Source organism: Corynebacterium freiburgense, assembly GCF_030408815.1.
Lineage (GTDB): Bacteria > Actinomycetota > Actinomycetes > Mycobacteriales > Mycobacteriaceae > Corynebacterium > Corynebacterium freiburgense.
Genome location: NZ_CP047355.1, coordinates 2,191,196 through 2,306,538, shown reverse-complemented (window position 1 = coordinate 2,306,538; position 115,343 = coordinate 2,191,196). Strand labels below are relative to the sequence as shown.

General features: G+C 49.1%; 89 protein-coding genes and 1 riboswitch (2 of these 90 running past the window's edge). Of the genes, 51 read left to right on the top strand and 38 right to left on the bottom strand.

Features of this window, described 5'->3' with window-relative positions:
• Positions 1-1,157 carry the 5' portion of a PucR family transcriptional regulator gene (locus CFREI_RS10345; RefSeq protein ID WP_051255771.1) on the bottom strand. The gene continues 346 nt to the left of window position 1, outside the view, so the window shows 1,157 of its 1,503 coding nt (coding positions 1-1,157); it begins with the start codon at positions 1,155-1,157; its stop codon lies off the left edge, out of view.
• A 117-nt stretch (positions 1,158-1,274) separates the two neighbouring features.
• Between CFREI_RS10345 and gabT the strand changes: the two genes are divergently transcribed.
• A complete protein-coding gene (gene gabT, locus CFREI_RS10340; RefSeq protein WP_027011699.1) occupies positions 1,275-2,609 on the top strand; it encodes a 4-aminobutyrate--2-oxoglutarate transaminase in 1,335 nt (444 codons plus the stop codon).
• 2 nt (positions 2,610-2,611) lie between these two features.
• Positions 2,612-4,066, top strand: a complete 1,455-nt coding sequence (locus CFREI_RS10335) for an NAD-dependent succinate-semialdehyde dehydrogenase (RefSeq protein WP_027011700.1) — start codon at positions 2,612-2,614, stop codon at positions 4,064-4,066.
• On the opposite strand, the gene CFREI_RS10330 is transcribed toward CFREI_RS10335, so the two are convergent.
• Positions 4,048-5,451 (bottom strand): HNH endonuclease, encoded by a 1,404-nt coding sequence (locus CFREI_RS10330; RefSeq protein ID WP_027011701.1) that lies wholly within the window; start codon positions 5,449-5,451, stop codon positions 4,048-4,050. The genes CFREI_RS10335 and CFREI_RS10330 overlap by 19 nt on opposite strands.
• A 766-nt stretch (positions 5,452-6,217) precedes the next feature.
• On the opposite strand from CFREI_RS10330, the gene CFREI_RS10325 reads away from it, so the two are divergent.
• From CFREI_RS10325 to CFREI_RS10315, 3 genes are read left to right on the top strand one after another with little or no spacing between them, the layout of a single operon-like run.
• The gene (locus CFREI_RS10325; RefSeq protein ID WP_027011702.1) at positions 6,218-8,908 is read left to right on the top strand and encodes a valine--tRNA ligase; all 2,691 of its coding nucleotides are present in this window, start codon (positions 6,218-6,220) and stop codon (positions 8,906-8,908) included.
• Positions 8,908-10,383: a bifunctional tetrahydrofolate synthase/dihydrofolate synthase gene (gene folC / locus CFREI_RS10320; protein ID WP_027011703.1), complete on the top strand. Its 1,476-nt coding sequence runs from the start codon at positions 8,908-8,910 to the stop codon at positions 10,381-10,383. Before CFREI_RS10325 ends, folC begins: the two co-directional genes overlap by 1 nt.
• On the top strand, positions 10,380-10,811 hold the full coding sequence (locus CFREI_RS10315; protein WP_027011704.1) for a DUF4233 domain-containing protein: 432 nt from the start codon (positions 10,380-10,382) through the stop codon (positions 10,809-10,811). Before folC ends, CFREI_RS10315 begins: the two co-directional genes overlap by 4 nt.
• Here the strand turns inward: CFREI_RS10315 and CFREI_RS10310 are convergent.
• Genes CFREI_RS10310 through CFREI_RS10295 form a run of 4 tightly spaced genes read right to left on the bottom strand, consistent with a single transcriptional unit; the run spans position 10,808 to position 16,042 of the window.
• Positions 10,808-12,382 (bottom strand): APC family permease, encoded by a 1,575-nt coding sequence (locus CFREI_RS10310; protein WP_051255772.1) that lies wholly within the window; start codon positions 12,380-12,382, stop codon positions 10,808-10,810. The two genes, CFREI_RS10315 and CFREI_RS10310, sit on opposite strands and share 4 nt — an antisense overlap.
• A complete protein-coding gene (locus CFREI_RS10305) occupies positions 12,379-13,221 on the bottom strand; it encodes a universal stress protein (RefSeq protein WP_027011705.1) in 843 nt (280 codons plus the stop codon). The genes CFREI_RS10310 and CFREI_RS10305 overlap by 4 nt, the downstream gene beginning before the upstream one ends.
• Positions 13,218-14,597 carry a flavin monoamine oxidase family protein gene (locus CFREI_RS10300; RefSeq protein ID WP_035111292.1) on the bottom strand — a complete coding sequence of 460 codons (1,380 nt, stop codon included), beginning with the start codon at positions 14,595-14,597 and terminating at the stop codon, positions 13,218-13,220. Before CFREI_RS10300 ends, CFREI_RS10305 begins: the two co-directional genes overlap by 4 nt.
• A 17-nt stretch (positions 14,598-14,614) precedes the next feature.
• Positions 14,615-16,042: a gamma-aminobutyraldehyde dehydrogenase gene (locus CFREI_RS10295; protein ID WP_027011707.1), complete on the bottom strand. Its 1,428-nt coding sequence runs from the start codon at positions 16,040-16,042 to the stop codon at positions 14,615-14,617.
• Between the two features lie 211 nt (positions 16,043-16,253).
• Between CFREI_RS10295 and ndk the strand changes: the two genes are divergently transcribed.
• The 7 genes from ndk (at position 16,254) to proB (ending at position 24,992) form a co-directional block, all read left to right on the top strand.
• The gene (gene ndk, locus CFREI_RS10290) at positions 16,254-16,664 is read left to right on the top strand and encodes a nucleoside-diphosphate kinase (RefSeq protein ID WP_027011708.1); all 411 of its coding nucleotides are present in this window, start codon (positions 16,254-16,256) and stop codon (positions 16,662-16,664) included.
• 364 nt (positions 16,665-17,028) lie between these two features.
• Positions 17,029-19,572 (top strand): translation initiation factor IF-2 N-terminal domain-containing protein, encoded by a 2,544-nt coding sequence (locus CFREI_RS10285; RefSeq protein WP_240483191.1) that lies wholly within the window; start codon positions 17,029-17,031, stop codon positions 19,570-19,572.
• 169 nt (positions 19,573-19,741) lie between these two features.
• Positions 19,742-20,050, top strand: coding sequence for a 50S ribosomal protein L21 (rplU, locus tag CFREI_RS10280; RefSeq protein WP_027011709.1), 309 nt, complete (start codon positions 19,742-19,744; stop codon positions 20,048-20,050).
• A gap of 44 nt (positions 20,051-20,094) precedes the next feature.
• A complete protein-coding gene (gene rpmA / locus CFREI_RS10275; RefSeq protein ID WP_027011710.1) occupies positions 20,095-20,361 on the top strand; it encodes a 50S ribosomal protein L27 in 267 nt (88 codons plus the stop codon).
• Between the two features lie 990 nt (positions 20,362-21,351).
• Positions 21,352-22,125: an LbetaH domain-containing protein gene (locus CFREI_RS10270; RefSeq protein WP_051255773.1), complete on the top strand. Its 774-nt coding sequence runs from the start codon at positions 21,352-21,354 to the stop codon at positions 22,123-22,125.
• Between the two features lie 142 nt (positions 22,126-22,267).
• Positions 22,268-23,770 carry a GTPase ObgE gene (gene obgE, locus CFREI_RS10265; RefSeq protein WP_027011711.1) on the top strand — a complete coding sequence of 501 codons (1,503 nt, stop codon included), beginning with the start codon at positions 22,268-22,270 and terminating at the stop codon, positions 23,768-23,770.
• Between the two features lie 40 nt (positions 23,771-23,810).
• Positions 23,811-24,992 carry a glutamate 5-kinase gene (gene proB, locus CFREI_RS10260; RefSeq protein WP_420834523.1) on the top strand — a complete coding sequence of 394 codons (1,182 nt, stop codon included), beginning with the start codon at positions 23,811-23,813 and terminating at the stop codon, positions 24,990-24,992.
• A gap of 3 nt (positions 24,993-24,995) precedes the next feature.
• On the opposite strand, the gene CFREI_RS10255 is transcribed toward proB, so the two are convergent.
• Positions 24,996-25,898: a hypothetical protein gene (locus CFREI_RS10255; protein ID WP_027011713.1), complete on the bottom strand. Its 903-nt coding sequence runs from the start codon at positions 25,896-25,898 to the stop codon at positions 24,996-24,998.
• An 80-nt stretch (positions 25,899-25,978) separates the two neighbouring features.
• Here CFREI_RS10255 and CFREI_RS10250 point away from each other — a divergent pair, with 80 nt between their 5' ends.
• The 6 genes from CFREI_RS10250 (at position 25,979) to CFREI_RS10225 (ending at position 30,692) form a co-directional block, all read left to right on the top strand.
• On the top strand, positions 25,979-27,241 hold the full coding sequence (locus tag CFREI_RS10250; RefSeq protein WP_027011714.1) for a glutamate-5-semialdehyde dehydrogenase: 1,263 nt from the start codon (positions 25,979-25,981) through the stop codon (positions 27,239-27,241).
• An 81-nt stretch (positions 27,242-27,322) separates the two neighbouring features.
• A complete protein-coding gene (locus tag CFREI_RS10245; protein ID WP_027011715.1) occupies positions 27,323-27,628 on the top strand; it encodes a hypothetical protein in 306 nt (101 codons plus the stop codon).
• Positions 27,629-27,948: 320 nt separating this feature from the next.
• Entirely contained in the window at positions 27,949-28,632 is a 684-nt protein-coding gene (gene nadD / locus CFREI_RS10240) for a nicotinate-nucleotide adenylyltransferase (RefSeq protein ID WP_051255895.1), read from the top strand.
• 70 nt (positions 28,633-28,702) lie between these two features.
• On the top strand, positions 28,703-29,170 hold the full coding sequence (rsfS, locus tag CFREI_RS10235; protein ID WP_027011716.1) for a ribosome silencing factor: 468 nt from the start codon (positions 28,703-28,705) through the stop codon (positions 29,168-29,170).
• Complete coding sequence (locus CFREI_RS10230; RefSeq protein ID WP_027011717.1) at positions 29,164-29,880, top strand: histidine phosphatase family protein; 717 nt, start codon at positions 29,164-29,166, stop codon at positions 29,878-29,880. The genes rsfS and CFREI_RS10230 overlap by 7 nt, the downstream gene beginning before the upstream one ends.
• A 20-nt stretch (positions 29,881-29,900) precedes the next feature.
• Entirely contained in the window at positions 29,901-30,692 is a 792-nt protein-coding gene (locus CFREI_RS10225; protein WP_027011718.1) for a DegV family protein, read from the top strand.
• 156 nt (positions 30,693-30,848) lie between these two features.
• On the opposite strand, the gene CFREI_RS10220 is transcribed toward CFREI_RS10225, so the two are convergent.
• Together CFREI_RS10220 and CFREI_RS10215 are read right to left on the bottom strand one after the other, a co-directional pair.
• Entirely contained in the window at positions 30,849-31,616 is a 768-nt protein-coding gene (locus tag CFREI_RS10220) for a DUF4352 domain-containing protein (RefSeq protein WP_051255774.1), read from the bottom strand.
• Between the two features lie 627 nt (positions 31,617-32,243).
• Entirely contained in the window at positions 32,244-33,506 is a 1,263-nt protein-coding gene (locus CFREI_RS10215) for an alpha-hydroxy acid oxidase (protein WP_027011719.1), read from the bottom strand.
• 1,389 nt (positions 33,507-34,895) lie between these two features.
• On the opposite strand from CFREI_RS10215, the gene CFREI_RS10210 reads away from it, so the two are divergent.
• From CFREI_RS10210 to CFREI_RS10200, 3 genes are all read left to right on the top strand, one after another.
• On the top strand, positions 34,896-35,633 hold the full coding sequence (locus CFREI_RS10210) for a ComEA family DNA-binding protein (protein ID WP_027011721.1): 738 nt from the start codon (positions 34,896-34,898) through the stop codon (positions 35,631-35,633).
• 139 nt (positions 35,634-35,772) lie between these two features.
• Positions 35,773-36,450 (top strand): ComEA family DNA-binding protein, encoded by a 678-nt coding sequence (locus tag CFREI_RS10205; protein WP_027011722.1) that lies wholly within the window; start codon positions 35,773-35,775, stop codon positions 36,448-36,450.
• Entirely contained in the window at positions 36,447-38,096 is a 1,650-nt protein-coding gene (locus tag CFREI_RS10200; RefSeq protein WP_027011723.1) for a ComEC/Rec2 family competence protein, read from the top strand. Before CFREI_RS10205 ends, CFREI_RS10200 begins: the two co-directional genes overlap by 4 nt.
• Before the next feature lie 11 nt (positions 38,097-38,107).
• Here the strand turns inward: CFREI_RS10200 and CFREI_RS10195 are convergent, their stop codons facing one another.
• Positions 38,108-39,529, bottom strand: a complete 1,422-nt coding sequence (locus CFREI_RS10195) for a hypothetical protein (RefSeq protein ID WP_027011724.1) — start codon at positions 39,527-39,529, stop codon at positions 38,108-38,110.
• Between the two features lie 28 nt (positions 39,530-39,557).
• Entirely contained in the window at positions 39,558-40,145 is a 588-nt protein-coding gene (locus tag CFREI_RS10190) for a hypothetical protein (RefSeq protein WP_027011725.1), read from the bottom strand.
• Between the two features lie 351 nt (positions 40,146-40,496).
• On the opposite strand from CFREI_RS10190, the gene CFREI_RS10185 reads away from it, so the two are divergent.
• On the top strand, positions 40,497-41,321 hold the full coding sequence (locus tag CFREI_RS10185; protein WP_051255775.1) for a TspO/MBR family protein: 825 nt from the start codon (positions 40,497-40,499) through the stop codon (positions 41,319-41,321).
• Between the two features lie 9 nt (positions 41,322-41,330).
• Complete coding sequence (holA, locus tag CFREI_RS10180; RefSeq protein ID WP_027011726.1) at positions 41,331-42,287, top strand: DNA polymerase III subunit delta; 957 nt, start codon at positions 41,331-41,333, stop codon at positions 42,285-42,287.
• A 3-nt stretch (positions 42,288-42,290) separates the two neighbouring features.
• Here holA and CFREI_RS10175 read toward each other — a convergent pair whose 3' ends face one another.
• Positions 42,291-43,673, bottom strand: a complete 1,383-nt coding sequence (locus CFREI_RS10175) for a hypothetical protein (protein ID WP_027011727.1) — start codon at positions 43,671-43,673, stop codon at positions 42,291-42,293.
• A gap of 262 nt (positions 43,674-43,935) precedes the next feature.
• Complete coding sequence (rpsT, locus tag CFREI_RS10170) at positions 43,936-44,199, bottom strand: 30S ribosomal protein S20 (protein ID WP_027011728.1); 264 nt, start codon at positions 44,197-44,199, stop codon at positions 43,936-43,938.
• Positions 44,200-44,630: 431 nt separating this feature from the next.
• Positions 44,631-44,822, top strand: a riboswitch (cobalamin riboswitch).
• Between the two features lie 44 nt (positions 44,823-44,866).
• Here rpsT and CFREI_RS10165 point away from each other — a divergent pair.
• Genes CFREI_RS10165 through CFREI_RS10150 form a run of 4 tightly spaced genes read left to right on the top strand, consistent with a single transcriptional unit; the run spans position 44,867 to position 47,487 of the window.
• Complete coding sequence (locus CFREI_RS10165) at positions 44,867-45,583, top strand: energy-coupling factor ABC transporter permease (protein ID WP_035111300.1); 717 nt, start codon at positions 44,867-44,869, stop codon at positions 45,581-45,583.
• A gap of 2 nt (positions 45,584-45,585) precedes the next feature.
• Entirely contained in the window at positions 45,586-45,918 is a 333-nt protein-coding gene (locus tag CFREI_RS10160) for an energy-coupling factor ABC transporter substrate-binding protein (RefSeq protein WP_027011729.1), read from the top strand.
• Complete coding sequence (gene cbiQ / locus CFREI_RS10155) at positions 45,915-46,661, top strand: cobalt ECF transporter T component CbiQ (protein ID WP_051255776.1); 747 nt, start codon at positions 45,915-45,917, stop codon at positions 46,659-46,661. The genes CFREI_RS10160 and cbiQ overlap by 4 nt, the downstream gene beginning before the upstream one ends.
• Before the next feature lie 22 nt (positions 46,662-46,683).
• A complete protein-coding gene (locus CFREI_RS10150; RefSeq protein ID WP_027011730.1) occupies positions 46,684-47,487 on the top strand; it encodes an energy-coupling factor ABC transporter ATP-binding protein in 804 nt (267 codons plus the stop codon).
• Between the two features lie 19 nt (positions 47,488-47,506).
• Here CFREI_RS10150 and CFREI_RS10145 read toward each other — a convergent pair whose 3' ends face one another.
• A complete protein-coding gene (locus CFREI_RS10145) occupies positions 47,507-48,124 on the bottom strand; it encodes a type II toxin-antitoxin system PemK/MazF family toxin (protein ID WP_084170636.1) in 618 nt (205 codons plus the stop codon).
• Positions 48,125-48,281: 157 nt separating this feature from the next.
• Between CFREI_RS10145 and lepA the strand changes: the two genes are divergently transcribed.
• Both lepA and CFREI_RS10135 read left to right on the top strand, forming a co-directional pair.
• The gene (gene lepA, locus CFREI_RS10140; protein ID WP_027011731.1) at positions 48,282-50,129 is read left to right on the top strand and encodes a translation elongation factor 4; all 1,848 of its coding nucleotides are present in this window, start codon (positions 48,282-48,284) and stop codon (positions 50,127-50,129) included.
• A gap of 521 nt (positions 50,130-50,650) precedes the next feature.
• Positions 50,651-55,207: a PDDEXK-like endonuclease domain-containing protein gene (locus CFREI_RS10135; protein WP_084170637.1), complete on the top strand. Its 4,557-nt coding sequence runs from the start codon at positions 50,651-50,653 to the stop codon at positions 55,205-55,207.
• 469 nt (positions 55,208-55,676) lie between these two features.
• Here CFREI_RS10135 and CFREI_RS10130 read toward each other — a convergent pair whose 3' ends face one another.
• Entirely contained in the window at positions 55,677-56,075 is a 399-nt protein-coding gene (locus CFREI_RS10130; RefSeq protein ID WP_027011733.1) for a hypothetical protein, read from the bottom strand.
• Between the two features lie 1,015 nt (positions 56,076-57,090).
• On the opposite strand from CFREI_RS10130, the gene CFREI_RS10125 reads away from it, so the two are divergent.
• The 5 genes from CFREI_RS10125 to CFREI_RS10105 all read left to right on the top strand — a co-directional run bounded on the left by CFREI_RS10125 (position 57,091) and on the right by CFREI_RS10105 (position 64,387).
• On the top strand, positions 57,091-57,681 hold the full coding sequence (locus CFREI_RS10125; protein ID WP_027011734.1) for a hypothetical protein: 591 nt from the start codon (positions 57,091-57,093) through the stop codon (positions 57,679-57,681).
• A gap of 202 nt (positions 57,682-57,883) precedes the next feature.
• The gene (locus CFREI_RS10120; protein WP_156907686.1) at positions 57,884-58,168 is read left to right on the top strand and encodes a hypothetical protein; all 285 of its coding nucleotides are present in this window, start codon (positions 57,884-57,886) and stop codon (positions 58,166-58,168) included.
• 307 nt (positions 58,169-58,475) lie between these two features.
• On the top strand, positions 58,476-60,221 hold the full coding sequence (locus CFREI_RS10115; protein WP_169719127.1) for an IS1096 element passenger TnpR family protein: 1,746 nt from the start codon (positions 58,476-58,478) through the stop codon (positions 60,219-60,221).
• Positions 60,222-60,301: 80 nt separating this feature from the next.
• Positions 60,302-60,895, top strand: coding sequence for a class I SAM-dependent methyltransferase (locus CFREI_RS10110; RefSeq protein WP_027011737.1), 594 nt, complete (start codon positions 60,302-60,304; stop codon positions 60,893-60,895).
• 399 nt (positions 60,896-61,294) lie between these two features.
• Positions 61,295-64,387, top strand: coding sequence for an exonuclease domain-containing protein (locus CFREI_RS10105; RefSeq protein WP_027011738.1), 3,093 nt, complete (start codon positions 61,295-61,297; stop codon positions 64,385-64,387).
• Between the two features lie 16 nt (positions 64,388-64,403).
• On the opposite strand, the gene CFREI_RS10100 is transcribed toward CFREI_RS10105, so the two are convergent.
• Positions 64,404-65,495 carry an alpha/beta hydrolase gene (locus CFREI_RS10100; protein WP_156907688.1) on the bottom strand — a complete coding sequence of 364 codons (1,092 nt, stop codon included), beginning with the start codon at positions 65,493-65,495 and terminating at the stop codon, positions 64,404-64,406.
• A gap of 9 nt (positions 65,496-65,504) precedes the next feature.
• A complete protein-coding gene (locus CFREI_RS10095) occupies positions 65,505-67,430 on the bottom strand; it encodes a solute carrier family 23 protein (protein WP_027011739.1) in 1,926 nt (641 codons plus the stop codon).
• Between the two features lie 202 nt (positions 67,431-67,632).
• On the opposite strand from CFREI_RS10095, the gene CFREI_RS10090 reads away from it, so the two are divergent.
• The 4 genes from CFREI_RS10090 to CFREI_RS10075 all read left to right on the top strand — a co-directional run bounded on the left by CFREI_RS10090 (position 67,633) and on the right by CFREI_RS10075 (position 70,925).
• On the top strand, positions 67,633-67,839 hold the full coding sequence (locus tag CFREI_RS10090) for a DUF4177 domain-containing protein (protein ID WP_027011740.1): 207 nt from the start codon (positions 67,633-67,635) through the stop codon (positions 67,837-67,839).
• A gap of 165 nt (positions 67,840-68,004) precedes the next feature.
• Positions 68,005-69,573: a PTS transporter subunit EIIC gene (locus CFREI_RS10085; protein WP_051255778.1), complete on the top strand. Its 1,569-nt coding sequence runs from the start codon at positions 68,005-68,007 to the stop codon at positions 69,571-69,573.
• A complete protein-coding gene (locus tag CFREI_RS10080; protein WP_051255779.1) occupies positions 69,566-70,066 on the top strand; it encodes a PTS sugar transporter subunit IIA in 501 nt (166 codons plus the stop codon). Before CFREI_RS10085 ends, CFREI_RS10080 begins: the two co-directional genes overlap by 8 nt.
• A gap of 1 nt (position 70,067) precedes the next feature.
• Positions 70,068-70,925, top strand: coding sequence for a PRD domain-containing protein (locus CFREI_RS10075; RefSeq protein WP_027011742.1), 858 nt, complete (start codon positions 70,068-70,070; stop codon positions 70,923-70,925).
• On the opposite strand, the gene CFREI_RS10070 is transcribed toward CFREI_RS10075, so the two are convergent.
• The 3 genes from CFREI_RS10070 to CFREI_RS10060 form a co-directional block, all read right to left on the bottom strand.
• Positions 70,922-72,220: a protein adenylyltransferase SelO family protein gene (locus tag CFREI_RS10070; protein WP_027011743.1), complete on the bottom strand. Its 1,299-nt coding sequence runs from the start codon at positions 72,218-72,220 to the stop codon at positions 70,922-70,924. The two genes, CFREI_RS10075 and CFREI_RS10070, sit on opposite strands and share 4 nt — an antisense overlap.
• A 133-nt stretch (positions 72,221-72,353) precedes the next feature.
• A complete protein-coding gene (locus tag CFREI_RS10065) occupies positions 72,354-72,920 on the bottom strand; it encodes a neocarzinostatin apoprotein domain-containing protein (RefSeq protein WP_027011744.1) in 567 nt (188 codons plus the stop codon).
• A 157-nt stretch (positions 72,921-73,077) separates the two neighbouring features.
• Positions 73,078-74,316, bottom strand: coding sequence for a heparan-alpha-glucosaminide N-acetyltransferase domain-containing protein (locus tag CFREI_RS10060; protein ID WP_027011745.1), 1,239 nt, complete (start codon positions 74,314-74,316; stop codon positions 73,078-73,080).
• Between the two features lie 43 nt (positions 74,317-74,359).
• Here CFREI_RS10060 and CFREI_RS10055 point away from each other — a divergent pair, with 43 nt between their 5' ends.
• The 3 genes from CFREI_RS10055 to CFREI_RS10045 all read left to right on the top strand — a co-directional run bounded on the left by CFREI_RS10055 (position 74,360) and on the right by CFREI_RS10045 (position 78,132).
• Complete coding sequence (locus CFREI_RS10055; protein ID WP_027011746.1) at positions 74,360-75,646, top strand: alpha/beta fold hydrolase; 1,287 nt, start codon at positions 74,360-74,362, stop codon at positions 75,644-75,646.
• A 239-nt stretch (positions 75,647-75,885) separates the two neighbouring features.
• On the top strand, positions 75,886-77,073 hold the full coding sequence (locus tag CFREI_RS10050; RefSeq protein ID WP_027011747.1) for a hypothetical protein: 1,188 nt from the start codon (positions 75,886-75,888) through the stop codon (positions 77,071-77,073).
• A gap of 108 nt (positions 77,074-77,181) precedes the next feature.
• Positions 77,182-78,132 carry an ADP-ribosylglycohydrolase family protein gene (locus CFREI_RS10045; protein ID WP_027011748.1) on the top strand — a complete coding sequence of 317 codons (951 nt, stop codon included), beginning with the start codon at positions 77,182-77,184 and terminating at the stop codon, positions 78,130-78,132.
• Here the strand turns inward: CFREI_RS10045 and CFREI_RS10040 are convergent.
• The 3 genes from CFREI_RS10040 to CFREI_RS10030 are packed head-to-tail and all read right to left on the bottom strand — an operon-like array spanning position 78,129 to position 81,772.
• Positions 78,129-79,781 carry a phospho-sugar mutase gene (locus CFREI_RS10040; RefSeq protein WP_027011749.1) on the bottom strand — a complete coding sequence of 551 codons (1,653 nt, stop codon included), beginning with the start codon at positions 79,779-79,781 and terminating at the stop codon, positions 78,129-78,131. The two genes, CFREI_RS10045 and CFREI_RS10040, sit on opposite strands and share 4 nt — an antisense overlap.
• A 12-nt stretch (positions 79,782-79,793) precedes the next feature.
• Entirely contained in the window at positions 79,794-80,450 is a 657-nt protein-coding gene (gene deoC / locus CFREI_RS10035) for a deoxyribose-phosphate aldolase (RefSeq protein ID WP_035111306.1), read from the bottom strand.
• A gap of 35 nt (positions 80,451-80,485) precedes the next feature.
• Entirely contained in the window at positions 80,486-81,772 is a 1,287-nt protein-coding gene (locus tag CFREI_RS10030; RefSeq protein WP_027011751.1) for a thymidine phosphorylase, read from the bottom strand.
• Positions 81,773-81,945: 173 nt separating this feature from the next.
• On the opposite strand from CFREI_RS10030, the gene CFREI_RS10025 reads away from it, so the two are divergent.
• Positions 81,946-82,365 (top strand): cytidine deaminase, encoded by a 420-nt coding sequence (locus CFREI_RS10025; protein ID WP_027011752.1) that lies wholly within the window; start codon positions 81,946-81,948, stop codon positions 82,363-82,365.
• Between the two features lie 30 nt (positions 82,366-82,395).
• Entirely contained in the window at positions 82,396-83,613 is a 1,218-nt protein-coding gene (locus tag CFREI_RS10020) for a NupC/NupG family nucleoside CNT transporter (protein ID WP_027011753.1), read from the top strand.
• On the opposite strand, the gene CFREI_RS10015 is transcribed toward CFREI_RS10020, so the two are convergent.
• The gene (locus tag CFREI_RS10015; protein ID WP_027011754.1) at positions 83,610-84,548 is read right to left on the bottom strand and encodes a sugar-binding transcriptional regulator; all 939 of its coding nucleotides are present in this window, start codon (positions 84,546-84,548) and stop codon (positions 83,610-83,612) included. The genes CFREI_RS10020 and CFREI_RS10015 overlap by 4 nt on opposite strands.
• Positions 84,549-85,041: 493 nt before the next feature.
• Between CFREI_RS10015 and CFREI_RS10010 the strand changes: the two genes are divergently transcribed.
• On the top strand, positions 85,042-88,827 hold the full coding sequence (locus CFREI_RS10010; RefSeq protein WP_027011755.1) for an exonuclease domain-containing protein: 3,786 nt from the start codon (positions 85,042-85,044) through the stop codon (positions 88,825-88,827).
• A 407-nt stretch (positions 88,828-89,234) separates the two neighbouring features.
• Here the strand turns inward: CFREI_RS10010 and CFREI_RS10005 are convergent, their stop codons facing one another.
• From CFREI_RS10005 to CFREI_RS09990, 4 genes are read right to left on the bottom strand one after another with little or no spacing between them, the layout of a single operon-like run.
• Entirely contained in the window at positions 89,235-90,737 is a 1,503-nt protein-coding gene (locus CFREI_RS10005) for an ATP-binding cassette domain-containing protein (protein ID WP_027011756.1), read from the bottom strand.
• Positions 90,734-91,531 (bottom strand): ABC transporter permease, encoded by a 798-nt coding sequence (locus CFREI_RS10000; RefSeq protein ID WP_027011757.1) that lies wholly within the window; start codon positions 91,529-91,531, stop codon positions 90,734-90,736. The genes CFREI_RS10005 and CFREI_RS10000 overlap by 4 nt, the downstream gene beginning before the upstream one ends.
• Positions 91,532-91,539: 8 nt before the next feature.
• The gene (locus CFREI_RS09995) at positions 91,540-92,481 is read right to left on the bottom strand and encodes an ABC transporter permease (RefSeq protein WP_035111309.1); all 942 of its coding nucleotides are present in this window, start codon (positions 92,479-92,481) and stop codon (positions 91,540-91,542) included.
• A 2-nt stretch (positions 92,482-92,483) separates the two neighbouring features.
• Positions 92,484-94,004: an ABC transporter substrate-binding protein gene (locus tag CFREI_RS09990; protein ID WP_027011759.1), complete on the bottom strand. Its 1,521-nt coding sequence runs from the start codon at positions 94,002-94,004 to the stop codon at positions 92,484-92,486.
• A gap of 489 nt (positions 94,005-94,493) precedes the next feature.
• Between CFREI_RS09990 and CFREI_RS09985 the strand changes: the two genes are divergently transcribed.
• The gene (locus CFREI_RS09985; RefSeq protein ID WP_156907690.1) at positions 94,494-95,051 is read left to right on the top strand and encodes a hypothetical protein; all 558 of its coding nucleotides are present in this window, start codon (positions 94,494-94,496) and stop codon (positions 95,049-95,051) included.
• Between the two features lie 8 nt (positions 95,052-95,059).
• Here CFREI_RS09985 and brnQ read toward each other — a convergent pair whose 3' ends face one another.
• Positions 95,060-96,469: a branched-chain amino acid transport system II carrier protein gene (brnQ, locus tag CFREI_RS09980; RefSeq protein ID WP_051255780.1), complete on the bottom strand. Its 1,410-nt coding sequence runs from the start codon at positions 96,467-96,469 to the stop codon at positions 95,060-95,062.
• A gap of 88 nt (positions 96,470-96,557) precedes the next feature.
• On the opposite strand from brnQ, the gene CFREI_RS09975 reads away from it, so the two are divergent.
• A complete protein-coding gene (locus tag CFREI_RS09975) occupies positions 96,558-97,433 on the top strand; it encodes a D-isomer specific 2-hydroxyacid dehydrogenase family protein (protein ID WP_035111312.1) in 876 nt (291 codons plus the stop codon).
• On the opposite strand, the gene CFREI_RS09970 is transcribed toward CFREI_RS09975, so the two are convergent.
• Positions 97,430-98,548 carry a MalY/PatB family protein gene (locus CFREI_RS09970; protein ID WP_027011762.1) on the bottom strand — a complete coding sequence of 373 codons (1,119 nt, stop codon included), beginning with the start codon at positions 98,546-98,548 and terminating at the stop codon, positions 97,430-97,432. The two genes, CFREI_RS09975 and CFREI_RS09970, sit on opposite strands and share 4 nt — an antisense overlap.
• Before the next feature lie 232 nt (positions 98,549-98,780).
• Between CFREI_RS09970 and CFREI_RS09965 the strand changes: the two genes are divergently transcribed.
• Together CFREI_RS09965 and CFREI_RS09960 are read left to right on the top strand one after the other, a co-directional pair.
• Positions 98,781-99,332: a hypothetical protein gene (locus tag CFREI_RS09965; RefSeq protein ID WP_156907691.1), complete on the top strand. Its 552-nt coding sequence runs from the start codon at positions 98,781-98,783 to the stop codon at positions 99,330-99,332.
• Between the two features lie 810 nt (positions 99,333-100,142).
• The gene (locus CFREI_RS09960) at positions 100,143-101,897 is read left to right on the top strand and encodes a hypothetical protein (protein WP_027011764.1); all 1,755 of its coding nucleotides are present in this window, start codon (positions 100,143-100,145) and stop codon (positions 101,895-101,897) included.
• Between the two features lie 3 nt (positions 101,898-101,900).
• Here CFREI_RS09960 and crtI read toward each other — a convergent pair whose 3' ends face one another.
• The 3 genes from crtI to CFREI_RS09945 are packed head-to-tail and all read right to left on the bottom strand — an operon-like array spanning position 101,901 to position 105,357.
• Positions 101,901-103,460 (bottom strand): phytoene desaturase family protein, encoded by a 1,560-nt coding sequence (gene crtI, locus CFREI_RS09955; protein WP_027011765.1) that lies wholly within the window; start codon positions 103,458-103,460, stop codon positions 101,901-101,903.
• A gap of 15 nt (positions 103,461-103,475) precedes the next feature.
• The gene (locus CFREI_RS09950; RefSeq protein WP_027011766.1) at positions 103,476-104,336 is read right to left on the bottom strand and encodes a phytoene/squalene synthase family protein; all 861 of its coding nucleotides are present in this window, start codon (positions 104,334-104,336) and stop codon (positions 103,476-103,478) included.
• Positions 104,329-105,357: a polyprenyl synthetase family protein gene (locus CFREI_RS09945; RefSeq protein WP_051255781.1), complete on the bottom strand. Its 1,029-nt coding sequence runs from the start codon at positions 105,355-105,357 to the stop codon at positions 104,329-104,331. Before CFREI_RS09945 ends, CFREI_RS09950 begins: the two co-directional genes overlap by 8 nt.
• 60 nt (positions 105,358-105,417) lie before the next feature.
• On the opposite strand from CFREI_RS09945, the gene idi reads away from it, so the two are divergent.
• Positions 105,418-105,972, top strand: a complete 555-nt coding sequence (gene idi, locus CFREI_RS09940; protein ID WP_027011767.1) for an isopentenyl-diphosphate Delta-isomerase — start codon at positions 105,418-105,420, stop codon at positions 105,970-105,972.
• Here the strand turns inward: idi and CFREI_RS09935 are convergent.
• From CFREI_RS09935 to CFREI_RS09920, 4 genes are all read right to left on the bottom strand, one after another.
• Positions 105,950-106,504 (bottom strand): RNA 2'-phosphotransferase, encoded by a 555-nt coding sequence (locus CFREI_RS09935; protein WP_027011768.1) that lies wholly within the window; start codon positions 106,502-106,504, stop codon positions 105,950-105,952. The two genes, idi and CFREI_RS09935, sit on opposite strands and share 23 nt — an antisense overlap.
• Positions 106,505-106,524: 20 nt before the next feature.
• Positions 106,525-107,697, bottom strand: coding sequence for a hypothetical protein (locus CFREI_RS09930; RefSeq protein ID WP_027011769.1), 1,173 nt, complete (start codon positions 107,695-107,697; stop codon positions 106,525-106,527).
• 9 nt (positions 107,698-107,706) lie between these two features.
• The gene (gene treS / locus CFREI_RS09925) at positions 107,707-109,257 is read right to left on the bottom strand and encodes a maltose alpha-D-glucosyltransferase (RefSeq protein WP_084170638.1); all 1,551 of its coding nucleotides are present in this window, start codon (positions 109,255-109,257) and stop codon (positions 107,707-107,709) included.
• A 156-nt stretch (positions 109,258-109,413) separates the two neighbouring features.
• Positions 109,414-110,757: a carboxylesterase family protein gene (locus CFREI_RS09920; RefSeq protein ID WP_051255783.1), complete on the bottom strand. Its 1,344-nt coding sequence runs from the start codon at positions 110,755-110,757 to the stop codon at positions 109,414-109,416.
• A gap of 36 nt (positions 110,758-110,793) precedes the next feature.
• Here CFREI_RS09920 and CFREI_RS09915 point away from each other — a divergent pair, with 36 nt between their 5' ends.
• Both CFREI_RS09915 and CFREI_RS09910 read left to right on the top strand, forming a co-directional pair.
• Positions 110,794-112,839, top strand: a complete 2,046-nt coding sequence (locus tag CFREI_RS09915) for a M3 family metallopeptidase (RefSeq protein ID WP_027011771.1) — start codon at positions 110,794-110,796, stop codon at positions 112,837-112,839.
• 61 nt (positions 112,840-112,900) lie between these two features.
• Complete coding sequence (locus CFREI_RS09910) at positions 112,901-113,158, top strand: hypothetical protein (protein ID WP_051255784.1); 258 nt, start codon at positions 112,901-112,903, stop codon at positions 113,156-113,158.
• A 107-nt stretch (positions 113,159-113,265) separates the two neighbouring features.
• On the opposite strand, the gene malQ is transcribed toward CFREI_RS09910, so the two are convergent.
• Positions 113,266-115,343: the 3' portion of a 4-alpha-glucanotransferase gene (gene malQ / locus CFREI_RS09905; RefSeq protein ID WP_027011772.1), read on the bottom strand. Its footprint extends 61 nt past the window's final position; 2,078 of the gene's 2,139 nt are visible here — the last part of the coding sequence; the start codon falls outside the window, past its right edge; the stop codon is at positions 113,266-113,268.

The window sequence follows — 115,343 nt, the reverse complement described above, 5'->3', positions numbered from 1 at the left end:
CCTTGTGGCCCTAGGTGTTCTCCAAGGGGAATAGATTTCGCTGAGGTTACCAGGGAACGTATCAATTCTTGATCAACACTCTTCCATGGGCGAGAACCTCCAATGCATATTCGAATCTTTGCAGTGTATTCGCCAAATAGTTCGATAATATTTTCCACTTCACGTGAGCCGCGGAAAAGAAATAGTGCTGTGTATTTGTCCAGATGAATACTGCAAAGTTCGCGGGTATGCACTACAAGGTTTTTGTCGATAGTTTCAATGGCTTGATTAATGTGTCGATCAATATTGGAATGAATCACCACCGGCCGCACATGCCCATGTGAATCTGCAATACCGGCAAATATCTTTTCTATTTGGCTGGCTTCACCGGCAAACCCCAGCAGCATTGAAAGAGCTAGTGCATTTAATTCACTGCGAGCATTCCGCAGGGAGTGTGGACGTTGTAATAGCAGGTCAGCCAGGCTTGCGCAGTGCTTTACAAGGTTGCGTTGTGCTGAATCTAGTGGGGTGTCACTTACCGTAATGAGTTGGTGAAACCTATCTCCAAATGTCAGCATTTTATGGTTGATTACAAAAGCATCTTCGGCGGGCTTGGTTGCATCCAATGCGCCGTACTTGGAGTGTGTAATAAGCCGTTGATCATTGTCCTTAATGGCCACTGCTGCTTGTAGATCGATAGCAAGCTGTTCGATGAGCTTTTCGACGCCCCCGGTGATTGCCGCTTGGTTGGCGCGACGCTGTGAGGCTACAAGCCGTTCCTGTTGGCGTATTTGCCGGTTTGCTATTTCCTTATTTACAACCGTTTGAATCGAAATAAAAGGTGTGTCATGTGGAACCTCAAAGAGGCCGATATGGTGGTGTTTCGCGGCGTCGATAAGCGCCTGGGGGATGGATTGAAATGCAAGCCCGGTACCAAAACCCAGTGCAACAACCCCTGCGTCCGCTAATCGGCTCATATATTCGCCAAATTGGTGTTCGTTATTTTGAAAACTTATTCCAATAGTGAGCACAATTGAATGGGGGAGCAAAAACTGGGATGGGTCGGGCAATTCACTAGTCTGTACAATTTCAAAATCGCGTGTTGCGGGAATAACCTCTTGAAGCGCCAGGGCGCGCTGATGGAGAAGCCACCGCACACTTAATAATGGTGTTGCCATACAACCCTCCAAAGTGGACATTTTGGGTCGAAAGTTTCGCCGCGCTGCACATAGACCGCGTTGGCCGTCACAATACATGATTTTTGTGACCTGAAATGATCGTGAGAGGCAGCCCCAATGAAAGACCTTGACTATCGACTACCGCAAAAACGCAGTATTACTACTGTTTTGCCAGGACCGAAAAGTGCAGAACTTAATGAACGCCGGGAAGCCGCAGTAGCCAGTGCGCTAGCACCCGGGCTGCCAGGCTATGTCGTCGATGCGGATGGCGGCGTGCTCGTTGATGCGGACGGAAACTCCTTTATTGATTTTGCCTCTGGAATAGCTGTTACTACCGTTGGCGCCGGAAATGCAAAAGTGGCTGAGGCAATAGCGGAAGCAGCCCAACACTTTACGCATACATGTTTTATGGTCAGCCCATATGAGCCATATATTGCGGTGGCGGAAAAACTTAATTCCCTTGCCCCGGGAGACCATACAAAGAAAACTGTGCTTCTTAATTCCGGTGCGGAAGCAGTAGAAAACGCGGTGAAGATCGCCCGCGCCTACACCAAGAAAAACGGCGTTGTTGTGTTCGACAATGGATATCATGGTCGCACAAATCTTACGTTGGCAATGACGGCGAAAAATAAACCATATAAAAGCCAGTTCGGTCCGTTTGCCAGCGATGTTTACCGGGCACCAATGTCCTACCCACTGCGGGATAAACTCACAGGTGAACAAGCCGCCGACCGTGCAATCACTATGATTGAACAGCAAGTCGGAGCAGAAAATCTTGCCTGCGTAGTGATCGAACCCATTCAAGGCGAAGGCGGCTTTATTGTGCCTGCGCCTGGATTTCTCCAAGCATTATCCAGGTGGTGCACCACCAATGATGTGGTCCTGGTATTCGATGAGATTCAGGCTGGCATGAGTCGTACCGGAGCTTGGTTCGCGGCTGAGCATGAAGGCATTTGTCCCGATTTAATTACCACCGCAAAAGGTCTTGCCGGAGGAATGCCATTATCTGCGGTAACTGGCCGTGCGGAAATTATGGACGCCCCAGGCGTTGGGGGTCTCGGGGGTACATACGGTGGAAACCCCGTGGCCTGTGCGGCGGCACTTGCTGCAATAGAAGAAATGGAAGATTTAGGTCTTCATGGCCGGGCACAAGAAATCGAAGCGATTATCCGCGAAGAACTCGCCGAAGTTGCAGAATTGGAAATAGTAGCGGAAATTCGTGGGCGTGGCGGCATGATTGCCATAGAATTTGTTAATGCATATGACCAACCCAATCCCAAGGTAACAGCTGCTATTGCAGCAGAATGTAAAGCAGCAGGAGTGCTAATCCTGACCTGTGGAATGGATGGAAATGTGATTCGCCTCCTACCACCGTTAGTTATCCCCGAGGCGCTACTACGCGAAGGGTTGCAGGTTTTGCGCGAGGCAATTCAACAACACGGGGAGAGGTAGACATGAATAAATTAGCTGCTGTACCAACCCTATTGTGGATTGGAAACCACCAAGTTCCCGCCGCACAAGGCGAAACATTGCCTGTTATTGATCCTGCAACCGAACAGGTCATCGCAGAAGTGGCCAATGCTGGGAGCGAAGATTGGCTGCGGGCCCTTGAACTTGCGGATGCCGTTCAATATGAATGGGCTGGGTGGGCGCCGCGTTTAAGATCCGAGGTTCTCCATGAGATCTTTGTAGAAGTAATGCAGCGAAAAGATGAGTTCGCTACGGTCATAAGCACCGAAATGGGAAAACCATATGCGGAAGCTTTTGGCGAGGTTGCATACGGGGCTGAGTATTTTCGGTGGTTTGCCGAAGAGGCGGTGCGTATCCCGGGGCGTATAGCGAAAGCCCCTGCTGGAACCGGAACCATATTGGTTGATCGAACGCCAGTTGGGCCAGTGTTAGCGATTACGCCGTGGAATTTTCCACTGGCCATGGCAACCCGGAAAATCGCTCCTGCATTGGCTGCTGGATGCCCTATTATTGTTAAACCAGCTGCGGAAACCCCATTGACTATGTTGCTGCTTGGGAAAGTGATCGCTGAAGTATTTGGCAAATACAAGGTGCCGAGCGGCGTCGTTAGTATTATTACTACTTTGCAGGCTGCGGCAATGTCAGAGCAGCTACTGGCTGATTCTCGGTTGCGGAAAGTTACGTTTACTGGATCCACGGCGGTGGGGAAGCAATTGGTGCGGCAATCGGCAGATTGTTTGCAACGGACTTCAATGGAACTCGGAGGTAATGCTCCCTGTGTAATTGCTGCGGATGCTGATTTAGATTTGGCTTTGGGGTGCGCACTACAGGCGAAGATGCGTAATGGGGGAGAGGCTTGCATTGCAGTGAATCGCTTCTTTGTTCATGAGGACATAAGTGCCGAGTTTATTGATCGGTTTACACAAGCGATGGCGGGGTATCGGATAGGACACGGCCTTGAACCGTCTACAACCTTGGGGCCAATGATTACAGCCGTGCAGCGAGATCGAATTGCTGCCCTGGTTGATAATGCTCTTACTGGTGGTGCTCGGGCAACCACTGGTGGCATAGTGCCAGACAGGCCAGGTTTTTTCTATCCGGCGACAGTGTTGGTTGATGTTCCGAATAATGCCGCAATTTTGCATGAAGAGATTTTCGGTCCGGTGGCTACGGTTAGTACGTTTACTGATCTGGAAGATGCAGTTGCTCGAGCCAACGATACTCAGTTTGGATTGGCTGCGTATGGTTTTTCGGAGAATGTTCATTGTGCGCAGTTTTTGGCGGAGAATTTGCGTGCAGGAATGATCGGTATTAATCGCGGGGCGATTTCAGATCCAGCTGCACCGTTTGGCGGGGTAAAGGAATCTGGCTTCGGGCGCGAGGGCGGCACTGAGGGCATAGAGGAGTACCTCAATCCCCGTTACATTGCGTGGACTTGAAATTCGAGCCAGTCCAGGTACTGATCGCCTGCGGACAGGGGTATCCCATAGCGTTCAAGGTGCCGTTTTCGCTGTTTATTACGTTGCTTTTGGAGCGTGGTGCCCCACCGACCTAGCCCATGGTTACCCGGCGGGCGTCTCGAATATTCTTCCGATTCTGTGGCGTTGGGGTGTCTGCCGGTAATGCCCTCACTGGGGCCTGCGATAATCCCGCCAAGTGCTCCTAACGGCTGGGTGGTAATTGTTTGCCCGGTGTTAAATTCCCAGGTTATGATTCCGTATTCATCACTGGTCGCGTGGACATGTCTATCAGTTTTAAAGTTATGGTGATGCCTGCACAATGATTGCAGATTCGAAACTGTGGTCCATCCTCCGGCCTTGTGATTGATCACATGGTCGATATCGCATTTTCTGGCGTCGACCGTGCAGCCCGGGAAGCGGCAGGTGCCATCGCGCAGCATAACCACCATGCGTTGGGCAGGTGTGGGATCATGCGTGGCTCGGCATTGTTCGGCTATCGACGCCGCGTTAACGTATGTGTAGTCCTGCGACAACCGCAGCTGTTGAGTTTTTGTAAGCCGACCAATGCTTTGCGCATGAACCATAGTGACTTGTTCGTCGGGGTCGATTTCGCAAACTCCAAAGATTTGGACCGTATGTGTTGGTGTTGTGGTTGGTTCACCACAGATCTTTACAGCAATGACTTCGTCTTGGCGGATTCCCTGGTCTTTTGCTGCTACCTCAATATGTTCTTTCACAATATGGGCTGTATCACTAGGCATGGTGACGATCATCGTTGAGGCCCCTACTTGGCTAGAGCGAATTAGCTCTACACCAAAGTTCGCCTGCGTTATCAGTTCCGCAGTTTCCTTACTTGGAACATCAGGGTCTTCTGGGTCGTCGTAAAGCCCAAGTCGAATGAGCTCGTCTTGGAGTGCCTGCCGAATATACTGCCATGTCGGCATAGCTTGCCGCGGGTAATGCGGGCTTAGTTTATCTACTAAAAACTCATCGATTCTGCGCCATAATTCACCTGGAGTACCAAAACAAGGCGCAGCAACAAGTCCATACCAAATTGTGCGCAGCATTTCATAGTTCAAGTGCCCGAGTTCGAGGGCTAAATTTTTCAGCTTCGGCAGGTAGTGGTGCAATAAGAAACACGCACCCATAATATTCCGCATTTTCGCTTCAGAGTATTGCCCACTTAATGTGGAGAGATCTTTGACAATCTCATCAATATTCGAATGTAGGAAATCCACACCGACCGTTGCAGATAAATACGTGCGCAAAAAGTGTTGATTTTGTAAAACCTCAAAAGCGCCAATCACATTATCGGGATGGTGCATAAGGAAACCAATAGGCTCAGATTTACATTGCTGATCCATTGTTTCCTTCACCTTCCGTCGTTCTTACAATGTATTCTACTCTGATTTTAAAAAAGAAAACAGTATACCTGCAGCTAGAATAGGGTTTTGCGCCATTCGTCTAACTACCCCCGCGCGGTTTGGCTACCAGGTAAAACAACATGCACTTATATAGTGGGTCATTGAAAAACGATGTTGTTCAGTGTGGGAATAGTCGGTAAGGAATTGTGAAAATTAATCCGTTATTTCCACGCTGCTGCACAAAAACTGCCACCGATATGAAAAAACCCTAAATGTAAAAGTAATCCCTTTAAAAATTTCTCCGTGATGCTCGTCATATTTCCGAATACACTTCGGGGGTAGTTGATAGTCAGTTTGTATTTTTATTACGTTGTGAAGAGTATACCGCAGAAAACCTGCCTAAAACTCGATTTCAATGTGATTCTGTTATAAAGTCGATGAGTTTTTATGGTAAAAGGAAAGTAATGTGCCCAAGAGCGAAGGCGAAAAGGCAGATATAAATAGTGCACCGCTGGAAGGGTAGTCCGAACTAGAGAAACGCACAGACGCATCGTGCGCGATGTTAAATCTGCCTTTCCCGCCACGAGCAAACGTAAATCTGCCTGCATCCACGCTCACAAAACCAACACGCCTCACGCTCACAAAACCAACACGCGCCCGCACCAATCCGCTTCGAAACCAGAGCAAAGCCAAAACCTGAGCCATATATATCCGGCAGAAAACCCCACGGATAGGTGGTTGCTAAGTGACTCTCTAAGATAGAGGGGTGACTAATTTGAATCGCGCTGATAAATTGCCCGCAAGCTGGGACCCAAAGGCTGTTGAGTCTTCGTTATATGAAGAGTGGGTTCGTCGTGGTTATTTTACTGCGGATGCTGCGTCGGAGAAGCCTGCGTTTTCTATTGTTTTGCCGCCGCCGAATGTGACCGGCAAATTACATATGGGGCATGCGCTGGACCATGTGCTTATGGATTCACTTGCGCGCCGTAAGCGTATGCAGGGCTTTGAGGTGTTGTGGTTGCCGGGCATGGATCATGCTGGGATTGCAACACAAACGAAAGTAGAGGCGATGCTTAAGGAAACGGAGGGGAAGGACCGTTTCGATTATTCGCGCGAAGAATTTGTGGAAAAAGTTTGGCAGTGGAAGCGTGATTATGGCGGGCATATTAGTAGCCAGATGCGCGCTATCGGTGATTCTGTCGATTGGTCACGTGAACGCTTTACGCTTGATCAGGGTCTTTCGCGCGCTGTGCAAACTATTTTTAAGGAATTATTTGATCAGGGGCTTATTTATCGTGCGAACAGGCTTGTGAATTGGTCTCCGGTTTTGGAAACTGCCGTTTCTGATATTGAGGTGGTCTATAAAGACGTTGAGGGCGAGTTAGTTTCCATTCGTTATGGTTCTTTAGACGATGCCGAACCCCATGTGGTTGTGGCTACTACCCGCGTAGAAACGATGCTTGGCGACGTCGCGGTAGCGGTGCATCCGGAAGATTCCCGCTATACCGGGCTTATTGGAACTACCTTGCCGCATCCGTTTATTCCGGATCGCCAATTGATTGTGGTTGCGGATGATTATGTTGATCCAGAATTTGGTACTGGCGCGGTAAAGATTACCCCAGCCCATGATCCGAATGATTATGCGCTTGGTTTGCGGCACAACTTGGATATGCCGAACATTATGGATACCACCGGTCATATTGCCGGCACTGGTACCGAGTTCGATGGGATGGATCGTTTTGAAGCACGGGTGAAAGTCCGTGAAGCTTTGGCGGCGCAGGGACGTATTGTTGCGGAAAAACGCCCGTATTTGCATTCTGTTGGCCATTCCGAACGTTCGAAGGAACCGATCGAACCACGTCTTTCCGAACAGTGGTTCGTTAAAGTGGAGCGCTTGGCAGCTATGGCGGGTGATGCAATCCGTAAAGGCGACACTACTATTCATCCTCAGTCTTTGGAGCCTCGCTATTTTGACTGGGTGGATAATATGCACGATTGGACGATTTCTCGCCAATTGTGGTGGGGGCATCGTATTCCGATTTGGTATGGACCGAATGGGGAAGTGGTATGCGTTGGCCCTGATGATCAGGCACCAGAGGGGTATGTGCAGGATCCAGATGTTTTGGATACTTGGTTTTCTTCTGCGCTATGGCCATTTTCTACTATGGGTTGGCCAGACGCTACCGAGGATATGGCGAAGTTCTATCCAACTTCGGTGCTTATCACCGGGTATGACATCCTGTTTTTCTGGGTGGCGCGTATGATGATGTTTGGCACGTTCGCGGCGTCGTTACCTAATTCTCCTTTGGGGACTACCCCAGATGGTCGGCCACAGATTCCGTTTAAGGATCTGTATTTGCATGGTCTTTTACGGGATGAAAAAGGCCGGAAGATGAGCAAATCCTTGGGCAATGGTATTGATCCGATGGATTGGGTGGAACGTTATGGCGCGGATGCTTTACGGTTCACTTTGGCTCGTGGTGCGAATCCAGGCGTGGATTTGCCTGTGGGTGAGGATGCTGCGCAAAGCTCCCGGAATTTTGCCACAAAGCTTTTTAATGCGACTCGTTTCGCATTAATGAATGGTGCTGAGGTTGGAAAGTTGCCGCCGTTAAAGGAGCTTACTGACGCCGACCGTTGGATTCTGGACCGCCTCGAATCTGTACGCGAATTGGTGGATGATTGTTTGGATCGGTACCAGTTTGCTAAGGCGAATGAGGCGCTTTACCAGTTTGCTTGGGGTGAATTCTGTGACTGGTATTTGGAGATTGCAAAGGTACAGATTCCTCGTGATCCTGCGTCGGCTTCCAAACAGGAGTTGCAACGTGGGGCATATACCCGAATCGTGCTTGGGCATGTGCTTGATAATCTTTTGCGTCTGCTGCACCCCGCGATGCCATTTGTTACGGAAACTTTATGGCGTGCACTTACAGACGGAGAGTCGCTCGTAGTTGCTGATTGGCCGGTAGCTCGGGCGGAACAACAATCTGATGTGCAGGCAGAGCGCCGGATTAAAGACCTTGTAAAGCTGGTTACTGAAATTCGCCGTTTCCGTTCTGACCAGGGCGTAAAGCCATCCCAAAAGGTTCCAGCACGGCTTGATTTTCAAGCTGCGGACTTACAAGGTCAGCGAGAAATTGTGCATGCTTTGGTGCGGGTTGAGGAACCTGGCTCAGATTTCACGCCTTCGGCGTCGATTGAGGTTCGACTAAGCCAGGCCACAATTGTGGTGGAATTGGATACCTCGGGGACAATCGATGTTGCAGCGGAACGTAAGCGTTTGGAAAAGGAACTTGCGGCTGCACAAAAGGAATTGGATACCACCGCGAAGAAACTGGATAATGCGGCGTTTCTTTCGAAAGCTCCGGAGGCTGTGGTAGCGAAGATTCGTGAGCGACAGCAAGTTGCTCAGGAAGAATTTACAAGGATTACAGCGCGTCTTGCGGAGTTGGGATAATGCTTTCGTTTGATGAGGATGGTTTAACACTTCCGCTAAACGACGCCCCGGTAGCGCCACCATCTTTGGAAGTCACTGCCGAGGATTTGCACGAACTTGCCATTGTGGAAGCGGAATTGGATCAACGCTGGTCGGAGGTGAAAATCGATCCGACATTAGAGCGTATGGAAATGCTTATGGACCTTTTGGGTAATCCCGAGCGATCGTTCCCGGTTATCCATATTGCTGGAACAAATGGCAAGACCTCAACAGTGCGCATGGTTGAGTCGCTTATGCGGGCATTTCATCGGCGTACCGGACGCACGACCAGTCCACACCTGCAATTGGTTACGGAACGAATTTCCATTGATGGAGTGCCATTACACCCTCGTGACTATGTGCGAATTTGGCGTGAGATTCAGCCCTATGTGGAAATGGTGGATGCTCGGTCAGAGGCAAATGGTGGCCCCAAAATGAGTAAGTTTGAAGTGCTTACTGCCATGGCCTATGCGGCTTTTGCTGATGCCCCAGTTGAGGTCGCGGTCGTTGAGGTTGGTATGGGCGGTCGTTGGGATGCCACAAATGTGGTGAATGCAGATGTTGCGGTGATTACCCCTGTGGGACTCGACCACACGGACTATTTAGGGAACTCATTAGCGGACATTGCTGGCGAGAAGTCGGGGATTATTAAGTCCCGCTGGGATGTTTCGGATTTGCTTTCGCCGCCGGATAACGTGGCGATTATTGCCGAACAAGAGCCTGAAGCCCTTCGGGTGATTTTGGAGCAAGCAATCGCTGTGGATGCAGCAGTAGCCAGGGCCGGTTCGGAATTTGGCGTGGTGGAATCTCGTATTGCGGTTGGTGGGCAACAACTCACCCTTAAGGGTTTGGGTGGTGTGTACGAAGATATCTTTTTGCCGCTTTCTGGTGAACACCAGGCACGTAATGCTGCTTGCGCGCTCGCGGCCGTCGAAGCTTTTTTCGGTGCTGGTAGTGGTCGAACCCTCGATATTGAAACTGTGCGCCAAGGGTTTGCAACGGTCCAGTCGCCAGGTCGGTTGGAGCGTGTGCGGGCCACACCAACCGTATTTATCGACGCCGCGCATAATCCTCACGGCGCCCGGGCGCTCGGTGCTGCCCTCGAAAGGGATTTTGATTTCCGACGTCTGATTGGGGTTATAGCGGTACTTGCCGATAAGGACGCGCGAGGTGTGTTGACGGAATTGGAACCGTATCTTACTGAGGTTGTTTGCACGCACACGACGTCGCCACGCGCGATGCATACTGATGACCTTGTTGCGATTGCTCAAGAAATTTTTGGTGAAGAACGAGTCCATAGTGCTTCTGACTTGCCGAGTGCGGTGGCGTTGGGAGTGTCGCTAGCAGAAGAAGTTTCGGACTATGGTGAAACCGTATCCGGATCTGGTGTGGTTATTACTGGTTCCGTAGTGACAGCGGGTGAAGCCCGCACCCTATTTGGAAAGGATCCAGCATGAGTGAATCCGTAACTCCGAAAGAACCAGAATATGGTCCATTAGGACCTGGACATGCCCCTGAAAAAGACCCCATGAAAGGGTTGCGTGGCGTTATGGCCGGTACCCTTGTTATGGAGTCTATTTCGATTCTGCTGGTACTGACTGTAATAGCACGAATAGATAATGGTATTTATTGGACCACGTTTAACTGGGTATATGTGACTGCGGTTGGTGTAGCTATGTTCCTGGTTGCATTTATGCAACGCCAACCATGGGCAATGAGCGCCAATCTATTTCTGCAAGTATTTGCACTCGTGGGTTTTGTTGTGCACCCATCAATGGGCGTTATGGCATTGATTTTTATCGCTGTGTGGTGGTACATCATCCACCTTCGACGCAATCTTATTGAACGCATGAAACGCGGACTACTAACCACACAACATACTTAATCTCTACCAATATTGGCTTCCTGGGCTGCGGGATGGTCAAACACACTGATATCTGTGCTTTCATTCAGCACAAGCACATTATCAGTGGGAAGACCGCGCCGTAGCCCTTTGCTTTGGAAAAATGCCGGATTGCGTACCCAGGTAATAGCTAAAACAAGTATTCCGCTACACAACACAACAACACCGAGTACAAACACTAAACCAATACCAAACAGAGATGATCCAGAACCATAATCTGGGTCCATTGCGTCATAGGAAGTTTGTACAAAGAACACCAATAGCAGTAATCCACCAATAAGTGGACACAGTAACTGCGTTATAAACGTTTTAAAGCTTCGTGTGCTTTCTTTCCGGAAATACCAGACACAGGCGAACGCTGTGATTGCATAGTAAAAGCACACCATCATGCCCAACGCCGTAATGGTATCCCATAGGACAGCCTCGCTAATGACGCGCATGACTGCATAAAACACAAAGGAAATACCTGCGGCTGTCCATGTAGCCACATCGGGTGTTTGGTGCTTAGGGGAGATATGTGCGAAGTGTTTTGGCAAGGCCTTGTAATATCCCATTGCAAGCAAAGTGCGTGCCGGGCTAATAAACGTGGATTGCAATGATGCTGCAGAGGAACCAAGCACTGCCAATGACATTAAAATTGCTAACGGTCCCATTACTGGTCCTGCTAATTCAGCAAAAATATTCGCTTGAATTGCTTGGTTACCAAGCCCATAGCGGCCGTCACTTGTACCCGCAAACGCTACTGTAGAAAACGCAATCAGTTGGTACAAGAATACGATAACCAAAATAGTGGTTGTGGCGGCCCGCCCAGGGGTGGTATTGGATCCTTCAGTTTCCTCACTCATAGTGAGCACAACATCCCAGCCCCAATAAATAAACACCGATAATGCAATACCCGCTGCAAATGCCGAGAAACTTTCTACACCAAATGGGTTTAACCATTCCAAAGAAATTTCGGTTGCATCAAATGCTTGGCCAGTATTGGCTTTATACAATGCCATGCAGCTAAACAGTACGAGTACTACTAATTGAAAGCCAACAAGCACATATTGCAGTGACTTTGTAGTGTCCATTCCCCGATAGGAAATATATGCAGCAACCACAATAAATACGAAGCACGTTGCTACATTGATTGCGGTATTATTAGCCAGGTCCGCAAGTTCTGGTTTTCCAAAAATTTGGGCGAGTAAAAGATAGAAGAATGAAACGGCGATTCCAGCCAAATTTGAAAGTACTAGTACCGTTGCGGCGAGTAACCCCCAACCGCCTAGCCATCCAATTACAGGTCCGAATGCGCGTGTGGCCCATGTAAACGTCGTTCCAGAATCCGGCATTGAAGAATTCAATTCCCGGTATCCGATCGCTACCAAAAACATTGGAATAAAACCAACCAAAAATATCGCCGGCATATGTCTGCCAACTTCGCTGGCGGTAGGTCCTAGTGCACCCGAAAGAGTGTACGCAGGTGCAATGCAACTAATGCCAATAACGGCAGCGGCGACCAAGCCAACTGAATTACTGGAAAGGCCCTTTTGAATAACGGAGTCACTCATGGTGAACCTCCCGGATTAATGGTGTAATCACGTGGCACTACAATCATGGGAACATCCAGTTCACGAAGTATTTTCATAGACACCGCGCCAAGAAAAACGGTGCGTGGTTCAGCAACTCGGGAAGACCCAACAAAGAGCAAATCGCTTTGCCGCCAACCGACGCTTTCTACCGCCTCCGAAACCTTTTCTCCTTCCCCAAGGGTGATTTCTACAGGCAAATCAATACCCGTTTCATCGATTGCCTGTTTGAGTACAGCTTCGGTGTGTGCAGCCGCCGTTTCTGGTTCGTAGGTCAATGCCACAAGCCGCAGCGGAAGCCCTGAATGCTCGGCTAAATGTAAACCCGCCGCCACTAGCGAATTCGATCCCGGCCTGGTTCCCACAGCACAGTTCAAACGTTCTATTTTGGTGCTGCGGTGACCGCGTGGTGCAAGTGCCACAGGTACTGGTGCCCCATAGAGGAGATCTTGTGCAACCGACCCTAACCGATGGCGTTTTAATGGGCTTGTAGACGCAGCCCCCACCACAATGAGATCCGCACCTGCGTTCTGTGCTGCGCGCACCAGTCCTTCACTTGTCGACGCCGCGGATACTAGGTGACCACTCGCCGAAACATCATCAGGAATCATGGATAGCGCCCCTTCTAACCATGTGAAACCTTGGCGGATTAAAATGTCATTGGTGGCACCTGTGGGTGGATATTCGCGGGAAAATTCATTGTGATGCCGCAGTACTAGGACAATTACCAATTCGAGGTGCAAGCAACGGGCAAGATCAATGCCTGCGGTGAGGGCATCAATGCCCGTGGGAGTGGCTTCATAGCCGACAACGCATTTCATTGGCGCTCCCGAACCAAGGTGGCAAGAGTTTCGGCTACTTGGCGGCCCATTCGAACGGCACCATCAACATGCTGGTAGCCCTCACCTGCAATATCGGAACATGCAAAGTGAATTCGATCAACGGGATCATATTGGTATTTACCAAAACGGCTAAGACCGCCGAGATCGTAGGAAGCTGCATAGGCACCGCGTGTCCATTCCTCCGAACCCCAATCAGACTCGTAGTAGGCAATAGGGTGTTTGGTTTCTTCGCCTAACATGACGGACATTGCCGCCAAAATCGCGGCCCTACGATCGTCCGCACTGAGTTGGAACATTTCATCGGCTTTTTCATCGGAAACAAAGCCAACAAGAGTGCCGCGTTGATCGCCGTAACTAGTATTATCGTAAATCTCTTGCACCAAATGTGAGCTGGAAAAGCACGTACCCGATAAGCCTTTTTCACGCCAGAATGGTGTGTCATAGGTGGCATGAACTTTAATTACTAGGCCCATGGATTGATGCTGATGCATTACATGCTGTAGTCGTGGCATTGCAGGGACATAGCTGATGCGATGATACAGGGTTGGGGGGACCGCAAGAATCACGAATTTGGCTTGAACTGACGTATTGTGGTCGCCGTAAACGGTCACATAGTCAGGATTGGAATAATCGATCGTTCGAACAGGAGTCCCGAGCATAATATGCTCGCTACCAATCCTTTCTGCGAGTTCAAGCGAAACTTTTTGCATACCGCCAACAACGCGGGCGTCGAGAATAAAGTCCTCATTGACAAGGTTGGAGAAGCTGCCAGCAGACGCCGCCATATGCACGGCTTGCAGCGCGGAGAACGCATGTGCTGGTTTGGTGAGCATGCCGCCTGCGATAAAAAGGCCAATATTATTACGGGCTTCCTTATCGTCGGATTGTTGTTCGAGCCAATGTTGGAAACTTACGGTGTCAAGGGTTCTGGCCAGCGGATGATCCCAGGGTGCCGCAGGATTCATATCTGCTGTAAGGCCATCAAGAATGCCGATAAGGCGTTCTATTTCCCGTTGGGTTTCGGGTGCGCAAGGGAAAATTTCGCCTTGATATCGCCGTACTTCGCCATTTGGCGCCACATAAATTGAATCGCCTTCACGGTACCGTTGGTATGTTTCAAGTCGGAGTTCTTCGAGAAGTGCAATGAGTTCGGTTTGGTCCGGAGAAACCCACTGGCCGCCTATCTCAAACCATCCGCCGCCGCGCACATCGCTTTCGGTGCGTCCACCGACACGTTCCCGGGCTTCCAGAATATGGAATGTAATGTCTTGTTTCTGTAATTGGTAGGCAGCGGATAAACCTGCAGGACCTGCGCCAACAATAGCGACATCAACAATATGGTTTGGTTGATTCATCAGGGTTCTTCCTTGATTTAGTGGGCGACCATAACGTGCTTAATGCGGGTATATTCTTCAACGCTGTAAAGGGAGAGATCTTTGCCATAGCCAGAATCTTTAAAGCCGCCGTGCGGCATTTCTGCAACCAGTGGAATATGGCAATTCACCCATACGCATCCGAACTCGAGTTCACGGCTGGCGCGTTCGGAGGCATTGAGGTTGGTGGTCCATATCGACGAGGCAAGGCCATAGGAAACATCATTTGCCTTGGTAAGAGCATCATCGAGTGTTTCAAATGTTTGTACAGTGAGTACTGGTCCGAAAATTTCTTCCTGGATTTCGTTATCGTCTTGGCGTAAACCAGTAATAACTGTTGGCTCCAAATAGAAACCTTTACTACCAACCCGATTGCCACCGGTAAGGATTTTGGCGTGCGGTGGAAGCTCCGCTAGTACTTTCCGGACCTTGTCAAAGTGCTTCGCATTATTAAGCGAACCGTAGAATGCCGCTGGGTCATCTGGTGCGCCTGGGCGGAGTTTTTGCACTTCCTGTACAAGTAATTGGATAAATTCATCGGCACAATTGGATTCCACAAGGATTCTGGTGGCGGCTGTACAGTCCTGTCCAGCATTGAAAATGCCAGTTGCGGCGATATTTTCGGCAGCATTAGGAAGATCAGCATCTGCGCAGACAATGACTGGTGCTTTGCCGCCGAGTTCAAGGTGGCTGCGTTTGAGGTTTTCACCAGCTGAGCGGCCGACGGCGCGTCCGGCTGGGACGGAACCGGTTATTGCTGCCATGCGAACAGTCGGGTGAGCAATAAGGGTAGCGCCGGTCGATGCGTCGCCGAGTACGAAATTGACCACTCCAGGTGGCAGGACGTCGGCAATGATTTCGGCGAGCTTTAATGTTGAGCTGGGCGTGGTGTCGGAGGGTTTAAGTACTACAGTATTGCCTGCAGCAAGTGCGGGGCCAAGTTTCCAAAACGCCATCATAAGTGGGTAGTTCCAAGGAGCTACTTGAGCGATCACTCCAAGAGGTTCCCGCCGAATGGAAGATGTGTGCCCTTCCATATATTCACCGGTTGATAAACCGTGTAGCATTCGAGCCGCGCCAGCGAAAAACCGCATTTGATTTGCGCCTGCTAGAACTTCTTCCTCTTTGACCATTGCGATAATCTGGCCGGTTTCTTCGCATTGGATTCGAGCGAGTTCGTCTGCGTGTTCTTCGATACCGTCGGCGAGGTCTAGAAGGTATTTTTGGCGTTCGCCAGGCGTGGTGTTGCGCCATGTAGCAAAGGCTTTTTCGGCCGCCTCGATGGCTTGATTGATATCGGACTCATCGGAGACTGGGCTGATTCCGATTGTTTCCTCTGTTACCGGGCTGATAAGGGGGAGTTCTTGGGTTCCATGGGCTTCGCAGAATTCATTATTAATAAAGTTCTTTTTACGCTCGATAGCCATATCTGTAGCTCCTTTACCGCAACGCCTATGGTGTAGTGATTCACCAATAGCGAGCTATTGTTACTTGCGTTACATATGGGCTATCGTGCCTGCGGAGTAGCCTTTGTGTCTCTAGTCGCCTTGGCGAATCTTTAAATGTAAATTGTCCACTTTGGTGAATTCCCTGCTGGCAAACTCCACCCTGAAAAACTTCAAGGTATGGTTATGAAATATGACTGAACGTACCCTGATTTTGATTAAGCCAGATGGTGTTGAACGCGGCCTGATCGGTGAAGTAATCTCCCGCATCGAGCGCAAAGGCCTAAAGATCACCGCCATGGATCTGCGCGTTGCAGATAAAGAAACCGCAGAAAAGCATTATGCAGAACATGTAGATAAGCCATTTTTCGGTGAGCTTGTAGAGTTTATTACCTCCGCACCATTGGTTGCGGGTGTTGTAGAAGGTCCGCGCGCAATTGAAGCATGGCGGCAGCTCGCCGGTGGCACTGACCCAGTTGGCAAAGCAACTCCAGGCACCATTCGCGGTGATTTCGCTTTGGAAGTTGCCACGAATGTTGTCCATGGCTCTGATTCCCCAGAGTCGGCAGAACGTGAAATCGCTATCTGGTTCCCAAACCTTTAAATGGAATTTCCAAACCTGCGGGCCTGCTGTAGGTGAAAAAATCGAACGCTCCTTTTCGCTTGATATGGGAAAGGGGCGTTTTCGGCGTGTTGGGGAACAGTGTAAAAGCCCTAGAAGCGGGCACCTAAATGGGGTTGGTTTGTGTACTGGGGTGTATTGAACACGGCATTGGCGGTGCAGTATGAAACAATAGTTGAGGCGAGGTGGTCTACATCTCGCGTGAAGCTTTAAAAAGTTCATTCCCTGTGCGGCTCGCGAATAAGGTTTGTGTGCCTCGCGCCCGGGGATTTTTGCATGCGTGGCTAAAGGAGAAACGGTGGCTGACACCACTGAAGATAAATTAAAGAATTTTGATCGTTCCAAGTTGGAAACGAAAACACGGGTACATGCCTTAGCAAAAATGCTTGGTGTACCGTCCCGAACATTGGTGCTTGAGCTTGATCGATTGGGATTTGTAAAGGTCGCGCAATCGACATTGAGTGTTGCAGAAGCAAATCTTTTGCTTGATGCAATGATTCCGGCAGAAGAGCAGCCGCAAGAAGATCAGGATAAACTGCGCCATCGCGTGGAAAAAAATGTGGCCAATGAAATCCGTCAGATCGAACAAAAAGTAGATCAGCAACTAGAGGATTTTGCGGCCGCTGTGCAAGAGGAACAACAAGCGGAATTGCTGGAAGATGTGGTTTCAGAAATCACTCCCGCGCCATCTACCAGCCCGTCATTTGTAACGCCTATTTTTATGGCGCCGGAGGATGAGGCAGCGTCAGTAGTCCCCGCGCCGTCGATAAGCGAAGAACCTGAAGAGATTGATGAAGGAGCACGCCGGAAGCGCCGCGGCCGGCGTGGAAAAGGCCGCGGTCGGGGTGCTACTGAGGTTGTTGAGGTTGCGGAAGTTGAACAAACACAAGACCCCGTAGCGATTAAAGGTTCGACTCGCTTGGAGGCACAGCGGAGGCGCCGCGCGGACCGTCGGGAAGAAAATCGCAAAAAGCGCCACATTGTAAGTGAAGCGGAATTTCTGGCGCGCCGGGAATCCGTTGAGCGCTCAATGGTGGTGCGTGAAAAACAACGCGAAGATCATCCAGGGCTAATTACCCAAGTTGGTGTGCTCGAAGATGACCTGCTTGTTGAGCATTTCGTGACCTCAGAATCCCAAACCACAATGGTCGGAAATATCTATCTTGGCCGCGTACAAAACGTGCTGCCAAGCATGGAAGCCGCGTTTATTGATATTGGAAAAGGTCGCAATGGGGTGCTGTATGCCGGTGAGGTGGATTGGCGTGCGGCAGGCCTCGGTGGTCGCGCTCGTCGTATCGAACAAGCACTCAAATCTGGCGATCAAGTGCTAGTGCAGGTTACTAAAGACCCAGCGGGCCATAAAGGGGCTCGGTTATCTACTCAAATTTCGCTGGCCGGCAGGTTTCTGGTGTATGTACCGCATGGGCATAGCGCCGGTATTTCCCGGAAACTACCAGAAACAGAGCGGCGTCGCCTTAAGGAAATCCTTAAAGACATTCTGCCGGAAGAAGGCGGTGCGATTATTCGTACTGCTGCCGAAGGCGTAAGTGAGCAGGAAATCGCCGCGGATGTCCAACGCCTCCACGCTATTTGGGAACATATTGCCGAACGCACAGAGGAGGAGAAAAACTCCAAAGGGGCGAAACCAATCACCATGTATGAAGAGCCCGACATGCTGGTGAAAGTTGTTCGCGATCTATTTAATGAGGACTTTACCCGGCTTATTGTTGAAGGCGACCGCGCCTGGAAAACCGTTCATTCGTATGTGCGATCAGTTGCTCCAGACCTTTTACCTCGCCTTGAGCGTTATCAGCCTGAAGCCCACGACGGCGCAAATGTATTTGAGCATTATCGTATTGATGAACAGCTCGCTAAGGCGCTTTCCCGGAAAGTATGGTTGCCTTCCGGTGGCACGCTGGTTATTGACCACACCGAAGCAATGACCGTAATTGATGTCAATACCGGAAAGTTCACAGGGTCTGGTGGAAACCTCGAGGAAACCGTTACCCGAAATAACCTTGAAGCTGCTGAAGAAATCGTCCGCCAAATGCGTTTGAGAGATATGGGCGGTATGGTTGTCGTGGACTTTATCGATATGGTCTTGCCGGAAAACCAAGACCTGGTATTGCGGCGATTAACTGAAGCTCTTGGGAGGGACCGCACTCGCCACCAGATTTCCGAAGTAACTTCGCTAGGGCTTGTCCAAATGACTCGTAAACGCTTAGGAACGGGTCTGCTGGAAACCTTCTCCACCGAATGTGAGTTCTGCGAAGGTCGCGGCATAATCCTTCATGACGATCCCGTGGAATACCAAGAAGTTCGTCCGCCATCCCGCAAAAAGCTGGACAAGCACCAAAAACAAGAAAAGCCAGTTCCGCACGCGCAGCCAATTGGGGAACACCCGGCCGCCACTGTAATGCACCGGCACCAGGCGGAAGAGAAGAAACCAACCATAGAAGAGCTCGCCGCAGCCGTAGTGATTACTGAGGAAGAACAACCCGCCGCGCAGCAAACCTATGAGGATGCTATTGCCGAATTTGAGGCTTCTCCGCGACGTAAACGCGCCACCCGCGGGAACTCCCGTTCTGATCGACGCCCAGAGCCCAGCGATTTTGAAAAGCCTGCTGAGTCCGAGCATACGGATACTGTCGAAAAACCGCGGCGTGGGCGGCGTCGAGTAGCAAAAAAGCAGCGCGATGAAGCGGTTGTTGAGCACCTTGAGGTTATTGAAACTTCTATTCGTAAGGGACGACGCCGTGCAGTCCGCCGCTCAATGAGCGCTGCGGCGCCTGTGCGTGCCGAAAAACCAGCCAAAGAAAGCACTTCAACCCAAGTTCGAACCGGGCGCGGACGACGTCGTGTTGTTCGAAAAGCCTTCCGTTCGAACTAGGCAGTTTGGTGTTTACACCCTGCAAGGGGTAGGCTTCGAAAGTCGCAGTTTCAGGTGGAGTCTATACTCCACTAAGAAACTCAAATGCAGTAAGAAAGTTAATTCAGGCCACTGCTTGTTTGAAGCGCGGTGCCTGATCCGAGTTTATAGATAAAGGGGTAGCCCTCCTATGTACGCGATCGTCAAGACCGGCGGCAAGCAGTACAAGGTTGCCGAAGGTGACCTCGTTAAGGTCGAGAAGATCGAGGGTGAGCCGGGTGCATCCGTGGCTCTCACCCCGGTTCTGCTCGTCGATGGCGCCGACGTAACTTCCACCGCCGACAAACTCGCCAAGGTGAGCGTCAAAGCCGAGATCGTCGAGCACGTAAAAGGCCCGAAGATCCGTATCCTTAAATACAAGAACAAGACCGGTTACAAAAAGCGCCAGGGTCACCGTCAGCCCCTGACCGTTGTAAAAATCACCGGAATCTCCAACTAGTAGCCGGCAGGCTCACAATATTTTCCAAAGGAGGGAAATAGACAATGGCACACAAGAAGGGCGCATCAAGCTCAAATAACGGTCGCGATTCCGAGTCAAAACGCCTTGGCGTTAAGCGATTCGGTGGCCAGCAAGTCAAGGCCGGCGAAATTCTGATCCGTCAGCGTGGCACCAAATTCCACCCAGGTGAAAACGTAGGCCGCGGCGGCGATGATACCCTCTTCGCTCTCAAGGCAGGCGCCGTGAAATTCTCCACTAAGCGCAACCGTCGCACCGTCAATATCGTAGAAAACGAAGTAGCTTCTGCGTAACAAATCGCTGTAGCAGTGCGCTTGTAGCATCTGGTTATGGTGGCGCCGCTCTAGTTTTTAAACTAGGGCGGCGTTGTTGTGTCTTAGGTTGTATGCGACATGTAGGTTGGGGGTTGAAGGCCAGTGGGGGAGGGCCGACGGGGGTGAGGGCGCTGAGGGGGTGATAAAACTAGCCGTTATTTATGTTAAAATAATGAGTGAAACAATTTGTAGGAGTTTTTAAAAAACTTGGGACTTTTGTATCACGACGCTTCACAAAGCCCCAGGTCAGATTTAGCTCGATGGTACAAAATGGAGGGGTTTTCAAAAAAGTTCTACATTTTGTACCAATCGGGGAAACCTCGGTTCAAGGCGCCCTCGCCGAACCCTTTATTTCTTCGAGGTACCACACCAATCCGGCGCCACACCAATCCGGCATGAACTGTACGGGGTTGTGTTAGGTGGGCTGGGCTTGGGCCTCGCGCAGATTAGTTGCGCAATGCTGGTTACCTGGGGATTGTCGTTTAGTACACCATCTTGTGCGCAATCGGTGTGTTTGGCGACAAAATTATAGCGCCAGAGGCTGTTCGGTGACGCTTTTTACACCAATTGGACGCAAGATGGTGTATTTGGCGACAACCCAGCCCCGGATGGGGGAAATGAACAGCACCATCTCGCCCTTTGTGTCGCCCCGAGCCGCCGTCATGAGCCGCCACCATATTCCCTCCAGTTCACCGCCCCCAACCCCACACCCCAAACCTCCGCAATCAATCCGGCACCACACCAATCCGGCACCACACCAATCCGGCACAGCCGTGCCGTTCAAGTGAATTCGAGAGCATTCGAGTACACCATATTTCTTCAAGCAAACCTATTCGTAGGGGTACCTGACTGGGGGCGCTACGTTCCCAAGTTTGTTATTTCCATCCCTGAGTTTGGTGTTGTGTGCCTACGATGGAACGGTCTTTGGGGTTTGGCAATATTGCTGTTGGGAAATTGCGCAGGTAAAAAATGCAGAAGCACTATATGTGTACCAGTCAGAGTTTCGATCGTTTTGGGCATAGGTTGTACCGTATTCGGGCGTTAAAGAATTTGCCGCAGCATGGGGTGAAGCGTGGTGACCTCGGTGGCTGGGTGGAGGGTAGTGCTTCGCTTGGCGGTTCTGCTTGGGTGGCGGATGAGGCTGAGGTGTATGGCAATGCAAAAGTGTATGAAAATGCTTTGGTGTATGGGGATGCTTGGGTTTGTGGTGGTGCGCAGGTTTATGGAAATGCGAAGGTGGGGGAGGACGCTGTGGTGTATGGGAATGCAGAGGTGTATGGGTGTGCGCATGTGCTTGGGAAAGCTGAAGTTTTCGACGCCGCCAAGGTTTTTGAGGACGCGGTAGTTTCAGGTTTTACTCGGGTGGCGGGGAATGCGTGGGTGCGGGGTCGGGCCGAATTGCATGGGGATCTTTGGGTGCATAAGCATGCACGCATTGCCGCGCAAAGTGACTTTCTTTGTATTGGTCCACTTGCGCCGTTTGGTCAGCGTATTAATCTGTTTCGAACGGGTAATAAGCAGGGATATGTTTTGGAGGTGGGGTTCTGGTCGGGGACATTGCCTGCTTTGCCTGAACAATTAAAGCGTTGGGCCGAAAACGAGTGGGCGTTCGCCTCTGAGGAGGAATTGGCGCGTTGGCTAGCCGAATATCGGGCGCTTTTGCCGTTTTTGCGGCAGCGTATTTTATTGTGGCGTCCGAGTTCGCGGACAATACTCGAGTTTCCGGAGGCACTTTCGGGTTAGTACTTGCCAGTGTGTGCATTGTTTTGAGTATGTTTTTTGCGCGATGTAATGATAGTATGAGGCACTTTGTATTTGGCGCTGCAGCTTATTGTGGGCTTTCTTTTTAGCCTTGTTTTTGTTTTGTTGACTTGTAGGGAAAATAATGTCTCGTTTTGTTGACCGCGTTGTACTGCACCTTATGGCTGGCGATGGCGGTAATGGCTGTGCTTCGGTTCATCGGGAGAAGTACAAGCCATTGGGTGGTCCAGATGGCGGTAATGGTGGTCATGGCGGGGATATTATTCTTGAGGTGAGTCCGCAGGTTCATACGCTGTTGGATTTCCATTTCCGGCCGCATATTAAAGCGCAGCGTGGCGGTAATGGTGCTGGTGATCATCGAAACGGTGCTCGAGGTGAAAACCTTGTATTGCAGGTTCCGGCTGGCACGGTGGTGCTAAATAAGCAGGGGGAAGTGCTTGCGGATTTAACGGCTATTGGTACGCAATTTATTGCTGCTGCGGGTGGTCATGGTGGTTTGGGGAATGCTGCTTTGGCGAGCCGTGCTCGGAAGGCGCCTGGGTTCGCATTAAAGGGCGAACCGGGTGAACAGCATGATATTGTGCTTGAGTTAAAGTCAATGGCCGATGTGGGATTGGTTGGTTTTCCTTCGGCGGGGAAGTCTTCATTGGTATCTGTTTTGTCGGCAGCCCGACCGAAGATTGCGGATTATCCTTTTACTACATTGCAGCCAAACCTTGGCGTAGTGAATGTTGGGCATGACACATTTACTATTGCCGATGTGCCGGGGCTGATTCCGGGTGCTTCGGAGGGTAAGGGTTTGGGGTTGGATTTCCTACGTCATATAGAGCGAACTGCGGTGTTAGCGCATGTTGTGGATGTTGCGACATTGGAGCCTGGTAGGGACCCCATTTCAGATATCGACGCCCTGGAAGCTGAGCTTGCCGCGTATCAGTCGGCGTTGGATTCGGATACGGGTTTGGGGGATTTAAAGGATCGCCCTCGGGTTATTATTTTAAATAAGGCAGATATTCCAGAGGCGAAGGAACTAGCGGAATTTCTGCTGGAGGAACTGGAAGAAAAATACGGTTGGCCGGTTTTTATTATCTCCACGGTTGCTCGCCAAGGATTAGATCCGCTGAAGTATAAGTTAATGGAAATTGTGGCGGAGCATCGCCGGAAGCAGCCTAAGCAAAAAGCTGAAAAGCGAATGATTGTTCGCCCGAAGGCCGTGGACGGTAAGCGGGATTTCGTTATTGAAGCCGATCCGGAAATCCCAGGTGGATTTATTGTTCGTGGTGAAAAGGTCGAGCGTTGGATTCGCCAAACTGATTTTGAAAATGATGAGGCGGTCGGATACCTCGGTGATCGGTTGGCCAAATTAGGTGTGGAAGACGCATTGCTTAAAGCCGGTGCGGAAGAAGGTTGCACAGTTACTATTGGCGATATTTCCTTTGAGTGGGAGCCAATGACCGTCGCGGGCGTCGATACGCCACTAACGGGCAGGGGTACGGATGCGCGCCTTGAACGCACCGGCAGGGCCTCGGCGGCGGAACGTAAACGTGCTTCGCAGGTACGCCGCGGTTTGATAGATGAGTTCGATTATGGCGATGGTCAGGTCGCCGATCGTGAGCGCTGGCAGGGCTAATTTTGTGCGTCGGCGCAGCACCGGGATTACCATGTACCCCATGAGTTCTATGCTGCCATTGACGCCGTATTTGCCAGATCAGCCCGCGAAAAAGGCGGCGAATGGCACGCCGGCGAGTTTACGTGAGGGCATTGCTCAAGCGAAGCGGGTGGTGGTAAAAGTCGGATCCTCTTCGCTTACGGGGTCGGATTTTACGGTTGATCCAGCGCGGATCGATGCTTTGGTCGATGCGCTGCAAGCGCGGATGGGGCGCGGTTCTGATGTGATTGTGGTGTCTTCGGGTTCGATTGCTGCGGGCATGGCACCACTGGGCCTCACTCAGCGCCCTGCGGATCTGGCAACAAAACAGGCGGCAGCGAGCGTAGGGCAAGTACATTTGGCGCATGAGTGGGGCCGTAGTTTTGGTCGGTATGGTCGGGTGACGGGGCAAGTGCTGCTAACGGCTGGGGATGCGGGGCGTCGTGACCGGGCCCGAAACGCGCAGCGAACAATTGATCGGTTACGTCAGCTTCGTGCAGTCCCAATAGTAAATGAGAACGATACGGTCGCTACAACGGAAATGCGTTTTGGTGATAATGATCGCCTGGCTGCCATTGTTGCCCACCTTGTGAGTGCGGATGCATTGGTGCTGCTCTCTGATGTTGACGGGCTCTATAATAAAAACCCTGCGGAACCAGATGCGCAGTTTATTGCAGAAGTTCGCGATGGCAATGACCTTAAAGGTGTGATTGCGGGTGATGGGGGTGTGGTTGGTACAGGCGGTATGGCTTCGAAAGTGTCAGCGGCTCGGTTGGCATCGCGTTGTGGAATTCCAGTATTGCTGACCTCTGCCGACAATATTGCTGCGGCTTTGGGGCCTGCGGACGTCGGCACCGTGTTTTATCCCAAAGAAAATCGGTTGTCCGCATGGAAATTCTGGGCATTATATGCTGCAGATGTCGCAGGCACATTGCGTATCGACGCCGGGGCGGTTACTGCCGTAACCAGCGGCGGCAAATCACTGCTTGCGGTAGGAATTACCAGTGTTGAAGGGGAATTCCAGGCTGGTGAAATCGTGGAAATTATGGGGCCAGGTGGGCAGATTATTGGGCGTGGGGAAGTCAATTATGATTCCCAACTCCTTGGCTGGATGCTAGGCAAGCATACATCCGAATTACCGGCGGGGATGCACAAGCCGGTGGTCCACGCGGATTATCTCAGCGACTTTGCTTCCCGCGCCTAAACACTACGGTTGTGGTTCTGGTTCTGGCTGGTCCTTCTCGGCCTGTGGAAGCTGGAACGGTTGAATGTGGTCAAATCCAGCTTGTTGCGCGGTTATTTGAAATTCCCCAAGTGGAGTTTGGCAAATCAATGCGGCATTTTCGCCGTTACAATGCACATCGCCACGGCGGACCTCAATCGGACGTGGGGAAGGGGTATCAGCAAATGGGGCAAGCGGTTGGGCGGTGCCAAGATCATAGAGTTCTGCCCCGATCCGGAATTGTCCCGCAAGTCCCGCAGCGGTTTTTGTGCCGCAGGTAATGAATTCTGGATCCTTTTCTAGGTCCGCATGTTCCGGAATAAAACACGCAATCTGGTCCCCTGGCGCATCGAGGCTGGTTAATGTGAATTTATGGCCCTTTTTCCCGCCAAATGTTGCGGAGACTCCACCAGTTTCTTTTGGGGGGTCTTTACGTTGATATAACTCACCACTATTGGTTTCTAGAGCGGATTCCGTGCTTTTTAGCCAAGTTTTCCCACCACCGGTGGCGCATATAAATTCCTTATCGGTCACACCGCATTCAATACTATCGTGTTTGATTTTTGCCCCTGCTGGCAAGAATGCTGGCTGCGGACCTTCAGCTGGTGCGTCTTTTCTATTTGGTGTGTCTGTTCTATTACGGTCACGAATCTGCTCGATTTTATTATCAGCAATTTTCCAGCGCTGATCGCCGTCGCGGCATTCTAATGTATTGTCTTTGAGCGTGCATTGGTGCCCATGCCGGGTTTGAAATGTTTCGTGGGAGAATTCAATTTGGGTCAGCTTCTGGAAGGTAGTGTCCAGTTTTTCTGCTGAGGCTGGGGTGGCGCTAAGGCTGAATGCGGCGAGTGAAATTCCACACGCCAAGATAAGGGGCAAGGCACGCATCGCTTTAAACCTTTCTAGTGTTTATGTGTATAGCGTATCTGCGAACCATAAGTTTTGGGGGTCAAGCTACACTTGTGCGCATGAATAGTGCCCGAGAAAACGAACGAGAACAAGTCCTAGCATTAGCACGCGCGGCCAAAGAAGTAGCCCGAAATATAGCGATGTTAACCACCGATGCAAAGAATCGCGTGTTACTTGCCGCTGCTGATGCGCTCGAACAGCAGGCCACGCGCATTTTAACGGCGAATGCTCAGGATATTCAGGATGGTCGCGCCGCTGGCTATCCCGAATCTTTTATCGATCGTCTGGCTTTATCTCAGGAACGTATTGCCGGCATTGCTGGCGGATTGCGTCAAGTTGCCGCACTGCCCGATCCGGTAGGGGACGTCCTTTCCGGAAAGACATTGCCCAATGGGATTCGGATGCAACAGGTTCGGGTACCCCTGGGGGTAATGGGCATGGTGTATGAGGCACGCCCAAATGTAACTGTGGATGCTTTTGGGCTGGCCCTAAAATCTGGAAACGTTGCATTATTACGCGGCTCTAAATCTGCCCGCCATTCGAACACGGTACTAGTGGAAATTCTGCAGGAAACACTTGTAGCTCATGGCTTACCTGCCGCTGCGGTCCAGCTTTTACCTTGCGAAACTCACGATAGTGTGCAAGATCTTATTACTGCCCGCGGCCTTGTTGATCTGGTGATTCCCCGAGGTGGCGCGAAACTTATCGAAGCTGTGGTTACAAACGCTACCGTTCCTACCATTGAAACTGGTGTAGGTAATTGCCACTTTTATATTGACCATGATTGCGATCTGGATCAGGCGATTTCCATGCTTCTTAATGGCAAAACCCGTCGCGTCAGCGTATGCAATGCTACCGAAACTGTGCTGCTGGACACTAAGCTTGACGACGTCGCAAAGCGCAGCGTTGTAGCTGCCCTTCAGGCCGCGGGGGTCACTGTCCACGGTGATGTGGAAACACTTGGCTGTGATATCGAAGCTACAGAAGAAGACTGGGCTACTGAATACCTCTCGATGGATATCGCCCTTGCTGAAGTAGACGGCGTCCAAGGCGCCATCGAACACATAGCCCGTTGGAGCTCGGGACATACCGAAGGCATTGCCACACGCAATATCCAAACTGCCCAAACATTCGCCACTGCTGTTGATTCCGCAGCCGTAATGATTAATGCATCCACGGCTTGGACTGACGGTGAGCAATACGGATTTGGAGCAGAAATCGGAATCTCTACTCAAAAACTCCACGCTCGTGGCCCTATGGCTCTTCCCGAACTCACCTCTACTAAGTGGATCCTAACTGGCAATGGGCATACAAGGCCCTAAAAGTTTAATAAATTCTATAGCTTTACACTCTCAATCGCGCTACGGTGAAGGCTGCCTGCACCCCAAGGGGAAGGAAGACAAATGCCAGCGCAATACCAGACAAACGAACCAACACGCCAAGGCATCCAAATCTTCACGGTGCTCACCGGCATTACCGTTATAGGAATCCTGGCGTGGCACTTTATTCGACTCCTTATTAATGCGAGCGCCCCGTCCCAAGACTTTATCCTGGTGGCCGCCCTATTTGGAGTGTTCCTTGGCGGCATTTACCCAGGGTTCCTAGGAAAACAACGGCTCGGCGGCCTTGTAGCCACATGGATTTGCGCAAGTTTGCCCCTCGGAGTATTTCTCGGACTTAGTACTGCCTACCTTATATGGATTAGCTAACCACGACTCTGATGCAGTTCAAGCACAGCTGGTGCGGGTGGGGCTGGTGGGGCTTCACTTTGGCTGGTGGGGCTTCACTTTGGCTGGTGGGGCTCGCGGTGGCGTTGCTAAGTGGCAATCAACCCTGGTTGCGTTAAGCAGGGGATATCTTGCGGGCTAAGGGTTACGTGGGGTTTGTCGCCGATTACACCATGTTGTGCCCAATTGGTGTTTTTGGCGACACTATTTATGGAAATAAAACAATATTCCCACTAATGGCATATAAGGAGTCTTTCTTCCCAAGCTCTAGCGGTACAATCTTTGCCATGTCCTCCACTGAAATGGTCCCCAATTCCAATTCCAAGACTGCCCTGGAGTGTGTTTCGCAGAATCCCCAGCGGATTGGGATCATGGGTGGCACATTCGATCCAATCCATAATGGTCACTTAGTGGCGGGATCTGAAGTGGCGGATCAGTTTGAGCTGGATCTCGTAGTCTTTGTCCCAACAGGTCAGCCTTGGCAGAAGTCACACCGTCGGGTATCGCCAGCGGAACATCGGTACCTTATGACAGTAATAGCCACGGCTTCTAATCCTCGTTTTCAAGTGAGCCGGGTTGATATTAATCGCGGGGGGCAAACATATACTGTGGATACATTGCATGATCTGCGGAAGGTGTACCCGGATGCGGAGCTGTTTTTTATTACCGGCTCGGATGCTTTGGCGCAGATTGTCACTTGGCACAACTGGGAAGAAATGTTTGAACTGGCTCACTTTGTGGGGGTTACTCGGCCTGGCTATGAACTTTCCCATGATTTGCCCTTGCAGCAAAGTTCAAAAGTTTCTTTGATTGAGATTCCGGCTATGGCGATTTCTTCTACGGATTGTCGGTTGCGTTCCGCTGCTGGTCGTCCGGTGTGGTATCTCGTTCCTGATGGCGTAGTGCAGTATATTGCGAAGCATTGTTTGTATCAGGATTGGCCGACGAATGGGATGTCGGCAAGCCTAGGGTCAGGTGACCAATAGAGCAATAAGTAGCTTAAACCTTACGTTCTATGGGAGACTTGATCGGAACCCAAGGATTATAAGGACTAGTGTGACTGCTTCTGATTTTTCTCTTTCATTAGCTCGGGCTGCGGCGTTGGCTGCGGATGAGAAGCTTGCCCAAGAAATTGCGGTAATTGATGTTTCGGACCAGATGGTGATTACGGATTGTTTTGTCATTGCCTCGGCTGATAATGAGCGTCAAGTGAGCGCAATTGTGGACGAGGTCGAAGAAAAGTTGCGTGAGCTTGGGGCTAAGCCGGTGCGTCGTGAAGGTGTTCGGGAGGGGCGTTGGGCGCTGCTTGATTACGGCGATATTGTTATCCATATTCAGCGCAAAGAGGAACGTGAATTCTATGCGTTGGATCGTTTGTGGCGAGATTGCCCACTGATTGATATTGAGGGGATTGAAACTCCAGTTCGCCCCAAGGCTTGGGAACGCGATGTTGACGTTCGCAATGTTTCCTCCATCGATCAGATCCCACTTGCGGATCAAGAGCCAGATATGGATGAATTGTGAGACGCCTTATTTTGCTGCGCCATGGGCAGACCGAATACAACGCGTCTAAGCGTATGCAGGGGCAGCTGGACACCAAGCTTAGCGACTTTGGAATCGAACAGGCGCACAATGCTGCCCGCTATCTTTCGCAACGCCCTATTCGTGCGATTTTGTCCTCCGACCTTAGCCGCGCCCACGACACCGCGCTTATTGTAAGTAAGCTTATCGACGTCCCGGTGATCACCGATTCCCGGTTGCGTGAAACCAACCTCGGGGAATGGCAAGGTAAGAGCCATCAAGAGGTTGATGCGCAATATCCAGGTGCTCGTGCCCGTTGGCGCCACGATGTAACTTGGGCGCCTCCAGGCGGTGAAACTCGATTGCAAGTAGCGGCCCGGGCCCGTGAAGTAATCGATGAAATGATGGTTAAGTTCCCTGAATGGGAAGACAAAACGGTGCTATTGGTAGCTCACGGTGGCACTATTAGTGCGCTTGTTGCCAGCCTGCTCGGCATGACTACCAATGAAGAGTTTATTATGTTTTCCGGGCTAAAAAACACCTGTTGGGGAAGACTTACCGCTCGCCCTAGGTTCCACCCAGAAACTCTAGGAGCTGATGGTCAGCCGATAGTTCCTGATGCCCGTTTTACCGAAGAAAATATCCATGACGCCCAGTGGTACCTTGATGGTTGGAACATGGGTGTAGCACTAGGTCTTGAACTTGATAAATAGCGTGTAAAGGGAGTCCCGCCGTGGCCGTCCGTATAGTCACAGATTCCTCATCCTGCCTACCCGCCGAAATCGCAACAGTATTCGATATCACCGTTATTGATCTGCACATTATGAATCGTGGTGATGATCGAACCACCGCCGGGCTCAATCCCCTTGAACTTGTTGCCTGCTACGCGCGCCAACTCGAACGCGGCGGCGATGACGGCGTCGTCGCCCTGCATATATCAAAAGAACTTTCCGCAACCTGGTCCAATGCGGTAACAGCCGCAGGTATATTCGAAAACACGGTTAGGGTTCTAGATACCAATAGCGTTGGTATGAGCCTTGGCAGTGCTGCCATTGCCGCAGCCACATGTGCCCAAGCAGGCGGCAACCTCGAAGCATGTGCAGATGCCGCAACCAAAATCCTTGAACGTGCGGAAACCTGGCTCTACGTGCACCGAATCGACGAACTACGCAAATCAGGCAGAGTATCCGCAGCCACAGCTCTGATGTCGACAGCGCTTGCTACCAAACCGATCATGCACCTTAAAGACGGAAAACTTGAAGTAGTCGGTAAAACCCGAACCCAGGCCAAAGCATTCGCCAAAATAGTCGATCTTGTAAAAACCAATCTGGCTGGTGGAACCGGAGAAATCACGCTCCAACAACACGAAGCTCGCGAAGCCGCACGCCGTCTGCGCGATATGCTTACCGAAACGCTCACCACCGAAGAGCCCCCAAATATCACCATTATCGATATGGAACCTGTACTGGCAATTCACTCTGGACCAGGCTCCATCGCAATAACAGTGGTGCGGGATACTGATTAGACAAGAGGCTTTACTGTACGAATTAGTTCGCTGTGGTTTTTAGCTTAAAGCCGCCCATTCTTATCGAAGGGCGGCTTAGCGATAGCAGCTAAACTACAGTGTTTGCAGAATCTGGATGAGGCAGCGGTAAGACACCTCTTTTTTCGCTTGTGGAATTTAGATACCTACACGCCAGGACGCTTCATCGGTAGAAAACAGTTCAAGTTTCGGCTTGTATACCAGGAGATATTCGCCGGGCTCACTATTTTCAAAGCAAACGTTTCCAGAGATGGTACCGCCAGGAGCGAGTTTGCCATGTTCAAGATCGTTTTTCCCAGAATAGGTTGGATCGCTAATTACTCCGCTTGGATTTTGAATTGTCCAATCCCAGTAGCCCTGGAAATCAACTTGCTTATCGCCGGTATTTACATAAGTTACTTCAGCGCAGGCGCGTGGTCCGAGGAACTCAACCTCGACAATTTGGAACGAATTAACGCCAACTTCGAGTCCTTCTCGGCCTGTGAATGTTGATCCTAGCGTCAGTTCAGTATTGCTATCCTTCCCATCTGAGCCTTGTTGGTCGTTTCCAGTTTCTTCAGCAGCTTGATTGCTTTGGCTCGCCCCGGATTGTGCGGAAGAAGATTTATTCGAACCCCCTTGCGAGGCAACGACAGCGAAAATGGTACCTAAAACGATTAGTGCGATAAAGGCACCAATAATAATTGCCGCCCATTTAAAGCAGCCTCCACTTTTCTTAGGTTGAGGTGCCATCTGAGGATAATTTTGAGGAAAAGCTTGGGGGCCGAATTGCGGTTGACCAATCGGGCCTTGTGGCTGTCCATTGGCGGAGAAATTTGGCGGCGATGCTGCAAAAGGGTTTTGTGATTGCTGCATGTTAGCGTCGTTTTCTCCAGAAAAACCCGGTGGTTGATTTGGTGAGCTCATTCTCTCTCCTTGGCTGCAATATTTGACACAATGGGTGCTAATTATGTGATTAAGATAAGAGTAGCTGACAGATAAAATTTAGACTAAAAAAAGTCTTGTGTAAGGTTTTGGGTGGGGGTAGGGAATTTTTGTGAGGACATCGGACCTTTGTAATAAAAAATGCCTAAAAGCATGGAAGAACTGCGGATATGTATGGGTAGGCGGCCAATGTAAGTATTTAAGTAAATAAAAATCCGATTCAGCAAAATTGCTAAAGGGGGTATATTGTGGCCTATCTGAATACACAACGATCCCTGTATTTAAGGTGATTCGTCGACTGACATGCCAGCGCTATGTTTGTTCGAAACTGTTGTTGTGTATTTAACCCGGTGAAAGGTAACTGAGCGTTTGGCATCAAAGGACTATTTTTAGTTTCGCAGTTATATTACAAAAGCTGACTGGAGGGACTACTAAATTTTAAATCCGTAAATTTTTTACTTCGCGAACCTCTACGCCAGATTTCTTGAATTCAGTTATTTTCTTATTCCCGAGGGCATCGAAACTCTTGTTAAGGCTTAGAAATACAATGCGGAAAAGCCCCGGCCAGCAAACATAGCTGCTGGTCGGGGCGTCGAAAAGCGTTGGAGGTTAGAAAACCCGTTCGCTGGAGGTGCCGTGTTTCGGGGTGAGGCGTGTCAATTGAGTGACGTGCTGGGGCCCGAGTTCCTCAATGGTTTCCACCTGAAGGAGCTGCATTGTGCGGCGGACCTGCTCGGCAAGGATTTCGATAGCGCGATCAACCCCTGCCTCGCCGCCAGCCATCAGTCCGTACAAATAAGCGCGACCAATAAAGGTGAATTTGGCGCCCACTGCAAGCGCGGCAACAATATCCGCACCATGCATAATTCCGGTATCCATCGTGACTTCAAGGTCTTTGCCAACCTCTCGAACAACTTCTGGAACAAGATGGAACGGAACAGGGGCACGGTCAAGCTGGCGACCGCCGTGGTTGGAAAGAATAATGCCATCAACACCAAGATCGGCAAGCTTCTTGGAATCTTCGACATTTTGGACGCCCTTAACCACAAGTTTTCCAGGCCAAATTGCTCGGATTTCTTCAAGGTCCGAAAATTGGATCGAGGGATCCATTGCCGCGTTGAGCAATTCTCCTACAGTTCCGCCTGTCGTAGTGAGAGACGCAAATTGCAGTGGTGGGGTGGTGATAAAGTCCATCCACCACCAAGGGCGAGGAATCGCATTGAGCACAGTGCCGAGAGAAATCTCCGGTGGAATAGAGAAGCCATTGCGCTTATCTCGAAGACGTGCACCCGCGACCGGAGTATCAACAGTAAAGAACAAAGTATCGAAGCCAGCTTTAGCGGCGCGCTCTACGAGACCGTAGGAAATCTCGCGTTCGCGCATTACATAAAGCTGGAACATATTACGGCCAAGCGGGTTCGCAGCTTTCACATCTTCGATCGAAGTAGTGCCGAGTGTAGAGAGACAGAAAGGAATGCCAGCCTTGCCAGCTGCTGCCGCGCCAGCAAGCTCACCCTCTGTTTGCATTAAGCGCGTAAAACCAGTCGGAGCAATGCCGAATGGGAGTGCGGAAGGGCCCCCGAAAACTTCGCAGGAAGTATCAACCTTTGAAACGTCTTTCAGGATTGATGGATGAAACTCGACATCGCGGAATGCTTGGCGAGCGCGATTCATTGAGATTTCATCGTCAGCTGCGCCATCGGTGTAATCAAAAGCAGCGGCAGGGGTGCGACGCTTTGCAATTCGACGAAGATCTTCAATCGTCTGAGCTTGCCTTAGTCGGGCGCGTTTAAGGTTGAGATCCGGCTTTTTAAACTGGAGCAGATCGAAAATTTCGCTGGGATTGGGGACCTGCCGTTTGACCTTGGCCATCAAGGATCCTTCCTACTTGGTATTACCTTGGGAACATCAAGCTCCCAATATCCTTCATTCCGCCAGGGTACCCTTACCTAAGTTAATCGGTAAAGAGGTATTGCAAATTCAAGCTTAATTTTTGAAGTATGGGCGTTTGTGCTGGGAATATGGAATCAAGAATGATGCGAATGCAATAGCTGTGCGGGTGTAAAAATACGGGCTGGTGTTACGGGATTAACTATTGGGGTTTGTGATTTTGTAGCTGGTGTGACTGAAGGGGGTGTGGTTTGTGGCTTGGTTTTCAGGTTGTGTGGCCGGTGGTTTAGTTGTGTGCTTGTGGTTTAGTTGTGTGCTTGTGGTGAGCTGGGATTTGGTTGGGGGTTGGGAGGCCTTTTTGGAGCCTGGGTGGGAGGTGCTTGGTCTGGTTGGCCTTTTCGGGGGTCTGGTTGGGCGCTGGTTGGGCGTGTTGTCACAGATTCCATTTTTTCAGGCGATTTTATGGAATCTGCGACACGATAGGTAGGGAACCTGTCACAGATTCCATTTTTTTCACTGTTTTAATGGAATCTGCGACAAACCCCAGGTCAACGCTTGTGCGCAAGATTGGTTGCTGTCACAAATTCCATTTTTTTCACTGTTTTAATGGAATCTGCGACAGTAGGCATGAAAACATCACTAGTTCAATAGGGTGCGCCTATCAAACACCCCGGAAAACGGCTCGAAGGCTCGGGAAACCAACCAACTCACCCAGGAAACCAACTCAAACCCCCGGGAAACTCTGGAAAAGCAGCCAACCCACCCCGAAAATCAGGCAGATCTGACACACCCCACCACCCAACAAGGCAAATTTCACATCACCCACAACCCGCCGCCGCATTTCCCCAGCTCACACCCCCAAACCGAAAGCCAACAACATAAATCTGCCGGCCTGAGCCTTTCCCAGGCCCGGCTAGCCTTTCCTGGCCTGCCCCAGACCTTCCAGGCCCCTGCTTCAAGCCTTCCCAGGCCTTGACTGGATTTACTTAAGCCTCTTGGGTAAACCCGCCAAAGACCATCTGCCACGAAGACCGTTCCCAGAGACTTCGACGCTCCCAAAACCGCTCATATTGGTATTGCCGTTATCGAAAAACCATAGTCTTTTAGCTATAACTGTAAGCCGAATATAATCCATGCGAGCAATTCCGATGCAATTAGGTAAATATGTTCGATTGAAAAATCGACGGCTCTAAGGGAACTATTTCGGGGGACTGCTCTGGTGCAGTATTCATACATTGTTTAATGCTCTACCCTGGGCCATTGCGTATTTTTCACAGAATTGTGTGAACTTCGTTGACGTATCTGGATAATTCCCCTAAAAAGTCCGACTAAACGCTGACTTTTAGGTTGTGAGTTGTCTAGCGTGGATGTATGGGAATCGTTGCAGGTGAAATGTCAGGTCAGAGGCAGGAACAACGACAAGGATCGAAGCGTCAAATTTGGTTCAAATGGTCGGCAGCGTTATTGATCGGCGTCGGCTGCTATATGTATTTTTCGCAATCACGATATCAGTGGCAGTTCCAATCACCTATAGTGCGTAAACCTCTTCCAGATCAGAAACATCAGCCAGCGATAAAAGTACTTGAGCCAGCTCAATTCACATCGGTCAGCAACGACCAAAAGATTGTTTCTAGCACTATAAAAGCCGAGCAACCAGAGCCCGCCTTCAAGTCCGATATTGAAACACCAGCGTCTGACATCGCAACTAGCTTGAAAGCCAGTACATCGACGGATTATATATCGAACGAAACATCAAACGATTTGCAAAACCAAGTAGTTGATCCAGCAGTTTCGCAAAGTGCCGCCACTCAAAAATCAGAAGCTACCCATCAACCAGAACATGTTTCAGTAGATAGCCACTCCAGTTCTGCTACGACTACTCCAGTTGTCCCTCCGATTCCCGCTGTACCTGATGCCCACAAATTAAATATCAATACGGCGACGTTCGAGATGTTGGATAATTTGCCTGGTGTTGGAGCGGTAACGGCTCGTGCAATTGTGCGGTATCGGGATGCTCATGGTGGGTTTGACTCGTTAGAGGATTTACAGAAGGTCAAGGGTATTGGGCGGCAGAAGTTCCGCTGGTTGGAAGGGATGCTTACCGTGTAGTTGAGTTTTGTGATTTTTGCAAGACTCACGTGGATTTGCTTGCCGTGATCTGTGGAGAACTTAGAGTTGTCCACAGTTTTGGTGTCGTTTGTTTGTGCATTGCTGGTGTTTGGGCTGGGTGCTCTTTAGCGTGTGCGCTATGGGTAGTGCTCTTGAGAGGTTAAAGGAATTTACGGCTCCAACTGGGGAAGAGGAGCTTCTTGACGTCGAATATCCGGAGCCCCGTTTTGGGGTTTCGGTTCGCCAAGGAGCGATTTTTGGCGGTGTTTTAGTACTTGGCTTGGTTGGTTATTTCCTAGTGTTTGCGCCGGATCCGCCTACTGAGCAGCATTCCTTTGCATCAGCATTGGCGGTTTCTACTACGGAATCGAGTGTCCCGAGTACGGAGGTTGTGGTTTCAGTTGTTGGTGAAGTGGAGCGTCCCGGGTTAGTGACACTGCCCCCGGATGCTCGGATCGCTGATGCATTAGCACATGCTGGCATTAAACCGGAGGCGAATATTATTGCGGTAAATCAAGCGCAGAAGGCAGCGGATGGGATGCAGATTGTGGTTCCCCCGATAGGTGCTCCGGTGCCGCCAGCGGAGGGCGTCGATCCGCAATCGCCGCCTGGTTCGGGTGGCTCTGGTTTAGTGAGCTTGAATGCTGCGACTGTTGCGCAATTGCAGGAATTGCCGGGTGTCGGGGAGAAAACAGCGCAGGCTATCGTGGATTTTCGGGATTCCCATGGTGGCTTTTCGAGCGTGGACCAATTGCAGGAGGTGAAGGGGATTGGTGCTGCAAAGTTTGAGCAGCTCAAAGGTTTAGTTACGTTATGACCGAGCTGCGTTTGGTGCCGCTGGCATTCATAATGTGGGTTACGACGGCCGCCGTAGTGTTCCGGTTATCGTGGGTTGCTGTCGTGGCTTTAATACTGGTGTTCGTTATTGCAATTGCCGTTCGTCAGTTCGGTCAAGCGGTGCTATTGCTTGTTGGTGGCACCGTTACTTTTGTGCTTTCTTCTTCAAGAGTTGCAGCTGCAAACCTAAAAGTGCCAACCCAACTCCGAGGATTTCTAGTGGAACATCCTCGTAAGGTTCGGGAGGGGACATGGGTTACTGCATTGCGTTCTCCGGATTTTCCGGCAGATGTTCCTTTGATTATGAGTACTGAGCCGCCGGCTGCGGGAGCTTTTCTTGAGGTGAGCGCAAAGACGAAGCCTAGCGATCGCGCGGGGTTGGTTCAGGAATTAGTTATAGCTAATCAGTTTGAAGTGCTTTCGCCTCCCCAGGGTTGGCAAGCTCTTACTGCGCGTATTCGATTAACGTTTGCGCAGGCAGCGGAACAATGGCTAAGTTCGGATTCTTCTGGGTTGGTGCCTGGAATGGTGCTGGGTGATACGAACATGCAGTCGGAGCAGGAGAGGCAGCTCTATATTGATACTGGGCTTTCGCACCTTACCGCAGTCAGTGGTTCAAATGTTGCAATAGTCGTTTCTTCAGTATTGATTGTTGCTCGTTTTATAACCTGCCCGCCCAAGCTTCAAATCGCCATGGCGTTTGGTTCGCTAATAGGATATCTAGGCATTGTTGGCACTGAGCCAAGTGTTCTAAGGGCCGGGATAACCGGAGTTATTGGCTTGCTTGCTTTGGTAAATAGTTCGAAAATGCAGCCGGTTCATGGGTTGGCGTTGGCTATATGTTGTTTAATGGTCTGGGATAGCAATCTGGCCGTGGAATTTGGATTTTTGCTTTCGGTTGCAGCGACAGCTGGAATCGTGATTTTGCAGCCGCTACTATTGCCATCACTAACACGGATTTCTTTGTACGGAAAACGCATTCCGGAAATCGTTGCACGAGCCCTCGGGATCGCAATAGCAGCAGATCTCACAACCGCTCCAATAATCGCAATTATGAGTGGTCGTGTGCCTTTGGTTTCGGTGGTCACAAATCTACTTGTCGCGCCTGTGATCGGTTTAATTACTGTACTTGGTATCGTGTCTGTGGTCTGCTCTTTATTACCGGGCAAACTGGAACGTGTGCCGTTTTTCATAGTCGATCCATGTGCAAAATATGTTCATTGGGTAGCTGAAACATTTGTGGGTCCGGAGATTTATGCTCCTTCTATGTGGATTCTCTGCGGTTGCTTGTGGATCGCATACGGATTCTATCGCGGGTTTGGAAAACACATTGTTGGAGCATTTCTAAGTATTGTTGCTCTTTGGTATTTCCCCTCGGCTAGTGCTTTTCGACGTCCCGCTGAGGTGCCGCTCAATTGTCTTAATGTGGTTGTAGAACAGAAGATCGTGGATGAGTATGAACCGCCAGAGGGGACGCAGGTGGTTGTGGTGCTTGATGCTGAGGGGCGTCGAAAAGTGCGGCCAACGATTACTCGGCGCGGAATACCGGTGTTATTTCCCAATCGGGATGGGGAGGTTTTCGTTTTAGAAGACGGTACGCAGCGCGCTGCGGACGGCCGGTTTTAGTTATGTGCGACCTAATTACCCAAGGGGTGAATTGGAATGTATATGCGAATTACTTTGTTTTCCTTGGTATCCTGCCCATCCGGCGTTACAACAAGTGTTCCATTGACAATTTTAATTTCGCGTTTCAGGTTTGGGATTGTAAAGAGATCTTTTCCATTTGTGGTGTCCAGTAAAGTCAACTGTTTGGAATCAGACTTAAACTTAAGCACTAGTTCACCATTTTGAGATACGGTGGCTATATTTTCATTTGGTTTAGTGGTAAATGCGGGTATATTTTCGTTTAGTCGATAAAATGTGTAAAGATCCTTTAAATTATTGTGGAACTTAATTTCACCTTCCGAATTTACAACTATATATTCGTTTTTCGCCAATTGGAGATACGGTTCTATATGGTACGAAAGAGCGGTTTCGTTATTGCCCGCGAGATTGCTATTCGAGGGGAGTATTTGATCGATAAGAGGCTCCGAAGTCGTTAAGCTGCTTTGGTTATGGAAATATTCTAAGCGGAAATCTGAATTTCCTGAATAGATAAACCATCCGTCCGCAAGTAGAGAGCTCAGAGATCCAGGATTAAACAAAATCGTAGCCTCCCCAGTTTGTGCATTATATAGATTTGTCGAATTCGTTTTTCCGCCCTGTGTTATTCCCGTACAGCCGAAAATGGCGTTTTCGTAGATAACGCCACAAGAAGTCGCTTTAAAAGGTCCGGCTTGCCAAATCCTCTGGTTGTTTTGCACTGCAACTGCAAAATCAGAAACTCCAGAATCTTTTTGTTCAGCGTGGACGTGGACAATTTCAATGTCTCCGAATGAAAATGCATCCTCAACTGAGTGAAATTCTAATTCCGAATCGGTATTGGACACTACGTCTCCAGTATTGGCATCAATGGTTAGTATTGCCTTAGAATCGTCGCCGCTAATGCAGTGCACCATCATATTATCCGTGACTTCACTGCATGAACTCGCAGGTACGGAATAGCGTGTTTTGCCGTCTACTGCGCTAATCCCTTCAAGAAGCGTATTGTCTTTATTTACAATCAGGGTTTCTTGGTGGACGTCAGTGCCCAAGAATGCAGGATTATCTCCTTTAACTTCAAATATCTTATATCCTGTTTTGTAGTCATTATGTAGAAATAATTTGTTGGTATTTGGCTTTGCCCGAAAATCAGGGTTCCGGTCTGTTATGGGTATCCGCGGCACTTCTGGTACTGGAGTGAGTGTGGATGTGGGCGAGGAGGATAAGGGGGTTGTGTCGGAGGTTGAGATACTAATTTCCGGCAATAAGGCGGTGAACATTTTCGTTACCGGTAGTACATAAAATGCGATCGCTAGGCATAAAGCAATAAGGTGTGTTAGTAAGCCCAGTGTCAAACTCACTATTGCAATGCCTCGGAAATCATCTTGAGGTGGGGTTTGATGCTGCTCTTTATTCACTGGGCTGTACTTTCTAGTGGAGCAAACGTTAGTTTTCTACATCGTAGAATACTTCTCGAACATTTGTAACCTCCCCATTGTGAGCATTTATTGTAGTTACCTTGGTTGAAACGCTTTCTTCAGAGACCATGCCGGGATCTTTAAATTCTGTGCAAATAATGGTGGCGTCTTTTGTGGTAAAACCACAATGTAGATTCTTCTCCACGTTGTTTTTCCATACGTACTCACCGTTGTGTGCAGCAGCTAACCATGAGAATCCGTCTTTACCAGTGTCTTCCTCGATTAATATGATGTCTGCTTCTTCAAGGTTGCCAAGGTACATTACCGTTGCTCTGCTTTGGGGCACGGGGTACGTGTGTAGTGTTTGCCCGGAATGGATATCAATCGCTTGAATTTCGGGCTTATCTGGGTTTCCGCAGTACACCATGTTGTTCTGTGTCACATGGCTGCACTCATTGCTTTCTAGCTCAATTTTGTTATTTGCTTCGGCAATAGGGATGCTGGCTCCGTATAAGTTTGTTGCGGCAATACTTGTTATTCCTAGAGCCAAAATAATTGCGATGAGAATACGGTAAATGTGACGTTGAAATCGGGGATGGGGTAGCTGCGTAGTCATTATTTGGAAACCTGTCCTGTGGGTAGGGTAACGGTTTTCGGTCGCGCTGTTATATAAAAGAGCTGGTCGTGCAGTACAGGAGCTATTATAGCCTTTGGTTATATCCTTTCAAGGTTCTATAGCAGTGCCCTATATCATCTGTTCTTTTAGGATTAACGTTGATCAGTGTCCAGGTGGTTAAACAAAAAGATAGCTAAATTACCGCTTCATGAAAATAAATTAATATTAACGCGAAAACGCGCCGCGCCACCCAAAAGTAAGTAAAATGCGATATTCTGGTTTTGGGTCTTGTCGTTGCGCCCCATCGGGTGTTTCGTGCCCCAGATATGTTAGGAGGGGATCGTGATATCAATGTCGGATTCAACTGTCCGCTTTTGGGAAGATCGTGCAACGAAGTGGCTTTCTGTGATTGCACTGGTTGTGACCATCGGTATCAATACATTTGCTAATACATTCCGAATCGGCGGTTTTACCACCGGCGAAATTTCAAGTAGATATCCGAGCCTTTTTACGCCTGCTGGTTTTACTTTTTCTATTTGGGGCGTAATTTATACCTTGCTCGCCGTTTATTCGGTCTATCAGTTTTCGGTGATTCGACAGCGAGCTAAATCATGTGTTGACGAGCAGATTTATAATCGTATTGGAGTGCTGTTTATTGCCTCTTGTCTGCTAAATGTAGGTTGGATTTTTGCATGGCATTATAGAGTTATTGACGCTTCACTTTTGCTAATTGTAGGATTGTTTATTGTCCTTTCAATGATTGTTCGTAAAGTGCACCAGCTGACTTTTTCAGAACGCACAGCATGGGATTATATTTGTATAGTCGTTCCATTTATGGTTTATTTTGGCTGGATTACGGTAGCGATGGTAGCAAACACCAATGCTTGGCTTGTAAGCATTGGCTGGAAGGAATTTTATATCAATCAACCATTTTGGTTTGCTGCTGCGCTACTTATCGGATTTTCTATTGGTGTTTGGAACTCAATATATCTCCGTGATATTGGCTATGCGTTGGTGCTCGTTTGGGCGGCATTTGGCATTTTTATGCGGCATATTGGGGGTACGGAAAATCCTTCGGATTTCCCCATAATCATTAGTGTTATCTCTGTCGCTTTGGCGATTTTGATCGCTAATTTGGTGTATGTCGGTGTGCTTCAGCGGCGCGCGCGTATGTAGACCTCTACTATGGTTGCTGTGATTTCCCCGGTGCATCTTATTTTGGGTGACGAGCCTTTTCTCGCCGAACGTGTCCGTAGCGAACTCATCGCACATATTCGCGCACAGATCGGCGGGGAAGTCCCGGTTTCTATTGTTCGAGCAGGCGATATCGGTGTACCAGAGCTTGCGGAATTGCTCAGCCCTTCGCTTTTTGCGGAGGACCGTATTGTGGTAGCTGCGAAAACCGATGAGGCCGGGAAAGAGCCGTCCCAGTTGCTTCTCGACGCCGCCTCCAATCCGGCCCCAGGAATCTACCTGATTATTGTGCATTCCGGTGGCGGACGAACGAAAGCAATGGTGAAAAAATTCCGGCAGGTTTCAAAAGTCCATGAGGTAACTCCGTTAAAACCTAGTGAGCGACCAGGTTTTGTTACTTCGGAATTTCGGCGGCACAATGTTCGCGTCACAGCGGATGTTGTGCATGCTGTTTTAGAGGGCGTCGGCAGTGATCTGCGTGAGCTTGCCTCCGCAATAAGCCAGTTGGTGGCCGATACGGGTGGCAATGTCACATTAGAAAAGGTGCGCGAATATTATGCCGGGGTGGCAGAAGTCAGCGGATTCGATATAGCTGACCTTGCGTGTACTGGTCAGCTAGCAAAGGCAGTGGCTTCAACTCGGCGGGCGCTACAGCTTGGAATGAGCCCAGTTATGCTTGCCGCCGCACTGTCGAGCAATGTCGGTGCGATTGCGCGTCTGTATTCAACGCGGCAAATAAATGCAAACCAATTGGCGAGTGTGGTCGGGATGCCACCATGGAAAGTGGACAAAACTGCGAAGATCGCTCGGCGGTGGTCTGGTGATGCTGTGTCAAAGGCAGTAATTATTATGGGCGAGCTGGATGCAGCAGTAAAAGGGCAATCGGTTAGCGCCGAATATGCAATCGAAAAAGCGGTCCGGGAAATCGCCGAGCTCGCGGCAAAGTAATGGTTATTCCGGAACCGGGACGACCACAGTTACTTTCTGCGTAGATGCATCTACCTGTTGTTTTACTGCAAACCAACCTCGATTAATAGTGAGTTCGGTATTAATGTCCTTCGGCGAACTATAAAGCTCTTTAAATGCCTCTAAATCTTTAAGGAAGTACGAATCTTCAGATTCCGCCAGTACGAGGTGCCCATTGGTCGCTAGCGAAGCTACTCGTTCACCGCCATATAGGGTAAATACCGGGGTCGAGGAATTTGGTCGTGAGAAGACCCGTGGCGTGGAACCATTTCCAATCTGACGTAAAACTGGGACGTGTGCGGCGTCGAAAAGCAAGAGCGGCTTTTCTACCATAAAACCCAATTCATTTGGAGGTTGGGGCGAAGAATCACCAGTGTGGAGTGGTGTATTCCAAGGAAACACATCACCAACAATTGAACTTGGGTCTGTTGTGTGCGTGTATTCTGCACCATCGGTGCCTAGATAGCGGAGTTTATCATCGGTTTTCTCAACCCAGCCATGGGAGGCGGTAAGTGCTTTTCCTTTCGTTTCGGTGGTATGAAAAGTGGAGCCAGAAAATGCATTAATAAAACTTAGCCGATATGTATCCCCATCCTGCTCGCTGCAAATCACCGTTGTATTTTGTGCAGTCAAACCACAATGAGATTCAGGTGGGATCTTTGCTTCCCAACGAACTGTATGGAAATCGGCAATAGCAACAATAATATCTTGCTGATCTGTGGTTTCTATCTGTACCAGGTCGAGGTTTTCAATCGAACCTAACAGTCGAATATTTGCAATATTCCCTGGGAATGGAATAGTGCCATGTACTTCCCGGAAGTGTGTATCAAATACCGTAATTTCCTCAAGCTCCGGGTTTGCGCAATAGGTCAAACTACTAAATGTAACTTCGGTGCAACCTCGGGCAGGAAAGCTCTCAAGCTGGTCGAATGTATTTGCGTCATAGAAATTGAGTGAATCGTCGATATTCACCATAAACGAAAGTAAATCGTTAGAGGCACCAATAAACTCGACATGGGCACCTGTGAACTCCTTCCTGTGATTTCCACGTTCGAAAGCCGGCGTGAGATATTCAGAGTTATCGTTTGGGGCCAGCCAGAGGTTAGAAACCTGACGGTTTATAGGGCGATCTGGTTGCTGAGGGTCCAATAAAGCAGCCACATTTTTATTCGCATTTGGCTCAGACTGAGCAGCCCGGATAGGCGAGTGAGGGGTAGGCTGTTGCGCCGTCGATTGTTGCTGCGCTGGCACTTCTTTTAGAAACGACAAAAAATTCGGCATTGTGCAACCAGTACAGAATGCGGCAATGCATGTAGATAAGGCGATCATGGAAGTTACAGATCGCCGGTGGAAAGCGGAAAAAGGCATGGTCAATCACCGAATTTCTACAATTCACAGGTGGCTACTAGCATACTCACTTTCGCTATCCAGAACGTCATCGTTAACCTATCGTGGGGGTAGTATTTATGCAGCGCACAAAGGAAATATTCGCACACATGGGCGTAAGTCCATGTGAGGCAGAAAGAGCAAAAACCCGCCAATCAAAACCATTCATATCTATTACCAGTGGTGGCGGGTATGAAATGGTTGTTTGGCGGGTATTGAACTACAGCCTAAACCAGGCTGTAAATTAAGCCATCTTATTGAAGGCGCGAGCCATAGAAGATTTCTTATTGGCCGCATTATTGCGGTGGAATACGCCCTTGGTTACTGACTTATCCAGGGCCCGGGAAGCGATACGAAGCTGGGTCTCTGCAGCTGCCTTGTCGCCAGATTCAACAATCTCGCGGAACTTACGAATCTCAGTACGAACGGCAGAGCGGATAGCCTGGTTGCGTACGCGGCGCTTTTCGTTGGTGCGAATGCGCTTCATTTGGGACTTAATATTAGCCACGAAAATACCTCTTAAATATAATAGGGATGAAACACCACTCTGTAGGCGTTTCCTGGCATTATGCTTTTTGCAAGTTATTCATAGGCGGACCCAAGGTCCTGCCCGCCTAAACACTTGCACCTACAAAGTGAAGAACACAGGGAGTGTAGCAAGCAATACGCCGTGATGCCAAACCCACATGGGAAATTGTTGCGAGCAAAACTGCTTAGAGATCCTTCTGAATGCTGCGCAATAAGGATGCTTTTCCTGATGCTTTAGTGCTGGAACGGTACGTATTTTCCAACAGCACATTTCAAAAGGAGCTGAGGAGGAGGTCCTATAGGGAAAACTGCACTGGTGTTTATGATTCAACAGACGAGAGGATGAACTCGGATGGAGTTTCGTGGCAGCATTTTGACTTAATACCTTGTTTTTATATACAGCTAAACGTGCTAGGTTGGGGGTGTTGCAGTGCTCGGGAATGCTGGTGAGAATCCAGCAGCGGCCCTCGCCACTGTATGTTTTGTTGTTTGTTACTCAGAACCTGGTGTTCTTTTGCCACTGCGTCAAACGTGGGAAGGCGTGTGTAGTAGCAGACGGTAACAAAGCGAAGCCAGGAGACCGGCTGCAACATTGCACAGGTATTGGTCTGCGAGGCGGCTGACCACGTGACAGAAAGAGCATTATTATGCATATTGCGGAAGGCTTTCTTCCTGCTTCTCATGCAATAGCATGGGGAGTTGCTTCAGCACCATTTGTTATTCATGGTGCACTTGCTATGAATAAGCAGATAAAACGTCAACCCGAAACGGGTTTGCTTTTGGGGGCAGCTGGGGCATTTACCTTTGTATTGAGTGCATTGAAAATCCCTTCGGTAACTGGCTCGTCATCGCACCCAACTGGTACAGGACTTGGTGCTGTGCTTTTTAGGCCGCCCGTTATGGCATTGCTTGGAACAATAGTCTTACTTTTTCAAGCGCTATTGCTGGCACATGGGGGTATTACAACGCTCGGGGCAAATGTCTTTTCAATGGCAATAGTGGGCCCTTGGGTTGGGTACGGCTTGTGGCGAGTTTCTCGAAAGGCAGGACTTTCACTCGATATTTCGGTTTTTCTGGCTGCTTTTTTTGCAGATTTGTCCACTTATATCGTGACTGCTTTGCAATTGGCGGCAGCACATCACGCGGCTGGTTTCGGACATGCGGCAACTACATTTATGGCACTTTATGCACCGACTCAAATCCCTTTGGCAATTGTCGAAGGTATTGTGACTGTGCTTGTATTTCGCAGTTTGCGGGTTATCGCAGCAAAGGAATTGCGGATACTTGGCGTATTCAGTGGTGCGGGGCTCAAAGATAATGTAAATGGCGAGCTGAAAGCGAATGCGAAAGAAGGGGTATCTTAGTGATGAAGACAAAAACATGGGGTCTTGTTGGATTAGCCATTATTATTGCTGCCTTTCCGATGTTTTTTCATTTAGGTGATCCGACTGCGGAAGAACAATTTGGTGGTACCGATGCTGCTGCGGAAGGTATTATTGCTGAGCAGAATCCAGGTTACGAACCTTGGTTCCAGCCTTTGGTCGGTGAATTACCAGGAGAAGTCGAATCGGGTTTATTTGCGCTTCAATCTGCGTTAGGAGCTGGTGTTTTGGGGTTCGCATTGGGCAATTTCCGTGGCCGCAGCAAAGCGCAAAATGAGCATAAGGACGGTAGTACAAACACCACTTCCTCCAAGTGAATGCACTCGAGCTTGCCGCTGCGCGCAGCCAGTGGGCATTAGTTAGTGTTGCGGAAAAAGCAATATTATTGCTGGGGATCACGCTGTGCGTGATTGCATTGCCACCAATGCCTGCACTTCCATTATTCGCCTTAATTATACTGGTGTGCGCTTGGCGCGCACGCGTGCCTTGGCGGCTATATGGAACCCTTGTGGCTGCGCCTACTCTTTTCATTGCAATGGGGGTTGGTCCATTGATATTTGCAATTACAAACAACGGAATCGTCTTTATCGACGATGGCCCGACGAAAGCGTTCATCGTTTTGTCTAGGTCTGTGATTGCAATGAGTTCGACTATGATTTTTGCCGTCACCACTCCAATGGCTCAGTTATTAAGTTGGCTCGGTCATATTGGTGTGCCGAGTTCGATTGTGCATGTAATGTCGCTTACCTATCGAATGACATCAACACTTTTCACTACAGCGCGAATAATGTGGGATGCTCAAGCGGCGCGGCTTGGGCATACAAATTTGTCTCGTTGGATTCGTTCGGTTGCGGGACTTATCGCTGCATTATTTATCGTGGCCTTCACACATGCTCAAAGACTTGGTGAAGGGGTATCTTTGCGGGGTGATATTGAGACAATGCACCTCGTGGGAAATTCGCATGATACTCCCGCTCGGTGGTCAAGAGTCGGAGCAATATTCGTTTTTCTAATATCAATTGGGGTTATTTGTCTTTACCTCCCCATGCAGATTATCTAATTTTACTTGCAGAGCTTGATCTATGGATACAAAACAGCCAATTGTGCAGTTATGTGATGTACATTTTGCGCATGATGATAGCCCGCCGATTTTTGAGGGCGTTTCACTTGAAATTTCACCAGGCGACAGAATTGTTCTACTTGGTCCCAACGGCGCCGGTAAATCTACGTTATTTCGTCTTCTTTGTGGCTCATGGGAGCCAACTCAGGGAAACGTGATTATTCGAGGACGTTCGCTGCGGGGAAAAAAGAAAGACAAGAATTTCGCTCGATCAATTGTGCAATTGGTACTTCAAGAACCTGACGATCAAATATTTGCACTTTCTGTACGTGATGATGTTTCGTTTGGACCTTTGAACCAAGGCTTAAGCGCAGTGGATGTTTCGAAGCGTGTGGAAGAAGCCATGCAGGCTGCCGAAATTGCTGATTTAGCAGAACGCGTACCTCAGCAACTCTCATATGGTCAGCGAAAGCGAGTAGCACTTGCAGGTGCGCTTGCTATGAAACCTGAAGTGCTGATGCTCGATGAACCAACTGCTGGACTTGATCCAGCAGGTTGTCGTCAACTTCTCCGTACGTTAAGTCAAATCGATGCAGCGGTTGTACTTTCAACTCATGATGTAAATTTGGCATACGCTTTTGCTGCTAAAGCAATTATTATACATAAGAAACAATTGATTACTGGCCCCATAGAAGAAATTATGTGTAATCAAAAGCTTCTAAAAGCTGTGAGGTTAGAGCTTCCTTGGTCCCCATATGTTTCTGCGGCTTTGGGTAGGACAATTAGAACTCCAGAAGAGTTAATTGGTTTGGAGGATTTAGAGTGAATTTGTTGTGAGGTTTGTTTTAACCCCACCCAAATTCTTTCCGCAGCCTATTGGCTATCCGTTCGAATCTCTGTTTAGGGATAATTGCGCCTTGGCGGCGGATATCCAACTCTGGAACTTCAAGGACTTTATCTAGTCGCACCCAGCATTGGCGGCTAGCTTCGTCCCAGCCTCCGGCGCCGATATCCAGCCAATTATGCTCGTTTTTGTGGGTGGAATCGGGGGAGATAAGTAATCCGAGGATATTGTGGGCTGTGCGTCCCACTACTACGATCGCACGTTCGGTTGGTGGATTGTCGGGACCATTGGTATTTACCATGATCCATACCACTTCGCCGGGGTCTGCTTGACCGTCCATATCGGGCGCGTAGTACAGATTTCGTGCAAGTGTATGAGTGGGTTTTGCATTCACGGCGATGGCGCGGCGTCGCGGTTCGTCCTCGGTAGGGGTATCAAGGCCCAAACGGTCGCCCAAACGTGCGAGCCCTCGGTCAAGAGCGCGGTCATGTATGGGCGCATCTTTGTCCGATTTCTTTGCTTTGCTTCGATTCTTTTTTCGAAGCCCGGAAATACTGTTGGCGGTGCGTTGAGTCAGCGTGCGGAGCCAGGCGAAACGAGGGGATTGTGTGCGTCCCATGGTTGTCTAGCGTAGTACGCACCGATAGCACCTTGTCACATTTGAGTAAACACGCTGGTTGAGGTCGTGCTGCTGTAATTGAACTACCAGCTTAAACTTCTGGCCTGCCTCGGGTAATGTTGGGTGGGTTATATCAGGGAAAGGGAAGCACATTACTATGGCAAGCAATTTTGCGGAAGCAACGTTTACCCCGCCGGCGCAGATCCGGAACTTCTGCATCATCGCGCATATTGACCACGGTAAGTCCACACTCGCGGACCGAATCCTGCAGCTCACAGGGGTTGTTGAGGCCCGCGATATGCGCGATCAATACCTTGACAATATGGACATTGAACGTGAGCGCGGCATTACCATTAAGGCCCAAAACGTACGTCTGCCGTGGGTGCCCCGTTCCGGTGCGCATGAGGGTGAACAGATCGTTATGCATCTTATTGACACCCCAGGCCACGTAGATTTTACCTACGAGGTTTCCCGCGCTCTGGAAGCTTGCGAAGGTGCTATTTTGCTTGTCGACGCCGCGCAAGGCATCGAGGCGCAGACCTTAGCCAATCTGTATTTGGCGATGGAAAATGACCTTGAAATCATCCCTGTTCTTAATAAAATTGACCTCCCTGCGGCAGACCCGGAAAAGTATGCTTTAGAAATCGCTCACATCATCGGTTGTGAACCAGAGGAAGTGTTGCGTGTTTCAGGTAAGACAGGTGTAGGAGTTCCTGAGCTTCTCGACCGCGTGTGTGAGCTCGTGCCCCCACCTTCTACTGATGCTTCCCCGGAAGCCCCAGCCCGCGCAATGATTTTCGATTCCGTATACGACACCTACCGCGGCGTCGTTACGTATATACGTATGGTTGATGGGCGTCTTGAGCCCCGCCAAAAAATCAAAATGATGTCTACGGGGGCAACTCACGAACTTTTAGAAATTGGCATCGTAAGCCCCACCCCAAAGAAATGCCAAGGCCTTGGTCCCGGCGAAGTGGGGTATCTGATTACCGGCGTGAAAGACGTGCGCCAATCCAAAGTAGGCGACACAGTTACCTGGGCGCACAAGGGTGCGGAAACACCGCTAAAAGGTTATGAAGAACCCAAGCCAATGGTCTACTCGGGCCTTTTCCCAATTTCCCAAGCGGACTATCCCGACCTGCGGGATGCCCTGGAAAAACTCCAACTCAATGATGCTGCCCTCACCTTTGAACCAGAAACCTCTGTAGCCCTTGGTTTTGGTTTCCGTTGTGGATTCCTGGGGTTGTTGCATATGGAAATTACCCGTGATCGTTTACAACGAGAATTCGATCTAGACCTGATTTCTACAGCACCTTCCGTGAATTATCGGGTGGTCGCTGAAGACGGCACCGAACTTATGGTTCATAACCCATCGGATTGGCCGGGCGGCAAGTTAAAGGAAGTCTGGGAGCCGATCGTTAAAGCGACAATTATTGTCCCTGCTGAATTTGTTGGTACCACAATGGAACTGTGCCAATCCAAACGTGGCCAAATGGGCGGTATGGATTACCTTTCTGAAGACCGCGTAGAACTTCGCTACACCATGCCACTTGGCGAAATTATTTTTGATTTCTTTGATATGTTGAAATCTCGTACAAAAGGCTATGCGTCACTCAATTATGAGGAAGCTGGAGAACAGCAATCCAACCTGGTAAAGGTGGATATTCTCCTCCAGGGCGAAGCTGTGGATGCCTTTAGCGCGATTGTCCACAGAGACAATGCGCAATGGTACGGCAATAAAATGACCGTAAAGCTCAAGGAGCTTATCCCAAGGCAACAATTTGAAGTCCCAGTGCAGGCGGCCATTGGTTCGAAGATTATTGCCCGTGAAAACATTCGCGCTTTGCGCAAGGATGTTCTAGCAAAGTGCTATGGTGGCGATATTTCCCGTAAACGCAAACTGCTTGAAAAGCAAAAAGAAGGCAAAAAGCGAATGAAGAACATTGGCTCAGTGTCGGTTCCGCAAGAAGCGTTTGTTGCTGCGCTGAGCACGGATGAGGGGTAGTAAAAACGTGTATGAAATCCTAAATTCCAGTTTTTGGAAGAATACTGCCTGGTGAGGAAACGGAAGATGCAGGTGCGCAATTTCTGAGAAGAAAAGTGTATAAGTATAGCTCACTTACGTTAAATTTATATGGCGTACTTTCCTCAACATCTGAATTCAGAATTTCGATGAAATCTGTGAGTCAAGATTCATTTTAGGCGGGGATTGACCTATTTGAACGAGATCCGATATCGAATTTGATGAGCGTATAAGAAGCTTCAAATTTGTTGTAAATTTTGGACAAACTTCTGCTTTGTTTTTGATAGGGTTTGTTGCCAGAGGAAAAGCATTTTGGTGAGGAATGGATCTACCTCTTTTGTTGGGAATATATAAAAATTACACTTTTTAACATTGTGCAAGTTTGGAGTCTTTGGTTTTTAAACTTCGTTAGCGGGAATGTTGATAAACACCATGTCTGTGTGCTAGGAATTCTTTAAAGAATAAGAATCAGCTGAGTAAAATGCTAAGGTTGAAGTTATATTATGGAGTATCGCATGGTGGAACAATCCGCGAAAGTTGAAAAAGCAGTACACCTGTTTCAGTATTTAGCGCAAGTACGACGTTTGCGGGAAAATACAACAACTAATATTAAGAAGTTTGAACAAGACGGTGGAGTTTTTTGGCTATCTGACATCGCGAGTCAGGTGCGAGAGAATGGTTGGCCTCTATACATCGATCAACAGTTGAGCCAATGGCTTCTAGGAGAATATCAATCCACAGATTACAAACTGAATTCGGAAAGCGAAAAAGATGGCACGTTATTTGTTGCTTCTCGAGTGGATCAAATGCCTCCGCCGTCAGTGCCGGAAAATATACGTCCTTGGATTGATGGGGCAGTAGATAAATACAATCGCAGGCCAAAAATTTCTCTTCGTAGTGATGGCAAGTTATTCAAAAATCAATCAGCTGCTTTTCGTGATCAGGCTGAGCAGTGGCTTTTTCAGTGGGATTCTTGGGCGAAACATGAATCTTACAGAAAGTTGTATAATAAGCTCTTTGATGCGCATATTAATGCAAGTCAATCAAGTGAAGAATTTGAATTAGTTTTGGGCATGGGGCTTTTATCATGGAATTATAATTCCGCAAATTCGATAAAGCGTCATTTGTTTACGGTACGATTAAAGTCGAGCCATGATAAAACTACTGGAGAAATTTGTCTTCAACTCGAGGACGTTGCCGCAACATTTAAAACCGAACTTAATTTTATACCGGCTGAAGCCCTCCAGGATCGAACTTTCGTAAGTGATGTAGTTGCCAAGGCGGCTGCCTATTCTGGACACGTTTTTGACGTAAATCTTTTCGGTGAATTAGGAAAAATCACTGCTCATAGCTTGGCTACTTCAGCAGTATATTCTCCGGTGGGGAATCCACAAGATCCTACAAACATTCCGGTAGTTTCTTGGGCACCAGCAGTGATTCTTCGTAAACGGGAGAACGTCGGGTTTGCCATGGTTTACGACAAAATTGCTGCACAGATTGAAGAAAAAGGTGAAATTCCGTTTGGGTTACGTACGTTGGTTGACCCGGACGACACGTTGTCACCAACGGTTTGCTCTGAACCAGGTGCAGTAGTCACTTTTGGTGATGATGTTTTTAGTCCACTGCCTTTAAATGAAGTGCAACGCCGTATTATTGAACGGGTTGATACTCATAGTCAGACAGTCGTGCAAGGCCCACCAGGTACAGGCAAAACGCATATGGCCGCCGCGTTACTTTCTCATTTTCTTGCGCAAGGTAAACGCGTTCTTGTTACTGCAGAGACCGATCGAGCTTTATACGAGGTGCGAGACAAACTACCAGAGGAAATACGTGAACTGGCGGTGTCAGTTATTGGTACCTCAACGGACGATATGGCAAGTTTAAAACTAGCTGTTGATAGAATTTCTCGTTCGTCTTCGGAATTTGACGTCGATGAGTCCCGACACAAGATACAGGTATGTGAAGATCGATTAGCCGAGTTACAGGAAGAACGGCGGGATCTTTTGCAACGTCTTGAAACAGAGTTTTGTTCGAAAGCTAAACCTGTTGAGGTTTTCGGGAAACAGTATCGCCCCAGAGAACTCGTGCAAAAACTGCAGTATGAAAGTAAAGAATATCAATGGATTAGAGAGTTTTCGGCAGATATTACTGGGGAATTTCCACTAAATGTTGACGAGGTATGTCGATATCGATCGCTGATTACTCATTTTTGTCACGTCAATCGGGACTTTGTTGCAGCCTCTGCTTCGATAGATATTGAGAAATTACCCAGGCTAATTGATTTCAATGAAATGGATCAGGAAATTGAGACCCTTGAGATAGCGTGTAATAGCTTACAGAGCAGTTTCACTGTCGAGGGAAAGTTGACATTGAGTGCTTTTGATAAGACGAAACGTGATGCAACGTTGGAAACGGCGAAACACGTCGAAAGTGTACTGACTAATGTCCGCCAGTTTTCACAGGTATGGGTGAGTGATTTAATAGATTCATATTGCAAGGGACAGCTGTACTCTTGGCGCGTGGAAGTAGAGCAACTTCAATGCAGTATTCAGAAGATTAGTGAATTGCTTTTGCCGTTGGCGAGCTATCAAAGGATTGAGTTCACTGAACCACTTTCTGATTATCTACCGTATGCTAGTAACCTTTTGAAGTATTTGGAGAAGCGGGGTCCGCTACAAACTGATGCTTATGGTGCGGTTAAAATTCATTTTTGGACTCCGAAGATCATCAAGCAAGGAAGCTCATTTTTCGAATCTGTAGCACTTGATGGCGCACAGCCATCTACAGCGGAACAAGTTTGCGCCGTAATTGCTCGAATTCAACTAGACCAGGCGATCGAGTCACTCGTTGCTAACTTGCCTAGATGGTTAAAACTAGTCAGTAGCACTCCAGAAATGATAGTTTTTCAGTTGAAAAATGATCTAAGAGATTTCGTTTCTGCTCTTGAGATGTTGGAGGATTTACCGCAGATTTCACAGTTATTGCAGCAATTTGGTTATACACAAGGAGTCGAGGCTTTACCAGAACTTATCCAAACTATAGAAAATTATAGTTTAGAATGTAAGTTGCGTGACGAGCTAAAAGGGAAAATATCTCATTTAAATGAAATGCATGCTTGCGTACATAATTTGGCCGCAAATCATAAGGATATACCTTGGGTTGGTGAGTTACATAAGGCACTAGAACAACGTGATGGTTTGCTTGCTGAAAAGGCTCTCCGTGAAGCGATGGTACTTGCGAAGCAATTCGATGAACTGAAGGAACTTGAGAAACTCGAGACAAAACTTGAGCAGTGGTCGCCACGGTTGGTCCAGAAACTCAACGATTTAAGTGTTTGTGACGACTACCTAGCGAAGCTAGATGGAGCTTCAGAAGCTGCAAAATGGCTTGCGTGTGTGGAACAAATTGAGTCCCAAAAGTCTTGTGATATCTCGAAATTGCAAGGTGAAGTTCAGATCGTCGAAAAGAAAATTCAAGAGCAAGTTTGTGTGTTGGCCGCAGAGCGTGCTTGGAATCGTGCTTTGAGGAACGATCGTATTACCGGAAAAACTAGGAAAAATTTGGTCGAATATGCACAAAGCGTAAAACGGCTCGGCAAAGGTAAAGGAAAGTACGCTAATCAGCGTCGTCGAGAGATCCGGCGGGCACTGGACAATTGTCGAAGCGCGGTTCCAGTTTGGATTATGCCACTTCACCGTGTGATTGATCAGTTAGATGTCCAGAAAGACATGTTTGACGTTGTTATGATCGATGAGGCGTCACAAGCGGGAGCGGAGGCAGTATTCTTGCAATACTTAGCTCCGACTATCGTTGTTATCGGTGATGATAAACAGGTATCCCCGTCTGCTGTGGGAGTTAGCGAGCAAGAAATCCGTAAATTAGCCGACCAGTATCTTAAGGATGATGATAAAGCTGCTTGGTGTGATCCACAACGTTCGCTTTTTGATGTTGCACTTGCGCGGTTTGGTGGGCGGTTAACACTTACTGAACATCGGCGGTGTGTGCCCGAGATTATTGAATTCTCGAATCAAATTGCTTATGAACCTGACAACATTCGGTTAGTTCCAGTTCGTCAACCAGCTGTTCAGAGACTAGCACCGATAAAAGTGGTTCACACGCCATTTGCAACCCAGGGAACGGGACGTAACAAAATAAATGAGCATGAAGCAGACGCACTCGTTGCACAAGTTATTGATTGTGTAAATGATCCAGCATATCAAGGCAAAACTATTGGTGTTATTTCTTTGCTCAGTTCTTCTGGGCAGGCTGATTACATTCAAGCTCGGCTACGTGATGAATTATCGCCTCATGTCTGGGAGCAGCATCAATTACGGGTGGGGTCGCCAGCGGAGTTTCAGGGTGCTGAACGAGATGTAATTTTCTTATCTATGGTTTCTTCAAAAAGCGAGAATCAAAATTTAACTACTTTATCTAAGGACACGTACATTCAACGTTATAATGTTGCGGTAAGTCGTGCTAGAGATCAAGTTTGGCTATTTCATTCTTTGGGTGTGGAACAGATACCTAACTCTGAAGATATTCGATTTCAACTTCTTAAGTACGCTTATGATGTGGCTGGAAAAAGAATACTTGAGCAAAATTCAATCATGGTTTCTGATGATGTTCGTGATGAACGGTTCGATTCGCTTTTTGAGCAAAGAGTTTATAACAGGATTGTTGCTCGTGGTTATAAAGTGATTCCCCAATTTAAAGTAGGGGATTACAAGATTGACCTCGTTGTGCAAGGGGTGGATGCATTTCTTGCGGTTGAATGCGACGGTGATAAGTGGAATGGGCATGCGGGCGTTGAACGTGCTTTGCGGCAGCAGCGTGAACTGGAACGGTGTGGATGGAATTTTATTCGGATTTTTGAAGCTGATTTTTATGGAGACCCAGAAGGACAAATGGAACGCGTATGGCGTCATTTGGACTTCATGAGCATTAGCCCAAATGATTCTCGGTCAACGGCCCGCTCCGCGAATAACATTACAATTCTTGACAGGCCTGTTTCGTCAAAGAAAATGGTCAAATATCTTGAGGATGACATTTATGTAGATTAACTAACTTCATTGCAGTTAAGTTGGTTAATGTTCCTACGGTGTAAATATCGACTATTTGAAGTTTTTTTCAAGTTATATCGGTAATGCTAGAGGGATCGATGGTATCTTCGCCCAATTTAGGCAACCACGCCGTGAGCATTTTTCATTCCCCTCTGTTTTGCCGATATCTGGGATTGAAGAAAGGAAGCACTGTTGAATTAGTAACTTATTATCGAAACTTAAAGTTTCAAAACAATTCTTCTATCTGTATGTGCTTCAATGTTGATTTCTCTGTTTTGAAAAATGCTTGGGTGTTCAGGTGGTAGATATGTCGGTCTATGCTTTGTGTCGTCACTTAGAGGAAGTTCATGCAAGTAAGGCTTCTCGAAGAGCTGCGCAACGTTTGGTGAAGGCTTTGGGCTCAACATGAGTGACAAGTTTTTATAGGACGACGGATTTGAAAGATGTACAAAGCGGAGGAGTGTGTAACTCAATTCCATCGAGTGTCGTCTGCTACTCCAGACAATCTAAGACTAACTTTATCCACCTTGTACGCCACACAGATACAGTCAAAGTTGTCGACGGTGTGTACGCCTTCGGCTCCGCCGATGGTTAGTAGTGGCACGTGTGCGTAGCAAGTGCCGGTGTCTGGAGTTGTTTGGAAGCGTTCGAATGCTTGCTTGTACAGCGGATAACCAAGTGTGTTGATGTGGGCCGCAAGACGGAGTGTGTCGATGGCGTATGTGGGGTCGAGGAAGCGGACGAGGCCGTCGTTGATATACCCAGCCCCATGTTCTTTGTAGGCTTCGGCGATTGTTGGTGGCGCAAACGGTTCAAACTGCGTGATGGTTACTGGGTCGATGGGGCGACAGTAGTGCAGTTCTCCCAAATTGGCATAAGGATGTTTTCCTTCAGCTCGGCGACGCAGACCAGTGTAGATGTCGTCAATACTGAAATGTTGCGCGCTTTTCGGCTGGTGGTTGCCTTGTGCTTCTACGTTGGAGAACCTCGTTACAGGTCATGCAGCCGTCAATATTTTCGAATAACCCTGTCGTTCACAATGCGTTTCTGGAACCCTACATTGGATCGTCAGTGCGCAAGGATGTGCGTTCTTGGAAGGTGGAGTGGGGGGTGGAATGTCTTCTGCAATTGCTCGTTGCCGCGGCTTGTCCAGCTAGTTTCGTTTTTACGCTGATAGTCGCCTTGTTTTTACCAATTAGGTAGTAAGATTTCAGCCCGAATGTATCGCCAATGAATCAGCGAATTTTTGCTGATAACCCGATTCGCATTTCCTGACAGTGCTACCATTTTCAGACAATCAGTGCTTTGTTTTGCAACCAACTTGCTCGTTTATTACCAGCTGGATCTGATGAAAAATGTGAGCATCCGCATTATTTAGTCAAGTGCCAAGCTAGTGATCAGCAGCACTATCAGAATTTGTGTCTAAGAGAAACTGGGTGCAGCGGTCGAAATCTTCCTGTACCGATTTGGTGAGGAGACATTGCAATAAAGTTCTACGGAAACTTCGTATTGGCTCTTGAGATGCCGTCCTGGCTACGACTGAAGAGGGGCACATCACAAGCGTGTGGAATATTTTGGTCGGAGACACCCCGTAATCCAGAGCCGATACGGTATTTATGATCGAGTCGGTAATGACAGTAGAACTTGCATTTGTATGCATCGATATTGGCAGTTATCTGGTCGCGACATTTACAGCATGAATGGCTTACCTGGTGGTGGAACTGGCTACATCTTCGACGAAACCTAGCCAATTCTGGACAACCTGCACTTTGACGAGCTGCGTAGCTCGGCGTTAGCCGAGCGGATTAACTCGATAATTGTGTTTCCTTAGCTAACTAAAATGGGGTAGGTTGGTAGGAGATTAAAGCTTGTAAAGGATTGCTGTGGGCGTCGTTGAGATTGTGAGCATTGTTTCGGCAATTATTTCGGCGGGCGCGCTGGGGGCTGTGGTCGTGCAAATTCGTTCGGACTCTGCGTATCGGCGTGCGGAGGAGGAAATCCGTAAGGCGGTATTGCGGAAGGTGTTTGCAAAGATGGTTTCTGCTTGGGTTGAGCAGCCTGGGCAGGGCCGTCTAGTTGTGCAGAATCGTGCTGATCAGCCGATTTACCATGTTGTAGCCCGGGTGGTGTTTCAGCATGGCACTGAGGATTTTGATGGCAGCGATATTGAGGTGCATCCTGCAGATGGCTCAGGGGACGTAAATATTGTTTCGATGTCTTCGGAAGCTGCCGCATTAGCCACTTTTCCAGAATATGTAGTGCCTCCAGGGCGATATACGGTGGAAATTGGCCCAGATGTGAGCCGTGAACAATCTGTATTGGGCGTAGAGATCGCTTTTCGGGATGTCCGAGGTTTAAATTGGTGCCGGGATTCTGATGGCGTACTTCAAGAAATTAGTGTAGATCCCTTTGAATTTATGGGCGTAAGGCAACCATTCGAAAAGGGCAAATATGTGCTAATAGACGGAGAATAATTAGTCTAGATGTGTTGTTCTAGAGCATCGCAATGAGTTTTGGCAGGTTGATGAGAATAGCTCATCCGATAATTACTAACACCCAGTCGATTACGGTGATCCTTTGCCGGTAGTCGTTTGTAAGAGTCTTTGAACTTGCAAATTTACTGCTTCCGCATACCTTCTATATTTCGCTCCTGCCTCACCAAAAATTCTTTCGATTTTGGAAAAGCAGCACCAAGCGTTCGCACAAGCCTACGGTTGGGATATTGGGAAAACAAGCATGGCTGTTGGAGCAGTTACGCGTTTTGTCTTGGCGCTCGCAGTTTTGGAGGAACGGGATCTGCATACACCGCCTTATGCAATGCCGTCTCTCGATCTGCAGACGTACCCAGCATTAGTGGCAGGTATCGAACTTGGCCAATCGCTTGGGGACCCATTGGAGTTTATTTTTGCTGCGGTGATTGACGGGTTATTGCGTCGCCTGGGGTTATGTAATGAACCGTAAGTAGTGCGTTTTAGCAATCAAACATACGAAACATTGCGCTCAAACTTCTAAAAGACCAAACTGTAGAACATTTTTCGTACTCGCTCCGGGTTGAATTTTCCGCGCACAGTGCTTGTCGCGCGGGACTATAGCATTAGTGATTTTTGCTGGGGGGAGAACATTTTGCCGATTGCGCACAATGCTTAATGTTAAGGTCGTAGAATTGGCAGCTCGAGGCGTTAAGTGGCGCACAACCTGCATAAATGGCGGGGGTATTAGAGAAGAAGCTCGCTCCGCAATTCAGGGTTTCGTTTTAGAGTCTGATTGTATGCGCCCCATTAAAGTGAAGCTTACTGCCAAAAATATCTATAACCCGCCCAAGGCGATTATGTTTGTTGATGGCTCTCAGCCTGCCGAACAAGTACTCGACCTTATTGCTGCTGGTTTGTACGGTACTCCGGACCCTGCCATTACACTTTCCGGCGAGCTTGACGGATCGCCTTATTGGATGGGTTTTGCTGACTATCATTTTGACGGCATTCTGGATATTGATATCACGGGCTGGGCATTCGAAGATTTAATGAAGTACAACAAGCTTGTGCTGGTGCTTTTGGGCCCTACTGAGTGGCGTTTTGCCATGCATCTTTCGGACGGGGAACCTCCGTCGAATTTCGAAATTCCAATGGTGGCTTCTGCCTCCGGCAAGGTTATTCCAGCATTGCCATCTTCACTTATCGACGCCGCGAATCGTGCGGCTGATGGTTTGCCTACGGATCCATCGCTAAGTCGCCCACTGGCAAGTTTTGCGAATAACATTACTTGGAAGCCGTTTTTCCTGCCGTTTTGTAATCAGTATTTGCGCCAGGTTCAAGCGTTTCAATTGGCCGGTTACCCATCGTCTTGGGTGCGTTTCTCTGAAAGCATTGTCGATGAGAAAGTTCATCGTTGTGCCACCATGATTTCCGATTATCTGCACCATCGGGCAAGGTTCCTCAAAGTCGGAGCAGATGGGGATGTAACGCCTACAGCCTTAAAGGGGTTGCTAGAGTTTGATGCTCAAACTTCACGAATTTTTAAAGATGAGGTTGGACATGGCAAGCTACCTCGAATCCAGCAATTACCGGATTTGCAGCGTTGCATCGCCACTATGACTGATGCGGATCTACTGATCCAAACACCAGCAGGTCTTGTATTAACTGATCGTGCCAACGAATTACTTGAGGCTGCGCAGGAACAAAATATTCGGAGCATGGCATTTTGGGGTCCACTGACGGAAGTAGCAATTCAAGAGCACTCGGATGAGCTGAACCTGGAGGAATTCCCAGTTGCACCACGCGAATCACTACACGGCAGTTTTAGTGATTTCGCGGAGGATCGAATCAGTGATTTCCCTGACTTCCCCGATACAAATGATCGCCCGGTACTTTCCAATCCAATCCGTAAAAATGCTCAAATTAAACACGAGCGTGTTCGTTTCCCAGGCGAACGTATTGAGCAGACTGACGCTGGTCGGGTAGTGCACTTGCATCTCCGTATGGCGCTAAAAGATGTAAAACCTACCGTGAGTCGAGTGCTGCGCGTACCTGCACATCTTTCTGTGGCAGAAGCAATGCCCGATATTTTAAAGCTTTTCGGCTGGGCAGCAGATCAGACGTGGCGTGTAACCTATACCCACGAAAAGCGGGATTACACTATCGCACTTGAGGATAAAGATATCCGAGATTCTCAGTACGTTTCGCCTAATGATATCCAGCTTGCACAGGTATTCGCGCCGAAGTTCCGGGTACATATTGGTTATGGTTCGAATATTGGCTGGGAAATGGAGGTACTGAATACCGGAAGTGATTCAGGCCCGCATTCCATTAAAGTTCTCAAAGCAAAAAACGCTTGCCCTCCTGAGGATTGTGAAGGCCCCTCGAACTATCAACAATTACGTGATATTCGCCGGCAAGGTGCAGGGTATTTAAAGCGGCATCCGAATACTCCACGAAACTGGTTTGAAAAAGAACAACAACTCGCTATGGCAATGCGTGATCCAAAGCAGCCGCAATATCCGGCGGGGTACGAACTATAGCGTAAATGTATAGCGCCATAAAGCAGGTCTGTAGTGGGCGATCTACTGCGGTCCTGCTTTCCCACCTATAATTCAATAGTATGGTCGAATACTGGAATCATAATATTGCATACCACCCTTGGATATTGCAGAATTCGCAGGGCAGGGTGCTTGATATTGGTTGCGGCGATGGGACCTTGGTAGAAAAACTCGCAGCCCAGTGTGAATATGTTGTGGGCATTGAGCCTGATTGTGCTACCTTTCTACAAGCGAAAAAGCGTCTAGAAAACGCAGAGAATGTTCAATTGCTGCGTACAACATTCGAAGATTACGCACAAACAGTCAGCGCAGGTGAGTTCGACACTATTATTTTTGTTGCCTCGATTCACCATATGGAATTTCGTCAAGCCCTAGAAAACGCAAAACGTCAGTTATGTCCTGGTGGCGTTATATTAGTCGTTGGATTAAGTGCAAATAAAACGATTTTCGATTGGATTATTTCTTCACTTAAATTCCCGGTAGTAAAGATACTAGATTGGAAATATAGGGCGTCCGATTCCCCTTCAGTGCCAGTTGCAGAACCAACGCTGAATTTAGCTGAAATTCGCGAAATCGTTTCTGAAGAATTGCCTGGTGCAACGATTCGTCATGGGGTGCTGTATCGGTACCTTTTGTCTTGGGTAAATGACCCATGAGTTCCGGGTGGCGTTAGGTGGGGCGAGGTGTCGAAGTATTGTCATGTCGGGAGGAGGAGGGTGGATTCTAGTTACCCTCGATCACAAAGCCTCAAGTGTGCTATTGGTCACAAAGTTTGATGGTGTTTTTGGTGCGAGTTTTTCTTTCGAATCCGCAAAATGAACGATGTAAAACATCGCTATTGAAAGGCATGCTTCCATTGTGTGTGGCTGAAGAACTGGAGCTTTCCATGGTTATTGCCCCCAATGGGTGTTATCAATGTTTTGGTTGTGTGGGTTGAAAGCGCATGAACTATCGTTTTGCCTGGTAAATATTTTGTTCAGTATATTGATTGAAGGAACGTTGGGCAGGTTGTGTCCGCTTCAACTCATTGAATTGTGCGCTCTAGAGTGGGGTGTATGAATGCGCCGTTGTATTTAGTACTTGATGTCCAAACTGTTACCTCAGCACAATCTGATCGGATCATAGAAATTGGCGCAGTCCTTTTAGATTCGCAATTCAATGTGCAAAGCATATGGGAAACATTAATAGACCCTGATTGTGAAGTGAGTGATAGCGAAACGCAAGGCATTGATCCAGATGAGCTTTTTGACGCCCCCTATTTTGACTATATTGCTAAGCGTTTAGCGCTCCTTCTGCAAGGGCGAATAATTATTGCTCAGCACTTGGAGCGCGTGTCTGAAGTTCTTTATAACGAATACAAGCGTTTGGAAGTTGAATTGCCTGACGCTGGATGGGGTATTGATATAGAACAATATTGTTATGATGTGGAGAATGGTGAATCTGTAACCCTTGAAGAATGTCTTGTTGAGCGGGAAATATACCGGGTAAACCCACCTTCTGCCCTCGCAAATGCAGTTGCGATTACAGCATTCGTTCGTGATATCGTGCATGGCTCAGATCCAGTGGATTTTCACGGTGAGGCACTAGAGCTGCCTACTGAGCAACTTGCTTTACTCGATGACGATCAGCTCGAACCGGTGCCCCGCTCAATTTCGGAGGACCAATGTGAAAATCGTCGTCATTGGTTGGAGAAGTTTACGCCCAACCATGATGTTCGCTTGGACGCGGCCGCGACTGCTTATCTCGAGTTTTTATTGAATCAATTGGTGGAAGGTCGGCTAAATACAATCGACCAAGTTGCACTAATACGCAAAGCGACAGAGCTGGGGTTATTTTCTCGCGATACGCGCGAGTTACACCATTGGTTATTGCGGCATGTGACCTTAAAAACCTTGCTCGGAGGTGATTTTGAAAGTGAACACCTGCAGGCGATCGCCCAAGAGCTTGGCATCCAACATAATCCTTTTGCCACTATTCTTGCGGATCCGCCGAAACTAGAACAACTGCCTAAACTTTCTGCGGGAGATGCAATTGCGTTTGTTGGTACTACGGAAATTTGCCGTGAAGAATGGCAGGAAATTGCGTACTCGGTGGGTTTGCAAATCAGCGGATTGCATCAAGGCACTGTATTGGTCATTGCTGGAGATATTGAATCTCAAACCGCGCCAATGCAATTGGCCCGTTCGCTAGAAGTACCAATTATTGATGAGGCCACATTTGCCGTTATTGTGCAGGCAATGAATCAGATCGAAGATGACGGATCTGCGCCAGAGGTATTGCGTTCAAATATTGATATTGTGGAATTCTTCCCGTGGGCACCAGAAGCTGCCCAGGATGCGGAGTCACTTACTGCCGCATGGTTGCAGGCCCATGGCAATGATTCACTTTCTTCAATTTCCAATACGGTGGAATTGGCCATATTGCCTGAAGATATTGATCTTGAATTTACGGTAGCTCATATTGCAGAAACTACAGACCGAAGCAGTCTGGGTATAAAAACATTAGTTTATGACCTAATATTACAAATCCTGGATATTGCTGGTGCATCATTCCCGGAACAATCAGACGCAAATCATGATTCGCTAGACAGCGGCAATTCACCTAAGGGTGCAGGTTCGGTTGGTGGTGATCATGCAAAAGTGCAAAAGCGGCTCGGAGATAATAGGGAAGCTTCGAATACGAGATCCCAGATCGAATTATTAATTGGTTGGTTGGACCTACTAGGCAAATGGCCCGCGCCGCACCAGGTGGGCATTGCCTTACCCGCCACGATTGCAACGGCAATATCTGATATTGAGCAACCTGGTCAAGCTTTGATTGAGCAGGCATTCCATGAGGTAGAGCAAGTATTGGAAAAAGATACGGAGCGTCGCAGCGCGATTATTTCTGGCAGAGCAACGGGCGCACTGAATCTACAAACACTTGGTGATCAATTTGGGGTTACGCGAGAGCGGGTGCGGCAACTGGAAGTGGCATTGCGAAAAGAGTTGCAAACTCAAAATCCTGCTTGTGAGACGGTCATTAATGCCTGTGCTTCCCGATTTATGCCTTGTGCCAGTGTGGCAGAAATTTTTAACATTATGCCGGGGTTGGGTGAAACAATTGAGCCCAATACTTCTCATAACCTTTTGGAAGTTCTTACCTGGGTGCATGGAGTCCCAGGGGTTGAATTTTCGCAGGGGTGCACTATTCAATGGCAGATCACTGATGGTTGGATTATTTTTGGTGACTTTATTCAAGCTGCTGAGGAAAGTACTCAATCTGCGGTTGATCACTATGGGCTGTTATTAGAATCGCAGCTTGTTGCAGAATTGATGGAGCGGTTCCCGGCTGGTTCACCGGAGCGAATACTCAAATACTTCACCGATAAACTGGGATTTATTCGGCGTGGCCCGTATTTATTGCCGCCGCGGAGTTCGGTCGTTGGGCAGATTGCTGTGGAATTAGCAATCAACGGGGCGCCGATGACTACCGACCAATTACATAAAGTGATGCCAGATCGTAGCCGTAGTGCTATTGAGCAGGTATTAGAACGAAGCGATATTTTTATTAATTTTGATCAGGATTCTTGGGCGCTTCAAGAATGGGGAGTGGTGCAGGCAAAGCATCGTAGGGAAGTGGAGCAACCACTGGAACCAGGTGCAGAGTTTTCTCCGGAAGAGACTAAAGACCTCTACTACCACGATGAACTTTGGATGCTGCTCATTAAAGTTGAGCAACAGCATCTTGAGCAAACCGAATTTTCCGTTCCACTTGGCATTGGTCAGCTTTATAACCTGCAACCAGAAGAAGCAATCGAAATACCCAGCCGTTTTGGCCCACATACATTACGTCGTGGTGCCACGGAGTGTACGTTAAGTACACCGCGGAGGTTTTTGCATCAGCTTGAAGCGAATATTGGTGATCGCGTGTGGCTGGTATTCGGGGAGTTTTTTGAAGTGCGTCCGGCATTACCCGTGGAGCAGGGGTTGGTGGGGCTTGCCGCATTGGCTAATGCAATGGCACTGGAACCGGGAACCCGGTTGGAAACATTGGCGCAAATCAATGTTGCCTTAGGGTTGGAGGTGGATGCGCCTCGCCGTCAAGCAGTACGACGCCTCCGTAACCGCGATGAAGACCATTTTGCGGAAATTTTGCGTCAGGCGTAGTAGGGCATGGAATTTGTTAGCTGTGGGTGGTGCTTGCCAGGCGTTTCTTAATCCATGCCCACCCGGCTTGAAGTTGTTCGGAACAGTAAATCCAATCGTGGATACCACCGTGCTGGTATACCACGTGATAGTTTTTGTGTCCGTTTGTTTTTAGTGCATTATCTAGACGTTGTGTGCAACACCAGGATGCAAATTCTAAAAGGACTGAACCGAGGAGTTCTTGGAATGGTCGATTTTTGTGGAAATCAATATCCCTAGGCGTAATACGCCCATCCGCGGTAAATAAGTATACGGCGGAATCATAAAGTCCTGATGGTTGCAGGCAAACATCTGCTTTCCATCGGTGTTCTGCGTCCCACAGATTGCGGGTATGTCCGCCAACCGAACGCGAGATTGCATGGTGATATTCCCAGCCAACCGGGTCGGTGGTGGAATAGCAACCGGAAATCCCTATGACGCCGTGGAATAGGCCCGGATTGTTATTCGCTAGCCGGACGGCGGCACTGGCTCCCATAGACAGTCCACCTATGATGCGTTGACCATTAGTGCGTAGTCCATTGTCTGGGTGTTCGAGGAGTGGGGGAAGTTCTCTGCATAGGAAGGTTTCCCATTGCATAAAACCTAGTTCGGGATCTGTAGTTAGCCAGTCTGCATAATGGGATCCACTTGCTTCTGTTGGCATGATTACCGTGACATTTTCGCCGGCAAGTGTTTTTGCGATATGTCCGTGGAGAATCCAACCATTGTTCGAAGGCGCCGATGAACCGTCGAGTAAAAAGAGCAATGGGGCTGGGATCTCAGGATTGCCCAGGCGTAGTACTTGGACATGGACATTGCGTTGCATTGCCGGAGATTCAATAATCCAGCGTTCGACGCCCTGGGGACTGGCACCGGGTTGTTGGAAGCGGTGTGCAACTCGCGGGGCGTCGAAACGTTCGTTTGAAGGCGTGATATACACGGCGTCGCTACGAAATACTGCTGGGAAGGGCAGGGAGCGGTAACCTTTTGTATGGCACCACGTAAGGAGTGCTTCAATACCGCCAGGAGCATTTGGCAGCCGTGAAAGTTTGGTTACCGCGAGATTATAAAGATGACGCAGCAGGGGCACATTCACCGATTATTCCACTTCGGTAAATTTGCGGTCCCAAGCGGACCGAACAGGGTTAGCGTCGGCGAGCAGAATATCAAAGCGATCGTTTGCAATTTCGATAATCTCACTGAGTGCCACGCGATGCTCTTGTTCGTCACTATTTGCGAGACGACGCACGCCGGTATCAATTACTTTTTCTACTGTGTCATTTGTAGCTAGATATGCGACATATGGCATATGAAAGCGCTCGCGGTAGGCATTAGAAACTTCGATAATACGTTCGCTTTGAATGTCGTCGAGTTCATCAAGGCCGATGGAACCACGATCCGCGCTCACGGTATGGGATTCGGTAGCTGATGCCAGCAATAATGACGCCATATCGGGGTAATCATGAATAAGTTCGTCTCGTTGTGCTGTCGGTGCGGTAAGGACTGCAATTTGAATGGCTTCCCTTAGATCAGAAACGCTTGCGAAGGGGCGAGATTCCCAAGCATCCTCGAGTGGCCATGTTTGTTGATTAAAGAGCGGACGCAATGTAGCCACAAATGTATCCCGATCCATGGCATTAATGTCTTCCAAGCTTATTCCTTCTCCTTCGGTACTTCGTGCGACATTCGTTCCGGATTGCCCGCCAATATGGAAAAACAGGATATTGAGCACAATTGCGGTGATCGCCCCAAGTGACATACCAGAAGAAACAAAGATTCGACACCATTCGGGAAGCGCCGCAGCAATATCGGGTTTAAAAGTTACTAGCATTGCAAGTCCAAGGGATGTGGTAACGATCACCGAATTCCGATTATCGCTTAGGTCTGCTTTGGCAATTGTCTGCATACCAACCCAGGCAACATTTGCGAATAATGCTAGCGACGCACCACCAAGTACCGGGGAAGGAATAGATGCGACAATCGCACCAGCTTTCGGGAGTACGCCAAGCAGAATCATAAAAATAGCTGCTGAAGCTGCGACCCACCGAGATTTCACACCCGTAATACGCACCAACCCAACGTTTTGTGCAAAACATGTGTACGGGAAGGAATTCATAACACCGCCGAGGAAGGTGGAAAGCCCATCGGCGCGCAGTGCCCGGCGAATATCGTCGCGACGAATACGTCGTTTTACAATTTCTCCTGTAGCAAATACATCACCAGTGGTCTCAACCATGGTGATAATCATGACAATAATCATGGAGAAAATAGCAGCAATATTAAATTGTGGGGTCCCAAAATAAAACGGTGTGGTTATTCCGATTACTTCCGCTTCTTGTACTGCGTCTAATGTGGCATGTCCCAAGAGAAGGGCGGCTCCCGTGCCAGCAATTAATCCAAGTAATACGGCAAGGGTGCCCAAGAAACCACGTAGAAACCGTTGTCCCAATACAATCACTGTCAGGGTTCCAAATGCATATGCAAGATCACGGGCTTGTGGGGTGCCTTCCGCATAGTTGGTGAAGTCACCAGCGGAAACTGCAAGCAGGGATGTGCCCATGACTAAAAGCACAGACCCAGTAACTACCGGCGGGAAAAACTTGAGAAAGCGAGCAAAAATTGGGGTGGCAAAGAACGTAAATAGACCGGCAACAATTACCGCTCCATAAATAGTGGGCAGGGATTCCACCCCGCCCTTGCCATCTGTAACCCCAAGACCGATGGCAATCATTGGAGCCACTGCAGTCGTAGTTACACCTTGGACAATTGGAAGACGCACGCCAATGTGTTTTCCAATACCGACGCATTGAATTAATGTGGCGATACCACACGTGAGTAAATCCGCATTAATAAGGTGAATTGTGGTCTCAGTATCAAGGTTTAGTGAGCCAGCAATAAGTAACGGGACAATCACAGCACCCGCATAGAATGCGAGGACATGTTGCAAGCCTAATGCGGCAAGACGAGGTGGGCTTAGGACCTCGTCAACCGGGTTTGCTGAGGTGAAAGCGGCAGTATTGGCCACGAGATATCTCCTTGGTACACAGGTTTGAAGATATCCGAAGCGTACAAAACAATTAACTCGAGGTGATATTTACAGCCCCTTATGTGCAGCCCCACCTGCGCAAAATTCTGTAAAAAGTGAGTTGCCTCGAGATGGCAGACTAATATTTTTGATGTACTTCTTGCCGCCCTGAGTGGATGTTTGAAGAGACTAGACTAGAGCTATGGGATATGAATATAAAGTAGTAGAGATGCGTGAAGGTCTTATCGGTGGCAAAATTTCCGGTAAGAAATTGGAAAAAGTATTGAATGAACACGCTGCACAGGGATGGGGTTTGAAAACCATTACCGTCACTGATGTAAAGGGACGCATAGGGCCGGGTGGCGTCGAAGGTGTGTTGGTAGTGTTCGAACGAATAAATAATCTTTAACGTTTCACCATTGCGTAGGCTTATGTGCTGGGGTTATCCTAAAACTAGTTTTTAGGAAAATTGTATATTGAAAAGATCAACGGGATTGTTATTCCACACCCCTGTAGTGGGAGCAAAACCTGTGATATAAGCATTCAATCTCCCAGTAAAGGGGAAGAGTTTGCTATGACTGCCACAGTCACACAGCCACCGCAACGTGGCAAAGCATTTAAAGCAATGCAAAAAGTGGGCAAAGCATTTATGTTGCCCATTGCGATTCTCCCGGCGGCAGGTTTACTGCTGGGCATTGGTGGTGCCCTAAGTAATCCTAATACCGTTGCTGCTTACCCAGTACTGGATAATGCGGTTGCGCAAGGCATCTTTCAGGTAATGAGTGATGCAGGTGCGGTCATATTTTCCAATTTGGCATTACTGCTTTCCACAGGTCTCTGTATTGGTTTAGCCAAGCGAGATAAAGGAACTGCTGCACTTGCAGGTGTGGTTGGTTACCTTATTATGACTGGTACGACGGCCTCACTTATGAAAGTGTTCCATCCTGACGGAGATCCGATTGACACTGGAATTCTAGGTGCCCTGGCAATCGGGGCTACAGCAGTGTATCTGCATAATCGCTACCATAATATTCAGCTTCCACCTACCCTTGGCTTTTTTGGTGGATCAAGGTTTGTGCCGATTATTACCGCAGGTGCAGCGATTCTCTGGGGTTCAGCATTTTTTATTATTTGGCCGCCGATTCAAGGAATACTGGTAAGCGCTGGTGAAGGCATGGCCCAACTCGGCGTGTTTGGAACCTTTTTGTATGGGTTTTTATTGCGGCTATCCGGTGCGCTTGGTTTGCACCACACGATCTATCCAATGTTTTGGTATACCGAGCTCGGTGGCGTAGAACAAGTAGCTGGTGAGTCAGTGGTTGGTGCTCAAAAGATTTTCTTTGCTCAATTGGCTGATCCCTCCCACCAGGGATTATTTACCTCTGGTACTCGGTTTTTTGCAGGTCGCTTCGACACTATGATGTTCGGTCTGCCAGGTGCAGCGCTGGCAATGTATCACAGCGTTCCTAAACAACGCCGCGCAAAATTTGCAGGCTTATTCCTTGGTGCTGCGCTCACTTCATTTATTACCGGGATTACGGAGCCATTGGAGTTTATGTTTTTATTTACCGCTCCGATTCTCTATGTAATCCATGCTTTTTTGGATGGCGTGAGTTTCCTTATTGCTGATTTACTGCAGATTCGCATTGGAAATACGTTTTCCGGTGGAGTGATTGATTACTTACTTTTTGGTGTGATCCAAGGACAAGATAAAACGCATTGGATGTATGTGATCCCCGTCGGGCTGTTGTGGTTTGGAATTTATTATGTGATTTTCCGTTGGTATATCCAACGCTTCCAAGTGGCCACTCCAGGACGCTTTGAAGATGAAAGTGATTCCCAGGCTGCTCAAGACGTGCTTGATTTTAGCGATGCGGAAAACACTCCAAAGGATGTTCTTTATGATGAATCGCATCAAATTATTTCCGCGCTCGGCGGTGCAGATAATATTGAAGACGTGGATGCCTGCATTACTCGACTTCGAGTTTCCGTGAAGGATTCTCATATGGTTGATCGAGCTACATTAAAGCGTCTTGGTGCGGCTGATGTATTAGATGTAGCAGGAGGTATTCAAGCTGTGTACGGTGCGAAGGCAGTGCTCTATAAAAATGTTATGGCGGATCTGCTAGGAATGGATGATTAATTTGTTCGGTTTTGGAAAAGCAAAACGCGTTACCGCAACTTCAAATTTGAGTTTGGTTGCGCCAGTGCGTGGTGAGCTTTTTCCATTGGAACAAATCCCTGACCCAGTGTTTTCCCATGGGACGCTGGGTTTTGGTTTTGCGGTGCATACCGCAGATGAGATAGTGGTTTCCCCGGTTTCTGGTCAGATTTTTCAAATGTTCCCAGCAGGGCACGCGTTTTCTATTCGCACACCCGAGGGGGTTGATGTATTGGTGCATATCGGGCTGGATACAGTCGGATTGAAAGGCAATGGGTTTCGTCCACTAAAGATCCAAGGAAATTATGTGGAGCAGGGGGAACCTGTGGTTCAGCTTGAAAATATTTCCGCTTTGCAGAGTGCTTTAACATGCTTGGATACGATTGTTGTAGTAACAAATTCCGCAGGTTTACGCCATAGCTCCCCGCGTTTAGACGCCAGATTTGGTGAGACAGTTATTGAAATGATGCCTTAGTATGGCCTACATCTTAAAACGTCGGTGCAATAACAATGTTGTGGAAGCTATTGATGCGCAGGGGTGCAGCGTTGTAGTTACCGGACGTGGGGTGGGTTTTGGTTTGCGGCCGGGACAAGAAATCCCGGCTGAGCGTATTCAATTGAAATACGTTTTGGAGTCGCAACAACGTGCAGGGGCTATTGCAGATGCTTTGGCTCAAGTTTCTCCAAATACTTTGGCGCTGGCTCGTAAAATTTCACTAGATGCCCAACAGCGTTTTGGAATTAGCCCAATTACAATTTTGCTTCCATTGGCGGAGCATTTGGAGTATTCCGTATTGCGTGCTCGCCGTGGGGACCGTATAGATGTTCCCTTGGCATTCGAGGTTTCGCAGTTATATCCGGGTGAATACGAGTTCGGTATGTTTGCGGTGAAATTGGTTTGCGCTGACCTTGGTATTTCATTGCCATGTGATGAGGCTGCGGCGTTTGCTATGCATATTGTGAGCGCGCAATTTCACAATAATCGTATTGGTGCTGCAATGCGCACTACGCAGCATATTGCTGCCATTCTCCGCATTATTGAAGAACATTCGCGGGTAAAGGTTAGCCGGGCTGACGTCTGGACTACCAGGTTTATTACCCATATTCGTTTTCTATTAGCTCGATTGGCTGCTGGTACAAGGTCTGTTGATACTCCACAAGAAATCGTGGAAGCGATTAAAGAAACACTTGCCGCGTCATGGTTGGTTGCACAAAAAATTAAAGACTATATTTCAGAAGTCGAATCACAGGAATTGAGTGAGTCTGAGGTTGCGTATTTAACCCTGCATATTGGCCGCTTTACTCATACTGGAAAGCGTGAGATCGAGTATTAGGTTCCGCAAAATGTGCGGTAATTATCCATAAATCCCTTAGGTGCGGAGTGCACAAATTCAGGGTGCTGAAGTGGAAAATCGTACGGCGTACTTAGAGCCGCATAGAGTGCACAGAATGGTTCGGTATTTCCATCATCAGCTTGTTGGAGCGCGGCCTCCACAAGGTGATTACGGGGAATAATCACGGGATTATTCATTGGTGCGATTTCTTGAAAATACGCGGTGTGGTCTCCGGAAATATGAAAATTATGTGGCAGTGCACCTTCGAGTTTTTCTTCTATGACTTGCCGGTAAGCATTCATAAATTTGTTGGGGTAGGTGTCGAAAAGCTCATACACCTTTGAGTTCGGAATGCCCGCGGCGTCGATAAGCGGAAGCAGTGTTTCGGCCAGGCGTTGTAGATTCCAGCCAATAATACCTGGTTGATTTCCGTATTTATATCGACCGGTAGTATCTATGCTGCTAAAACATGCGTGCGGATCATGTTGTTCGAGAAAAGCACATGGCCCGAAGTCTATTGTTTGACCGGATATGGTGGTGTTATCGGTATTTATTACGCCATGCACAAAGCCAATGCCCATCCAGTGTGCAACGGTGTGAGCCTGGGCGTCCATAACTGCCTCGAGGAATGCTAAAGGCTCAGCGGCGGTGGAAGGATAGTGGAGCTGTATCGAGTATTCGATTAATCGTTCGATAAGGTCGCTGCCTGGGTGGTGGAGCGCAGCGTATTGGAATGTCCCAATTCTTAAATGGCTTGATGCAACGCGGACGAGCACTGCCGCAGGATGGACATAATTGCGTTGTACCTTATGGCCTGTGGTGAGAATGGCGAGTGATCGTGTTGTGGGGATATTCACCGCATGGAGGAAATTGCTTACAAGGAACTCGCGGAGCATTGGGCCTAATGCAGCTCTTCCATCACCACTTCGTGCAAATCTTGTGCGGCCAGAACCCTTGAGATGAAGGTCGTGTTGTACGCCTTTGATATCGGTTACTTCGCCGAGTAAGCAGGCGCGGCCGTCGCCAAGAATAGGGGAGAGGTAGCCAAATTGGTGCCCAGCATATGCTTGTGCAACAGCGCCTTCGGCTTGCTGGCCAAGCATAAATTGAATGCCTTCCTCCGAGCGTAACCATGTGGGGCTAAACCCAAGTTCTAAAGCCAATGGTTCATTGAGGGCAATAAGCTCTGGTTCTGGCGCAGTTTCTGGAACGCATGGAAACGCAAGCTCAGGAAACGTCGCGGCAAAACGATGGTGGAGAACCGGGGCGGTCGCCGGCGGCGGGGTAGAGAGCATGGAAAAAGTGTACGTGGCATACAAGCAGAAGTGGTGCACGTGTATGGCCCATGTCTTAGGGGCGTAGTAAAAGAACTGTTCAAACTTGTTTCATAGTGCGTTTGAACAGTCCGTGTGATGTTACAAAAGTGCGTTATTTAGCAAAGGTTACTGGGACACTCACAATATCTGTAAAGCCTTGCGAATGATCGCCAAAGACCTTAACCACGCATGCATCGACGGTGCAGTCGAGTCCCTCGCCGGTTGATGCGGCAATGAGTTTTGCAGATGCAGTGCCATCCTCGGATAGTGGCACTGTGCCGCCCTGAGATTTAATCCATGCTTGGGTTTCTGTATCACCAGTTTTCCCGGTACATACTGGTACTGGATTGTCAGGGGTTGCTTCGGCTGCGCAAATGGCAGCGTAGTAGCCCATTTTGGGATCCAGACCGGAAACATCTACGGTGAGTTCGTCGCCATCTTTAATACCATTAATATTGCTGACCTTTAGATTTACGGTGCCCGATTCGGTCGAGGTTTCGGGGGCTGCTGATGTTGACTTCATAGATGAAGAAGCAGTTTTGGAGGGCGCTGCAATATCTGAAGCAGTATCGGTTTTCTCCATGGTGGTGTCTTGCTGGTTAGGTGGGCTACAGGCAGCGAGTGCAAGTGCGAAAGCAGCAAAAGAAGCTGCACCGATGGCGCGGATACGGGCGGTCATTTTTGGCTATAGCCTTTCCGAAGTTGGGTGATTCATCAAAATCTATTTGTGTCCTAGTGAGCCTACCTGCCCTAGATGTGTTGCGTCCATGAGAACCACCTTTTGATTGATTACTTTTTTGTCTATTTAACTCAGTGAATTCTTATTCGAATCCTGATTAAGCTGCGATTTCTTTTGATTTTTCTGGTCGCACAGAGCGTTCAATTATATGGTGCATTGCCCATTCGAGTGGGCCGCGTCGGAAAAAGAACCGCCAAATTGGGGCGAAAATAATTCCGGAAATAAGAGTTATCCAAAAGACAGGTGTATGGTTCGGGGATTCAGCAACAAAATTCTTATTATTTTCTCGCTCTTCTGCGAAAATCCTGTTATAGAATTCCAGTTCAGGTTTGCTAAATTCGTTATAAGTGTCGTGGGATTGCACTAAAGCCTGGTATTCGTGCCAGTGGATTTCCATTGGGTCTGTAGGTGCAATAGCTGGTTTTGAATTGTTTGTAGCAGTCATTGTGGTTACTGCACCAGGTTTTGGCACTGCAGAATCTGCTTGATTACTGGCATCTAAAATGGGGCCTGCGGTAAGGACATGGCAAACATAGAAGGTCAGGGACATTGCTCCGAGAGCGCGTAATGGATAGAGTGGCCTAACCGTAATACGGGTAATAAACAGTGAGCAAGCGATGGCAGCAGCGGCGGCTCCACAAGAGGCCAAGACATCGAATAAGCCGCCGTAGTGGGGTTCTGGATTAAGGTAAGACCAAAGTGGCGCGGGCACAGTGATGTTTTCCGTGAAGTGTGGACGGGCAAACACGCTAGCTGTGGCCAATCCGGCGCCAATAATAAAAAGCAAGCACTGCCAGGCTAGGGAGTGTACAACGTGCCTATGGATAAGAATGCCAAGGGTGCCATACGTAAGCCAGGCGAATGCTGGGTATGGCACGGAAAGTATATCGACGGAAGTGTGAAGCACTAATGCAATAGTTTGTGCTAGGGGGCCAAGGGTGAGAAAGAGAAGGAACAGTAGCAATACCCAGCGGGTTTTCCATCGTGCTACGGGTGGGAGGAGTACAAAAATAATCCCGATAGCAACCAAAACTACAACAATTGAACTCTGTATTAGCTCCAGGAATGTCCCAATTGCCATAAGTAGGATGCCGCGAGTAAGCAGCCTATGTGTTGTAGTTGGCGAAGGCGTATGGGAAATAATGGATAGGGATACTCCGGCTAGGACGGCAAAGGTGGCGGAAGCATAGCCGGTGGTTAGGGCATCACCTATTTTAAGTAGTAGTGTGTTCGTTTCTACGGGGCCAACGTGTGCGTATACCATGCCGATAATTGCAAGGGCACGTGCAAGATCGATTCCATGTAAACGTGTGGATGCCGCAGCTGATTCGGACATATGTACTCCAAAAGAAAAAGGGATCATAGGTACGATCGACGCTATGACGCTTCAGACCAGCACAAACCGTCGTTTCGCACACACTTTATGTTCGCATACCCTGAATGTTCCCTGGGATCGCGCTCACCCCGAACGTGGCACGCTTAATATTTTTGCTCGTGAGATCATTCCAGATGGTGGTGAGCAGTGGCCGATGATCGTGTATCTTCAGGGCGGCCCAGGGTTTCCGGCCCCTCGCTTTACTGGGCCAACTGGCTGGTTGCGTACATTATTGCAGCGCTATCGGGTGTTGCTGCTTGACCAGCGTGGAACGGGCAATTCTTCAGATGCGCTTATCGACGCCGCGGAAGGCTCAGGTGAGTATTTTTCGCTTTTGCGAGCAAATAACATTGTTGAAGATTGTGAAGATTTCCGGAAAGCTTTAGGGATTGACCGCTGGAGTCTTATGGGGCAAAGCTTCGGTGGATTTTGTATTACTACGTATCTTTCTCTTTACCCAAATTCGATACAGCATGCTTATATTACTGGTGGTTTGCCCGCTACTACTTGTCATATTGATGATGTATACCGGGCGACCTATACATCGACGCGGCGTCGAAACGAACAGTTTTACGCGCAATTTCCATGGGCCGATAGTCGCGTTCGGGAAATCTGCCATCATCTTGAGCGCTCGCAAGAAGTATTGCCCACCGGCGAGCGGCTTTCTGCACGGCGATTTCGAACAATTGGTATCGGGCTGGGAAGGGGGATTGGGTTTGATGACTTGGGATACCTTTTGGAAAACCCATTTACCCAGCATAATGGTGAAAAGCGCTTGCGTGCTTCGGTCTTGGCCCAGATTGGTCAGCGGGTATCATTCGCCGAAAACCCACTCTATGCGGTAATACATGAATCGATTTACGGAGGAACGGTGCCAGGTGCGACGCAATGGTCTGCGCACCGCATTCGTGAGGAAATCCCAGGGTTTGCGGTTCATGCTGATCCCCGAGATTTGAGTGAGCCGTATTTTTTGACCGGCGAGCATATATGTCCCTGGATGTTTGAGGAAGATCCAGCGTTGCATCCATATAAGAATATTGCTGAATTCTTAGCGGAAAAAGATGACTGGGAATCGCTTTACAATCACGAATCTCTTTCCGAATCATCGGCGGTGTGTGCGGCTGCTGTGTATTGTGACGACATGTTCGTTCCTATGCAATATTCATTGGAAACAGCAGCGTTATTTAGTGATCTACGCTTGCATATTACAAATGAATATCAGCATGACGGATTGCGGGTAGGTGGCGAGCAAATACTCTCAACACTCATGGCGAAAACTAACGAATATTAGAACGTTTGTCAGATCTTTTTAATAGATTTGCTGCACAAGTTTAAATTGTGTGGCATAATTTAAGGTTAGCCTGTAATGAGGTTTTGTGAATGAAATACCAAGTAAATCCTTCAGAAAGCTGATTTGTCACGGATATTTTCGTACTAAACTCCCCCACATGGGGTAGGTTCAAATTCTCTACAGTTCCAGATAGCCCTAAAGCGTTTCACATTCGCCGTGGGGGTAATACTCTCTGCTGTATGGAAAAGGTCGGATTAGAAATCTCAGTGTTTGAAGATTTCACTAGTGTGTTTATCCAGCCGCAGGTTTATCGCCCACTTATTGATCTTGGGGTCGATGTCGGGGTGCCTTTACTCGTGCCGTCAAGCTTGGAAGTTTTTGCTGATATTGATGCATATGTAGCGGTTTCGTATGGGGCCGTGGGAAATGATCCGACTCAAATCCCGGCGCTCGATACCGCTCAGAAGGTGTATGGGATAAGTCCGGAAGGGACCAGGTTTGAGGGGCGGCACCTAGTGACCGCAGAAATCGTCGACTTTGAACCCATTTCCGGGACGAAAGATTTTGTTTTGGGTGCCGTTATGCTGGACATTTGGGGCGAAGCATATATGGTGTTGCCGCAGGATGTAGTGGAACATCTACAAGAACGCCCAATTGTTTGGTGTGCCTGTGATTATGTGGAATCGATGTCAGATTACGCTCCTGCGCCGCATTATGATCCGAATAATCCATATGCGGTGTTTCGCCTAGGTCTACATTTGGCAAGCCAGTATGCGCCAGTCACCATTTGGCAGCTTATGACCGAACTCGGGGAGAGCTGGTCGATGATGGTTTCTTTGCTTGCTGCGTTGGAAAGCGAGGGCTACTTACTTTGCCGCACTCATGGTGCTGCGGAGCTTTATTTCTTGGAACAACTTTTTTCCTCGCATACACCAGTATCTCCAAGCGCTGAGGCAGATGCCGCTTGTGAAGCATTGCTTACGTCTATAGACGCCCTGCTTGCAGATGTAGCAAAACGTAATGATCCCGTGGTTGGATCAGCGGCAAATTTGCTTGCTCGGCAGGTGCTTTCTAAAGCGCCAACTCGGCTTTTGGCCCGGTTTATTGGTCGTGAAGAATTGGAACTTCCAGCTCCGCCTCCAGAGTCTTGGATTGAAGAACCACAATATCCTGGGCAACCAGTTGGTGTGCACTACTCGGATATCAATGTTTATGATCAAAATGTTTGGCTACGCCTTCACCGGGCTCGTGCGTTGATAAAAGTTTCATTGCTTTCTGATGTGGGTGATGCAAATCCAACCTCGGTTTTTACCGTGGGTTCGATAGTTGGTGATTACATAGAACTTGAGAATGTGATTACATCACAGTTAATACTGGTACACCCCAGCGACCTGCGGGATATCTCAGTATTGGGAAGTGGGATTTAAGTAATACATGTATATCACCCCCGCTTGGTGGGAGGGCTCATACTGCGGGGTGAACCCGCTTAGGATTGGGGCAAATATACCTATTGCACTAATTCTCAAGGAGTGAACATGAATCCAGCAAGCGGGACCCACAAGTCCAGTTCATTGGAGCGAGCTCGTGGGGTATTGTACGGTCAAATTATCGGCGATAATCTTGGCGCATTAGTAGAATTCCGGGCACCTGAAACAATTGCGGAACTTTATCCTAATGGTGTGCGTGAGCTTACCGATGGCGGCGTTCATTCGATTATCGCTGGTCAACCAACTGATGATTCAGAGATGGCTCTTGCATTGGCTCGAAGCCTGATTCGCAATAATGGTTTTGTTCTTGATGATGTTCAGGCTTCTTACCTTCGCTGGGCCCATTCAAATCCCTTTGATATTGGTACAACATGTGCGAATGCGCTATTGCGGGGCCGCCGAGACGAAACTAGCCAAGCTAACGGTGCGTTAATGCGAATTAGCCCCCTGGCAATTTATGCGGCGCGTGTAAGTGAAGATCAAGCGCGCAACATGGCAAAAGCGGACTGCTTAATTACGCACCCGCACCATATTTGCCAGGAAATCAATGAAGCATTCGTGGTTGCAATTGCTGCTGCGATTCGTGATGGCCTTGATGCAAATGAAGTACTGGATCTGCTTGCGCAGGACCCCAGTGAGGTTGTTCGGGATCTTGTTGCGCGAGCGCGCGCCGGGGAGAAACGCGATCTTGTTGGCCGTATGGGATGGGTGAAGAACGCCTTTTTCCAGGCGCTTTGGGAACTTGCTCAAGGTGAGAACTTTGAAGAATCACTGGTGCACACCATTAGCTTGGGCGGTGATGCCGATACAAACGCGGCTGTGTGCGGTGCACTGCTCGGGGCCGTATATGGGGAAGAGGCAATTCCTGAACGTTGGCGTACAGTAATTGATCATTGCACCCCGGGCCCAGATACTCTGCAACCACGCGATAAGGAGTATTGGCCGCACGATGTTCGTGATCTTGCGGCCAAACTCTTGGGTAATGGAGGAGGAGCCTAAATCCCGATAGCTGCAGCAATATCGTTTTTAAGCATTGCCAGACGCTCAGCGGCGTCGTCGTGTGGGATTTCCTTTACTACTGGAAGCACCACTTCTAAATAGCATTTAAGTTTCGGCTCCGTACCGGAAGGACGAACAATAATCCGATCGTCTTGTTCGGTGCGGAGTAATACTCCATCGGTAGCTGGTAGACCCTGATATCCCTCAGCCAGATCGGCAAATTCTATTACCGGTGACCCGGCGAGTTCGCGCGGTGGGTGGGCACGTAAGTTCGCCATGCCAGTGGCAATAAGATCGAGGTTTTCCACCCGGAATGTTAGGGGGGAAGTTGCGTGCAGACCATGTTGTTTTGCCAGGTCATCAAGGGCATCTTGTACCGTTCGGCCCTGAGCAAGCAGATTGGCCACAAGGCTTGCCATTGTAACAGCGGCCGTAATGCCATCTTTATCCCGAACAAATTCCGGATCGGTGCAATACCCAATTGCCTCTTCATATCCGAATATCAGACCGGGGGTACGGGCGATCCATTTAAAACCGGTTAATGTGGGCTCGTGATTCAGATCATGTGCGTGAGCAATACGAGAAAGCAATCTGCTAGAAACTATTGAATTGGCCATTGTGCCGGTATTGCCCGCTACTTGAGTGCGCTTGGCGATATATTCGCCAAGCAATGCGCCAGTTTCATCGCCACTTAATTGCCGCCAGCCTGTTGGGGTGGGAATTGCCACCGCGCAGCGATCAGCATCTGGATCGAGCGCCAATATAACATCGGCATTTCGTTCTTTTGCCAGTTCGATAGCTAGGTCAAGGGCTCCAGGTTCTTCTGGGTTAGGGAAGGACACTGTGGGGAAATCTGGATCCGGATCGGCTTGTTGCTTTACCACATCTACGGTGTGAAAACCCGCAGCAGCAAGGGCTTGAACAGCAACACTACCGCCAACGCCATGCATAGGGGTGAGCACTATATTCAGCGGTCGTGCATCGCCTCGGGTTCCGGCGCAATGAATATATTGGTCCAAAATATCAACGTGCTCGACATTAGTGCTGGTTCGAGGAACTTGGTCAGCCGGCGGAGCTGCGGTTATATGTTCGGTGATTTCTGCATCTGCAGGAGAAACCAGCTGTACACCATTGCCGTCGCCTGGGGCGACACGGCCGCCGAGGTAGAGTTTATAGCCATTATCGGCTGGAGGATTATGGGATGCAGTAATCATAATGCCTGCATCTGCGCCAAATGCCCGCACCGCAAATGCAGTTACTGGGGTGGGAAGTTGGGGTGGTAGTAGGAGTGCTCGGCCACTAGCGCCGGAGATAACTTCTGCGGCATCACGGTAAAAGTCAGCAGACCCATAACGAGCGTCGCATCCAATAACCACAACTGGAGTATCTACTTTGGTGTTTAACCATGACACCACACCAGCTGTCGCGCGAATAACGACGGCGCGGTTCATGCGGCTTTCACCAGCACCTACCTCGCCGCGTAACCCGGCGGTTCCAAACATAAGCGGTCCAGAAAAGCGTGATTCGAGTTCTTCGTAAGCGCCCTGGTCACCGGTTTCCGCGGCGTCGATAAGCGCAGTAATGGTGTCGCGTGTGTGCGGGTCAGGATCATGGTTGCGCCAAGCTGTGGCGCGTTCAATAGTGTTCATATTATGCCTTCTTTACTCGGGAAGGCCGTTGAGGATCGCGGCGGATGCCGAAAGCCCGAGGCGAGAAGCGCCTGCTTCAATCATGGCGAGTGCAGCCTCAGCAGTGCGAATACCACCAGATGCTTTTACACCAAGGCGGTCACCAACGGTCTCACGCATAAGTGAAACTGCATGGGTTGTAGCACCACCCGCTGGGTGAAAACCGGTAGATGTCTTTACAAAATCTGCACCGGCACGTTCTGCAGCCTGACAGCAGTGAATAATCTCATGATCGGTAAGCGCTGCGGATTCAATAATTACTTTAAGTAGCGCATCGCCGCACGCTTCCTTAACGGTCTTGATTTCTTGTGTGAGTTTGTCCCAATCGCCTTCTTTTGCGAAGGCGAGATTAATTACCATATCGATTTCATTAGCGCCTTGAGCAACGGCCTTTGCCGCTTCACTCGCCTTGATCTCCATATCCACCGCGCCTGAAGGGAACCCCACAACTGTAGCCACCGCCAACCCATTTGGTACTTCTACAGGCAGCATTGATGGGGAGACGCAAATAGAAAACGTGCCTAAACGATGTGCCTCAGTAACCACATCAGCAACCTGTGTGTGGGTAGCTTCTGGTTTGAGCAAGGTGTGATCGATATACGCTGCCACTTCAGCGCGGGTGAGATTCATTGAGGTTCTCCTTATAAAACGAGCAGTGTCAACAATTAGGCAATACGTTCCAAAATAACGGATTCTGGTAGCGATACTGGAGTATTGGTTACCGCAAAGCCTGGCATTAGGGATTCCAAAGCACGTTCGAACCGCTCTGGGGTGTCTGAATGCAATGTAAATAAAGTCTGCCCCCGCTGAACGGGCTCGCCGAAACCAGCATGGATTTCTATACCAGCTCCTGCTTGCACCGGATCTTCCTTCCGTGCCCGGCCAGCACCGAGCCGCCAACTTGCAACCCCCACAGCTAATGCGTCGAGTTCACCTAAATAACCATCACGGTCGGCTTCCACTGTAAGTGTATGCTTGGCCTTTGGTAATGGGGCATCAGGATCGCCACCCTGAGCGCGGATCATACGCTTCCACACATCCATCGCGCGGCCATCATCCAAAGCTGCGGCAATATCAACATCTGGTTTGCCAGCTAGAGTAAGCATTTCTCGCGCCAAAGCGATGGTAAGTTCACGAACATCGCGTGGTCCGCCGCCAGCTAAAATTTCTACTGATTCCGCAACTTCTAATGCATTGCCGATCTTCCGGCCCAGGGGGCGGGACATATCTGTTAACAATGCCACGGTACGAACGCCTGCATCATTTCCTAGTTCAACCATAGTGGACGCAAGCTCTCGCGCATTTTGAATATCTTTCATAAAAGCGCCCGAACCAACTTTGACATCGAGTACAAGTGATGCCGTTCCTTCTGCAATCTTTTTGCTCATAATGGAACTGGCAATAAGTGGAATGCAATCGACGGTCGCAGTAATATCACGAAGCGCATAAATTTTCTTATCTGCAGGTGCCAGGCCGGTTCCTGGAGCGCAAATAATGCATCCGGGGTCTTCCAAAATTTCCATCATGCGTTCGTTGGAGAAATTGGCTTGCCAGCCCGGGATAGATTCCAGTTTGTCTAAGGTTCCGCCAGTATGTCCGAGGCCGCGACCAGATAGTTGCGGAACAGCCACATCAAACGCGGCAACCAGGGGCGCCAATGGGAGGGTGATTTTATCCCCAACACCGCCGGTGGAGTGTTTATCGCTCGTAGTGCGGGAAAGGGCATCAAAGTTCATTCGCTCACCAGAGTTCATCATGGCTGTAGTCCAGTCCACGATCTCGGTGCGATCCATCCCATTAAGGAAAATCGCCATATTTAGTGCGGCCATTTGTTCGTCGGCAACGACCCCACGCGTATAGGCGTCAATCACCCAATTTATCTGTTCCGTAGTGAGCCGCTCGCGATCTCGCTTTGTACGAATAATGTCTACTGCATCGAATCTCTCGGTCATTATTGGGTGCTCCTAGTGGTTCGTGTGTATTTCCACCAACGAACATTGAAATGTGATGGTAATTACAAAAGGATATTGGTTGTGTGCTGAACTACCTCCGATTATCATAAGGGCCAGAACAAATGTCAAGGGTCTATTTATCAAGTGTAAATCGGGTTTTCAGGAGGCACTCTATGAGCCCAACAGATTACGAGCTCATCGAACTCGCGCACGAAGCAGCGGAACATGCCTACGCTCCTTATTCGCAGTTTCCGGTGGGCGCCGCCCTATTGCTTGACGACGGTCGTGTTATCACCGGTTGCAATGTAGAAAACGCTTCGTACGGGCTTACGATCTGCGCTGAACGAAACGCAGTCACTCGGGCAATTGTTACCAGTGAAGATGCCCCCGGCACCGGCAATCCAGAGCGCATGCAGATTAAAGCTGTCGCCATTGTTGGCCTACGGGCTGAGCCGTGTTATCCCTGCGGTGCCTGCCTCCAAGTACTTTCAGAATTTAATTGCGAACGCGTGATTGTGGCCAAAAACAAAGAATCACACAGCATCGCCTTTGCTGAGTTATTACCGTACGCCTTTTGGTCAGATTCGCTCTAATGCATCTGGAAAGAAAGGAACACAGGAGCTATGGAACGTCTACAAGGGTTATTGGGGATACTTGTTATTTTTGGTGTGTTGATTCTTTTTTCACGCCACAGAAAAAGCATTAAATGGCGCACGCTCGGGGTGGGATTGCTTCTGCAAATAGCGTTTGCCCTAATTGTATTGAAGTGGGATTATGGCTTTCTTGCGCTGAAAAAAGTGGCGGAAGGGTTAGAAAAGCTTACGGAATTTACTAATCTTGGAACGTCATTTGTATTTGGCAGACTCTTTAGTTCAGAGCCGAATCAATTTGTATTTGCATTAAATGTTCTTCCGGTCATTATTTTCCTTGGTGCAATTATTGGCGCCCTGTACTATTTGCGTGTTATCCAAATATTCGTTGATTTGCTCGGTGGGGCACTTAAGAAAATTTTGGGAACCAGCAAAGTTGAGTCCGTATGGGCATCCACAGTGATTTTTCTTGGTCAGAGTGAAGCGCCGCTTGTAATCTCGCCATATTTACCTAAACTTACGCGCTCTGAGCTATTTACCTGTATGACTGGTGGTTTTGCTTCGGTAGCTGGTTCAACGCTTATTGGCTATTCGCTTTTAGGCGCTCCACTTGAATATTTACTTGCGGCAAGCCTGATGAACGCACCAGGTTCTCTTATTGTGGCAAAGGCATTCTGGCCGGAAACCGAAGAATCTGATCTTGATGCCTCAGTGCGCCACGTTCGCGATACAGAATCCAAAAACATTATTGATGCCATTGGTAGTGGTGCAATGGCAGGCGGAAGAATCGCTATTGCCGTGGGCTGTCTCCTTATTGCATTTATAGCGTTTATTGCCATGATTTCCGCGGTGCTTCAGGGAATCGGTGGCATTTTCGGGCAAGAGAACTGGTCACTGGAAGGATTGTTTGGTCTGATATTTGCGCCAGCTGCATGGCTTATTGGCGTTCCATGGGAAGACGCCCAATTGGTCGGTAACTTTATCGGAGAAAAGACGATTATCAATGAATTTGTTGGTTTTACATCGTTTGGTCCGCATATTCCAGAAATGGATCCAAAGTCCGTAATGATTACCACCTTCGCACTGGCCGGATTTGCAAATATCAGTTCTATGGCAATCCAAATTGGTTCTATTGGTGGATTGGTGCCAGAACGCCGAGGTGAAGTGGCTAAGCTTGCGCCATTGGCCCTTATGACCGGTTTTGCCACCAATATGCTGAATGCGGCGATTGTTGGTGTGGTGGTGTTTTAGCCAAGATCAAGTATGCGTTGAGCGGTGCCCTGATCGATAACTAGGTGAGTGGCTAAACCCATTGTTAAGGCGGTATGGATTGCTGTGACTTTTTCGGTACCGCCTGCCACCAAAATGCGCATTGGTCGAGCTGCAAGGTCTTCCAGTGTAATTCCTACGGTCCGCTCATCAACACTTGGAAGTGCGATTTCGCCTTCTTTGGTAAAGAAACGCGAGCAGGCATCGCCTGCGGCGCGTTCCACAAGCAAATCAATCTCTTCTTGGGTCAAGTAGCCAAGGTTAAGCAGTAACGATTTCGGGTGGACTTCACCGACGGTAAAAATCACCACATCTGTCAAACGACCCAATTGTAAAATATGTGCAATATGGCGGTCTTGTTCAACAATGCGCTTGGCTTCCGCATTATCAAAAATTACCGGGAGGGGTAGTGTTCTGGCCTGTGCATGAAAGGCCGAACAAAACTTATTAATGGTTCCAATATCATTCGTGCTGTACTGCGAATGTGAAGTGCCGCCTTTTAATTGCACAATTTCAACACCATGTACATCCGTTACTGGTAGGTGCTGAGCAACCGCAAACATCGTGTTCCCCCAGGAAACGCCTACCTTCATATCATCGCGAATGTGTTCGCTGAGAAGATCGGCGCCGGCTCGTCCTAGTTCACGTAAAAGATCAGAATGTGTTTCCCTAGGTAATTGCGCTAGCCTGACATCCTGTAACCCGTATCGTGCGATAATCTTTTTGGCCAGTTCCGAGCCAGTCTTCCTGGGGTCATGAATATGAATAGTGACAAAACCTCGTTGCTTGCCATGATGAATAAGCTTCGATGCAGTTGGCCGCGAAACTCCCATTTCTTGGGCAACTTCAGCCTGGCTAAGCCCCTCTTCGTAATAGAGCTTTACAGCAGTGAGTGCCTGTTCATCACGAGCGTCCACGAACGTGTTGCATCCTTCCGGGGGTAGAGCGGTTCAGTTGAAGTGACATTATTATCCGATACAAGTGCGGTCTGGCGCCAATGGCACAATGTATCCACATACTGGCAGTGGGCAACCAGAATAATAGCGATGGGGGTGGCTGGGGTGAGCACGATGTAATGCTGTGCGCAATGTATCGTTTTTGGGCTGCGGTAATGGAACTATGAGGAGGGCTTTTCGGGCAAAATACTCAGCGCACAATTGTGCATTCGATTGGCTGATTCGCCAAGATTTTTTAATTTGCGTGCACCTTTACAGGAGGTAGCGTGTTCAAAAATTTGGTCGATAGTAGCAAGGTTTTTTAAGGCTCCGAGACGTGTTTTTAGGGCTGCGGGGGTAGTACTTATAAGAGGTTACTTCGGATTTATTCATATTCGATGCGGTTCGAGTCACCCCCGACCGATACAGTAATAGGGGTAATTCTCTTAACAATCTTCCGGAGCCTTACATCACCATGTCTCATCCTTTTGCTGTTGTCGATCTCAAGACCACCGGCTTCAGCGCCAATGACAGGATCGTCGAGATCGGAGTTGTGCTGCTTGAGTCCGATGCTTCTCGCAGTGGAACTTGGGAGACACTCATTAAACCGAATCGGAAAATTCCGAATCCGGACGTTCATGGGATCACCGGCCCAATGGTGGTGGCAGCACCACGCTTTGCTGAGATCGCCGAAGAGTTAGGCGAGCTGCTTCAAGATCGAATTGTGGTCACACACGATGCCCGACTGAAAATCCGAATGCTACGCCGCGAATTTGCCAGGCTCGGCGTCGAGGTCGATATTTCTCCGGTGTGTACCCAAACTATGGCAGCTTCAATATTGCCGGGAAAACCAAAAACCCTTGATGATTGCCTTGTAGCCATAGGAAAGGAACCATTAGATGAGCATTATGCGCTTGCGGTGGCGGAGGGGACTGCAACGCTCCTGCAATATTTCCTGCAATCACATCCGCTCCCGAAGGATTGCGCCTTAACGTATCTGCCACCATTGCCAACACCTGCAGCGAAACCTCCGCATCCGCGCAGTCATGGCAAAGGGTCTGGAGGTTCACAACCTGATGAAGAGGTAGAGCCACCAACGGAGGTATTCCGGCAGCCAAGCGTGGAATCAGTAAAATCTGCTGCGGCTACAGAAGTTACTCCAGAAGCGGAGGCTCCAACGGAAATATTCCAGCAATTACCAGGGCCTTTTATGGAGTCTGCGAAACCTTCGCGAACCCCGAAATCACGGCCGAGCCACCGTAAACCTACAAAGAAGCCTAAGCCTTCAAAAACGGAGGCTACGCCCGTAGTTTCGGTTGCGCCGGTAGCTGCTGGAATGAAATCTGCACCTGTTTCAGATGCGGTGCACGCGACCGATGTGCCGGAATTGGCATCGATTGCAAATATTGGGGCTTCATTACCTACCGAGGTTTTTGCTGCACCCCATGCGGAAATGTTTTCACTCCCGCAGGAAATTAAAGAAAATGTGGCTTTGCCGCTGCAAAATAAAGCTGTGGCGAACCTCGCGCCCGAGGCAAAAGCAAAAGTTGAAGAGATTTTTGAGGGCTTAGCTACCGGGCAACACGACGCCCAGACGGAAACGGAAATAGATCCGCTTGCGGTTTGGCTTACAGGAATCGCAGATCGGATACCAAAAACCGGAGATCGTGATGCTGATTACTACCTGTGCTTTTTGCGAGCAGTACTTGTTGATGGGCAAATTAGCTCAACTGCGGTAGAGGCATTGATGGCCTGCGCAGAAGCTCTGGGGATTAATCGAGATGAGGTGCAGGACCTTCATGGGAGGTTTGTCCGGCAGGTAGCCATTGAAGCATGGGTAGAGGATTCATTTAGCGACGCCGAACGGGGCTATTTAAAGCATGCCGCAACCCAGTTGGGCGTCGATACGCACCTTATTGAGGAAATACTTGCCGAACCTGAGGAAGATACTAGCGATGTCACTCCCGGAGCCTTATTTGCTTCCGGTGACCGCATTACCTTTACCGGAAACCTTGCCGTCCCTAAAGACGCCTGGGAAGCCCGTGCTCGGCGCATTGGCCTAGATGTTGGTGAAGTTACCCCAGAAAGCGCTGTGGTAGTAGCCGCTGATAAACACTCAACCAGTGAACGTGCCCGGCGAGCCCGCGAACTCGATATCCCCATTATCGACGAAATTTCCTTTGCAAGGCAGCTCAGCAGTTTTCATAACCAGCTCGCAGGCGATGTGAATGACCCTCCAAACAGCCTCGATATGGTGCTTTTCCCATGGGCCGCCGAATTCACACCACCCCCAACATCGGTGGGGGAAGTCGCCGCACTATGGATTTCAAATCATCCGGAAGAACCACTTTGCCGCATGTCTGCGGTACTGAGCCCCGACTTGATACCTGACGGGTTAGACCGCAATTCCCGAACCGTTGCAGGCTGGTTTGCAGACTTTCCCAACCCCCTTAATGCCACCGTGCGGGCACTATCCGAACTGCACGGAGTAGGAAAACTACGTCTTCAACAGTTCATTCATGCCGTAGTAGATACCGCAATTGAAATGGCAGAACGGCAACGCCAAGCCGAAGCCGAAATCAAAGCAAACTTCCTTGCCGATTATGAAGACGTAGATACCGTTGAATTCACTGCCGCTGAAGCATTCGCAGATATCGAATACGATGTTTCCGCTAGTGCCTCAAGCGGCTCTGCTGCCGAATATATTGTTGACGCGGTAGTAATCGACGAAACCTGGTCCGCTGCTCCAGAACTCAATGCTGACCTTACCCATCTCATCCAATGGTGTACCGTTGCGGGATATAGCCCAGACCTACCCGAGCCGGTAGTGCAGTGGGTCGATGCTTTAATCGAACAAGTGCCCGACCCTATAGAAAACGCTGTAGCGGCCGCACTCGCCGAAATAGATGCAATTGTCTCCAAAGACCCTCGTGGTCCAGTAATTTTTGCTGGGAGGCTCCAAGGTTCCCGCACATTAGACGATATTGGCACCGAACTTGGCCTTACTCGAGAACGAATCCGCCAACTTGAAAAATCCTTACGGCAACGCTTGACCACCGAATCCCCATCGGTGAGCCTGCTTACATCGGCAATAGCATATCGTTTCTTACCGCTAGCACCCTCCGCTGAAGTGGCAAAACTCCTTACTTCCAATGGTCTAAAAATCCTCAGTGCTGTTACCGATGTTTGGGAGTTGGAAGAAGACTGGGTATGTATTCCCGGCTTTGCTGACCAAGTAGCCGAAACATTAGCAACCTTCTCTGATGATTGGGGGGTTTGCTCCCTGCATGAAATAGCAAAACCCCTCGATGTGGCAAGCGAACTCCTTGCCGAATACCTTCAACGAGACCGCCGCCTGCGGGTAGAAGGTGACCGCATTTTCACCCGCAATGACTCATATCAAGATCGCGCCGGAGCTGCCCTTGCCACCGCAGGAAAGCCAATGACAGCCGATGAAATCATTGCCGGAATTGGCTCTGGAAATGCCCGCTCTATGTCCAACCAACTCTCTGCTGACCCTCGCTTTATGCGGGTCCGACCAGAAACCTGGGCACTTGCCGAATGGGGAATGGAAGAATACACCACAATTTTTGACTGGATTGCGCGCCGAGTCGATGCAGCTGGCGAAATCTCCCTTAATGATCTGATTCGCGACGCCCATACCATTGGCGCTGCCGAAAGCTCCATTCGAACCTACTGTTCAACCGGTGAATTTGTAATAGAAAACGGTGTAGTTCGCCGCGCCGAAGCCCCGGTAGTCAATGATGCCTCCCCAAGCGAAGTGCCAAACTTCTATCGCCGCGGCAAAACCTGGTCACTCCTACTAACTGTAAACAATGACCACCTTCGCGGCTCCGGTTTTGGAGTGCACCGAGGCGTCTGCGCACTTGTGGACGTTCCATTCCTTGGCGAAGTAGAACTACCCAGTAGACTCGGGGCACAGGCAGTTCGCTACAGTCGCGCCGGCAGTTCACTTGGCACAATCCGGCGATTCCTCCTTGACCTCGAAGTCATAGAAGGCGACCGCGTATGGCTAGAATTCCACGACGATGGGCACTTTGATATCACCAAAGCCACACCACTGATGGAAGAACCCGATGTAGCCAATCTTATGGGGCTTGACGTCAAACGCTCCGAACTTGTTGCCGCCGTTAATCGTTCGTTGGGGCTCCAAACCAATGCTCCACGGCGACGTGCAGTAGCAATCCTTCGGCACCGCTACCAAGATGACCTTGCTGACATGGTGAGGGAACTCGTATAAGAAAGCGGGTTCCGTTCCGACTTAGTTCTGTTCCGACTTAGTTCCGCTTTGGCGGGTGTTGTGGATCGGTCTGTGTTATCGACCGGTGGAGTGCTGTGGCTCGGTGGAGTGCTGTTAAGTGGAGGCGCTTTTAAGTTGCGCAATTCTGGTTACTAGGGGTTTGTCGCCGAATACACCATCTTGTGTCCAATTGGTGTATTTAGCGACACTAGCTATAAATTAGTCACTAAAAGCCTTGCGCGGCATGTTCCAACACTAGCCCCAAGCGCCCCAAAAAGCCCAAGCGCCCCAAAAAGCCCAAGCGCCCCAAAAATGCCACGCATGCAATTTGTTTTGGGGCCAGCGCAGTAATCTGCTCAGCAGTTGAGTTCAGCGAATTATTGCAGGGTGTTTTGTGGGTACCTCATTCACTGGGATTTACTGGGCAACGGAAGCGTTGCATTAAGAAGTTGCTTGGTGTACTCGTGTTGGGGGTCATTGTAGACCTCTGTGAGTTTTCCTTGCTCCACGATTTCGCCACTCTTGAGCACCAGAACATCAGTACATAGTTGGCGCACCACCGATAGGTCGTGTGAGACAAATACAAGGCTAATCCCATGGTTTCGTACAAGTTTATCCAGCAGGTCCATAACTTGGGTGCGTACTGAAACATCGAGTGCGCTTACGGGTTCATCGGCAAGCAGAATGTCTGGGTTGGCGGCAATTGCGCGGGCTATTGAGATTCGTTGGCGTTGCCCACCGGAGAATTCATGGGGGAATCGTCTGGCTGCGTCTGGTTCAAGGTCAACTTCTGCGAGTACTTCTTGCACGCGTTTTTGTTGTTCACTGCGGCTCATTTTGTGGAGGGGTTCAGCGATTGATCGCCCTACACGCATACGAGGATCGAGTGAAGAAAGTGGGTCTTGGAACACCATTTGGATCGTGGTGTTTTTGTTTTTGGTGACGGTCCCTGTGGTGGGGGTGTCTAGCCCAGCGAGTATTTTGAGCAGCGTTGTTTTGCCCGATCCGGAGCCTCCTACGATGCCTAGCCGTTGATGGTTTTGGAGTTTTAGGCTAAGCGGCGCGAGTGTTGTGGTGCCGCGGCGAACCCGGGAAATGTTTTCCGCGTGCAGTAATGTTTCGCCGTTTTGGTTGATTGCGTTTGCATATCGGGGTTCGCGGAGGTCGGATGCTGCGATGAGTTGTTTGGTGTAGTCGGCTTGAGGTTGTGTGAGTACACCGGTGGTGTCGCCTTGTTCGACGATATTGCCGTTACGCATAACTAAGATGCGGTCGCATGTACTTGCTACTAGCCCGAGGTCGTGGCTAATAAAAAGTAGTGCGGTATTGCGTTCCTGGACGAGCCGAAGAATAAGCTCCACAATGTGCTTTTGGACGGTTACGTCCAGTGCGGTTGTGGGTTCGTCGCAAATAAGGATATCGGGATCGCAGGCGAGTGCCATAGCAATAAGGATTCGTTGCCGTTGCCCGCCAGAAAGCTGATGCGGATATGAATTCGCCATTTCTTTCGGCAGATCGACGGCTGTGAGAAGTTCATCGATACTTTGAGTATTTCCAGGAAGGCTATGGGTTCGGCGAACCTCAGCGATTTGTTTGCCCACTTTCATAAGTGGATCGAGCGCGGACATGGGCTCCTGGAACACCATTGCGATGCGACGGCCGCGGACGGTGCGGAGAATACGGTCATGTACACCGAGTAGCTTGCCGACGCCCTCCAGTTCGATATTGCCGGAAGGGTGCAGGTTTTCTGGGAGTAACCCCATAATGGCCAGGGCAGTAAGGGATTTCCCGGAGCCGGATTCGCCAATGAGTCCTACGCGTTCGCCAGGTGCGAGTTTTAGTGTGATATCGCGAACCAGCTCGCGGTGCCTGGTATTGATATGAAGGTCGGAAACCTGTAGCAGCGTCATGCGGCCCTCCTAGTTTTTGGGTCAATAAGGTCGCGGAGACCATCACCAAGAAGGTTGAAACCAAGAACGGTTATTGCGATCGTAAGGCCCGGCCAAACGGCGAGCATAGGTTCGGAGCCCAGTGAAGCTTGGGCGCTTTGGAGCATGCGGCCCCATGATGGATCTGGGGGAGGGGTGCCAAGGCCGAGGAAGCTCAAGGCGGCTTCCGCAAGGATTGCTAGTGCAAAGGCGACGGAAGCTTGCACGGTAAGCACACCAGCGATATTCGGAAGGATGTGTGGAATTGGGGAACGTCCAGAAAGCTTGGCTGCGGCGATATAATCACGGCTCATAACTTGCAGGGTGCCGGAGCGCGCAACACGAGCGAAGCTCGGAGAAGCTGCAATACCAATTGCAACCATTGCAGAGATTGTGGAAGCGCCAAAGGCGGCGCCGGAGATAATTGCAAGTAGAAGTGCCGGAAATGCTAACAGCATATCGGCACCGCGCATAATAAATTGGTCGATAAGACCACGTTTCATGCCGGCGATCACGCCGAGTGGGATACCTAAACCAGCGCCAATACCCACGGCAACAAGGCCTACAAGAAGAGTGATTCGGGAGCCTGCCAGGATTTGGGAAAAGACGTCTCGTCCGTAGCGGTCTGTCCCAAGGAAATGTTCGAGTGAGCTACCCTGCAGACGGTCTTCGGGGATAACGTGTACGGGATCGTATGGCGTCCAAACCAATGAAAGGAGAGCGCCAAATACAACTGTGGAAACAATAATTGCTCCGATAATGCCACTAGTGCGCATTGTGTTTACTACTCCTTTCCAATACGGGGATCGATAAAATTAGATACGAGGTCAACGATAAGATTGGCCAACAGGGTAAGGAACACCAGCACCATGACCACCGTTTGGATGGTGATAAGGTCGCGGTTGACCACGGCGTCGAGAAGCATTGTGCCCAAGCCCGGAATAACAAAAACTTTTTCAACAACGACAGCACCTACAACTAGTGCTGTGAGTTGAACGCCGGTAACGGTAATAACAGGGAGGGCGGCGTTTCGTAAACCGTGGCGGAGCATTGCGCCAATTTTAGAAAGGCCGGTGGCACGAGCTGTACGCATAAAGTCTTCATGGATGATTTCGAGGACAGATGCGCGAACATAGCGGGTCATCATGGCACCTTGTACAGCGGCCAGTGAAATAGTTGGCAGAACTAAGCGAGCTAAAAACTCTTTAGTCGAATGCGCAGGCGGGACCCAACCATTAGCAGGAAGCCAACCAAGATTCACTGCGAAAGCGGAAACCAGCAGGATACCAGCGAGGAAACTAGGGATAGCAATGCCTACCTGGCTAAAAGCAGTAATAAACGCGCCGTCGAAATGGCGGTGACGCATGGCGGCCCAAGTGCCCATAGGAATTGCTATTAAGAGTGCTAGTGCCATACTCGATGCAACCAAAATTAGACTGACTTGAAGGCGATCAATAAGTAGGGGAGTGATGTCCAATTTATTGGTCAGTGAAACCCCAAAATTGCCACTTAATAAGCCGCCAATCCAAGTGATGTATTGGGTGAACAGCGATTGATCGAGACCAAAAGTTTGGCGGGTTTTTGCAAGAGCTTCATTATCGGCGTGAATGCCAAGCGCGATTTCTGCGGGATCGCCAGGAGCTACGCGCAGCAAAATAAAAATAATGATACTTGCAATAAATAGTGTGACGGCGAAACGTGTAAAAATACGGAGAACACCGGCCATAACTATTGTTCCTTCCGTAATGTAGACAGCTGTAATCCTTCGGCCACAAGATTGGCTCGAACCCCATCAACATTTGGGGAAGAAACTACAATATTCGGGTAATTAAAGAGTGTCGCTGCGCCTGCTTCTTCCATAATGCCGTCAACGGCACGTCGCATATGTGTGACTTGGTTATCGGGGGAATCAGAATCCGCTAACTCAAGTGCCTGGCGAACGGTTTCAGAATCAAAACCTAAATAATAATCAGGGTTGCCAAAAAGTGTAGGAATATCGCGTGCCTCGATATGCATAATGATTGACATATCGTAGTCGTGGGCCTTATGTACTTTGGAAAGCCAAACGGCGGGGAATTCGGTGGATTCAATTACCACATCAAGCCCTACATCGCGTAATTGAGAAACGACAATTTCGGACGCTGCGGTGGCATAAGGCAGCGAAGGTACAGATAATACAATTCGCTTGCCTTCGGCGCCGGCTTCTTTAATAAGCTCACGAGCTTTATCCGGGTTAAATGGGTAGCGGTCAGATTCCTCGTACCAAGGATCGGATGGCGGAACTGGAACACCGCCAGTATCAATTCCTTTGCCAGCCCATGCGGTATCAATAACGGCTTGACGATCGATAGCGTACAGCACTGCCTGGCGGACGCGGACGTCGTTAAATGGTTCGCGCCGGTTATTCATGCTCAGTAGCACTTCACCATTGGTCGTGCCTTCTTTAACCTGATAACTGTCTAATGTTTGCAACAATTCCGGTGATTGCATGGAATACACAACATCAACATCACCCGAGCGAAGTGCATTTGTTGCCCCGATTGCATCACTGAAATAGCGAATCGCGGCTCCATTATTTGCAGGCTTATTACCCCAATAATCTGATCGGGCAGCAAAGGAAAGGGATTGCCCAACTGCCCATTGATCAATTGTGTACGGTCCGGTACCAATTGGATTCGTGGCTAACTCGGAGACGCCATCAGGGCTCATCATTGCCCCAATAAACGTTCCCATAGACCACAACCAGCGGTTGCTTGGCCGAGTGAGCGTTACCTCTAAAGTATGTGGGTCAACTACGCGAGTTTCGGATACCACATCCATTTGTTTCTTCAGGCCATTTGTCCACTCTTCTGAGCGAACGCGGTCGATGGAGAACTTAGCGGTTTCTGCATTAAAGGGAGAACCGTTGGAAAAAGTTACTCCTTTTTGTAGGTGGAACGTATAGGTGAGCCGATCGGAGGAGACCTCCCAATCGGTGGCTAGGAGAGGTTCAACTTCGCCTTCGTCGTTAATTTTTACGAGGCCTTCGTACACATTTCCCATAAGAGCTTGTGGGATTGCTGCGCCAGAAGTTTTGGTGAAATCCAAAGACGCAGGAGCAGCGGCGACGGCAACAACGACCGTATTTTCGTCTGCAATGCGGCCTACACGCGCAGCTGTAGAACCTGCGGAGCAGGCGCTAAGCGTTGCCGTAACCGTGGCAGCAGCAATCACTGAAAGCGTGGCATTTGGGGCCTGAAATTTACCCATGTGTTGCAAGGGTAGTCGCTCACACTTTGAAATAAAGGGTTGGTCCGTTTACAGCGGGGGTATTTTTTAGAGTTGATATTCATCCAAATGCCTATCCAGTGTGGCAGCAAATTCTATACATGGGGGGAGCTGTCCAGGGTTTTCGTGTATTAGAAAATGCCACAACTGCCATTCTTAGTTTGCTGTAAGTGGTGAATGTCTTAGTTGCACGGCGATCAGTGAATTAGAATTTTGATAACAAATGGGAATCGGGGTGAATGCTGGCTTGTGTCTCGTCGTTGCTGGCTGCTGGCATTACTTTCTGGAGTCCAAAAAAGATTGGGTACAAAAAATCAATGATTCAGCAGGGTCGGGAAGCAATATGGTTTGCGGTGTATCTCGGCTGCTGCTGCGTTTCGACGTCCCGCCCACTCCAATGCAGTCGGGGGGTGAAGGTGCGGAGTGTGTTTGCATACTATTTTGCACCTAACGCGTAAAATAATGCGCACAATGAGTAATCTTCGAGTTCGCACTAGTTTTGCTTCGATAGCCAAGTCTCGAGCAGCTATTACATTTCTTGTTTTTGTAGTAGTAATGGCACCTTTATGTATCGGATTTTTGCGCGTGTATGCCACAGCAAGAAATTCCACATTGCGTGCTTTATATGGGCTTTCTGCAAGTTTGCCAGCTTTAGGAATTTTATTGGCGGTGTGTTGCCTGGCGGTAGTGATTTTAAGGCGCCGAAAAGTAGTTCTGGAAGTTGGGCCAGAGCTACATATTACTCGTAGTGGTGTTCGATTATCGCCCCAGCAGTTAACGTGTGTGCAAACATGGAGTAGAAGAACAGCGGCATTGGAATCAAGTACTTACTTGGCGCTTATTCCGGGACATATCGCGGCGCGAATGTCCTCTCGACTCGACATGGATACTCGCAGTGGCGCCCCAAAAGAACTTGAGGCATATATTGCGGATTTTCCTCCTGGAGCAAACCCAAATGTTTTCGAGGTTGTGGAGTGGATACAAGAGGAAAATCCGAATGTTAAGGTTGAAAAGCTCGGCCACCTATAGCTGAAAAACTACGATGTAGTATTCGAAACTTTCGGGGCGCTTTCCTGGGCAAGCGGTTGTGATTCGGTAGGGGACTCGGCAGGAGTTTTATGTGCTGGCATTACGGCTGTATCCACGCCAATGCCTAATGCGATAGCGGCTGCTGCTGGAAGCGCCCAGCCGAGATCTTGATCATGCATTGGCGACCAACCGATCAAAGTTTCGATAAAGCCACTTGCAATACCAAGAGAATTCAAACTCATAAGACCAGCCCAAACTACCGCTGTAAAGAGGCCGAATACAAATGTGTAGCGTAGTTTACGGCGGAATAGTGGCTCGATCAGGCTAATGAATACCAGGGTAATTGCAATCGGATATAGGAATCCGATAATCGGTCCGGCGATACTGAGGACGGCTTTGAGCCCTTTAATGGAAACGCCGAATGAAATAATTGAAAATAGAATTGCCCAATTCCGATAACTGATTTTTGGTACCAGACGATTAAAGAACTCGCTGGTAGCGCCGATAAGTCCAACAGAAGTGGTAAGGCAAGCGAGAAGCACAATAAGCCCGAACACGATTAAGCCTGGGGTGCCCATAGTGAGTTGGGCGGCGTCGGTAAGCAATACCGCGCCGTCAGAGTACTTACTCGGGTTTGGAATGATGTGCCCAATATATCCAAGCCCGAGGTAGATCACCATAAGTAGGGCGCCCGCCCCAATGGCTGCATATGATACACCGCGTACAAGAAGTTTGCTGTCCGTAATTCCCTTATGACGTAAGGAAGACACAACAACAATTCCGAATGCCAAGGCAGCGAGAGAATCCATTGTGAAGTAGCCCTGGATTAATCCAGCGCTTAATGGGTGATCCGCATATTCTTCGGTTGCTTGCATTGGTTTGCCATCTAAATACAATACCGAGAGTACAACCAATGCTACTAAAAGAATAAGCAGCATTGGGGTGAGATATTTGCCTAATTTATCTACAAGATTCGAAGGATCAAACGCTAGGGCGAGAGAGGCGCCGAAGAATAGTGCTGAAAAAATAACCGCTGCTTCGGTTGAATCCCAGCCCGTAATCGGCGTTACCGCAGTAGAAAAACTTACCACTGCGGTACGGGGAAGTGCATAAAATGCGCCGATTGCAAGATACACCAATACGGGGAATACGACACCAAATATAGGTCCACCCCTTCGGGCGAGATCGATAATGTCGTTGCCTGTGACTGCGACCGCGATCGTGGAAACCACAGGAAGAGCAACACCAGCAAGAAGGAAGCCGATAATTGCTAATGTAAAGCCTTCGCCAGCACTAGCGCCGAGAATTGGAGGGAAAATTAAGTTACCTGCTCCGAAAAACATAGAGAAGAGCATGAGAGTTGCCACTGTGATGGCCGACGCAAGAGAGGTCTTGGCAGCCGTGGATTTTTGGCCCATATGGAAAGCCTGCCTTTCACAACATTGTGGAATTGGCTTATCGTAGCAGGTAAAACTGGGTAAAGCCCCCGTGGTAGCATAAACGGGCATGAAGGTATATATAGGTTTTGGTTCGTACCCCCAAGTGGAGGAGGCGCTTCGGAGCGAAGGCGCACATATTGTTGATTCACTTGAAGCTGCAGATATTTTTGTATTTACCCAGGTACCCGTACGTCCGTTCCCAAAGCTCCCGGAAAATATTCAGTGGGTACAGCTCCCATTTGCAGGTATTAATGCGTACTTTCGAGATGGACATATTACCCCCGATCGACGTTGGTCAAATGCATCTGGGATTTACGGGAAGCAAGTTGCTGAATCAGCAATGGCATTATTGCTTTCCTTAAAACACTGCATCCCTCATATGGTGAGGACAGACTCCTGGCCGAAAGATTTAAGTGTTGATGAATCCACAAGCATGCTCCTCGGTACGCGCACGGCTGTTGTTGGTATGGGAGGTATCGGAAAGGCCTTGGAAAAAATCCTTCCTGTGTTCGATTCCGAAGTTGTTCCTGTAGGAAGAAATGATCGCCTTATCGACGTTGCAGGCGAGGTTGACCATATAATTCTATGTTGCCCGCTTACTGAAGAAACCAAACATATGGTGAATACCGAGATTTTTGCGGCTATGAAACCTTCTTCACTGCTCATTAATGTTGCTCGCGGGGAAGTTGTAGACACTGAAGCGCTTGTTGCAGCATTAAATAGCGGGCAGATCGCTGGAGCTGGTCTGGACGTAACAGATCCAGAACCCCTGCCAGACGGACATCCACTATGGGGTCGGAGCAATGTGGTTATTACCCCACATACAGCAAATACCCTGCACACCATGGATGCATTTTTGGCGCCAGTAGTTGCGGAAAACTACCGGCGGTTTATTAGGGGTGAACGTATGCTTACTGAAGTTGATCCGTCTCGTGGATACTAGTACGCATTTGCGAGCCTGCTAAGGCCCTCCGCCAAGACTTCTGGAGTACAAGCAAAGTTTAACCGTGCGTGACCTTCACCGCCTGGACCGAAAGTCGTGCCTTCGTTTAAGGCAACTCCGCAGCGCTGCAGGATATGGGCCGCGGGGTTGTCGGCGATGGGGGTTTCCCGGAAATCGATCCACATTAGGTATGTTGCGTTTGGTACGGTTGTGCGAACGCCTGGAAGGATTTTTGGTAGCTCGGTAATCAGAGTGTCTCGATTATTCACGAGAACGTCGATTTGTTTGTCCAAAAATTCCTGATGGGCTCGATAGCAAGCTTCAGCAGCAATGAGACCTATGGTTGAAACGCCTTCGCGAAGGATAGGGTGAATGCGTTCCCAGGCTTGGACGTCCTTCGGGTTTGAAAAGACCATTTGAGCACATTTCAATCCTGCGACATTCCAAGCTTTGGATGTTGCGGTCACAGTGATGGTGACTTCAGCGGCGGTGTCTGAAACAGATGCAACTGGAATATTGTGGGTGCCAAAAACTAAAGGTGCATGAATTTCATCCGCAATAATCCGAGCGTCATATCGGGCTACAAGTTCCGCCAGCTTGACTAAGTAGTCCTTTTCAAAAGCGAAACCTAGCGGATTGTAGGGGCTGACTAAAACGATACTGCCAGCGCCGCGTTGGAGACATTGCTCAATATCATTGAGATCGATGCCATGGTAGGCGTCGATAAACATTGTTTCACGTTTGGTCGCGCCCGTAAGTTCCAAAAATGGCATATATGAAGGGGTTGGTACGATAACAGCGCTACCCGGTCTGGTGAGATGTTCCACCGCGAGACACACTCCCCGAACAACATCAGGAATCGGAAAAACATGCTCTGGTTTGGGTGCCCAACCGTACCGTTGCTGGGAAAAAGTAACTAATGCGTCAGCTAATCCGTCGGAGGCCGGGGGGTAACCAAAAGCCTCGCGCTCGACGGCGTCGAAAAGCGCTTGTTTTACTTCGGGGCAGGTGCCGAAATCACTTTCGGCAACCCACATGGGAAGGACATCGGCTGGATATTTGGTCCATTTGAGAGTGCCGCGTGCTTGGAGTTCTTTCATATTTGGAAAACGCATGTTCCCACTCTAGCGGCGTAAGCGATTATCGGTCTGGAATATTGCCGGGTAGGAGGTACAGGCAGGCTTGTGTAGTAAAAATGCTGAGAATGGTGGGTTTGAGTATGCATAGAAAAAATGCCTTTGTAATGCAGGTATTTTGGTAATAAAAGGTCTAGGTATTCCGATGGATAAGTTGTGCGTATTAGAATGTCCTAAGGCGGCGCGGGCCGTAGGAAGGGAGACGTGCAATATGTCAAGGATGAGTGCACGCAATGCTTGGCCCAAGGCGGCCGGGCTTACTGTTATAACGGCTACTATTCTCGCTGGTTGTAGCGTATTAGATCTCCGTGAAACTCCGATCGCGCAAGAACCAAGTGTAACGGCAAGTGCTATCTCCCAGCCTACTTTTAGCGCAAAAAGTGTGGATCCTGTAGAGGCCGAAAGTATTTACGGTAAACATCATGATCCCGGGCTGAATGTTGAATGGACACTCGTTGGGGCTACATATGCGCCGAATGGCGGGGCTTCGGTAAATCTTTATATTAAGAACTTAAATGATGTTGCTATACCTCCAGATGCTGTGAATTCCCCAAAGTTAAAACTTATTGATTACTCAGGGAATGAAACCGAGGTGGAGCTCCTCGATGAGGTGACCGCGGGCACGCCATCAGGGCTAGATTTGCCACTCGGGTCAGGTGCAAAAACCAGCGTTTCGTATGTGTTTAATACTTCTGTAGGGAACTTGTATTCGGCTGAGCTGCAAGCCGGAAATGTGATTTTTAAAGGCAGTTTGATCGGGTAGATATGTAACTGCTCTCTGGTTTTGTTGGCTTTGTGGCCGGTGGTTTGGTTGTGTGCGTCCGGTGAACTGGGATTTGATTGGATCTGATTGAGAAGCGTCTGGGGTCTGGTTGGACTTTTGGGCGTTGGTTGGGAGGTGCTTAGCCTTTTCGGGCGCTGGTTGGACTTTTGGGCGTTGGCTGGACTTTTTTGGGTGCTGGTTGGGCGTGTTGTCACAGATTCCATTTTTTCGGCGGATTTTATGGAATCTGCGACACGATAGGTAGGGAACCTGTCACGAATTCCATTTTTTTCGCTGTTTTTATGGAATCTGCGACAAACCCCAGGTCAACAGTTGTGTACAACATGGGTTGCTGTCACAAATTCCATTTTTTCAGGCGATTTTATGGAATCTGCGACAGTAAGGATGAAAACATCACTAGTTTGATAGGGTAGACCTATCAAACCGCAGGGAAAGCGGCTCCAACCTCAGGAAACCAGCCCATGCCTTTAGCGAACCAGCCCATGCCTTTAGCGAACCAGCCCATGCACTTAGGAAACCAGCTGAACCAACTGGGAAAACCCAAGGCAATCAGTCTGCGCACCTAAAACTGGCCTGACTTTTCAAGGCAAGTTCAGTTTTGGACCCTTATGTAGGGGTGATTCGGCGACTATGGAACCAACCTGCACGGCCGAGGCGTCGTAAAGTTCAGTAGGTTGTTTTGTTGCTGCGTGGTAAGGATCTGCAGGCCAGCTATTGCGAAACTACCTGCTGTGTCAGGTATTTGTATGCCGATATATACGTACAACGATTTTTGCAAAGGTGGCCATTATGCAGCTCGACTTTGTACCAGAATCTGCCATGGAGCTTGCTGGAAAAATCCAACAGATTGAACAATTGGTCCAAAGTTCATTACGGCGTGCAGACTCCTGCCTCCTTGATGCATCGTTTTCCAATGTGCCTGGCTTGAATCAGCTGGGGCAATCACATGGTCAAGTGTTACATGGGGCGACCGGCTCTGCGTCTGAAGTTCTCCAGTCGTATGCCCAGCATATGGGATGGATGGCTGAAGCCCTTGCTGCAAGCATTGGCGCAGTTACTGAACAAGAGGCATATAATGCGCACGGAATCTACCATGCCGGAGAAGGCCAAGGCGCAATACAACAGGCAACTCTAGATACGCCTGCTCGGCCGCTAGTGCAATATGGCGCTTTTACTTTTGCGCCGCCGGTAACTGGTGGTGCGAGCAGTATTCAGCAATTAGCATCTGACTTTGCCGGAACTGATACGGAGGTATTATGTGAGGCCAGCCATATTTGGACGGTTATGTCTGGTGAGATCGCTGATGCAGCGCGTCAACTTCTTGGGGTGGCGGAAGAACTTCAAACCCTCCATAAAGGAGATATTTTTGAAGTAGCCGCAAAAGTGCTGCGGGCTGCCAGTGATATCGGGCTTAATTTTTCCGAAAACGCAGCCACTATGGCTGATACTCTCCAGCAAATCGACTCTGTGCATTCTTGGGGTTCCGGGGAAGTGGCAGTGGCGCAAGCGAAAATCAATGCAATCGAGGATCCAGCATTAAAAAAGCTAGCTGAACAGGAATTTCTGGCAAGTTTTATGGGCGGGGAATTTCCTGCAGCACTCCAAGCGGGAGTGCCTTTGATCTCCGGGCTTATGGACAGTGCAGAGGCGCAGATGATCCAACACACCGAGCCGGACTATGATGTGAAATCCAGCTCTGGAAATAACTTTAATAATTCTGGCGTAGCTGAATCTGGCTACCAAGAGTTTGGGAACTCACCTTCGATTTCTAAAGTAATGGCGGATACTGTTATTCATAGTGCGGAACAATTGCTTACTGACGGCAATCAACCACTATCAATTGGATCAACTGGTAGTCATCCGCTCGGACAAGTACTAGATGGTATCCAACGGATTTTCGGAAACATTGGTACGCACCAAGCTGCGGTACCTGGCCCAATTACGACTCCACATGCACCTTCCTTTGGGGTGCCATCACCATCGATGCATGCCTTTCATCCTGGAAATTATTCAGCAACGCCGTTTGAATCTTCCCCCATTGCAGCACCTCAGCCACAGAATTTTGTAAAATCCGGCATGAATGGGGTTGATCCAATAGCTACTCAAATCAAACACACATCCAATCCAGGACCAATTACTGGCGCTACAACACCGAGCGGAATCCAATCAAATGCCACAGCTGTGCCCGGTACGGTTGGTGGTGCTCCAATGCATTCTGTCTTTGGAAAACGCCCTCAGACAGCACCGATTACTGGAGGTCCGTTTCACCCAACTCCGGGAACTCAGACACCGTTGGGATCGGGAGGTGGTGTGGCAGGATCGGGAGGTTTTATGGGAGGGCAGTATGGAGTACGCGGGCACACTACTAGTGGTGTGCCCATGGGTGCGGTTGGCGCTCCGGGGGCAGGATCACAAATGCATCAATCCCAAGGAAAAGGCAAAGTACTAACAAATAAACTGGAACGAAATAAAAACGTACATGACCTTATTGGGGATTTGCCGCCTGTATTAGACGGTCCAATCGGTGCGTGGGTTCGAGAATAGCGTTTAGCTTGGTCCAGTTGAAGTATCACCTCGAATACGTTTTAAAACGTTTTCTGCACTAATAAGGCACATGGGTAAACCAACGCCGGGAACCGTAGTAGCACCTGCGTAATACAGGCCAGAGACTTTTCTGGAAGCATTTGAGCCACGTAAAAATGCGGATTGCTTTAATGTATGTGCCAAACCAATTGCATTGCCGTGCCAAGCATTGAATTGTTGCTGGTAGTCGCCGGGGCCGATACTGTGTCGGCTGAGGATTCGTTCATGTAAATCTGGAATACCGGCACGCTGGGAAATAAGATCGAGCGTTGAGTCGATAATATTATCGACCTGCGGGGAAGCTAGGCCATCTGCTTGGAACACGCTTCCGTGACCAATTTCCGGATTCGCAGCAACCGGGATCAGTATAAAAAGGTTTTCACAATCTTCAGGGGCCATTGCAGGGTCACTAGCAGAGGTTTTACTAATATAAATTGATTGAGAGGCTTTCCCCTCGGTGAAAATTGCGCGAAAATCGGTCTCCCAATCTTGTGAAAGCAACAATTGATGGTGTGTGAATTCAGGCAGTGGGCCTTTGATTCCCAATAAGGCAACCACAACGCTAATGCCTGGATCGCGGTGCTTCCAATAGCGTTGCGGATAGCTCCGGAACCCAGGTTCAAGCAGATTATTTTCTGTGTGGTGGAGGTCCGCGCATGAAACAACATTATCGGCATAGAGTGTTTCTGCTTTGTCGTGTGATGTGCGAATTCGTACGCCGCGAACCGCATGACGGCGTCCAGTGGCAAAACCTGGGTCGCAAATGATTTCTTCTACTTTGCATTCCGTGCGTAGCTCGGCTCCTGAACGCTCGGCTAGGCGTTGTAGAGTATCCACAAAAGCCAGGAATCCACCGCGTGGGTAGAACACTCCTTCGGTTAGATCGGTATGGCTTAAAAGATGATACATTGCAGGTGTATTGGCGGGGGAAGAAGAAAGAAACACTGCGGGGTATTGCAAAATTTGTCGTAGTATTGGGTGGCTAAATTGTTTATCTACCCATGATTTTAGGTTTGTAGTAAGTAAACGAATAAGTGTGCCACCGTGACGCAGAAGCTTTAATCGAATATAGGGGCGGATTGAGGAAAATGTTGTATAGAGGAAGAATTCTATTGCAGTGTGATAGGTGCGTTCCGCATTGCGTAGGTATTTGGTGAGTTTCTTGCCAGCACCAGGTTCAAAAGATTCGAAAAGTTCGGCGGCATGGCCGGTGCGAATATCGATGGGGGCGTGGTTTTCTGGAAAGACCCGGTAGGCGGGATCTAGTCGCACAAGATCAAGCTCAGCGGCGGCGCTTGTGCCAAGTTGTGCAAAAAAATGCTCGAATGCTTCAGGCATAAGGTACCAGCTTGGGCCGGTATCCCAGGTGAATCCATGTGCGCTAAATCGTCCTGCGCGCCCACCGAATTCCTTATTTTGTTCTACTAAGGTGACGTGATGTCCTTGGTGTGCCAATAGCGCTGCAGTGGCTAGTCCGGCGACTCCGCCGCCAATAACAATCGTGCGACTAGGGGAATCACTCATGGTGCGGGGATCCTTTCACCGAGGTGGGCGCAGGCGCGGCGCCGTTGCGATTGCACGTGATGTGAGCTTCGCTTTTACCGTACCTGGCACACGCACCCTTGTGGTAGCAATAACTTCAACTGGAGTGGCGTCGAGACGGTTCGCAAGCTCGCTAAACAGGTAGTGTGCAGTGAGTACTCCAGTTCGGGCGCTTATAGGCAGCAGCGGAATTGCGGCATATGCATTGGAAAGATCTTGGCGTATCTCCGCAATTAGGGCATTTTTTGCTTCCGCTGTAGGGGCGATATATTCGCGTCCAAGTTCGTGGCGATCCGCTCCTAAGTCCCGTAAAAAATTAATATTTTGAAATGCTGCGCCTAAAGCTTGTGCGCCACGCTTTGCGACGTCCCACTGCTCACCATGCAGCGGATGTTTGACGGTAAATACGTGCAAACACATAAGCCCAATGACTTCGGCGGATCCGTAAATATATTCGGCGCGTGATTGGGGATTGTGTTGAGTTAACTGGAGGTCGCGCTCCATTGAATCAAAGAAAGCTTCGAGATATTCGTGGGGGATGTTACAACGTTGGACTGTTAAGGCGAATGCATGAATCGCGGGGTTCGAGGAAAAATGCAATGCAATTCCCCGATATACGGCGTTGCGGAAATCTTGTAATTCATTACTGATTTGCTCACTTGAAAGGCGTGCTGCTGCACCGTCAACGATTTCATCAGCTATTCGGACCACCGCATAGAGATTTCGGATATCCATCCGTATCTGTGGAGAGAGGAGCCTGGTAGCAATGGAAAAGCTTGTCGAGTATTTGGACATTACTGTGGCCGCGGCACGGCATGACATTTCCGTAAATAGTGCTTCAGGGGTGTTGCTAGACATATAATGACTCCTGAATTGCGATCACAACTTCACGCAACGCTACTTGCGCAACTGGTGATAAGTGGGCCGCTGCAATTCCTTGTAGTGCATGATTCAAATGTTGTTCAGCTTGATCGATTGCGCGGTCCACTGCGCCGCAAGATCGTAAGAGTTTTTGAACTGTTGGGATATCGCGATCGGCTATTGCTTGTGCAATTTCTGGCCAAGCATGCGTTTCTTTGGCGCATGTAATTAATGGTGTCGCACGATGGTGGACAATATCGCCAGCAGGATCTTTGCCTGTATCTTCAACAGAACCATAAACTGATTGCAGGTCGTCTGCGAGCTGATAGGCAGATCCTAAACGACGACCAATCTGTGTAAGGTGTGGAATTCGCTCTGGGGCTTCTGCCAGGAGGGCACCACAAGCTAAGGGTGCCTCAAATGAATACGTAGATGTTTTCAGCCGAGAAGCTAATTCAATAAGCTGGTTCGACGGTTGCGCCGTGGGCAAAGAATGCTGGATATCCATAAATTCTCCGAGCATAGAATCGGCAGTTGCTTCAATAAATTGACGCAGAATAAGCAAAATAGTTTCTGCCGGCGCTCCGCAATTGATAATCAGACGGGAAGCCTCATTGAGTGCGGCGGTACCAGCAAGAATGGCCACGGAGTTTCCATAATGGGCATCGCCGGAGCGGTCACGTACATCTGCGTGGATTGTTGGTTCGCCGCGTCGGGTTTCATCAGCATCAATAACATCATCTAATACGAGAAATGCAGCGTGCAGTAAATCGAACGCTGCAGCGACCGCGACGTCGGCACGCTCGGGAGGGGTGTCGGGGTTGCGGTCTGCACCAATATGAACGAGGGCCGCCCGGAGGTGTTTTCCGCCTGTTGCGATCTGGCCAACATGAGTGCATGCACTCGCCGCATCGTCGCTTAAATTAGCGATTCTAGCTACCAAGTCGAGGAATGTTTGGCGAAGAAACGCTGTTGAGGCAGCGGTTCGCGCATCAAAGGGGGCAGGTAGCTCAGGCATACTTCACATTGTCTCATGAGATAACGGCGAAGTCTTAAGGCATATCAGTAGAGTAGACTTATGAACTCCCCCACAGAGCTCGTTGTATTGTGCACGTCCGACGGCACTCCGACTGGTACGGCACCAAAAGCTACTATTCATACCGAAAATACTCCCCTTCACCGGGCATTTTCTTGCTATCTTATCGATTCAAATGGCAAGTTACTTCTAACAAGACGCTCACAACTTAAACATACGTGGCCGGGAATCTGGACTAATAGTTTTTGCGGGCACCCGGGCCCTGGAGAATCTGATTTGGCCGCTATTCAGCGACGATCAGTGCAGGAACTTGGACTTATCGACGGCGCGATCACCGATATTGCACTTGCGTTGCCGGAATTTCAGTACCGTGCGGTGGATGATTCTGGAATAGTGGAGTGGGAAGTATGTCCGGTATATGTGGCGCACCTGGATAACCCGGATCTACTTGCGCCGCGGGAGAGAGAAGTTGAAGAGTACCTTTGGCTACCTGTGGAGCAAGCAATTAAAGAGATCCAAAGTCATCCGGAAAAATATAGTCCGTGGATGGTCATGCAATTAACCCATACAGAGCTTACCGAGAAATTAATGAAATAAATTGTGGTGGAATGGAATCCGCCAACCAAGTTGTATCATTCCCATAATAAAATCTAATATCCTCGGTGGTCGCTTTTGCGGTATCGATACGAAATATCGCTAAGTCTTTGCCTTTCCGCAAACCAACATTTGTTGCTGTTTCAATATCCTCTGAAAGATGCACGTATTGTCGGCCCATCGGTTGCAAACCAGACTGCAAAATGGATTGTGCGTAATACTGGGATGTGCCGTGAAAAAGTATTGGCGGAGGTGTGGCGGAATCTTTTTCAATCCGAATTGGTACGGAGTGACCGTATAAAGCCCGAATTTGATTTCCTGCTATTTCATAGCGTTGCTTATTAAAAAACGAAACTACCTGTTCGATATCGGCCTGTGTAATGTGACGCCAGCGCGGCAGTCGTTGCATTCCCGCTAGCAAACTATTAACTGGTACCCAGCCCTCACGATCGAGTTTCACACCATATAGATCTGGCGTGTGCCGCAAGGCCCGAGAAAGTTCTTTACTCAATTGTTTTGCGTGTTTGGCGTCCATGACTCGGTTATAGCAAGCGATTAATTGCTTATCAGTTTTTGCAATGCGCTCATCGGGATATCTACCCAATCGGGGCGATTATTGAGTTCATAAGCGACCTCGTAGAGCAACTTATCTACAAGATATGCGTGCAAGAGTTTGTGTTGATCAGCAGTATCTTGGAACCCATAGCCAGCAAGAAATGCCTCTGTGGCTTCCTCCACCCATTTGGTTTCTTGATTTCCCGCACATTTAGCGGCGTAATCAAATGACCGGAGCATTCCCGCTAAATCCCGTATATAGCAATCCGGTTGTCTACGTTCGCTCAATGGTCGGGCAGGTTCGCCTTCGAAATCGATTAAAAGATACCGATCTTTAGCGCGGAGAACCTGACCCAAATGGAAATCACCGTGCATTCGTTGTGTAGGAACGGCAAGGTCGTAGAGGTCTTGGTATGCTTTTACAGCCGGTTCAATATATTTTTGTAGCTGAGTAATATTTTTAGTGAGTGAATGCAGGCGCGTTTCAAGTGATTGGGCTATTTCATTTCCCGGAATTGTATGCGTTGGAAAAGCCTCGGCTAGACTGCGATGGACGGCCCCAGTAGCTTGCCCAAGGAGCTTTGCTTCATTAGTAAAAGATTGATGGGCGCCCGCAAATTCTAATGCGGTTTCCCAACCTGGCGATGAATTATGTGCAAAGTCTTGAATAAGGACTGTTACGTATTCTTCTCCAAGAATGGAGTTTGTAACCCAGCCGCGCAATTTGGGTATGTATTCGCAATTTTTTTCGGTGAGACCTTGGAGCAATTCAACATCAGGATTGATTCCGGGCTGTAATTTCCTAAACACTTTCATTAGCACGGAGTTGCCAAACACCAATGAAGTATTCGATTGCTCTGCACCTAGGCTGCGTCCCTGCAAACCGTCCGGCAAAACTGGGTTCACTAGGGCGTGGAGATTCCCTGGGGTGGCACCCAGTGCAGTTCGCATACCGAATTCAGTTGCTACCTTTGGTAGGGCTAAAACATCATTGCCTTCGGCGTCAAGAAATAGCTGATAAAGATCGTGTCCATCGCAGCGATGGACACGAGCAATGCAATATGTTGCTTCGCCGATCTCCGCTGTTTGCAGTAATTCGATTCCGGTAATTGCTTGAGTTTTCGAACCGTAAAAGCGGCTTTGAAGGAGTGAATCGGCGAGTTGGCTTAACATACAGCAGTCCTAGAAAATGCGGAACTCAAAGGGAGCGAGAGTTATTTCTCGGTTTTCAATGGTACTCGATACTGCATGGTCAGATAGATTAAAACAACAGGTTGTCTCGATTTCTGGGGTAGTGCGACGAAATGCCAGTATCTCAATCTCATTAGCAGGAAGCAATTCAAAATCGCCATCAGAGAGTGCCGGATTATTCTGCCGTATCCCAATCATGTTACGAGTAAAATGCAGGAGCGAATTCGGGTCTGATTGTTGAGCCGCAACATTCACGGAGTGATAGCCGAACACGGCGTCGTCAATAATCGGTAGATAGGTTTCAGTACTGGTGGTAAAACCCGCACCTGGTGCATCCGCCCATTGCATTGGAGTTCGAACTCCGTCACGGTCCGGGAGGTCGATAATGTCGCCCATACCGATTTCATCACCGTAATACAGTACGGGGGTGCCTGGGAGGGTAAGTAATAGCGCGGTCAGTAGCTTCAGTCGCCTTGGGTCATTATCGACCAGTGGCGCAAGGCGTCGTCGAATCCCCACATTGGCTTTCATACGAGGGTGCGGGGCGTAATGATCATACATAAACGCACGTTCGTCATCTGTAACCATTTCGAGGGTTAATTCATCGTGGTTACGGAGGAAAATTCCCCACTGGGCACCGTTATCTGGAAGCTCAGGAGTTGAGGCAATAATGTTTCGAATTGGGCGGCTATCTCCCTGTGCTAACCCCATAAAAATGCGAGGCATAAGAGGGAAATGGAATGCCATATGGCATTCTGGTGCCTCAGCAGTGCCGAAATATTGCACAACGTCTTCCGGCCATTGATTTGCTTCAGCTAACAACACTTTATCGGTGTATTCTGAGTCGATAACGGCCCGGCAGCGCTGCAGAAATTCATGCGTAAGCGGCAGGTTTTCGCAATTTGTACCTTCCTGTTCAAAAAGGTAAGGAACTGCATCTAACCGGAAGCCATCAAGACCCAGGTCTAGCCAAAATCGGAAGGTGTCCAACATAGCTTCTTGGACCTTCGGATTTTCATAATTCAAATCAGGCTGGTGATGGAAAAACCGATGCCAATAGTATTGGCCGCGTGTTTCGTCATATGTCCAATTGGAGCTTTCGGTATCAATAAAGATAATTCGAGCGCCATCATACTTTGTGGGACTATCCGACCATACATAAAAATCGCCAAATGGTCCGTCCGGATCATTACGGGAAGCCTCAAACCACTGATGCTGGTCAGAAGTGTGATTTACCACGAAATCCGCAATAACTCGGATCCCTCGGGCATGTGCTTGTTTAATCAGTTCCTGTAATTCAGCAACTGTGCCAAATTCCGGCAATACGCGGTGAAAGTTACGAATATCGTAACCGCCGTCGCGCAATGGAGAATCAAAAAATGGTGGTAGCCAAAGGCAATCTATTCCGAGCCACTGAAGGTAATCGAGCCTTTCCGTAAGGCCTCGGAGATCACCGCTACCGGAACCATTAGAATCCTGAAAAGCACGGACCAAAACCTCGTACATTACTGCTTGGCGATACCAGTAAGGATTGGGGGACATATGTCTAGAGTAGTCTTTCGGTTGCGCGAACTAAAAATATGCTTGTAGCTGCGAAAATAAAGCGATTTAGCAAGTGTGAAACGAATTAAAAGTTGGAAGTATGGTAACGCTTCATGCAATTGAAAATCCCTAATGAAAATAGAGTTAAAGTGTCTTTTATGCAGCGCAGGCAAAAGACTCGCGAATTATGCGGAGTGGATCATGGGAAACGCTGATGTTTCCATTAAGACTTATTGACCGGCAAATCCTGGATTGTGGCGAGTATTTTGGCCATTGAGGTGTTTCGCCTCGTGCAAAACTCAATGCAATATCGTGAACTTTTTGCGCTAATTGCGCGTGTGTTTTTGGCGCATTTGGTCCCAGTAATTGTGTGATTCTTGGCGGATTTGTATAGAGGTCATTAAATATCAAGGGCAAATCAACACAATGGCAAGCAGGAAGCCCTTCTACTCCAGTAAACTCCATAAGCCACCGTGGTCCGGGTGCGTGTTCGGCAGTGGAAGAGACCCAACGCCGAATCGTTGAATCACCGATAAAATGCCCAGAAATACGATTCAATCCAAGACGTTCCATTTCCTCGATATACCGTTTGGGGTTTGTAGTTCCAAAAGTGCGTCCACGGGTTTGAATGACAAGTTTATGCATTCGCAGTGAATCAAAGAGTTTTGCGGTTGGTTCCAGGAACATCTCTTCACGGGTACTGCTTAAAAGCATAGGGACTTCGGCAAATTCTTCGGGATCGAAGGGATAAGGTCCAAGAGCCATATCATCCAAGTAAAAATTGCGGAACCGCCAGTAGATTCTGCTGCGCTTTTCTATGGAAAGCTCAGCTAAATACTCTTTCGTTCCTTTCCCTAATGTAAGGAGATTGAGGGTTTTTATCCGGGTATGAAATCCTTGCCGGGGAAAGGCCGGGGAAAGTGCAATAACACGACGAAACGCTCCACAATAGTGATCTCGGCGGGATAACCACAGTGCGATTCCGCCACCGGCAGATTGCCCCATAAGCGTTATATTTGTGGGATCTCCGCCAAAGCTTTCGATATTGTGTTGGAGCCATTCAAGTGCTGTTGCGCAGTCTTGGACACCGCGATATTGGCCCGGCATCGATCCGGGAAAATTTGCAAAACCTTCAAATTGCCTTCGGTATCCAATAGAAACGAAAATGCATCCGCTTTTTGCAAAGCCTTTGCCAGTGTAGCCAGGGGAATCATAGTGTCCATGTTCGTAACGCCCACCATGGATAAACGCAATGACGGGTAGATCTTGTCCGGCGCGTGTTCCGGTGGGCACTGTAATACTTAAACCGACATCACGTGCCTCAGGGGTTTCTGCGGAAATATTGCCAGCATGGAATAACAGTTTGGGTTCGCTGAAGTCGGTTGATGTGGTGCTAAATGGTATTGAAAAGTAGGTTTCATATTCGCCGAAACGGCACCCAGTAACGGTCCCAGATGGGCATTGACGTTGTGTGGAGGATGGTATTTGTTGAGGCCCCATATAGCACGAATTTAGCAGTGGGTACGATGAATTACTATGTCCGATGTAATAGAAAATCCCTTGTTAACGCCATCTTCATTGCCCTACGCCCTTCCGCCATTCGAAGAAATTCTCGAAGAGCACTATATTCCCGCTTTTGAAGCTGCGTTTTCCGAGCATAATGATGAAATCGAGGCAATTGTCGATAATTCAGATGCACCAACATGGGAAAACACCGTCGAGGCGCTGGAAAAAGCTGGACAAACACTTTCGCGAGTCTCTTCGGTTTTCTTTAATCTCTACGGCACCGACTCCAATGAGGCGCTGAATGCAATCGCTGCGGAAATAACCCCAAAACTTTCCGCACACGCGGATGCAATCTACCAAAATGAGCAGATTTACCAGCGGATTCAAAGTGTTAAGGCTCCCGAGGGTGACACTGAGGGCCAACGTCTTCATGAATTCCTGCTACGGTCTTTTCGACGCCGCGGGGCCGATCTTTCCATTGAGGCAAAGGCCGAGCTGAGCTCACTAAACGAACGTTTATCCGTATTGAGTGAGCAATTTAATAGCAATCTTTTGCAATCCACTAAAGAACTAGCTGTTTCATTTGAAGAATCCGAACTTATGGGTTTTAGCGCCGCACGATTAGCGTCAGCAGCGGCAGATGCAAAAGCATTAGGCCGTGAAGGCTTCGCTATTCCTCTCGAATTGCCTACCGTGCAGTCGGCGCAAACCGATTTGGCATTACCTGAGTCCCGCGCGAAGCTTTATGCTGCGTCGCAGCTTCGCGGCGTCGGTACGAATGACAAAGTGCTATTGGAAATGGTGCAGTTACGTGCTCGCCGGGCGGAGTTATTGGGGTACCGCACACACGCGGAGTATGTGATTGCGGAAGAAACCGCTGGAGATGCTGAAGCAGCCCGCAAACTTTTGTTTGATTTGGCGCCTGCTGCTGCGGCAAATGCGGCAGGTGAGTACAAACTAATTGCAGAGCTTGCGGATTCCGATGTCTCTGGTGCAGATTGGCCTTATTGGTCATCAAAATTGCGTGCCCAGGATTTTTCTTTGGATGAGGATGCATTGCGCAAGTATTTTCCAATTGACCGTGTATTGCGTGATGGTGTGTTCTTTGCAGCCAAACGTTTATACGGAATTGATATTGTGCCGCGTCCTGATTTACAAGCCTATGGCCCAAACATTGATGTGTGGGAAGTTCTTGAAAGTGATGGCTCAGGGATTGGACTGTTTATTACGGATTATTATGGGAGGCCATCGAAACGTGGTGGGGCGTGGATGTCTAGCTTCGTTGAGCAATCCCACCTTCTAGGTACAAAACCCGTGATTATTAATGTGATGGGAGTGACAAAACCAGCCGATGGCACACCGGCGCTTTTAACACTCGATGAGGTCACAACGCTTTTCCATGAATTTGGTCATGCCCTCCATGGATTATTATCGGATGTACGCTACCCAACATTTTCAGGGACGTCTGTACCTCGAGACTATGTAGAGTTTCCTTCACAAATCAATGAAAACTGGGCGCTTGACCCGGCTGTTGTGCGGAATTACGCCCAGCATATTGATACGGGGGAGACCATCCCGGATTCCTTCCTTGAAGCCATTGAGTCTGCAAAACTATTTGGCCAGGGTTTTGGTACCTCGGAATATCTCGCGGCTGCAATCATCGATTTGGCATGGCATTCACTTACGTTGGAGGAGGCCACGAAAGTCACAGACATTGAAGCCTTTGAAGCTGCGGCACTGGAAGAAGCCGGGTTGGTTGTAGAGCACCTTCGGCCCCGCTACCAATCCACCTACTTCAACCATATTTTCGGCGGTGGCTATTCGGCTGGATATTATTCGTACCTTTGGGCGGAAGCACTTGATGCTGATGGCTTTGATTGGTTTACAGAACAAGGGGCGGCTGGCGAAAAGGTTTCTGAAGCTTCTGTGCGAAGCGCGGGCCAAAAGTTCCGTGAGATAGTTCTTTCTCAAGGTGGTGCTCGTGATTACGCCGAAGCTTTTGAGACATTGCGTGGCCGCGCAAAGGACATTGGCCCGTTATTAAAGCGCCGTGGCCTTGATGGTGCAATGAGTTAAGTTGCATCGATGGGCGCTGTGCTGCGCCTGTGTGACTTATTGCGCTAGACTTAAGCGCACGATGAATATTTCCAAACCGGTGGTTGATGCTTTTGATTGGATTGGCCACCAACTTACTGGTATTCCGCTGTGGATTCAGGCTCCTACTGTAATTGCAGTGGTTGTTTTATTGTGCGCATTTTCTGCTTTTGTTTTGCTCCGTGCAATCGATATTCTTGGTGCGCGTGCCTATCCACTATTTAATGGCGGGCAGCACTTACCACGTGTGTCGTTGCTTCCTTCAAAGGGGATTGATTCCAGTAATGTCATCAAACAATAAGTATCCGAAATCGAGGGTTAAGCTTGCGCTTGCCGCGTTGTTATTGTTGGTGACTGTTTCTTGGCTTGTGAGCTTGGTATAGGTCACCAACAATAGTTGTTTCGGGGTTAGCGGCGCCCAGCTTCGGCAATTTTCTGGAATGCGGGGTGCTGTTCCAGGTCTTCAAGAAGTACTGGTTTGCCGTGAATATCGCAGAGCGGGATACACCAGTTGGGGTATTGGTCATTGCTGGTTCCAGGCTGGTTTTGGGCTCGGATATCGCCCACCATATCCACCAGTGATGTGCATGCAAGGGCGGAAGGGGTGCCTGCCACAAAGCGATGCATACCTGCAATAAGGTCGAGGGCGTCGCCACGCTCGTGTCGGGGTGCGCCGTGGAAGTGACGCCCTTCGATGCTGGTGTTGTGGAAACTGCCAGTATCTGCGATGCGCTGCAAAATTTCATTTTGCCAATGCAGGTCGCCTGCGTCTTCTTCGGCTACGTCACGGGTAAATAAGCCTAGGCGTTCACGTAGCGCAATATGCTCGCCTTGCAGCATCCCGGCGGTTGGTGGCAGGTCGTGGGTGGTTACGGATGTGAGGGAAAGCTGCCGGTATTCGCCTTGGTGTCGGGGACCGCCATGCGGTGAGCCTTCGAACCAAAGTACGGAGGTGCCCATAATTCCGCGGGCTGCTAAAACATCTTGAACCCAAGGTTCAAAAGTACCTAAATCTTCGCCAATGACGACGGCGCCTGCACGTTCTGCTTCGAGAACCAGAATGCCAATAAGCGCATTATAGTCGTATTGAACATAAGTGCCTGTGGTGGGGTTTTGCATGCGGGGGATCCACCACAAGCGGAAAAGACCGAGGACATGGTCCACTCGGATGCCTCCGGAATGGCGTAAGACTGTGCGGAGCATATCGCGCCATGGGGCGTAGCCTGCTTCGGCGAGCTTAACTGGGTGCCATGGTGGTTGAGACCAGTCTTGTCCATACTGGTTATAGCCGTCTGGTGGTGCTCCAACAGATGCGGACGGAGCCATATATGGTGCCAAAGTGGAAGCGTCGGCACCGCCTGGGTGCACACCTACGGCCAGGTCGGCCATAATGCCAATGGTCATGCCTGCTTGTTTTGCGCGTGCTTGGGCTGCGCCGAGTTGCTGATCGCAAATCCATTGCAACCAGCGATAGAAGTCAGTTGCTTCGGCCATATCGGCAGATTCGTTATCGTGTTCCATAACTCCGCTGGCGATAGTGCGTTCGGCACACCAGGTGGCAAAAGCATCGAGTCCACTGCCTTCTCGGTCACAATATTCCCTAAACGCATGTTCGCGTTCGGGGGAGCGAGTGATATGGAATAGCTTGTGCAAGATGGTGAGCTTGGCATCAAAGATTGGGTTGCGATCTATTGTGTCAGGGGACGTATTTAGTGCTTTGAATCGTGTAGCAAACTCTTCTAGTTGCGCCTGGTCTTCGCTATTGAGTCCGGCTACTTCTTCGATATCTTCAATGCGGATATACAGGGGGTTGATAAAGCGCCGTGAGGTTGGCAAATACGGTGAGGCCTCAATGGGAGCAAATGGTTCACCGGCGTGGAGGGGATTAATAAGCAGAAATTGGGCGCCAGCGCCATGGGCGGTGGTTTCTGCGATAGTGCCCAAGTCATGGAAATCACCCATGCCCCAGGAATCGCGGCTACGTACTGAGTATATTTGGGCCATTACGCCGGTAACTGGATGAGCTACAAGAGGGTCTGCAGTAGAGAGGCGTGATGGGGTGATTACAAGCTGGCAGGAGGAGGTTAGTCCCTCAGTAACCAAGTGGAGGGTATGCCACCCTAATGGGAGGTCGGTGGGGGTGGCAAAGCTTGCTTCTCCCCATATAACACCGTTTATTTCACGTGATGGGGTGCAGTTTTCCACTTGGATGGCGGGGATTATTTCACCGGATTCAAGTTCGATTGTTACTTGGGCAGGAGAACCATCGTGCACATGAACTGAAAAGACGTGTTGATCACCTTGCACGGCTACCACGCATGGAGGTAGTCCGCGCGTAAATTCGGCTTCATAATGCTCTTGAATTGCAGCCCGGAGCGCATCTTCCGTGGGTGCGTTCTCGCCGAAACCAACATTCACGCCAAGTGCGTTGAGGGTTTTTAGAAGTGTGTCTTCACTAACTTCGACATATTCTCCTGTGGCGGAGT

Excerpts from the sequence above, each read along its gene's own strand:
- gabT (WP_027011699.1), top strand. The coding sequence starts at position 1,275 with ATGAAAGACCTTGACTATCGACTACCGCAAAAACGCAGTATTACTACT.
- CFREI_RS10335 (WP_027011700.1), top strand. The coding sequence starts at position 2,612 with ATGAATAAATTAGCTGCTGTACCAACCCTATTGTGGATTGGAAACCAC.
- CFREI_RS10330 (WP_027011701.1), bottom strand. The coding sequence starts at position 5,451 with ATGGATCAGCAATGTAAATCTGAGCCTATTGGTTTCCTTATGCACCAT.
- folC (WP_027011703.1), top strand. The coding sequence starts at position 8,908 with ATGCTTTCGTTTGATGAGGATGGTTTAACACTTCCGCTAAACGACGCC.
- CFREI_RS10315 (WP_027011704.1), top strand. The coding sequence starts at position 10,380 with ATGAGTGAATCCGTAACTCCGAAAGAACCAGAATATGGTCCATTAGGA.
- CFREI_RS10310 (WP_051255772.1), bottom strand. The coding sequence starts at position 12,382 with ATGAGTGACTCCGTTATTCAAAAGGGCCTTTCCAGTAATTCAGTTGGC.
- CFREI_RS10305 (WP_027011705.1), bottom strand. The coding sequence starts at position 13,221 with ATGAAATGCGTTGTCGGCTATGAAGCCACTCCCACGGGCATTGATGCC.
- CFREI_RS10300 (WP_035111292.1), bottom strand. The coding sequence starts at position 14,597 with ATGAATCAACCAAACCATATTGTTGATGTCGCTATTGTTGGCGCAGGT.
- CFREI_RS10295 (WP_027011707.1), bottom strand. The coding sequence starts at position 16,042 with ATGGCTATCGAGCGTAAAAAGAACTTTATTAATAATGAATTCTGCGAA.
- ndk (WP_027011708.1), top strand. The coding sequence starts at position 16,254 with ATGACTGAACGTACCCTGATTTTGATTAAGCCAGATGGTGTTGAACGC.
- rplU (WP_027011709.1), top strand. The coding sequence starts at position 19,742 with ATGTACGCGATCGTCAAGACCGGCGGCAAGCAGTACAAGGTTGCCGAA.
- rpmA (WP_027011710.1), top strand. The coding sequence starts at position 20,095 with ATGGCACACAAGAAGGGCGCATCAAGCTCAAATAACGGTCGCGATTCC.
- CFREI_RS10270 (WP_051255773.1), top strand. The coding sequence starts at position 21,352 with ATGCAGAAGCACTATATGTGTACCAGTCAGAGTTTCGATCGTTTTGGG.
- obgE (WP_027011711.1), top strand. The coding sequence starts at position 22,268 with ATGTCTCGTTTTGTTGACCGCGTTGTACTGCACCTTATGGCTGGCGAT.
- proB (WP_420834523.1), top strand. The coding sequence starts at position 23,811 with ATGAGTTCTATGCTGCCATTGACGCCGTATTTGCCAGATCAGCCCGCG.
- CFREI_RS10255 (WP_027011713.1), bottom strand. The coding sequence starts at position 25,898 with ATGCGTGCCTTGCCCCTTATCTTGGCGTGTGGAATTTCACTCGCCGCA.
- CFREI_RS10250 (WP_027011714.1), top strand. The coding sequence starts at position 25,979 with ATGAATAGTGCCCGAGAAAACGAACGAGAACAAGTCCTAGCATTAGCA.
- CFREI_RS10245 (WP_027011715.1), top strand. The coding sequence starts at position 27,323 with ATGCCAGCGCAATACCAGACAAACGAACCAACACGCCAAGGCATCCAA.
- nadD (WP_051255895.1), top strand. The coding sequence starts at position 27,949 with ATGGTCCCCAATTCCAATTCCAAGACTGCCCTGGAGTGTGTTTCGCAG.
- CFREI_RS10220 (WP_051255774.1), bottom strand. The coding sequence starts at position 31,616 with ATGAGCTCACCAAATCAACCACCGGGTTTTTCTGGAGAAAACGACGCT.
- CFREI_RS10215 (WP_027011719.1), bottom strand. The coding sequence starts at position 33,506 with ATGGCCAAGGTCAAACGGCAGGTCCCCAATCCCAGCGAAATTTTCGAT.
- CFREI_RS10210 (WP_027011721.1), top strand. The coding sequence starts at position 34,896 with ATGGGAATCGTTGCAGGTGAAATGTCAGGTCAGAGGCAGGAACAACGA.
- CFREI_RS10205 (WP_027011722.1), top strand. The coding sequence starts at position 35,773 with ATGGGTAGTGCTCTTGAGAGGTTAAAGGAATTTACGGCTCCAACTGGG.
- CFREI_RS10200 (WP_027011723.1), top strand. The coding sequence starts at position 36,447 with ATGACCGAGCTGCGTTTGGTGCCGCTGGCATTCATAATGTGGGTTACG.
- CFREI_RS10190 (WP_027011725.1), bottom strand. The coding sequence starts at position 40,145 with ATGACTACGCAGCTACCCCATCCCCGATTTCAACGTCACATTTACCGT.
- CFREI_RS10185 (WP_051255775.1), top strand. The coding sequence starts at position 40,497 with ATGTCGGATTCAACTGTCCGCTTTTGGGAAGATCGTGCAACGAAGTGG.
- holA (WP_027011726.1), top strand. The coding sequence starts at position 41,331 with ATGGTTGCTGTGATTTCCCCGGTGCATCTTATTTTGGGTGACGAGCCT.
- CFREI_RS10175 (WP_027011727.1), bottom strand. The coding sequence starts at position 43,673 with ATGCCTTTTTCCGCTTTCCACCGGCGATCTGTAACTTCCATGATCGCC.
- CFREI_RS10165 (WP_035111300.1), top strand. The coding sequence starts at position 44,867 with ATGCATATTGCGGAAGGCTTTCTTCCTGCTTCTCATGCAATAGCATGG.
- CFREI_RS10160 (WP_027011729.1), top strand. The coding sequence starts at position 45,586 with ATGAAGACAAAAACATGGGGTCTTGTTGGATTAGCCATTATTATTGCT.
- CFREI_RS10150 (WP_027011730.1), top strand. The coding sequence starts at position 46,684 with ATGGATACAAAACAGCCAATTGTGCAGTTATGTGATGTACATTTTGCG.
- CFREI_RS10145 (WP_084170636.1), bottom strand. The coding sequence starts at position 48,124 with ATGGGACGCACACAATCCCCTCGTTTCGCCTGGCTCCGCACGCTGACT.
- lepA (WP_027011731.1), top strand. The coding sequence starts at position 48,282 with ATGGCAAGCAATTTTGCGGAAGCAACGTTTACCCCGCCGGCGCAGATC.
- CFREI_RS10135 (WP_084170637.1), top strand. The coding sequence starts at position 50,651 with ATGGAGTATCGCATGGTGGAACAATCCGCGAAAGTTGAAAAAGCAGTA.
- CFREI_RS10115 (WP_169719127.1), top strand. The coding sequence starts at position 58,476 with ATGCGCCCCATTAAAGTGAAGCTTACTGCCAAAAATATCTATAACCCG.
- CFREI_RS10110 (WP_027011737.1), top strand. The coding sequence starts at position 60,302 with ATGGTCGAATACTGGAATCATAATATTGCATACCACCCTTGGATATTG.
- CFREI_RS10105 (WP_027011738.1), top strand. The coding sequence starts at position 61,295 with ATGAATGCGCCGTTGTATTTAGTACTTGATGTCCAAACTGTTACCTCA.
- CFREI_RS10090 (WP_027011740.1), top strand. The coding sequence starts at position 67,633 with ATGGGATATGAATATAAAGTAGTAGAGATGCGTGAAGGTCTTATCGGT.
- CFREI_RS10085 (WP_051255778.1), top strand. The coding sequence starts at position 68,005 with ATGACTGCCACAGTCACACAGCCACCGCAACGTGGCAAAGCATTTAAA.
- CFREI_RS10080 (WP_051255779.1), top strand. The coding sequence starts at position 69,566 with ATGATTAATTTGTTCGGTTTTGGAAAAGCAAAACGCGTTACCGCAACT.
- CFREI_RS10075 (WP_027011742.1), top strand. The coding sequence starts at position 70,068 with ATGGCCTACATCTTAAAACGTCGGTGCAATAACAATGTTGTGGAAGCT.
- CFREI_RS10070 (WP_027011743.1), bottom strand. The coding sequence starts at position 72,220 with ATGCTCTCTACCCCGCCGCCGGCGACCGCCCCGGTTCTCCACCATCGT.
- CFREI_RS10065 (WP_027011744.1), bottom strand. The coding sequence starts at position 72,920 with ATGACCGCCCGTATCCGCGCCATCGGTGCAGCTTCTTTTGCTGCTTTC.
- CFREI_RS10060 (WP_027011745.1), bottom strand. The coding sequence starts at position 74,316 with ATGTCCGAATCAGCTGCGGCATCCACACGTTTACATGGAATCGATCTT.
- CFREI_RS10055 (WP_027011746.1), top strand. The coding sequence starts at position 74,360 with ATGACGCTTCAGACCAGCACAAACCGTCGTTTCGCACACACTTTATGT.
- CFREI_RS10050 (WP_027011747.1), top strand. The coding sequence starts at position 75,886 with ATGGAAAAGGTCGGATTAGAAATCTCAGTGTTTGAAGATTTCACTAGT.
- CFREI_RS10045 (WP_027011748.1), top strand. The coding sequence starts at position 77,182 with ATGAATCCAGCAAGCGGGACCCACAAGTCCAGTTCATTGGAGCGAGCT.
- CFREI_RS10040 (WP_027011749.1), bottom strand. The coding sequence starts at position 79,781 with ATGAACACTATTGAACGCGCCACAGCTTGGCGCAACCATGATCCTGAC.
- deoC (WP_035111306.1), bottom strand. The coding sequence starts at position 80,450 with ATGAATCTCACCCGCGCTGAAGTGGCAGCGTATATCGATCACACCTTG.
- CFREI_RS10030 (WP_027011751.1), bottom strand. The coding sequence starts at position 81,772 with ATGACCGAGAGATTCGATGCAGTAGACATTATTCGTACAAAGCGAGAT.
- CFREI_RS10025 (WP_027011752.1), top strand. The coding sequence starts at position 81,946 with ATGAGCCCAACAGATTACGAGCTCATCGAACTCGCGCACGAAGCAGCG.
- CFREI_RS10020 (WP_027011753.1), top strand. The coding sequence starts at position 82,396 with ATGGAACGTCTACAAGGGTTATTGGGGATACTTGTTATTTTTGGTGTG.
- CFREI_RS10010 (WP_027011755.1), top strand. The coding sequence starts at position 85,042 with ATGTCTCATCCTTTTGCTGTTGTCGATCTCAAGACCACCGGCTTCAGC.
- CFREI_RS10005 (WP_027011756.1), bottom strand. The coding sequence starts at position 90,737 with ATGACGCTGCTACAGGTTTCCGACCTTCATATCAATACCAGGCACCGC.
- CFREI_RS10000 (WP_027011757.1), bottom strand. The coding sequence starts at position 91,531 with ATGCGCACTAGTGGCATTATCGGAGCAATTATTGTTTCCACAGTTGTA.
- CFREI_RS09995 (WP_035111309.1), bottom strand. The coding sequence starts at position 92,481 with ATGGCCGGTGTTCTCCGTATTTTTACACGTTTCGCCGTCACACTATTT.
- CFREI_RS09990 (WP_027011759.1), bottom strand. The coding sequence starts at position 94,004 with ATGGGTAAATTTCAGGCCCCAAATGCCACGCTTTCAGTGATTGCTGCT.
- CFREI_RS09985 (WP_156907690.1), top strand. The coding sequence starts at position 94,494 with ATGAGTAATCTTCGAGTTCGCACTAGTTTTGCTTCGATAGCCAAGTCT.
- brnQ (WP_051255780.1), bottom strand. The coding sequence starts at position 96,469 with ATGGGCCAAAAATCCACGGCTGCCAAGACCTCTCTTGCGTCGGCCATC.
- CFREI_RS09975 (WP_035111312.1), top strand. The coding sequence starts at position 96,558 with ATGAAGGTATATATAGGTTTTGGTTCGTACCCCCAAGTGGAGGAGGCG.
- CFREI_RS09970 (WP_027011762.1), bottom strand. The coding sequence starts at position 98,548 with ATGCGTTTTCCAAATATGAAAGAACTCCAAGCACGCGGCACTCTCAAA.
- CFREI_RS09965 (WP_156907691.1), top strand. The coding sequence starts at position 98,781 with ATGTCAAGGATGAGTGCACGCAATGCTTGGCCCAAGGCGGCCGGGCTT.
- CFREI_RS09960 (WP_027011764.1), top strand. The coding sequence starts at position 100,143 with ATGCAGCTCGACTTTGTACCAGAATCTGCCATGGAGCTTGCTGGAAAA.
- crtI (WP_027011765.1), bottom strand. The coding sequence starts at position 103,460 with ATGAGTGATTCCCCTAGTCGCACGATTGTTATTGGCGGCGGAGTCGCC.
- CFREI_RS09950 (WP_027011766.1), bottom strand. The coding sequence starts at position 104,336 with ATGTCTAGCAACACCCCTGAAGCACTATTTACGGAAATGTCATGCCGT.
- CFREI_RS09945 (WP_051255781.1), bottom strand. The coding sequence starts at position 105,357 with ATGCCTGAGCTACCTGCCCCCTTTGATGCGCGAACCGCTGCCTCAACA.
- idi (WP_027011767.1), top strand. The coding sequence starts at position 105,418 with ATGAACTCCCCCACAGAGCTCGTTGTATTGTGCACGTCCGACGGCACT.
- CFREI_RS09935 (WP_027011768.1), bottom strand. The coding sequence starts at position 106,504 with ATGGACGCCAAACACGCAAAACAATTGAGTAAAGAACTTTCTCGGGCC.
- CFREI_RS09930 (WP_027011769.1), bottom strand. The coding sequence starts at position 107,697 with ATGTTAAGCCAACTCGCCGATTCACTCCTTCAAAGCCGCTTTTACGGT.
- treS (WP_084170638.1), bottom strand. The coding sequence starts at position 109,257 with ATGTCCCCCAATCCTTACTGGTATCGCCAAGCAGTAATGTACGAGGTT.
- CFREI_RS09920 (WP_051255783.1), bottom strand. The coding sequence starts at position 110,757 with ATGGGGCCTCAACAAATACCATCCTCCACACAACGTCAATGCCCATCT.
- CFREI_RS09915 (WP_027011771.1), top strand. The coding sequence starts at position 110,794 with ATGTCCGATGTAATAGAAAATCCCTTGTTAACGCCATCTTCATTGCCC.
- CFREI_RS09910 (WP_051255784.1), top strand. The coding sequence starts at position 112,901 with ATGAATATTTCCAAACCGGTGGTTGATGCTTTTGATTGGATTGGCCAC.